Genomic DNA, 111,250 nt, shown 5'->3' with positions numbered 1-111,250 from the left:
AGCGGCCAGGTGCCGTGGTCGCGCAGAAGCAGCAGCCAGGCGTCGACGGCTCCGGGGACTGCCGCAGCGAGCGCCCCCGCCCCGGGCACCAGTTCGAGCCCCTCGGCCCGGTAGTGCCCGACGGTCGCGGCGGCCGGTGCGGGCCCCTGCCCCATGAGGACCACGGGATTCCCGGGGTTCCCGGCGGTGGCGAAGACGCCTGTCATGTCGCCGCCGGGACCATTCAGGTGCGGTTCGACGACGTGGAGCACGAAGGCCCCGGCGACTGCGGCGTCGAAGGCGTTGCCACCGCGTTCGAGGACCGATTGAATCGAGGCGGTCGCCAGCCAATGCGTCGAGGCGCTCATGCCGAAGCTTCCACGCAGGGTCGGGCGGGTGGTGAACTGGGCGGGTGCGGTGTATGTCACAGTCACCAGCCTAGGCGCGACCGGGCCATCCCTTGGCCTGCTCGAGCATCAGCTGCTCGGCCATGTGCTGGAAATCCCGGCCCGGGGTCGCCGTGGCCAGATCCCGTCGTCGTACCTTGTCCACCCATTCCTGGGGCAGCCAGGCGCGTCCGATGAGCTGTTCGTGCCGGGGATGGCGGGCCGTGGCCCAAAGCAGGAAGACGAGCTCGGCCAAGTTGGATTGCAGGATCCAGTTGACCGGGCCGTTCTGCGAGTCGCCCATCAGCTGGACGTGCCCGGGGCCGACGAGCGTCATCAGCGAGATGCTCCCCCACCCCCAGGCCAGCAGCGAGGTCGGGGTGTGGAGGTAGAAGCCGTGGCTTCCGACCGAGAGGGTTCCGCCATCGATCTGCATCCACTGGGGTTGGGCCATGGCGGCGGCCCGCTTTCGGCGTGAGGCGTTGCCCATGGCCTGCCCCACGGCAGCACCGAGCATGAGGGGAACCGCGCCGCGCCCGACCGCCAGGACGGTGCCCGAGTTGTGCAGGTAGCTGCCATCGCCCGGGGCCCGGTAGTCGTGCAGCGCAAAAGACGAAAAAGCGTAGACGCGTTCCTCGCCCGGGGCCAGGGTGGGGGCAAACGGCGTGCCGGCCGGACGGCGTTCGCCGATCCTGCCCTGGGCCAGCAGCAACCCGCTCTCCGCCGTCGCCCACAAGGCCTCGTCACGTTCATCCCACTCCGGTGCGCCGGCCCCCTGCTTTTTCCCCATGGAATCGACCCTAATGCAGCGAACCTTCCGACGTGCCGAAAAAGTCACAGTGACGACAACTCGAGCAAATCCCCGATCCCGCATTCGAGGGCCGCGCAGATGGATGTCAGGGTGCTGAAGCGGATGGCCTTGGCCCTGTCGTTCTTCAACACCGAGAGGTTGACGATGCTGACGCCCACGAGCTCGCTGAGCCGGGTCAACGTCATGCCCCGTTCCTCCAGCAACGCATCGAGCCGGCAGTGCACGCCGGTTGCGTCGTCTTCGATCCCCATCAGACCAACCCGTCCGCCGACTCCTGCAGCGCCCTACCCCGATGCACCAGCACTGCCATGAGCAGCAGGACGACGCCGAGGCCGATGCCCGGATAGTCCAGCACCCCGTTCGCGGAGACGGCGCCGAACCATTCCCCGGTTCCCGTGGCGGCCATGCCTTCGTCGTAGGTCTGCGGGAGCCCCAATCGGCTCAAGGCAATCTCGGTGGCTAGCTGGGGAAGCCACCGGGAAAACATCCCGGAAGCAATGGTCAACAGCCCCACGACGCCGAGGCTCCACACGGCGAACCGGGTGAAGGAGCGCCCGGTCCACAGGCGACGGACCAGGATCAGCAGGAGGACGCACGTGGCCCCAAAGACCACATATGGAAGGCCCACACCGATGGCCTCGATCAACTGCACATCGTATTGGGCCGGCGCAAACAGCTGGACCCTGTCGAAAGAGAGGTCACCGCCCGGCAGCTTCGTGGCCGGTGTCCGGTCGGTGACGACGTCCACCGCGACTTGAAGGTTGGGGCCATCGACGAAGGTCGTGGCCATGGCCCCGATGACCACGGAACCGGCCAGACCCAGCGAGGAGGCAACCCCCAGCGCCAGCAGACCGGAGCGGCCACCGACCTTCCGGGCTACGGCGCCCCGCTCCGGTCTGGACGCGCGGACTTCTACTGTGTTCCGGCCAGCCATGACGCCTCCTGGGTTTAACGAATATCGATAATAATGATATTCGATAACCCATACATCCCCTGCCGCAACGTCAAGGGGGGTGGCACCCATCCCCTGCGGGACGCGCGCCACCCCCTCCACGGGACGAACTGGTTACCGGCTGGCGACGCTTCCCTCGGCTGCCGGCACGAAGGCAGGGGCCCGGCGTGCGTCGAAGATCGTCGCCCCGACTTCCTGTTCCGCCTGGTTGTCCATCGACAGGTCGATGCCCTTGCGGTCGCGCAGCAGGGAAACTGCCACCAGGGAGATGGCTGTCATGCCCAGCAGGTAGGCCGAAACCGCGGTGCTGCTGCCGGTGGCGTTGACCAGCGCCTGGGCGATCGTGGGGGCGAAGGCGCCTCCGACGATCGCGCCGAGGGCGTAGGAGATGGAGACGCCGGAGAAGCGGACGCTGGCCGGGAAGATCTCGCTGTACCAGGACGCCTGGGGTCCGTAGCTCAGGCCCAGCCCGATGGTGAACAGGCCCAGGGCGAGGTAGAGCATCGGCAGCGAGCCGGTGTTGATCATCCAGAAGAGCGGGAAGACCATGAGCGCCTGGCAGCTGAAGCCGATCAGGTAGGTGCGCTTGCGGCCGATCTTGTCGGAGAGGAATCCGGCCAGCAGGGTGAAGATGAACCAGGTGGCCGCGGCGAAGGTGATGGCCAGCAGGACGTCGGTGCGTTCCAGTCCCACCGCGGGGCCGGAGGCGTAGCTGGGGATGAATCCACCGGTGGCCATGTAGCCTGCGGCGTTGTTGCCGGCGAAGACCAGTGCGGCCAGGATGACCAGCAGCCAGTGCTTGCGGAAGAGCTCGACGACGGGGACCTTGGTCTGCTGTTTGCGGGCGGCGATCTCCAGGAAGATCGGCGATTCGTCCACCGCGCGGCGGACCAGGTAGCCCACGACGACCAGCACGACGCTGAGCAGGAACGGGACCCGCCAGCCCCAGGCCAGGAAGGCCTCCCCGGGGGAGATCACCCCGGTCATCAGCGCGGTGATGCCCGAGGCGAGCAGCATGCCCAGCGGGACACCGAGCTGCGGCACCGCGCCGGCCCGTCCGCGGCGTTCACGCGGGGCGTGTTCGACGGCCATCAGCACCGCGCCGCCCCATTCGCCACCGGCGGAGATGCCCTGCAGGATGCGCAACAGCAGCAGCAGGATCGGGGCCACCAGGCCGGCTGTCTCGAAGGACGGCAGCACGCCGATCAACGTGGTGGAGGCGCCCATGAGGATCAGGGTGATCACCAGCATCGGGCGGCGCCCGATCTTGTCGCCGAAGTGCCCGGCCAGGAAGGCGCCCAGCGGGCGGAACAGGAAGCTGATGCCCACCGAGGCGAAGGCGAGCAGCAGGCCGATGGATGCGCCGGCGGGCTCGAAGAACAGGTGGGCGAAGACCAGGCCGGCTGCCGTGGCGTAGATGAAGAAGTCGTACCACTCGATGGTGGTGCCGACCAGCGTGGCCATGGCGACGCGTCGCTGGTTCACCTCCGGCGGCTGGTGGGCGGTCGGTGTTGACATGGGTTTCTCCTGGTGGATCCTGAAGGGCGGTGAACGGGCAAGGCGGCAACGTCGCCGTCAGGCGATGCTGGGCACCAGCACGGTTTTGGCGTGGGCCTTGAGGCTGAAGCCGGGGGCCGCGGCCTCCTCGGGTGCCGGGCCGACGCCGGCGGCGATGAGTTTGCGGGCGGCGATGTGGTCCGCCGGGGAGTTCACTGACTCCGCGGCGACCAGCCGTCCGTCGCGGTGGCAGAGCACCGAGAATTTTCCGGCCGCCGGGTCCCCCAGGACCGTGGTCTGGTCCCCGGGGGCGGAGAGACCGGCGATCTGCAACCGCACCGGTCCCTGGGTCGACCAGAACCACGGCAGCTCGGTGTAGTCGGCAACGGTGCCCAGGATGGTGGCCGCGGCGTGCCGGCCCTGGTCGGTGGCGTTCTGCACCGATTCCAGCCGGGTGCGGGTGCCCGCGTGGGTGTTGGGGAAGTTCGCGCAGTCGCCCACGGCCAGGATGGCCGGATCGCTGGTCCGCAGCCCTCCGTCGACGACGATGCCGTTCTCCGTCGCCAGGCCGGCCTCTGCAGCCAGGGAATCGTTGGGCACGACGCCGATGCCCACCACCACCAGGTCTGCCGGGTAGCTGGTGCCGGTGGTGGAGACGGCGGCGGCGACGCTGCCGTCCGCCCCGGTGGTGAAGGATTCGATGCCCTCGCCCAGGCGCAGGTCCACTCCCTGTTCGGCGTGGTGGGTCGCGAAGTAGTCGCCCATCAGCGGGGTCAGTGCCCGGCCCATGGGACGGGGCGCGAATTCCAGCACGGTGACCCGGGCCCCGTGGGCGCGGGCGGCTGCCGCGAATTCCAGGCCGATGAAGCCGGCGCCGATGACCACGACGTCGCGGGCAGCCGCCAGCGCGAGGTGCAGCGCTTCGGCGTCGTGCAGTGTCTTGAGCCCGTGGATGCCGGGCAGCCCGGCGCCGGGGCAGGACAGGGAGCGGTTGCGGGCGCCGGTGGCCAGCACCAGGTGCTCGAAGGGCACGGTGGTGCCGTCGGCCAGGGCGACGGTTCGTGCCCCGCGGTCGATCGCGGTGGCGGGGGTTCCGGCGCGCAGGGTGATGTCGTGGGTGGCGAGGAAGTCGGGGCCGCGCAGCGGCAGGGGTGCCGCCTCCTTGCCGGGCAGCAGGAAGTCCTTGGACAGCGGCGGGCGCTGGTAGGGCGTCCCGTGCTCGTCGGCGATGATGGTCACCGGTGCCGTGTATCCGCCGGCGCGCAGCGAATCGGCGACCTGCAGGCCGGCCTGGCCGCCGCCGATGATGACGGTGCCCGGGCCCGGGGCGCGATGGGTGGTGGCCATGGCTACACCTGGTCCGAGGGGACGTCCACGACGATGCCGTCCAGGGAGCCACCGGCGGGGAGCTGGCAGCCCAGGCGCGACCGGCCGGTGCGTTCGGCGGTGGTGCAGTCGAGCATCTCCTCCTCGTCGTCGGAGATCCCGGGGAGCGCATCGGCGAATTCGGGGCGGACGTAGACGTGGCAGGTGGCGCACATGGCCTGGCCGCCGCATTCGCCGACGATGCCGTCGACGCCGTTGGTGACCGCTGCGCGCATCAGGGAGGTGCCGTCGTCGACCTCGAGCGTGGTTTCTGCGCCCGAGGGCTGGACATAGGTGATGCTGGGCATGGGATTTCTCCTGGGTGGTGCTGGGAGGGGTGTGGGACGAGGTGCGGGCTGCCGGTCAGTCCCAGATGACGGGCATCTTGACCAGGCCGCGGAAGACCCAGCCGGCGTTGACGGCTGCGTTCGCGGGGTCCAGGCGCAGGCCGGGCAGTTCGGCGAACACCCGGGGCATGGCGACCTGGGCGACCTGCGCGCGGGCAATCCACGTCCCGGCGCAGAAGTGGACGCCGCCGCCGAAGCCCAGGTGCGGCTTCTTAGGGCGGAAGATGTTGAATTCCTCGGGGTCCTCGAAGACCTCGGGGTCCCGGTTCGCGGCACCGAGGACGACGCCAATGCGGTCGCCCTGGTGCAGCTGGATGCCGCCGAGGACGGTGTCGGTGGTGGCCTCGCGGGGATACATGCCGATGGGGGCGACCCAGCGCACCGATTCCTCGAAAGCCTTGGCGTGCAGGGCCGGATCGGCGAGCACCGCATCGAGCTGGTCCCGGTGGTTCAGCAGCGCCCAGACGGTGGTGCCCAGGACGTCGCGGGGTTCGTTGAGGCCGCCGCCAATGGTCATCTTGAGGTTGGCACGGATCGCTTCCAGCGGGATCGGCATCGAGGCGAGACCGGAGAGCAGCGACTGGTCGGGATTCTCACGCAGGTAGGGCAGCATCTCGTCGATCGCGGCGTCGACCTCCGCCGAGGAGGCCTCGGATGCGGCCCAGACCGCGTCGTCATCGGCGTAGTTGCCGGTGCCGTTGATCATCGTCTGGCTCCACCGCTGCATGTCCTGTTGGGTGGCGTTGTGGAAACCCATGACCAGGCGCAGGTTCTCCGCGGCGTACGGGGCTGCGTAGTCCCAGATGAAGTCGGCGCCGGGTCCCTTGGCCTTCAGCTGGGCCATGCAGGTTTCATGGTTGGCCTCGAAGATGCCGGTCCAGTGCTTCTTGATGGTGCCCGGGCGCAGGGTGGAACCGTAGGAGTCGCGGTCCACCTGGTGTTCCGGGTTGTCCTTGCGCAGCATCGAATGGCCCATGGCCCGTTTCATCAGCGATGCGCGCTCGTCGGCGGAGAAGGTGGACTCGTCCTGCTCGATGGTGTGGCAGGCGTCGTAGCTGGTGACCATGAACCGGTTGACGGCCGGCACCCAGTGCACGGGGGCCTCCGCGCGCAGGCGCTGGTAGATGGGGAACGGGTCGCGGTAGAGGTCATCGATGGTGACCCAATCGGCGACGGGGGCCTCCCGGGCCGGCCCGGCGGTCCCGGGGGTTCCGGCGGAGTGGCTGGCGGGGACCTGGGCCATGAGCGCCTGCAGCTCGGCGGGGTCGGTGGGCAGTTCCCCGGTGAACGGGCAACCCGGGGTGGCCGTGGCGTCGTTGCTGGTGGCGGTCATGCTGGCTCCTCGTGGTGCGGGTGTCTGGCTTGGCTTCCAGTGTGATCGAGGACATATGCGCGGTAAAGTTCAATAAATAGCCCTATATCCACGTTTTGACCGAGGTGTCTGATGCCCCGTTACACCCTGCGCCAGCTGGAGTGCTTTGTCGCCGTCGCCGAACGCGGCAGCATTGCGGCGGCCGCCGCCTCGCTGCATCTCTCGGCGTCGGCGGTCGCCGGAGCCGTCAACGAACTCGAGCGGATCTTCGGGGCCCAGCTCACGGTTCGCCGCAAGGCCCACGGGGTGGCGATGACGCCGTCGGGAAGCTACGTCCTGGACCGGGCCCGCGGCTTGCTGCACTCGGCCGAGGACCTCTCACTGCACGCGGCCGACGCGGGCGGGGAGTTGCGTGGCACGCTGATGCTCGGCTGCTACATGACGTTGGCACCGACGGTCCTGGCGCGGCTCATCGACGAGTACTCCCGGCGGTATCCGCTGGTCGATCTCGATTTCTTCGACGGCTCCCAGCAGGAGGTGCAGGAGCGGCTCCTCTCCGGACGCATCGACCTGGCCATCGCGTACGACGTCTCGCTGCCGCCCGGGCTGGAGCGGCTCGGTCTCTTCGATGTGACACCGAGCCTGGTCCTGGCGGCGGGCCACCCGTTGGCCGACCGCCAGGAGATCTCGTTGGCGGAACTGGCCGACGAGCCGATGATCCTGCTGGACGTGAAGCCCAGCCGGGAGAACACGATGATGATGTATGCCTCGGCCGGGATCCAGCCGAGCATCCGGTTCCGCACCACCGATTACGAGGTCACCCGATCGCTCGTCGCCCGGGGCATGGGCTATGCCGTCCTGGTCCAGCAGCCGGCGAGCGCGCAAAGCTATGAGGGCCGGGAACTCGTGGTGCGGCCGATCCGCCAAGACATCAGCAGCGTCAACGTCTCGCTGGTCTGGCCGGCGGCGGTGCAGTCCTCCCAGTGCGCCCGCGCCATGGTGGAGTTGGCCGCCGAGCTCTATGCGGACGGAGTCGGCGCTTCCTGACGGCGCCGGGAACGGTTGGACCCCAGCCCCCGGTAAGCCAGTGGCCTTCGGTTCCGGCGTGCCCCTTCTCCCCTTCCCTTACGTGAGCTGGTCCAGCCGATCCCAGAAGGAGGCCCGCAGCGCCCTGCGGACCACCTGGATATCCGTCTTCCATTCACCAATCTGCTGGGCGCAATCCTTCAGGAGCACCCTGTCGATTTCAGGCGGCAGCAGCGGGCGGTCGGCCTGCAGCTCGGTCAATTCGCGTTGGGTGGTGTTGGCGTACCAGTTGTCCGCCACGCTGGCCCCGACCTCCCCGACGGCGCGCAGCAGTGCGCTGTCCCCGGCTTCGGGGTGCCCGGCGGCGGTGGTGGCGGCCTCGTGGCCGGCGGAATAGACCAGTTGCCGTTCAGCCGGCGGCACCTGGGGCAGCGGACCGGTCGACCCGGCCAGATGGGCCGGCGATGGTCCGGGGACCGGGCGGTGCTGGGGCGCGGCCGACGGGGCAGCGGCGGTGGCCGGCGCGGGCGGGCAGGGTCCAGCTGGGCCGGGTTCCGCCGTCGTGCCCTGCAGGCTGTGCACTCCCGGGCCGGGCAACGGGCCGGTGGTCACCGAGCGGGTGAAGGTGGATTCGAGCAGTTCGGCCGGCAGATCGGTGATGCCATCCACGCACAGGGCCAGGTGTTCGGCGACCGAGGCCAACCCGATCCGCGTTTCGGGTTTGCGCAACCCGATGAGCTTGACCTGCACGCCCAGCGCCTGGGCCTCCTCGACCGCCTCGGCCAGGTCGTCGTCACCGGAGACCAGGTAGACAGTTGACACGGCGCCGCTGCGGGCCAGGCCCACCAGGTCCAGCGCCAGGCGCAGGTCAACGCCCTTCTGCTCGCCGCTGTAGGAGATGCGGCCCAGCCTGACCTTCACGCCGTCAACCATGCCGATGCGCTTGTGCTGGTCGGTGAACAGGCCGTCGCGGGAGGCGTCGTACCAGTAGGTGCGCAGCAGCGGCAGGCCGGAATCCCGGCGGGCCACCTCCGCGATGCCCGCGGCCAGCTGCTCGTACGCCACCCTGAAGGCCGAGCGCAGCGACGTGCCGGCGGTGTGCTGTCCGCCCACGGCCAGGAGAAATCCCGCATCCACGAAAATCGCGCTCTGGGTAGTCATATCCCGCATCCTACGTGGCCGCGCGCCTGTCCGGGCCGGGGCGGCGACTCAGACGATGCCGGCCAGCAGCACCGAGTCCCCCAGCCCGTCCCACCGCCCGGTCAGCTGGCCCTCGTCGCCGTGCGCGGGGCGCGGGGTGAGATAGACGGCCAGGGTCGGCCCATCGGTGCTGATGGTCACCACGGCGCCGCCATCCGGGGTGTCCTCGGTGCTCGGGCTGGCCGTGGTGATCACCGGTTCGGCCGCGTCCGGATCGCCGAATCCATGCACGACGACGCTGCTGGGCAAGGGCGCGAGGGTCCCGTCCACGTCGAGGTACTGCTCGGCCCCTGCCTGTCCGCGCAGGATGGTGGACGCCAGCGCCTGGGCATAGACCGGGTCGGCGGTCGCGTCGTAGACCCAGCGGTGGCCGAGCACCGAGTGCTCCATTTCCGCCACCAGGTGCCGTTCGGTCCCCTGGAGGGCGGCACCGCGATACGTCAGGGGAACCTGCAGGATCCGCCCGTCGGCACGGCGGACCACATGGGTTTCGATGCCGACCTCCCCTGCGGGGTCATCGAAGCGGAAGGCACCGACCAGCTCGATGGTGTCCCCTGCGGAGACCTGCGACCAAGGCTGGCTGGCGAGCCAGGTGGTGACGACTTCTTGTTTTCCGGGAGTGAGCTGCGCGCGATGGATGATGGCCATGACTTCACCCTAGGACAGGTGGGCTCCCGGCGGGAGGGGTCCGGTGGCCGCAGTGGGTAGTCTCGCGTCATGACGAGCATGGACCTGCTGACGGGTCCGCACGGCCGCCGGTTCTGCCTGGAGGCGGTGACCGCCCTGTCGGACGAGTTGTGGTCCCGGCACCTGGCTGCCGCGTGGGAACCCCACAACACTGGCCTGCGCCGTGAATTCGGCGCAGCCGTCGCCTCCGAGGCGACCCGGGCGGCCATCTCGCGTGCCCCGGCAGGGGACCTGTTGACGGCCCTCGCCCGCACCGTGGACCACGCTGCCTACTGGCAGCCGCCGGACGAGGTGGACGAACTCGCCCGGACTCCCGAGGTCCTCCAGGCCCTGGAGCCCATCGCCCGGGAACTGGGCCGGCGGATCACCGGCTCCTGGTGGAGCTCCCCCGTGGACACCGGCAGCCAGCGCGCCGTCCAGTGGATCGACGGGCACAACCTGCCGGCCCCGCAGCCCACCGGTGCCGCCGCGAAGCTGGCCGGCTGGCGGGAGCGGACCCTCGCGTCGGAGCGCATGGCGGCCACGTGGTCCCGCTCGCTGAAACGGCGCACGGCCAGCTCCTGGTGGTCGACCCCCGCCCTGTCGGACCTGGTCCAGACCACCCGGGCCCTGCCCGGCCTCGGATCCGCGGGGCTGCTGTTGGTGGAGGACGGTGCCGGGTGGAACCGCGCCCGCATCTGGCCCCTGGCACCCACCGCCGGTTCGCGCATCCTCGAGATCCGCGAACCCGCCGACTGGGTGGGGCTCGTGGAACGCCAACCCCTGGAAGTCACGCAGACGTGGCGCAAGACGGCGTATGAGAGCACCGGGCTCGACGCCACCTGGCTCATCCCCGACTTCGCCGCCGTGGCCCAGGAGTACGACGGCGTCCATCTCACCGCCGCCGGCTACTTCGCCACCGCCGGCCGTCCGCTGGATGCCGGGCGGGGCCTGACCCTGCTGGCCGGGTGGGATCCCGACGCAACGTATTGGCTCACCGACGTCCTGGAGGCCTCCGGCGAACCCACTGAATGGGAGAACCCGGTGGAGGGGACCATCGCCGAGTGGGCCCCTACCAGGAGATGACCGCCTGCACCGGCGCATGGTCCGAGGGGTAGCGTCCCGATCGGGTCCAGACGTTGGTGCCGGCGCGGTGAACCGTGGTTACCGGCGTCGTGAGGATCCAGTCGATCCGGGCTCCGCCCTCGAGGGCTTCCTCGTAGCCGGGGAAGGTTCCCCAGGCGCGGGAGGCGTACCGTCGCGTCGTATCCCAGCAGTCGGCGAAGGCACCCGGCCGGGTGAGGACCGCGTGGGCCCCGGAATCCCCCGCCTCGGCGTTGAAGTCGCCGGTGACGATGACGGGCAGGCCGGCAAAGCTGTGGGCCAACGCCACGATGGCCTCGGCGCTCTTGATCCGCGCCGGCTCCGACTCGTGGTCGAAGTGGGTGTTGAGGTGGACGAACTCCTGTCCCGTCGTCGCGTCCCGGAACTGTGCCCACACCAGGATCCGGGGGACGTCGTTGCCCCACGTGGCCGATCCGATCGTTGCTGGGGTATCCGAGAGCCAAGACTGGTCCCACGCCAAGAGCTCCAGCCGGCGCGCGTCATGGAAGATGGCGCACCGTTCCCCGCCGCTGTCGCCGTCGCGACTGTAGCCGACCATGTCATACCCCGGACCCAGCCCCGCGGCGACGGCATCCAACTGCGACCCCAGGGCCTCCTGGACGCCGAGGAGGGTGGGTTGTTCCAGCGACAGCAGTTCACGGAGCAGGGGACGGCGGTCCGGCCAGTGGTCGGGGTCCCCGGGGAGCGTTTCCGCGCGCTCGAGCCGGATGTTGTAGGACATGACGTGCAGGCCGGTTCCGTCCACCGGGCCGATCATCGTCACGGTGGCGGGGGTGTGAACCCCGCGGGCTTCGGGGTATTCGGTCGTGAGGCTCATGCCGGGTCCTCCTGGGGGCCATCCGCTGCGGTTCCCTATGAGTCTCGCCCGCCCCGGTGAACCCCGCATGGCCATCCGGTGACCAGTGGATACCGCTGATGCCAACGGTGATCAGGCGTGCGGAGCTGCGCCCAGATCGCGGGCGTACCAGCCGACCACCTTCCCATACAACGGCAGGGTGTCCTGCAGCGCGAGCAGGGCGACCTGTACTGCCTCGGTGGACCGGCCGGCGTCGTGACCGGAGGCCAGGTGCTCATGGCCCCCTCGACGCACCCGGGCAGAGGCACCTGGCCATCCTGCTTGATCCGGCGGGCCTCCCTTGGGCTCTGGCAGCTCGGCTGCCATGCCGGGTTCCGGCTGCACGGGGAGCGCCTGCATCCAGGACGCCACCGTGAGTGATCCGCCGCAGGATTCCCCGTTCGGCCGGGTCGCTTCCCTGTCCGACCTCACCGGATCATCGTTCAAGACCATCGAGCCACCGGACGGCGGTTGATCGCTCAGCCGCTGTGGCGGCCGTAGCTGAGCAGCATGTTGCCCTTGGACGTCTGCTGGGAGTCCTGCAGGACCAGCCGCGTGGTCGGGTCGCCCGTTTCGAACAGGTGCTTTCCGGCCCCGGCGATCACGGGGTGGACCATCAGCAGCAGCGAATCCAGCAGCCCGGCGAACAGCAGCTGGCGCACCACCGAGATGCTCCCGCACACTGAGATGTCACCGCCGTCGGACTGGCGCAGCTCGCGCACGAAGTCCTCCAGCGGCGCCTGGATCAGCGAGGCGTTCTCCCAGTCCAGCTCCCCGGTCAGCGTGCGCGAGGCCACGAACTTCTCCACGGGGTTGATGAAGGAGGCGAACGGGTCGTCCCGGCCCGCCTGGGGCCAGTAGCCGGCCCACTCCTCGTAGCTGCGCCGGCCCAGCAGGACGGTATCGGTCTGGGTCATCATGGTGGTCATGCCGACGCCGAGTTCGTCGTCGAAGCTGTCGAACTGCCACAGGTTCGGTGATTCGACCACCCCGTCGACCGACTGGAAAAGTCCCGTCTTGACCTCGCGCATGCTGCCTCCGTTAATAAAACTGCGGTGTGCCCGTACCTGCTCGATCATCTGCGCTGGCGGCGTCGTCGTCAAGAAACGCGGGCACCACGACCACCCCTAGGCTGGTGCCTTGCATCACACCATCGACTGGGGAGCAACCTGATGAAACGCACACCATGGGCCACCGCGGCCATCCTCCTGGCCCTGGCCACCACCGCCTGCACCGGAAGCGGGGCACCCGCCCAGGAACCGGCGTCGTCCTCCGGGGCACCGGCAGCAGGCCAGGCAGGGGACGACGGCGATGTCCCCGCCTCGCGCCTGGATACCGTCCGCGACGCCGGGGTGCTGAAGGTCTGCACCACCGGGGACTACCGCCCGTTCACGTACAAGGACCCGAAGACCGGGAAGTACTCCGGACTGGACGTGGACATGGCCCGCGACCTGGCGAAGCGCCTGGGCGTGAAGGCGGAGTTCGTGGACACGACGTGGAAGGACCTGATGCCCGACTTCCTGGCCTCCTGCGACATCGCCGTCGGCGGGGTCTCGATCTCGCTGGAGCGGGCGCAGCAGGCAGCCTTTTCCACTGCCACCCTGGACGAGGGCAAGACGCCGATCACCCGCTGCAAGAACGTCAAGAAGTACGACACGATCGCCGAGATCAACCAGCCCGGCGTCCGGTCCATCACCCCGATCGGCGGCACCAACCAGAAGTTCGCCGAGGAGCACTACCCGCGCGGGGAGATCATCGAGTTCAAGGACAACAACACGATCTTCGACCAGATCATCGACGGCACAGCCGACGTGATGACCACCGACGCCTCGGAGACCCGCTGGGTCGCCAACAAACACCCAGAGCTCTGTGCCGTGCATCCCGACCAGCCGTTCAACTACTCGCAGAAGGCGTACCTGCTGCCACGCGGGGACACCGCCTTCAAGGAATACGTCGATGCGTGGCTGAACATCGCCGAGCACGACGGGACCACTGCGAAGGCGGAGAAGCCCTGGTTCGGGTAGGGCCTCCCCGCCGCCGGCGCTAGTTGGCGAACACGTCCTGCAGCTGGCCGCGTGCCGTCCACAACGCCACCGAATCACCGGTGTTGTTCAGGATGGAGGCGGTGCGCCCGTTGTAGTACTTCGTGGCCGTGTTGGTCCCGGGGCCGGTGTAGACGCGCAGTTCCCCTCCGGGCTGGATGGTGTATCCCTGCCCCACGGTCAACGTGTTGTTGGCTGCGTCGCGCAGCACCAGCCCGGAGGCGTCGATCGTCCGCCGCGAGGCATTGCGGACCACCACGTGTTCGCCCGTCCCGGGTTGGACGTCGTCGCCTGCCGGGTTGTTCACGGAGTCGGCGATTTCCAGCCCCCGGGACTGGGGGAAGGCCTGCTGGCCGGCCTGGAGCCTGACGATCTGCTGGGGGAAGTCCCCGGTGACCATGTCGACGCCGAGCCGGACCGCGGCAGTGATGGTCGCCGGGGAGCTGACCGTGTAGACACCGATATCCAGTCCGGCGGCCCGTACGGCGCCGACCTGGGCGGCCGTCAGCGTGCGGTAGCTGGTGCCCACCGAATCCACGAACGAGGACCAGTCCTCCAGCGTCTCGGCACCGGGGATGGCCCCCGAGAGCTGTTGGAGCGGGATCTTCGGTGCCAGGGCCGCGAATTTGCGGTTGGATGAGGCGTCGAACCCCAGGACGTTGACCTTTCCCGCGTCGACCAGCTTCTTCCAGGCGGGATCCTGGGCCAGCTTGCGGGCCACCAGCCGTTCCACACCGGGTGAATTCCTCGGCGACTTGATCTCCAGGTACACACCGGTGCGGCGGTTGGCGATCCTGGCGATGTCGTCCAGGTGCGGGATGCGTTCACCCGCGAACTTCCTGCCGAAGGAGGAACCCGCATCGAGTGCGCGCAGTTCCCGCCAGGTGAAGGAGGTGATCGGGTCGTGCTCGCGGCCGGGGAAGACGTCCGCCACGTTCGTGGTGCGTGCAGGGGTGTCGTCGTGGAAGAGGAACGGGACCCCGTCCTTGCTCAACTGCACGTCGGTTTCGATGAAGTCGGCGCCGGCGGCGCGACCCGCCTTGAAGGCGGCGATGGTGTTTTCGGGTGCCGCACCGGCAGCACCCCGGTGGCCGATCAGGATCGGGTCCCCCGCCGGTGCCTTCGCGGCGACGGGTTCGACGGCGGTGGGGGCCGGGGCTGCCGCCGCGGGGCCGGCCACCACGATCGCCGCCAGGGTGAGGAGGATCAGTGCCGGTGTCGCCAACGTGGACAACGGGGTCTGGGGCGTGGTCATGGGTGTCGCTGCCTTTCGGTGCGGATGGTGCTGACCCCACCCATGTTCTCCACCACCGACAACGGCCCCCTCAACGTCGGATGAACGCGGTGTGAAGGTCTGCCCCGCGGGCACCGGGGGGCAGTGCACTGACCTCTGGATTCCGCGGGATTTCGGCGTATCCTGAAGGTATCAAGACATGTTGTGGCAGTGACGAGGAGGACATCATGAGCCTGTTCAGACGGCACCGTGTGCACGAGAAGATCATCGCCCCGGCAGCCCACGCGGCGGTCACGGCGGCCGGCACCAAGACCATGGGTCCGGTGTACAAATACCGGATCAATGAGGAGCTGGCCAACAAGATCGCGGCCAAGGCCTACGGGGTGGGCAAGGACGGCCGGCCCAACATCCCGCGGATGCCGCTCAGCGGCTAGATCGAAGGTCAGGCGGGCATTTTTCCCCGGCCGGGCACTGACAGGTCCTTCGATGAGCGCAATACTGGTGGAAAGCCGCCGTCTGCCGAAGGAGCGTCCATGAAAGCCCTCACCGTCACCCCCGGGAGCAAGGATTCGCTGGAGCTGAACGAGGTGGACCCGCCCGGGCCGGCCGAGGGCAGCATCCTGGTCGATGCCTTGTCCATCGGACTGTGCGGGACCGACCGGGAGATCATCAACGCCGAGTACGGGTCCGCCCCCGAGGGCAAGGACCTGCTGGTGATCGGCCATGAGAACCTGGGCCGGGTCCGCGAGGCTGCCGACGATTCCGGCTTCGCCCCCGGTGACCTGGTGGTGGGGATCGTGCGTCGTCCGGACCCGGTTCCCTGCGCCGCCTGTGCCGCCGGGGAATGGGACATGTGCCTGAACGGGAAGTACACCGAGCACGGCATCGCCTCACTCGACGGATTCGGCCGTGAACAGTGGCGCGGCAACCCCGAGGACATGGTCAGGATCGATGCCTCATTGGAGGAGGTCGGTGTGCTGCTCGAGCCGACCACCATCGTGGCCAAGGCCTGGGAGCAGATCGAGCGCATCGGATCCCGCGCCTACTTCGACCCGAAGGTCGTTGCGGTCACCGGCGCGGGCCCCGTCGGCCTGCTGGCCGCACTGCTCGGCGTCCAACGCGGCCACGAGGTCCATGTCTACGATCTGGTCACCGGCGGACCGAAGCCGGCACTCGTGAAGGACCTGGGCGCCACCTTCCACACCGATTCACTGCCCGATTCGGGGCTTGAACCCGACATCGTCATCGAGTGCACCGGGGTGCCGTCGGTGATCCTGGACGCGATCGCCAACAACGGCAAGAACGCGATCACGTGCCTCACCGGTGTCTCCAGCCGCGGCCAGCAGACGCCGTTGGACGTCGGGGCCATGAACCGGACTGCCGTGCTGGAAAACGATGTGGTGTTCGGCAGCGTCAATGCCAACCGCCGCCACTACGAACAGGCCGCCGAGGCCCTGGCACAAGCCGACGCGGACTGGCTGGCCCGGTTGATCAGCCGCCGCCACCGGCTGGAGGACTATGCAGCCGCCTTCGAGCACCGGGACGGCGACGTGAAGGTCGTGCTCGACATCGGCCGGTCGTAGCCACTCATCGAGGCGGGGCGCTGCCGCGCCGGTAGCGTGGTGTCACGACCTGACGAGGACCGCCAGGTGCCGCCACCGCCAAGGAACCCCATGAAACGCAACCTTCCCCAGCTGTCCGAACTGCGCCCGCTGATGAAATTCGAGCGCCCGAGCCTGGATTTCCGGGCGAACCGGCTGGCCCGGGCCGCGGATGTCTGGGATCTGCGCCGGATCGCCCGCCGACGCACACCGAAGCCGGCCTTCGACTACGTCGACGGCGGCGCCGGCCGCGAGGTGACGTTGGAGCGCAACCGGCAGGCCTTCGCCGAGGTCGAGTTCCTTCCATCCATCCTGGGCGGTCACGCCTCCGTGGACCTGTCCACGACGATTGCCGGGGCACGATCGGCGCTACCGGTGGGCATCGCCCCCACCGGGTTCACCCGCTTCATGCATGCAGCAGGCGAGGAGGCCGGGGTCGGTGCCGCGGCGGCCACGGGCATCCCCTACACGCTCTCGACCATGGGCACCCGGTCCATCGAGGAGGTGGCCGCCTTCCAACCCGGCGCCCGTCGCTGGTTCCAGCTCTACCTGTGGAATGACCACGATGCGTCGCTGGAACTGGTGAACCGGGCCGCCGCGGCCGGGTACGACACCCTGATGGTCACCGTGGACACGGCGGTCGCCGGCCAGCGCCTGCGCGACGTGCGCAACGGGATGACCATCCCTCCCCAGCTGAACCTCAGGACGGTGCTCGACGCCTCCTACCGCCCGGAGTGGTGGTTCAACTTCCTGACCACCGATTCACTGAAGTTCGCCTCGCTGAGCGGGACCTCGCACTCATTGCCCGAACTGATCAACTCCATGTTCGATCCGACGATCTCCCTCGATGACCTGCGCTGGCTGCGCTCGGTCTGGCCCGGCCAGCTCTTCGTCAAGGGAGTGCTCACCGCCGAGGATGCCCGCAAGGCACTCGACGCCGGCGCTGACGGGCTGGTGGTCTCCAACCATGGAGGCCGCCAGCTGGACCAGGTCCCGGCCAGCCTCCATGCCGTGGCGGCCATTCGCGACGCGGTGGGCCCCGACGTCGAGCTCATCCTCGACTCGGGCATCATGTCAGGCGGGGACATCGTCGCTGCCCTGTGCGCGGGCGCCGACTTCACCCTCATCGGGCGGGCCTACATGTATGGGCTGATGGCCGGCGGCCAGCCAGGAGTGCAACGGGTACTGGACATCCTGGCCGAGCAGATGCGCGTGGCCACCACCCTGCTGGGCGTCTCAGGCATCTCCGAGCTCGGACGTGGGCACCTGAACCTGCACGGGCGCGGCTCCGGGTCGCCGGTTACAGCCCGTCCTTGACGGTGAGCACCTTCAGTGCCGCGGCATCGATCTTCTTCCGGAACGCGGGGTCGGCCTTGGCCTGGGCGACCAGGCCCCCGGCGATGGCCGGGATGGCGTTCTGGTTCACGCACAGCATCATGGTGCCCCCGGCGTCAAAGAACTTCTTGGCGCGGGTGGCGTACTTCCAGTCGCGGAACTGGGTCGCGTCGCACATGTCGTCGGAGATGACGATGCCCTCGAAGCCCTGGTCCCCGCGCAGCATGGAATTGATGACCGTATCGGAGAACGCCGCAGGGTTCTGCGGGTCGATCTTCGAGTAGTAGGCGCTGGAGAGCATCACGAAGTCCAGGCCATCGTGGATACCCCGCTGGAACGGCTCCAGCGAGGAATCGTCGCGGGTGGTGCTCGTGTCGGTGACCGCATGGGAGACGTCGGTGTTGCGGCTGACCTTGCCCAGCCCCGGGTAGTGCTTCATCACCGGGGCCACTCCTGCGGCCTCCATGCCGGCGGCGAAGGCCGAGGATCCTGCGGCGGCGGCCTGCGCGGTGTGGCCGTACTCGCGCCCGAAGGCACCGATCGGTGCGTTGGATGTGCCGATCGACGCCGGGACGGTGTCCGCGACCGGTGCCAGGTTGACGTTGATCCCTGCCGCCGCGAGCTCCCGGCCCCAACCGGTGGCCCGCTGGGTCAGGGTCTGCGGGTCCCAGGATCCCTGCGTGATGCCGGCGGGGATGGTGGAGAACCCGCTCCCCTTCAGGACCTGGACCTTGCCGCCTTCCTGGTCGGTGGAGATGAAGGGCCCGACGCCGCCGGTGACCTGTTGCGTGGCGGTCGCCTTGATCTTCTTCACCACTGCCGCGGTGGCGTCCAGGCCGGCGGTGCTGCGGCCCTTGAGGAACATGTTGCCGATGTGCTGCTGCTTCATGATCGCCAACCCCGACGCCGAGGCACCGGTCGCGGGGACGCCCATCATCAGGACCTGCCCCACCCGCTGCTGCAGGGTGAGCTGGTCCAGACGCTGCTGCGCCGCGGACTCCGCAGGGGACGACGACGGAGCCTGCTCCGAAGACGCACTCGCTGGGGCGGTGGTGCCCTCCGCCGACGCGGTGGCCTGGCTCGACCCGGCACCACCGCTGGAGGCACCCGGGGTCCCCGACGGCGAGGAGCCGGGTTCCGGCGTCGTGCAGGCGGCCAGCGGCAGGGCCGCGCAGACCAGGACGGCGGTGGCGGCGGTCCTCAAGCGTGTTTTCATCGTGCCCCTTCGGGATCGGCGGCGGGCAGGCGTGGCGGCTTCCAGTCTAGGACCGCGGTGGCTCCTGCCGGCCCATGCGCGCCAGCCGGGCTCCCACATCCCGCAGGACCGGCAGCAGTTCCGCAGGTTCGAGCACGGTGGCCTCATGGCCGAGCAGGGCGACGTGGAGCGCCACGAATTCCAGTGAGTTGCCGCCCGCTGTGAGGATGCAGGCGTCGTCCCCGTCGGGCTCGACGCTGGCGACACTGGCGGGCAGCTGCGAGCGCACCGTGTCCGCCGCCGCCTGGATGCGCACACGGGCCACGTGGGCGTACGGGTTCTGCGAGATGGCCGTCTGGACGAATTCGGCGGCATCGGGCGCGTCCCGGCGGGCGAACCGGAATCCGGTGGAGTGCACCGCCTCGATGCGGTCCAGCCGGAAGGTGCGCCACGCGTCGCGATCCAGGTCGAAGGCCATCAGGTACCAGCGCCGCCCGGCGGACACCAGCCGGTATGGCTCCACCCGGCGTTCGGCGGGCACCGCGTCGGGGCCGGCAGCCGTGTAGCCAAACGTGACCACCTCGGGGGTCCGGATGGCGCGGGCCAACTCCAGCAACCGGGAGGAGGGCACGATGCCGGTGCCGCCGCGCGCGTCATCGAGCGAGAGCGTCGAGCTGGAGACCGCCTCCACCGGGGCCCGTAGCCGGGCCGGCAGCATCTGGTCCAGTTTGGCCAGTGCGCGCAGGGCCGCCTCCCCGACGCCGGCCACCGAGCCACCGGCGGCCAACCGCAGGCTGACGGCGACGGCGACCGCTTCCCCGTCGTCGAGCAGCAGTGGCGGCAACGCCTTGCCCGCCCCCAGCTGGTAGCCACCACCCACGCCCTGGGTGGCACGGATCGGGTATCCCAGGCGGCGCAGGCGTTCGACGTCGCGGCGGATGGAGCGCGTGGTGACGCCGAGTTCTGCTGCCAGTTCGGTCCCGGTCCACACGGGTCTGGACTGCAGCAGGTTGAGCAGGCCCAGGACCCTCCCGATCGTTTCGTCCATGGCCACAGCCTCCCACACGTAGCGGACAGCTTCTGTCCTACAGGGGTTGGAGACTGGTCCCATGAACACATCAGCAGCGGCTTCCACGACGGCACACCACGTCGACTGGACCCACGAACTCACCGAACAACTCGCCTGGCACTGGGAGCACCAGCTCCGCCCCCGGCTGGACGGCCTGACCGACGACGAGTACTTCTGGGAACCGGTCCCCGGATGTTGGACCGTCAGGCCCCGTGGACAAGCCGGGCCGGAAACGCCGGGCCTGGTCGCCGCCGGCAGCGGGGACCACGTCATCGACTTCGCGTTCCCCGCACCAACTCCCCCGCCGGTCACCACGATCGCCTGGCGTCTGGGGCACCTGATCGTGGCCGTGTTCGGGATGCGCAACGCCAGCCACTTCGGTGGGCCGGAGGATTCCTACCAGACCCACGACTACCCGGGCACCGCGGCCGGGGCGCTGGCCCAGCTCGACGAGGCCCACGCCCGCTGGATGGCCGGGATCACCGCCCTCGACGAGACGGCACTGGCGCGGCCCTGCGGCCCCGCGGAGGGGCCGTTCGGCGACCTGCCGATGGCCACGCTCGTGCTGCACATCCACCGCGAGGTGATCCACCACGGCGCCGAGGTCTCCCTGCTGCGCGACCTGTACCTGCACCGCACCCACTGACCGCACCACGCCCGGCCCCTCGAAAGGATCCACCATGCCCGCCATGCCCCGCCCCGTTGCCGACGAGAAGACCTCGCTGCTCGCCTACCTCTTGCAGCAACACCAGAACCTGCGCACCACCGCCTACGGCCTGACCGACGACCAGGCCCGCTCCACCCCGACGGTCTCCGCGCTGTCCGTCGGGGCCCTGCTCAAGCACGTCACCGCCTGCGAGGCCAGCTGGGTCGACCGCATTGCCGCGGCACCTGCACACCCCGCCTCGGACGAGATCCCGTTCGAGGAGGCGGTGGCGACCTACGCCGACCAGTACACGATGACCGCCGAGGACACCCTGGGCGGACTGCTCGCCGCGCTGGATGCCCAGGAGGCCGCCACGGAGCGGATCGTGGCCGCCGCCGGACTGGACACCCCGGTCCCCGTCCCCCGCAGCGCCCCCTGGTTTCCCCGGGACGTCGACGCCTGGTCGGTCCGTTGGGTGCTCGGCCACCTCATCGAGGAGGTCGCCCGGCACTCCGGACATGCCGACATCATCCGCGAGGGCATCGACGGGGCCACCTGGTTCGAGCTGATGGCCGCCGCCGACGGGATGCCGGAAACCCCGTGGCTGAAACCCTGGACGCCCGCTGCGGCTACGAGTTCGCCAGCGCCGCCAGTACCAGCAGCACGGTGACGCCCAAAAACGGCAGGCACATCACCGCATTGAGCACCCGGTGCTCGCCGAGGATCGCCACGAACTCCCGCAGGAAGGCGCTGGGCACGTAGTAGCGGGCCGTGGGTGACCCCACCACCTGGGCATCGACGTCGTACTTGCGGGCCAGCAGGGCCGCCCGCAGCACGTGGTAGTTGTTGGTGACGACCAATTGGGCTCCCGGGCGTCCCGCCTCCTGCTGGACCTGGCGGGAGAAGCCCAGGTTCTCCCGGGTGGTGCGGGCCCGGCTCTCCGGCGCGACGTCGGCGGCGGGGATCCCGGCGCCGACGAGGTATTCGGCCATGCCCTCGCCTTCCGGGCGGATCTCGTCGGCGCCCTGGCCGCCGGAGGGGATCAGCAGCGGCTTCGGCTCGGGTGCGGCCCGGTAGAGGTCCACGGCCTTGTCGAGCCGGCTGGCCAGCAGCGGCGGGACCTTCCCTCCGATGAGCCGCGAGCCCAGGATGGTGATGGCCGCCGGGGAGATGTCGTGCTCCATCCGCCCGTAGGCGATCGCGTAGGCCAGGAAGACCACGAACACGACCCCGAGGTAGCTGCACAGGAAGAACAGCAGGAACGCCAGCCCGATGGCCAGCGGGTTCGCAGAGAACACCAGCAGCAGGGCCAGGACCGGCAACCCGAGGATCGCCACCCCCAGCAGCAGGGTCAGCAGGTTGCCCAACCGGCGCCCCTCGCTGCGCAGCATGGTGATCCCGTTGGCGATGAGGAACCCGGCCAGCACCAGCACCGCCAGCGGTGCCAACGCCAGGACCGCCAGCCAGACATAGTCGAACGGCGGGAACCAGCGGGCGATCACCTCGGTCACGCCACCGACGGCGAACCAGATGGCGGCGACCAGCACCACCCCGTTGCGCAGCATCCTCCGGTCCTTGCGCCGCAGCCAGGCATAGAGGCCGGCGAGCAGGGCAGCCAGGATCAGTGAGGTCACGAATCCACCCTACGCAACCGGCCCACATAAACTGGGCCCGTGCACCAAACGCCCGGCCACGGCCCCACCATCGACTCCCTGTACCGCTACCCGATCAAGGGGCTGAGTCCCCAGCGGCTGGAAGCGGCGCCCCTGACGCCCGGCCACGGTTTCGCGCACGACCGCAAGTACGCCCTGGCCCGCGCCGACGGCCGGTACGTCCCCGGCGCACGGCAGGCACTCGGCAAACGCGAATTCCACGTCCTGATGCGCGAACCCGCGTTGGCCGGGGTGCGCAGCGAGTACTTCCCCGACCCCGACACCGTGGAGCTGCGCGCCACCCCTGGCGTCGCCTCCGCCCTGCCCGGCGCCGGGTACGACGGCGGTTCCGGGCACGACGGCGGCCCCCTCCTGCGCGCGGACCTGTCCACCGCTGCGGGCCGGGCATCGCTCACCGCGTGCCTCGCCACCTTGCTGGGGCTGCCCGCGGACCGGCAGCCGGTCTTCGCCGAGGAGCCCGGACGCCGCTTCCCGGACCTGCTGCGCAGCGACGACCCCGCGGACATGCAGGCCGTCTCGATCATCAATCTGGCTTCGGTGCGCGAGTTGGCCCGTGCCGCCGGGATGGAGGTCGATCCGCTGCGGTTCCGCGCCAACATCTACCTCGAGGGGCTCGACCCCTTCGTCGAACGCGACTGGCTCGGCAGCGAGTTGGCAGCCGGGGACGTGCGGCTGGACGTCTTCAAGGAGATCGCCCGGTGCACCGCGACCGAGGTCGGCCTCGATTCGGCGCGGCGCGACCTGCCGGTCCTGACGACGCTCCACGAGAGCTTCGGCCACACCAACATGGGCGTCTACGCCCACGTGCGTAGCGGTGGCACCCTGGTTCCGGGCACCGCCGTCGCCCTCCCCTGAAGTCCTGCCGTCGTCGACTTCCGTTGCTCCATTCACGTCGTTCCCAGCACAGCGGCGTGACGCCAGCGCAGCGCGGCCGCAGTTCCCCCAGCACTCTTCAAGGGGATCGTTCGATCCATGTCGGCGGCACAGGCGTCCTGCGTCTCCGATAGCGTGGCTGGCATGAACGGCTGGAGCGTCTCGGATCGCGGGGTCAACGTCCTACCATCGGGTCGGATCCTCCGCGGCCGCGGCCTGCGACACCGGACGCCAGATGGCTTGGTTCCGGAATTCGGGATCTACCTGCTCAATGATCCACCGCGGTCCATGCCGTGGGACGCGCGGTGGATCCGTTGGCCGGATTTCTGGCTGCCCTTCGACCGTGGCGATGCCCAAGTCGCGCTCCGCGAAGCGTGGTGCCGTGCTGCCGCCGAGCGGGTGGAGGTCGCGTGTGGTGGCGGCCGTGGAAGGACCGGCACCGCACTCGCCTGCATCGCGGTGCTGGACGGCGTGCCCGCCCAGGAGGCGGTGGCGTATGTCCGCAAGCACTACGATCCGCGGGCGGTCGAGACTCCCTGGCAGCGCCGATACGTCGACCGTTTTCGCACACCGTAGGGCCCGTGCCGACCGGCGACCGGCCTACGGGACACCGTTCCACCGCGCCGGCGACCTCGGGCAGCGGATCGATTCACCTGCCGAGAGCGGCAAACGGGCCGTTTCCGGAACCCATGGCTTCCGGGCGCCGTCGCCACTAGCATCGGGGACAACGCAGCAACCCAGCCCGGACGGAGTCGCACCATGGCCGAGATCCCCACAGAATCCCTGCGCACCGGCGCCTACATCGACGGAACGTTCCGCCCCGCTGCCGACGGAGCGACCTTCGAGTCCCTCGCCCCGGCCACCGGGCGGAAGATCACCGACGTCGCGGCCTGCGGTGCCGAGGACGTCGACACCGCGGTGGCCAGTGCCCGCGCCGCCTTCGAGACGGGGACGTGGAGCCAGACCGACCCGGCAGAGCGCAAGGCCGTGCTGCTGCGCCTGGCCGACCTCATCGAGGCGGCCGCCGACGAGCTCGCGCTGCTCGAATCGGTCGATGCCGGACGGCCGATCGCCAACTGCCACGAATTCGACCTGCCGGACACCATCGGCACCATCCGCTGGTACGCCGAGGCCGTGGACAAGGTCTTCGGCAAGGTCTCGCCCACCGGCTCCGGGGAGCTGGGGCTGATCGTGCGCGAACCGATCGGCGTGGTCGGCGCCGTTCTGCCGTGGAACTTCCCGGCGGCGATGCTCGCGTGGAAGATGGCGCCCGCGCTGGCCGCCGGCAACTCCCTGGTGGTCAAGCCGCCGGAGCTCGCCTCCCTGTCCACATTGCGAATTGCCGAACTGGCCACCGAGGCCGGGGTGCCCGACGGCGTCTTCAACGTCATCCCGGGCCTGGGGCACATTGCCGGACGGGCGCTGGGGCTGCACCCCGACGTCGACATGATCACGTTCACCGGGTCCACCGAGATCGGTCGCGAATTCCTGCGCTACTCGGCGGACAGCAACCTGAAGAACATCGCCCTGGAGTGCGGGGGCAAGTCCCCGCAGATCGTGCTGGCCGACAATGCCGACCGGCTCCCCGAGGTCGCCGAGGACCTGGCGGAGGCGGCGTTCTGGGCCTCCGGGCAGAACTGCTCCGCCGGTTCGCGGATCCTGGTCCACGAGTCGATCCGCTCCGACTTCGTCGACGAACTCGCCCGGCAGGCGACGGTCCGCACCGTCGGCGACCCGTCCTCGCCGGAAACCGTCACCGGGCCGCTGATCGAGGCCTCGGCGCTGGAGCGGGTGCTCGGCTACGTCGACGGCGCACGGTCCGCAGGGGCCCGCATCGTCACCGGCGGGGAGGCCCTGCTGGGCGAGACCGGCGGCTGGTACATCGCCCCCACCGTGATCGACGGCGTCGAGCCCGGCATGCAGGTCGCCCGCGAGGAGGTCTTCGGCCCGGTGGTCGCGGTCATCGGCTTCGACGACGAGGCCGAGGCGCTGCGGATGGCCAACGACACCGAGTACGGGTTGGCCGCGACGATCTGGGCCCGCGACATCGACAAGGCGGTCCGGCTGGCGCGCGGCGTCCGGGCGGGGACCGTCGCGATCAACGGGTACAGCGAGGGCAACATCACCACCCCGTTCGGCGGCTACCGTACCTCGGGTTTCGGGGGTCGGGACAACGGGCTGGAGGCCTTCGAGCAGTACACCCAGCTCAAGACGATCTGGCTGACGATCAGGTAGCCAGGACCACGGCCAGCGCCAGCACGCCCAGCACGATCACCGCTCCGGCCGTGGAGAACACGGCGACGGCGTCGGCGCCGATCCGGCCGGTGGCGATGCCGTGGGCGCGCACGTGGTACCGGCGGCGTTGCGTGGCGTAGATGGCCAGCGCCCCGCAGGCGGCGACGGCGACCAGCAGGAGGATCGGCCAACCATAGTGCGGCATCCAGCGCAGGAAGACGGCGCCAACCACGAACAGCGAGAGCGTCGTCCGGCCCCAGGACATGACCGTGCGTTCGGGTTGCAGGCCGGGGTCGTCGTGGGCGCGGGTCGCGGGCGTGGACATTCGCGGACTAGCCCGACACGGCCAGGACGACGACGATGACCGCGGCGGCCAGCGCACCGCCCAGGCCCAGGACCGGAACGATGGCCGGGAAGGGCAGCGGCCGGTGGTGGCGCATGCTCGTCTCGACGCGCAGCCAGCGGAACACGGCCCCGGCGCTGATGAGCAGGCCGATGCAGATCACCATGATCGAGATGGCCTGGCGCAGATCGGGAGGGAACGCGTCGAAGGCGAACGCCTCCAGCGCGATGCCGCCGGCCAGGAACGCCAACGACGTGCGGATCCATGCCAGGAAGGTGCGCTCGTTGGCGAGCGTGAACCGCGGGTCCGGCTCGTCGCCGCCGGGCAGGACCTTGCCCGCCAGCCATCCGCGCTGCGCCGGATCCTGCTCGTTGCCTGGTTCGGCCACCGTCGTCCTTCCTGGGTGGGCGCGCTTTCGCGCCCGGTGTCGCTGGATATCCTACCGGCCAGCATGCACCGCTAGGATTCGCCGAAGCCGCTCTCGACGGCACGCCGGACGACGTCGAGCGCCTGCTGCGCCTCTGGACCCGACGCGCTGACGTGCAGTTCCGCGCCTTGGCCGGCTCCCAGGGTCATCAGCATCATGACCGACTGCGCGTCGACCCCGTTGATGTCGATCTCGACGTCCAAGGCACCCAGCTCCGACGCCAACGACGCCGCTGGACGGGCGTGCAGGCCCAGCGGGTTGACGAGGGTGAACACTGACGTCAGCGGCGCCGGAGCCCCACCGCCCGCTTCCGGCCGGGACGGTCCCGGCGGGCTGGCGGAACCGGCGGGGGACCACGCCGTTTGCGCGGCATGGAGCACCGCCGCCTGGTCGGCCCCACCTTGGGCCGCAACGGCCGCGGCCACCGAGCCCTCCACCAGGGGTGCATCCGCCAGGCAGGCCGAGGCGGGGCGGTCCAGGAATTCGATGGCGGCCTCGGCCGTCATGACCGCCGATCCGAGGTCGGCCAGGACCACGACCCCGTCACCGTTGTCCGCCTCGTCCAGTGCCGCCATGATCCTGTCCAGCGAGGTGCCCACGCTCCCGTCGTCCATGCCCCCGGCAGCCACCAGGGCCACGTCGTGCGCCATCTGGGATGCCAGCTCCACCACGCCCGCGGCCAGCTGGGCGCTATGGGAGACCACGACCAGGCCGACGGTCATGTGGCATTCCTTGCCGCCGCGCCCGCGGCGGCCCGCAGGATCAGTGCCGACGACGCGGCTCCGGGGTCGCGGTGCCCGACGGCGCGTTCGCCCAGGTAGCTGGCGCGGCCCTTGTGCGCGATCAATGGGTCGGTGTCCACGGCGCCGGCCTCGGCAGCGGTGGCCGCCGCCTCCAGGACCGCCAGCACCCCCTGCCCCTGTGCGGCGGCGGCGGCATCGACCGCAGGGGTCCAGGCATCGATCATCGTCTTGTCGCCGGGCGCGGCCTTGCCCCGGGCAACCACGCCGTCGCGCGCGCTGGTCAGGGCCGCCACGAGTGCACCGGCATCGAGGACTTCGACCTCGCCCACGGCGCTGGCCGCGCGCAGGTAGGCCGTGCCGTACAACGGGCCCGCCGCGCCGCCGACGGTGGACATCAGCGTCATGGCCGCCACTTTGAAGGCGCTGCCCGGAGTGGGAGGCGCCTCCGCGTCCAGCTTCGCCACCAGGGCCCTGAAGCCACGGTCCAGGTTCTCACCGTGGTCCCCGTCTCCGATGGCCCGGTCCAGTTCACCGAGCTCGACGCGGTGGTCTGCCACCGTCGCGGCGCTGCGTCGCAGCCAATCGATGGCCCAGTCGGTTCCCAGGGTGTCAGCCATCTACTTGCCCCACCGCAGGGCCGGAGTCACGACGGGCGCATCCCACAGCTCGGTCAGCTCGCCGTCGAGCCGCAGGACCGAGATGGAGCAGCCCTGCATGTCCAGGGCGGTGATGTAGTTCCCGACCAGGGACCGGGACACCACCAACCCGGCATCCTGCAGGACCTGCACCGCCCGCCGGAAAACGATATACAACTCACTGGACGGGGTCCCGCCCATGCCGTTGACGAACAGCAGGACCTCTTCCCCCGCCACGGGTTGGAGATCGGCCAGGATGGGTTCCAGCAGGCGGTCCGTGATGCCGTCCGCCGGTTCCAGGGGGATCCGGTGCCGGCCGGGCTCGCCATGGATGCCGATGCCGATCTCGATTTCGTCATCGACCAGCTCGAAGCTCGGGACCCCCGCGTGCGGGACGGTGCAGGCGCCGAGCGCCACCCCCATGCTGCGCACGTTGTCGTTGACGCGGTTGCCGATGGCGGCGACATCGTCGAGCCCGTCCCCCCGCTCGGCCGCGGCCCCGGCGATCTTCTCCACCAGGACCGTGCCACCCACGCCACGCCGCCCGGCGGTGTACAGCGAGTCCTCCACGGCGACGTCGTCGTTGACCAGCACCGTGCGCACCTCGATCCCCTCCGCCTGGCACATCTCGGCGGCGGTCTCGAAATTCAGGACGTCGCCGGTGTAGTTCTTCACGATGTGCACGACGCCGGCACCGGAGTCCGCGGCCTGGGTCGCCGGGATGATCGCATCGGGGGTGGGCGAGGTAAACACCGGCCCGGGAACGGCGGCGTCCAGCATCCCGTGCCCTACATACCCGGCATGGAGCGGATCATGGCCGCTGCCACCACCGGAGAGCAGCCCCACCTTGCCCTCCCGCCCCGTCCTGCGGGTGACGAAGAGCGGATCCCTGTGGATGGACACCAGATCGGCGTGTGCCAACCCGAATCCGTCCATCGACTCCTCGACGACGGCTTGCGGGTCGTTAATGAGCTTTTTCATGTCAGCACACTCCGGGATCTCGACACTGTGGCGCGGGGTGAGGACCGGGCTGCGCCGGACCCACCCCTTGCCAGCAGACTACTCGGGACCCCCGCCCCGGGATAGGTTCGGCCCGATGCGGAGTCCGACGGCGGCATGACGCAGGAATAATCTCGAGGCCTCAACGTTAACTTGAGTGACACCCGCTCAACTCTCTATACTTGAGCGTAAGAGGCTCAAGTTTATTTTGGAGGATCACGTGCCAACGTTCTTCGGTTCCACCGGGTCGGGCAACGGCTCATTTGACGACTTCCTGGCCCGCTACCTGCAGGGCCAGCGGGCCGCGCAAGCCGGCCGCCCGATCGACATCACCCGGCTGCTCAGCCGCCGCACACACGAACTGCTCGCCCAAACGGCCGGGTTCGCCGCCGAGCACGGCCATGCCGAACTCGATGCCCTCCACCTGCTGCGCGTCATGCTCGAGCAGGAAGGCCCCGCCGCCCAGTTGAAGGCAGCCGGCATTGACGTGGCGGCAGTCGTCCGCGACGCCGACCAACGTCTGCCCCAGTCGTCGACGCGGTACGACGGCGGTGCCCCCGCGCTGACCGCCTCGGCGCAGCGCGCCCTGTTGGACGCGCGCCAGGTTGCCCGCGCCTTCGGGTCCACCTACATCGACCCCGAGCATCTCTTCGTCGCCTTCGTCCTGGACCAGGACTCCCCCGCCGGACAGGTGCTGGCCGCCGCGGGGGTCACCCCGGAATCGCTGCAGCATATTGGCGCCGCCGCGGCGCAACAGGCCGCGTCGACGGCGCAGCCCGCCACGTCCGGGGCGACCGGACCCGCATCGGATTCCGAGACCCCGATGCTCGAGACCTACGGCACGGATCTGACCGCCCTCGCAGCCGAGGGCAAGCTCGACCCGGTGATCGGCCGCGAACTGGAAATCGAGCAGACCATCGAGATCCTGGCAAGGCGCACCAAGAACAATCCCGTGCTCATCGGCGAGGCGGGCGTCGGCAAGACCGCCGTCGTCGAGGGCCTGGCGCAGGCCGTCGCAGCCGACGACGTGCCGGCCCAGCTGCACGGCAAGCGGGTCATCTCCCTGGATCTGCCCGGCATGCTCGCCGGCACGCGCTACCGGGGCGACTTCGAGGAACGCCTGACCAAGACCATGGACGAGATCGCCACGCACGCCGGCGAGTACATCGTCTTCATCGACGAGCTCCACACCGTCGTCGGGGCCGGCGGCTCCGGCGAGGGCGGCGGCATGGACGCCGGCAACATCCTCAAGCCCCGGCTGGCCCGCGGCGAGTTGCGCCTGGTCGGCGCCACCACGCTGGGCGAGTACCGCAAAGTCGAGAAGGACCCCGCCCTGGAGCGCCGCTTCCAGCCCGTCACCGTCGGGGAGCCCTCGCAGGAGGATGCCGTCAAGATCCTCGCCGGGCTGCAGGACCGCTATGCCGAACACCACCACGTGGCGTACACCGAAGGTGCCCTGCGGGCCGCGGTCGAGCTCTCCGCCCGATACCTCACCGACCGGTTCCTGCCGGACAAGGCGATCGACCTGATCGACCAGGCGGGCGCCCGGTTGAGCCTGCGCCGCGGACCGGCCGTTGACGTCGAGGCCCTGCGCACCGAGCTGGCGGAGCTGGAATCTCGCAAGAACGACGCCGTGGCCTCCGAGCGCTTCGAGGAGGCCGGCAGGCTCCGCGACGAGATCACCGGACTGACCGAGCACCTCGAACAGGTGGCGGCCACCGGCACCGCACCGCGGCCCGCCGGTTCACCCGGCGATGTGGTCGACGAGGAACAGATCGCCCAGATCATCTCCCGCGCCACGGGCATCCCGGCCTCCCGACTCACCGAGGGCGATCGTGCCCGGCTGGCCCAGCTGGAGGACGAGCTGCACTCGCGGGTCATCGGCCAGGACGACGCGGTCTCCGTCATCGCCAAGTCGGTGCGGCGCAACCGCACGGGCATGGGCGATGCCGGCCGGCCGGTGGGCAGCTTCCTCTTCCTGGGCCCGACGGGCGTGGGCAAGACGGAACTGGCCAAGTCCCTGGCGGAGTCGCTCTTCGGCAAGGAGGACGCCCTGCTGCGCTTCGACATGAGCGAGTTCGGCGAGCGCCACACGGTCTCGCGGCTGGTCGGCGCCCCTCCGGGGTACGTCGGCTACGGCGAGGCCGGGCAGCTGACCGAGAAGGTCCGCCGCAACCCGTACTCGGTCGTGCTGCTCGACGAGGTGGAGAAGGCGCACCCCGATGTGTTCAACCTGCTGCTGCAGGTCTTGGATGACGGGCGGCTCACCGACGGACAGGGCCGTACGGTCGACTTCCGCAACACGGTCGTCATCATGACCAGCAACCTCGGCGCGGAGTTCCTGGCCAGCAAGACCGGTGCCATGGGCTTCACCCCGCAAACCGGCGACGCCAACGGCTTCGGTTCGGAGAAGGCGCTGCGGGACCGGGTCATGGGTCGGCTGCGCGAGACCATGCGGCCGGAGTTCCTGAACCGGATCGACGAGATCGTGCTCTTCCGCAAGCTGGAGAAGGCCGAGCTGCGCCGGATCGTCGGGCTGCAGCTGCGCGCCACCGAGACCCGGCTGGCGGCCCAGGGGATCACGTTCACGGCCGAGGACAGCGCGGTCGACTGGATCGCCGAGCATGGCTACGAGCCCGAGTACGGCGCCCGTCCGCTGCGCCGGGTGATCCAGCGCGAGGTCGACGACGCGATCGCCGACCTGCTGGTCACCGGCGAGCTGCACGACGGCGGATCGGTCACCGTGGCCGCGGACGGGGACCGGCTGGTGGTCTCCGGCACCGCCGCCAGGGCACCGTTGGCCGCGTAGCCCCCGCGCGCACGACCAGAACGCCCCGCCACCTGAGGTCCAGGTGGCGGGGCGTCCTCGTGTCCGGACGGTGTCGGCTCAGCCGGGGAACTGGGCGTTGGGGATATCCGGGTTCCCGTCGTCGTCCTTGTCGCCGTAGGCCTCCTCGGCCAGTTCGTCGGCGAGCTCGTCGTTTCCCTGCACCGGGATGGAATCGGCGTCCACTTCCGTGCCGCCGTCGTCCTCCGCGGCAATGTGCTCGGAGAGCGGTGCGTCGGTGTCCGGCTCGCGGTTCTCGTCGTCCCGATGGTTTCCTGCGGTGGTCATCGCACGCTCCTTCGGTGTCTGGTGGATCGCGGTGCAGTGCGCCGCGGCGGCCCGGTGGGCCCCATGGCCAGCCTAGGCCGGGCCGCGGAGGCACCCCAAGGTTTTGCGTCCCGGCCGCCCTGCCCCCAGGGATGGCGTGCCGGGCGGGCCAACAGCCGGCGCCCGCGCCGCGACGCCGCGTGTCGCCGGTGGCGGCCGCCTTCTTGACGTTGACCTAGGCAACAGTGTTGCCTTGCGGAGGGGGTCAACGCCCGTTCGCCCCCTCCGTTTCCCCCGGAAGGCTCCCCGCTCGTGCCGCTTCGCTCCGTCCCCGCATGGGCAACCACCACCGTCCTCGCCTTGTGCGGCATGGTGGTCTCGCTCCAACAGACGCTGGTGGTCCCGCTGCTGCCGGAGTTCCCCCACATCCTGGGCGTCTCGGCCGACGACTCGTCCTGGCTGGTGACCGCGACCCTGCTCAGCGCGGCGATCTTCACCCCGATCATCTCCCGCATGGCCGACATGTACGGCAAACGCAAGATGCTGCTGCTGGCGCTGGTCGTGATGACGGTCGGCTCGCTGGTGGCGGCCATCGGCGGCACGTTCCCCGCGTTGATCGCCGGACGGGCCATGCAGGGTTTCGCGTCCTCGCTGATCCCGGTCGGGATCTCGGTGTTGCGCGACGAGCTGCCCAAGGAGAAGGTGGCCTCCGCCGTCGCCCTGATGAGTGCCACGCTGGGCATCGGCGCGGCCCTGGGCATGCCGTTGTCCGGGCTGCTGTTCAATGCGTTCGGGTGGGAGTCGCTGTTCTGGGTCTCCGCGATCCTGGGGGCCGTCTTCATCGCCGGCGTCCTGCTGCTGGTGGAGGAATCGAAGATCACCACCCCGGGGCGGTTCGACGTGGCCGGCGCGCTGGTCCTCTCCCTCATCCTGACCGCCGCCCTGCTCGCCGTGTCGAAGGGCGCCAGCTGGGGCTGGTCCAGCCCGCTGGTCCTGGGCCTGTTCGCGCTCTCGCTGGCCCTGCTGGCCGGGTGGATCCCGCTGCAGCTGCGGGTCAACCAGCCCATGGTCGACCTGCGCACCTCCATCAAGCGCCCGGTCCTGCTGACGAACATCGCCTCCTTCTTCATGTGCGTGGCGATGTTCGCCAACATGCTCATCACCACCCAGCAGCTGCAGGTCCCCTCCGGAACCGGGTATGCCTTCGGCCTCTCCGTCCTGGTCGCCGGCCTGGCCATGGTGCCCTCCGGCCTGGCCATGGTGGTCCTGGCGCCCGTGGCCGGCGCGATGATCAACCGGTGGGGCGGCAAGGCCGCCATCGTGTTCGGCAGCGCCATCATGGCGGCCACCTACGTGGGCCGCGTCTTCTTCGACAACACCGTGTGGGAGGTCATCGTCGGGGCCACCCTGGTCAACGTCGGCGTCGCGTTCTCCTACGCCGCCATGCCGACGCTGATCATGGCCTCCGTGCCGATCACCGAAACGGCCTCGGCCAACGGCGTGAACGCGCTCGTCCGCTCCATGGGCACCTCGGTGGCCAGTGCGCTCACCGGGTTGATCCTCTCGGCGATGGTCATCGAGTACGACGGCGTCCCCGTCCCCTCGCTCGATGCCCTGCACCTCTCTTTCTGGCTGGCCGCCGTGGCCGCCGCCGTGGGCGTCGCCATCGCCCTGTTCATCCCCGGAGGCAGCCACACCGTCAAGGCGGCCGACGACGTCGAGGAGACCCTGGTGCACGGACGCCTGACGATGCAGGGCCGGACCGGCCTGCCGGCTCCCGCCGTGGTGACGTTCGTCCGAGAGGACGGGGTCCCCGGGGACTGGGCACGCACCGACCATGAGGGGCACTTCACCGCGGCGCTGCCCGGGCCGGGACGCTACGTGGTGGTCGCCAACGCCGGCGGCTGGGCGCCCCGGTCCCAGTTCGTCGACTTCTCCGGCGGCGACACCGAACACGATCTGGAACTGTTCGACCAGCTGTCCCTGGAGGGGATCGTCGAACGCTCCGGGGCACCGGTGGCCGACGCCCTGGTGACGTTGAACGCCGGGGTCGGTGATTTCGTGGCGGCCACCCGCACCACCGCCGACGGCCGCTACGTGCTGGACCTGCCCCCGACGGGGACCTACATCGTCACCGGGGTGTCCCCGGACGGCGGGGCGACCGCCTCGGTCAAGGCGATCCTGCGGGCCCGCTCGGAGCGCGTGGACATCAACCTGCCGACGGGCTAGTCGAGCTCGTCCGGGTCCGACCCGCCGCGGCCGATCCCCGCATACACGCCCGGCCGGGCCGAGCGCAGCCAGTAGGCCCCGGCGACTCCGGCAATGCCCGGGACCACGACGATGGCCGGCAGCAGCCAGCTGAGCACCCCGGACTCCTCCAGGCCGATGAGCACATCGAAGTTGGCCACGATCATCCCGAACAACACGGCCAGGGCCACGCCGGCTGCCAACGGTGCCACCGTCGTCGTCCAGATTCCGTTGCCCGAGGGGGTGCGCCGGAAGAAGCCGACGACGGCGAAGGAGGTCAGCGCCATGAGCAGCACCAGCCCGAAGGCGCCCATGTTGGTCAGCCAGGTGAACAGCGTCAGGACCGGGAACAGCGCCCCGTATTCGTGCCCGATGCCGGCGATCGCGAAGACGATGATGACGGCCAGGGCGATGACCGACTGCACCACCGAGCCGGCCACCGGGGCGCCGGAGCGGCGTGAGACCCGCGCCAGGGCGGCCGGCAGGACGGACTCGCGGCCCAGGGCGAAGACGTAGCGGGCCACGACGTTGTGGAAGGCGACCAGCGCGGCGAGCAGGCTGGTGATGAACAACAGGTTGGCCAGGTCAACGAACCAGGTCGCGGCATGGTCGGCCAGGAACACGAACATCAGATCGGGCCCGAACTCCTGCGACCGGGCCACCACCTGGCTGTCGCCTTCGGCCACTGCCATGGCCCAGGCCGAGAACGCGTAGAACACGGCGATGACGACGACGGCGATGTAGGTGGCCCGGCGGGCGGTGGTCCGCGGGTCCTTGGTTTCCTCGTTGTAGATGGCCCCGGATTCGAACCCCATGAAGGCCGCGATGCTGAAGGCCAGGGCAGCACCGACGCCGGTGGTGAACAACGAGGCGGGTTCCAGCGAGGCACCGCTGATGCCCTCCGGTGCCACCCCGACGGCGAACACGTCGTAGATGATGACGACGAGGAACTCCAACGCCACGAGCACGCCCAGCACCTTGGCGGAGAGGTCGACCTTGTTCACCCCGAGGATGCCCACCACCAGCCAGCCGCCAAGCGAACAGACCCACCAGGGGACCTGGGCACCTGTCAGATTCGCCAGGAACGACGAAAGGGCGAAGCCGAAGAGCCCGTTGATGCCGATCTGCATGGCGTTGTAGGCCACCAGCGCCACCCACGCGGAGCCGACCCCTGCCGGCTTGCCCAACCCCCGGGAGATGTAGGCGTAGAAGGCGCCGGCGTTGTGCACGTGCCGGCTCATGGCCAGGTATCCGACGGCGAAGACGATGAGCACGACCCCCAGCACCACGAAGGACAACGGGATGCCCAACAGGCTGGTGACCGCGTAGTTGCTGGTGACGCCGCCGGCGACGACGGTCAGCGGGGCGGAGGCGGCGATGATCATGAAGACCAGCGCCGGGATCCCGAGCCGGCGTTGGCCCAGTCCGGTGCCGGTCCCCGGATGATGGCGGACCTGCTGGGACGCATTGCTGGTGGACACGGTTCCTCCTGGTGGCTGTACGCCGGGTGATGACGTCACCGGCCTCGATTCCACTGTGCCGTGGATCACGCGAGGCGGCTTTGGCTTTGCGTGTCGGGCTCTTGTCCCCCGGCGCAGGGGCATCTGCCGATAGCGTTGGAGGGTGAACAGCGAAGCCGAGCAGATCATCCATGTCAGCGCCGTCGTCCTGCGCAATGCCGCCGGAGAGGTGCTCACCGTGCGCAAGACCGGGACGGAACGATTCATGTTCCCCGGCGGCAAACCCGAGGCCGGGGAGTCGGCGGCCGACACGGCACTGCGCGAGTGCGCCGAGGAGATCGGCGTCCAGCTGGATCCTGAAGGGCTGCGGGAGATCGGCACCTTCCGATGTGCCGCAGCCAACGAGCCCGGCTTCGATCTGGTGGCCACGGTCTTCGAGCACCCCTCGCAGGCCGAGCCGAGCGCGACGGCGGAGATCGCCGAACTGCGCTGGCTGGATGCCTCGGCGCCGTGGCCTGCGGATCTGGCCCCGCTGTTGGCCGAACACGTCCTGCCGGCCATCACCGGCGCTGCACGCCCCCTGCCGGGAAACATCGTTGTCTTCACCGGCTCGAAGACCGGCGATGGGCCGGCCTATGGGCTGGCCGCCGACCGGCTCGGCGCCGGGTTGGCCCGCCGGGGGGTCGGGATCGTCTACGGCGGTGGGCACGTCGGCCTCATGGGCCGGGTCGCCGATGCCGCCCTCGAGGCCGGTGGGCGGGTCCACGGGGTCATCACCCAGGCACTCGTGGACGGGGAGACCGCACATACCGGGTTGACCCACCTGGAGATCGTGGGCACCATGCACGAGCGCAAGGAGCGGATGGCCTCACTCGGGGACGCGTTCGTCGCCCTGCCCGGAGGCGCGGGGACCCTGGAGGAGTTCTTCGAGGCCTGGACGTGGCAGCACCTGGGCATCCACGCCAAGCCGGTGGCCCTGTTCAACGTCGACGGATTCTGGGATCCGTTGTTGGCCATGATCGACTCCATGGTCCAGCGGGGCTTCCTGGCGTCCGCGTATCGGGACGCGCTGATCGTCGGCACCGATGTCGACGAGCTCCTGGCGCGCCTGTCCACGTGGACGCCGCCGGAGCGGAAGTGGAAGAAGTAGCCCGGACGGACCCCGCAGTGTTCAGGCTGCGGTGCGCAGCGAGCTCGGAGCGTAGCCGTATTCGGCGCGGAACACCCGGCTGAAGTGCGCGGCGTCGGGAAGTCCGCTGCGGGCGCCGATGATGCCCACGGGCATCCCCGACAACAGCGGGTCCAGCAGTTCCCGGTGGGCGTTCTCCAGGCGACGACGGCGGATCCATGCGGCGACGGTGGTCCCGGTGGGTTCGAACAGCTTGTGCAGGGTCCGTGCCGAGATGAAGTGTGCAGCGGCAATGCCACCCGGCGCCAGCGTTGGATCCGCGAGGTGCTGTTCGATGTGGTCCTTGATCCGCTGGAGCTGCAGCTTCTGTTCGAAATCCCCCAAGCGGGGCCCACTGTGCACCTCGGTGGCCAGGATGGTGCCGAGCAGGTCGACCGCGTTGCGTGCCAGCCGATATCCGATGGCCTCGTCCACCGTGGGCAGCACGTCACCGATCCGGGCGATGCAGGACACCAGCGCACCGGCGACCGGGTCGTCCGCCCCCAGCCGCTGGGCGGTCAGCACCGAGAGGTCCACGTCGTCCAACCCGATCAGGCGCTTGGGGAACATGAGCACCAGCGTGGAGAACTCCTCGTGGAAGCTCAGCGTGTAGGGGCGCTCGGTGTCATAAATGGCCACATCCCCCGGGGCGAGAACCGCTTCCCGTCCGTCCTGGACAATGAAACCCTGGCCGCTGAGTTGCAGGCTGACCTTGTAGTAGCCGGTTCCGCCGTCGCTGATGAGCGCCGGAGTGCGCCGGACCCGGTGGGCCATGGCGTCGACCTCGATGACAGCCAGGTCGTGCAGTTCCCGGCCGGAGACCTGGCCGGCGAAGGGGCCGGGGCCGACGGGGTCTGCCTCCAACGGGACGAAGGACGCCGAGACGATTTCACGCCACCGGGCAAAGTCTTCCGCCCGGTGGGCCAGGGAGTGGGAGGCCGTCACCGTCATGATGCTCCTGTCGCTCGGTGATGGGTGTCACATTGCTGTCAAGATACGCCGTTCCCGCCGGAAAGTCACTATTTTCTCCGTTTGTCGAAAAACGGATCAAGTGGCGAGCAGGTCCAGGTGGGCATCCAGATGGCGCCGCAGTCCCGACGGAGCCGCGTGCTCCGGGTCCAGCGTTGCGGTCACCTGGGCACCGAGCAGATAGGTGAGCAGCACTTCGACCGCCGGGGCGACCACCACGGACGCCCGCACCTCCCCTGCCTGCCGGGCCTGCTCGAGCCAACCGGACATCCACTCGCGCCACACCGCCATCGAGCCGTCGTTCAGCTGGGCCTTCGCCCGGTCATGGATGGCCACGTGCCAAAACGGCACCACGATGCGCGCCTCGTCCAGCCGGGTGGCATCCAACGGAAGGACCTCGCGGCAGAAGGCACGCAGTGCGGCCAGCCCCTCCAGCCCCCCGGTGGCGGCACGGATCCGCTCATTGGTCCGCGCAAAGACATACTCGAAGGTCGCCTGGACCAGTTCGCCCTTGGTCGGAAAATAGGGCTTCAGCGCCCCGTTGGCGAAGCCCGCCTCCTCGGCGATCTCGCGCATGGTCGCGCGCTCGAGTCCCAGCCGCGCAATGATCCTCCACGTCGCCTCGACCAGCTCGATGCGGCGCCTGTCGTGATCGACGATCTTGGGCACCCGGGTCCACCTTCCACTCGCCCCCGCCAGGCCGGGGGGTCTTGCCACCAGCCTATGCGACCCGTATTATCTACAGTCATAGAAAAAAGAAGTGACGTGCACCACTTTTCGATGCATCGCTTCCCAGCGAAAGGCACCCCCCATGAGCCCCTCCTGCCACGAATCCCCGACCACTGCCACTGCTACCGACACGATCGGCGTCTTCACGCTGCCGACCCCCGCGGAGATCACTTCAGTGGTCACCATCCTCCGCGAGGGCGGGTACTTCCCCGACTCCTCCCGCATCGCCTACCTCGGGCTGGTGGACCCGCCCCGCAACCAGGCGGACGACGCGGCCGTCGAGCGGATCTTCCGCGTCTTCACCCTGGACACGGCCGGCGGTCCGGCGCGCGACCTGACGGTCAGCGCCACCGCCAACACCGTTCTGACGGCAACGGAGCTGGACACCGCCGAGACCGGCGAACTGCCGGTGTTGGAGGAGGAGTTCGAGGTGGTCGAGCAGATCCTCTCCACCCACCCCGAGTGGCTCGCCGCCCTGGACAAGCGCGGGCTCGACGTCGAGAAGGTCCGCGTCGCCCCGCTGTCGGCTGGCGTGTTCGAGTACCCGGACGAGGCGGGTCGGCGCATCCTGCGCGGACTGGCCTTCGTCCAGGAACACCCCGGGGATTCGGCCTGGGCCCACCCCGTCGACGGGCTCGTCGCCTACGTGGATGTCACCAACAAGACGGTCGACCAGGTCCTGGACATCGCCGTCGTGCCCGTCCCTGCCGAACACGGCAACTACACGGATCCGGAGCTGACCGGGCCGGTGCGCACCACGCAGAAGCCCATCGAGATCACCCAGCCCGAGGGCCCGAGCTTCACCGTCACGAACGGCAACCACATCGAGTGGGAGAAGTGGTCCCTGGACATCGGCTTCGACGTGCGCGAGGGACTGGTGCTGCACAACATCGGCTTCGAGGACCAGGGCCGCACGCGGCGCATCCTCAACCGCGCCTCCATCGCCGAAATGGTGGTGCCCTACGGCGACCCGTCGCCGGTGCGCAGCTGGCAGAACTACTTCGACACGGGCGAATACCTGGTCGGGCAGTTCGCGAACTCGCTGGAGCTGGGCTGCGACTGCCTGGGCGAGATCCACTACCTCTCCCCCACCGTGGCCGACGCCCTGGGCAATCCGCGCACCATCGCCAACGGCATCTGCCTGCACGAGGAGGACGCCTCCATCCTGGCCAAGCACTCGGATTTGTGGAGCGGGATCAACTACACGCGCCGCAACCGCCGTCTGGTCATCTCCTTCTTCACCACCGTCGGCAACTACGACTACGGCTTCTACTGGTACCTCTACCTGGACGGCACCATCGAGTTCGAGGCCAAGGCCACCGGCGTCGTCTTCACCAGCGCGCACCCCGGCGGCGACTACCCCTACGCCTCCGAGATGGCACCGGGCCTCGGAGCCCCATTCCACCAGCACCTCTTCGGCGCACGGCTGGACTTCGCCCTGGACGGCGGCGCCAGCCGGGTGCTCGAAGAGGACGCAGTGCGCGTCCCCCGGGGCCCGGAAAACCCGCGCGGCAACGCCTTCACCCGCAGCCGCACCGTGCTGGCCACCGAATCCCAGGCAGCCCGCGACGCCAAACCCGAGGTGGCACGCACCTGGCTGGTGCAGAATCCGCAGGCCACCAACCGGCTCGGCGAACCCGTCGGCTACAAGCTCCACCCGCAGGGCCAGCCCACCCTGTTGGCGGACGATGACTCCTCGATCCACCGCCGGGCGACGTTTGCCTCCAAGGCGCTGTGGGTGACCCGGCACGACGACTCCCAGCGCTACCCCACCGGCGACTTCGTCAACCAGCACCCCGGTGGCGCCGGCATCCCCGCCTGGATCGAAGCGGACCGGGACCTCGATGGCCAGGACGTCGTCGTGTGGCACACCTTCGGGCTCACGCACTTCCCGCGCACCGAGGACTGGCCGATCATGCCCGTGGATACCGTGGGCTTCAAGCTGCGGCCCGAGGGCTTCTTCGACCGCTCCCCCGTGCTCGACGTCCCCGCGCCGGGGGCCGGCAGCTCCTGCCACCAGTAGCCATGTCGGCCTGGAGAGCTCCGGCCCCCGCCGGGATCACCCTTCGTGCACCGGGGACGCCGCGGCCGGCCGGAACGCCCGGCGGCTGGGCCCGGCTGGCCGCCGCAGCACTGACGGCCGCGTCGGTGCTGGCCCATGTGCAGATGCTCTCCGACGGCGGCCACGGCTGGGTCCTGGGCCTCGTGCTGGCGGTCATGGCGGTGTCCTGCGCGGGATGCGCCGTCCACTCCATCCTCCGCCCGGGCTGCCGGGGCCCGGTGGTCCTGATCGGCATGTCGATCACCATGGCGCTGGCCCACGCGGTCATGGCCCTGGGGATGCCGGGCGGGATGGGCATGCACGCGATGCACCACGGCGGCTCCCACCTCGCGGCGGCCGGGACGTCGGGTGCCGATCATGGCCCGCTCATGCTGCTGGTCATCGTCCTGGAACTGGCAGTGGCCTGGCTGGCCGCCTACGCGGTGCATCGCGCCCGCACCGGCGCGGCGGTTCGTGGGAGGATGCCGGCATGAGCACCCGCCTGGTCCTGATCGCCGATACCCACCTCCCGAAGCGCGCCCGCGGACTACATCCGGATCTCTGGCAGGAACTGGAGGCGGCCGACGTCGTCTTCCATGCCGGGGACTGGGTCGAACCGGCCCTGCTGGACGAGCTCCAGTTGCGTTGCAGGCGGCTGGTCGGGGTGTGGGGCAACAACGACGGCGACGAGCTGCACTCCCGGCTTCCCGAAACCGCGCGGGTCGAGATCGAGGGCATCAGGTTCGCCATGACCCATGAGACCGGTGCTGCCACGGGGCGGGAAAAGCGCTGTGCCGAGCGGTTTCCGGACACCGATGTGCTGGTCTTCGGGCACAGCCACATCCCGTGGGACACCACCGCCGGCACCGGGCTGCGCCTGCTGAACCCGGGCTCGCCTACGGACCGGCGCCGGCAGCCGGTGTGCACCTACATGACGGCTGTCGCCGACGACGGCGTGCTGGGCGATGTCAGGGTCGTCCCGGTCGACCGGGTCACCGCCTGACGGGCAACAACGCTTCCAAGCACCGTGGTGGGCCAGTGTGACTTCGTATGTAGGCACCCTTGCGGCCGGTACGGGCTAGGAGATTCGATGGGTGCACCCCACGCCGGTCCTCGCGTTCGGCCTTGCGAAGCCGTCTGGCCCACGACGAAAGTAGCCCATGGAAAAATCACGGATTCGATTCAACGCCTTCGACATGACCTGCATCATGCATCAATCTCCTGGGCTGTGGGCCCATCCAACCGATGAATCCACGCGCTACAACGACTTGGACTACTGGATTGACCTGGCCAAACTCCTCGAGCGCGGGAAGTTTGACGGACTGTTCATTGCGGACGTCTTAGGTGTATACGACACCTACGAGGGCTCACACGATGCCTCTGTCCGCCGGGCGATGCAGGTCCCGGTCCACGACCCGATGCTTCAAGTCTCGGCCATGGCTGCCGCTACCAAGAACCTCGGATTCGGCATCACCGTCTCGGCCACCTACGAGCAGCCCTACGCCCTCGCACGGCGGTTCAGCGCCTTGGACCACCTCACACGTGGACGTGTGGCATGGAACGTCGTGACTTCGTACTTGGACGGTGCCGCTCGAAATCTGGGGATGGAACGCCAGCTGTCCCATGACGAACGGTACGAACTCGCCGATGAAGTCATCGACGTCTGCTACAAGCTCTGGGAAGGGTCGTGGGAAGACGATGCCGTGGTCGCGGATCGGGACCACCAGGTGTACGCAGACCCGTCCAAGGTCCATCCCATCAACCACCGTGGCAAGCACTTTTCGGTCCCGGGAATCCATCTCTCTGAACCTTCACCACAACGCACTCCGGTCATCTGGCAGGCGGGCACCTCAAGTCGGGGCCGTGCCTTCGCCGCAAAACATGCCGAGGCCGTCTTCACCGTGGCCCCGACTGCCGAGGTACTCCGCAAATACGTCGACGACATCCGGGCAGTCGCCGCCAAGGAAGGCCGCGATCCCCGCAGCGTGAAGATCTACACGGAGATCGCGACTGTCGTTGCCCCCACCGATGCCGAGGCCCGGGCGAAGTACGAAGAATTCCTCACGTGGGCAGACTATGAAGGGGCACTGGCGTTCTATGCCGGTATCACCGGTATCGACCTCTCGACGCTTGACCCCGACGACCCCCTTCAGTATGTGGACACGGACTCGGCCCGCTTTGCCTTGGAAATCTTTTCCTCGGCCGATCCGGACCGGACATGGACGGCCCGAGAAGTCGTGAAGTTCGTGACGATCGGCGCAATGGGACCTGTGTTCGTCGGCTCGCCGCAGACGGTGGCCGACGAATTGGAGCGTTGGATGGATGTTGCCGACATAGACGGGTTCAACATCGCCTACGTCACGACACCAGGAACGTTTGCGGACTTCATCGATCTGGTGGTCCCGGAACTACAAGCGCGTGGACGCTATTGGAATGACTATGACGGGTCGGCGACACTCCGCGAACGCATTTACGAACCGGGACAAAAACGGGTTCGAGAGGACCACCCCGCTGCGGTTTACCGTCGCCAGCTACGGTCCATGGCCGCCGCGGTCGAAGCTGTCGACCACGGCTGACCCGGACGCCACGCAGGTGAAGCGGGGCATCCGGAGACCAACTGACCCAGCTATTTCCTACGGCACCCGACCAGGAAGTGGGCGCTCGGACCGCCGAAGTCCAGAAGGCCGACGGCGAACCACAACAGCTGGGAATCCTTGGGCCGTGTTGCGGGACGGCCCTTGAGCTCGTTCAGGGCAGCCGCCGAAAATGGCGCTCTGGGCGATGTCAGGGTGGTCCCGGTCGACCGGGTCGGCGCCTGACGCGTCCTACTTCTTGCGGCCGATGAGGAAGTAGGCGATCGGGCCGCCGAAGTTCATGAAACTGACGGCGAACCACATCAGTTTGGGTCCCTTCACCTGGGCCGCGGGCCGGCCTTTGAGGTCCTTCAGCGCGGCCCCCTGCAGCGCCACCTGCGCGGCTCCGAGGAGCGTGACGCCGATCTTGCCACCGGTGCCGAGGTCCTTGCATCGTTTCTTGGCTGCCATGACTTCCCTTCCTTTCGTTGCCTGCAGACCCCAGCCTACGTCCGCTTCCACAACAGGTGCTCGGCAATTTGTCCGCCCGGCACCCATAGGATGGCCGCATGTACGTGGACATCGACACCACCGGCCATGCCACCCTCCGCGATGTGGGGAACCTGCGTGAACTCAAGGTCATTGCACCAGCCATTGCCGATGCCGATGTGGCTTCCGCGCTCGAGACCGCCGGCTGGGGACAGCTGGACGGCGAGCATGCCTGGTTGTCCATCGCCGCGCTCCGGGAAGCAGGCACGGGACAGGAAGCCGGCTGGGAGGCGGGGTTCGACGACATGATCGCCTACGCCACGTCGAAGGACTGGCTGTCGGCCGACGGCCTGGGCGTCCGCGCCCACCTGGAGCGATGACACCGGCCGGACCTGCGCCTCAGCGCAGCGGGTTGAAGTGGCGCATCAGCGCCGATACCGGCTGCCCGGTCATCTCTGCGGCAAGCATCTTGCCCGTGAGGGGACCCAGGGCAACACCCCACATGCCGTGACCACCGGCGACGTGCACCCGCGAGGACTTCGTGGCACCGATCAGCGGCAGCCCATCGGCGGTGCACGGCCGGGCACCGACCCATTCCTCCTGGCGATCCTCCCAGTCGATGCCGGTGAACATCGGCGAAGAGGCGTTGATGATTGCCTGGATCCGACGGGGGTCCAGCGGCGCGTCGGCGTTGCGGAACTCCATCATGCCGGCCACGCGGAAGCGGTCCCCGAGCGGGGTGCAGGCCACGCGTTGGGCCGGGAAGTAGATCGGGTGGGTGGGCATGGCATCGGGCTTGACGGTGAAGCTGTAGCCGCGGCCGGCCTGGACCACCTGGCGGACGCCGAAACGGCGGGCCAGGCTACCGAGCCAGGCGCCGGTGGCCAGCACCACGGAGTCCGCCGTGATGCTCCGTCCGCTGGAACCGGTGACGGTGACGCTCCGGCCGTGTTCCTCCACGTTGGTCACACTGAAGCCGTCGATGATCTCCCCGCCGCGCCCGCGGACGGATGCAGCCAGGGATTCCACGAAGTTCGGCGGGTTGATGAAGCGCTGCCCGTGGATCTTCACGCCTGCCACGACGTCGGAGCCCAGCGTCGGCTCCAGCCCGCGGATCTCCTCTCCTGACATCAGGTCGAAGTCGACCGTTCCGCCGGCCTGCCGGATGCCTTCGAACTCGTGGACGAGTCCTTCGCGGTCCTTGTCGCTGGCGAACGCGGCCAGAAAGGGTTCCGCAGGCTTCGTCGGTTCGGCGACGGAGTTGGTCCCCTCGGTGATCTCCGCGAAGGCATCGAGCCCGGTGGCTCCGATCTCGCTGAAGACCTTCATGGCCTCGCGCCATTTGCCGGGGGTGCAATGCCGGGCGAAGCCGATCAAAAAGCGCAGCAGCGACGGATCGGTCGTCGGCGGGATGTACAGCGGGGAGTTGGGGTTGAACATGGCCTTGAGCCCGTAGGTCAGGACGGACGGCTCGCTCAACGGCAGGGTCAGTGCCGGGGTGAGCCAGCCGGCGTTGCCCCAGGAAGACCCGGCGGAGACCCCGGTCCGGTCCACGATGGTTACGCGCGTGCCCTGTTCCTGGAGGTACCAGGCGGTCGACAGGCCGACGATGCCGGCCCCCACGATGACGACGTGTTCCGGTTTCTGCGTGACCATGGTGTCCTCCTTGACGTGGTTGAGAGCTCTCCGGCCAGCCTGCCCGAGCCCGCGGTCAACCTCAACCACCCAGGCACTTTCGACGGGAATCCGTTCTGCGCCACGAAAGCGGCTGCAGGAAAAGTCGGAATTCCCGGTTATGCCGTCTTAAGTTCGGCATATCCTTCGTGGGGCCATTGGTTCCGCCGCCTCCACGCCACAGGGCACCTTGAACCAGGTCACTGCCCGGCCCCAGGAAACCCTTGACGGCCCGGCGGCGGTTCCCTAGGCTCGGTTGCCATCTGCAGCGTGCAGATCCTGGATCAGCAGACAGGCACCACTGAGCTGGCTTCGATGAGCCGGCGGTCGCCGTCCGGCCCGAAGTCCACCTTCGAGCCAAGGAGCAGACCTTGCACGCCACCACAGCACGAACATGGATCAAGAACCCGCTGGCCGCCTTCACCGCCAATGAGCTCGATGCCGGCGGAGGCCTGGTCATCCAGGACGGGACCATCGTCGAGGTCCTCGCCGCCGGAGAGCAGCCGGCCACCCCCTGCACGGACGTCTTCGATGCCTCCGGGCACGTGCTCCTGCCCGGGTTGGTCAACACCCACCACCACTTCTACCAAACGCTCACCCGCGCCTGGGCGCCGGTGGCCAGCGCCGAACTCTTCCCCTGGCTGACCAATCTGTACCCGGTCTGGGCACGTCTCACCCCGGCCGGCTTGGAACTGGCGACCACCGTCGCACTGGCCGAATTGCTGCTCAGCGGCTGCACCACCGCGGCGGACCACCACTACCTCTTCCCCGACGGCCTGGAGCAGGCCATCGACGTCGAGGTCTCGGTCATGCGCTCGCTGGGCATGCGCGGCATGCTCACCCGCGGATCCATGACCCTGGGAGAGGACGACGGCGGATTGCCACCCCAGCAGACGGTGCAGGACCCGGAGGTGATCCTGGCCGACAGCGAACGGCTCATCGGGCAGTACCACGAGCGTGGGGAGGGGTCCTTCATCAACATCGGCCTGGCCCCCTGCTCTCCGTTCTCGGTTACCCGCTCGCTGATGTCCGACACTGCGGCCCTGGCCGCCCGGCACGATGTTCGCCTCCACACCCATCTGGGCGAAACACTGGATGAGGAGGATTTCTGCCTGCGCATGTTCGGCCAGCGCCCCGTGGACTACCTGGAGTCGGTCGGGTGGCTGGACGAGCGCACCTGGCTGGCCCACGGGATCCACTTCAGCGACGAGGAGATCTCCCGGCTCGGAGCCGCGGGGACCGCCGTCGCGCATTGCCCGACGTCCAACATGCGGCTGGCCTCCGGCACGGCGCGGGTCCTGGAGCTCGAGGCCGCCGGCTCACCGGTGGGGCTCGGGGTCGACGGGTCGGCATCGAACGACGCCTCCAACATGATCCTCGAGGCGCGGCAGGCACTCTACCTGCAGCGGCTGCGCTATGGGGCGGCGGCCGTCACCCCAGAACAGGCCCTGGGGTGGGCCACCCGGGGTTCGGCCCGGGCCCTCGGCCGCAGCGACATCGGCGAGCTGCGGCCCGGCAAACAGGCCGACCTGGCGCTGTTCACCCTCGACGCCCTGCGCTTCTCGGGCAGCCACGATCCGATCGCCGCACTGCTGCTCTGCGGGTCGGACCAGGCGGACCGGGTGATGGTCGGCGGGCAGTGGAGGGTCGTCGACGGCGCCATCCCCGGTCTGGACATCGGGGCACTCATCGCCCGGCACAGTTCCGCTGCCCGTCGGCTGATCCAGACGGCGTAACCCTTGACAGCACAGGCTGTGATCTAGTTCACTTTTATTCATTACGAGATCTTGTTTCCGACATGCGAGATTTATTGTCGGTGGTACAAGGGGGTTCCGCGCTGCGGGATCCGGGGTCCTCGCCGCTCCCAGCCACGTATCGGCCAAGAGGTGACCACATGAACCACAAGACATCCGGCGCCACGAACACCGCGCGCCCCGAAGACGAACGCCTGCCGTGGGGCAGGACCTTCGCGTACGGATTCCAGCACGTCCTGACCATGTACGGGGGCATCATCGCCCCACCACTGATCGTCGGCGCGGCAGCCGGCATGGATTCGGCGGACATCGGCCTGCTCATCGCCGCCTGCCTCTTCGTCGGCGGGCTGGCCACCGTGCTGCAGACCGTGGGCATCCCCTTCTTCGGCTCGCAACTGCCGCTGGTCCAGGGCGTCTCCTTCTCCGGGGTCGCCACCATGACCGCCATCATCGCCGGCGGCGGCGGGATCCAGTCGGTCTTCGGTGCCGTGATCGTCGCCTCGGTCGTGGGCCTGCTGATCACGCCGGTCTTTTCCAAGGTCGTCCGGTTCTTCCCGCCCGTGGTGACCGGAACGGTCATCACCATCATCGGCCTGACGTTGATGCCGGTTGCGGCCAACTGGGCCATGGGCGGCAACGCGAAGGCCGAGGACTACGGCTCGGTCGCCAACATCTCGCTGGCGGGGGTGACGCTGCTGGTGGTGCTGTTGTTGAGCAAGCTCGGCAGCGCCACGGTCTCGCGGCTGTCGATCCTGCTGGCCATCGTCATCGGCACGGTCGTGGCCCTGGTCTTCGGCATGGCCGACTTCTCCAGCGTCGGCAACGGCCCGGTCTTCGCCTTCCCGACCCCGTTCGCGTTCGGCCCGCCGACGTTCGAGCTCCCGGCCATCATCTCCATGCTGATCGTCATCCTGGTGACCCTGACGGAGACAACCGCCGACATCCTCGCCGTCGGGGAGATCGTGGACACCAAGGTCGACTCCCGCAGGATCGGCGACGGACTCCGCGCGGACATGATCTCCAGCGTGATCTCGCCCCTGTTCAACTCCTTCACCCAAAGCGCCTTCGCCCAGAACGTGGGCCTGGTGGCCATCACCGGGATCAAGAGCCGGTTCGTGGTCAGTGCCGGCGGCGTGATCCTGATCGTGTTGGGCCTGCTCCCCGTGCTCGGGCGGGTGGTCGCGGCGGTTCCGACAGCGGTGCTGGGAGGGGCCGGCGTCGTGCTGTTCGGGACGGTGGCCGCCAGCGGCATCCGCACCCTGGCCGCCGTGGACTACCGGAACAACATGAACCTGGTCATCGTCGCCACCTCGCTCGGATTCGGCATGATCCCCATCGCCGCCCCGACCTTCTACGACCAGTTCCCCACCTGGTTCAGCACCATCTTCCACTCGGGCATCAGCTCGGCTGCCGTCATGGCCATCCTGATGAACATCATCTTCAACCACATCAAGGCAGGCACCCCGGACGAGCCGTCCGTCTTCGGCAAGGCGCCGCCCCGGGTGCCCCGTCCGCTCCCGGAGACCAAGAGCCCGCGCACCGGGCAGCGCGCCGTGTTCCGCAAGCGCACCACGCTGCCGTCCCCCGGGGAACCAGGCCAGGCGCTGCGCGGTGCCGGTCTCACTCCCGAGCGGCGCCCCGCGGGATAGCCCCACGGTGTCCGCGGGGCGGGTCTTGACCCGGGCCCGCGGACACCGCACAGTCGGTGCATGAGCACCGAAGCCAGGGTCCGCGCCCTCTGCCTGGCCCTGCCCGGCGTGGTCGAACGGCCGAGTTGGAACCGTCCCGCCTGGTTTGCCCGCACGCTGATGGCGCGCATGTGGGACGACACGGTGCTGACCGTGAAGACCACCGAACGAGAGGCCCTGGCGGCCACCGACCCCGCCGCCTACTTCTGGACACCCCACCACGACTCGTCCCCCCAGCTGGTCCTGGTCCGGCTGGAGTCCATCGACGATGTCGAACTGCGCGAGCTGCTCGCCGACTCCCACCGCCTGGCCGGCGGGTAGTGGGGTTAACCCCCGCAGGAACCGGGGGCCGGCACGGCAGACCGCAGGACCCGCGGCCGGAAGGATGGAGGAAGATCATCCTCCCTCCCGCGAAAGGCCAGCCATGACCGTCCTGCCGGATCTTCCCTCGGCGCTAGACTCCTCACCGATGGACCACGACGATCCCCCACCCGAAGCCGCCGGTGGAAACCGCACCCACCGGGCCCCCGCGGCAGCGCCCTCCCGCCTCTCCCACCTCGGGCGGGACATCGGCTACAACCTGGCGGCACTGATCATCGGCGTGCTCGCGTTCAGCCTGGCGATCACCCTGTTCTCCGCGGGCGTGGGCACCGCCATCATCTACGTCGGCGTCTTCGTCCTCGTTGGCGCACTCTTCACCGCCAGTTTCCTGGCCGCCGGGGAGCGGGCCCTGGCGCGTTGGAACTCGGGGCCGCTGCCGCCTACGTACTACCGGCGGAATCCCGGCGGGTCGGTCCTGCGCCGCCTGCTCAGCCCGCTGGGCGACGCCCAGCGCTGGAAGGACCTGATCCACGCCGTCGTGTCGTTCCCGGTACGCGTTCTCGCCTTCTCGGTGACGACCGTCTGGATCGGCGGCGCCCTGGGCGGGCTCACCCAATGGTTCTGGTACCGCTTCATCCCGGAGCCCAAGGAGGACGTCTGGGACCTGCTCGGCATTGCCCCGGTCTGGCATCCCTGGATCCAGCTCGGACTCGGCATCGTGTTCCTGCTGACCCTGTTCCCGATCAGCCGGGGCCTGGCCCTGCTCCAGCGCGCCCTCGCCGTCGGGCTGCTGACCAACGAGCGGCGGGCCCTGCGCGAGGAGACCACCCGGTTGAGCAGTTCACGCACCCAGGTGATCGCCGCCGAGGCGGGCACGCTGCGCCGGATCGAACGCGACATCCACGACGGGCCCCAGCAGCGGCTGGTGCGCCTGGCGATGGACCTGGAAGCCGCCAAACGCCGGATCGATCCGGAGGACCAGTCCACACGCGAGCTCATCGACGCCGCGCTCTCCCACTCGCAGGACGCGTTGGCCGAACTCCGCGCCCTCTCCCGCGGCATCGCCCCGCCGATCCTCACGGACCGCGGCCTGGTCGCCGCCTTCGAGGCAGCCGCAGCCACCTCCCCCCTGCCCGTGGCCCTCAGCATCGGCCCCGGCGCCGGCCGCCGCTTCCCGGCCCCCGTTGAACAGGCGGCCTACTTCTCCGGGGTCGAGGCGCTGACGAATGCCGCCAAGCACTCCTCCGCCAACCAGTGCACCCTGGCGTTGTCCACCGATGGCAGCTTCCTGACACTGCAAGTGCACGACGACGGAGTTGGAGGAGCGCATCCGGGCAAGGGTTCCGGGCTGGCCGGGCTGCGCGACCGGCTGGCCGGCGTCGACGGCACCCTGGAGGTGGACTCCCCCGACGGCGAGGGCACCACCATCACCGCGGGGATCCCGTTCGGAGGCTGAGCAACCCGCCCGCCGGGCACGATGCGCGGGAAGGCGCCGGTACGCTGGCTGCATGCGCATCGTGCTTGCCGAGGATTCGGTCCTGCTCCGGGAAGGACTCGTACGCCTGTTGCGCGAAGGCGGCGCCGAGGTGGTCGCCGCCGTCGGCGACGAGGCGTCGTTGCTGGCAGCCGTCGACGAACACCTGCCGGACCTCGTCGTCACCGACGTCCGCATGCCCCCGGGGTTCGGCCACGAGGGCCTCGCCGCGGCCGCCCGGATCCGGGCGGAGCATCCAGGCATCGGGATCCTCGTGCTCTCCCAGTACGTCGAGCTCACGTATGCCACCGAACTGCTCGCCGGCGCATCGGCCGCGGGAACCGGCGGGCTCGGCTACCTGCTCAAGGACCGGATCGCCCGGCTGGAGGAGATGACCGGCGCGCTTCAGCGCATCGCAGCCGGCGGGGTCGTCCTGGACCCGGAAGTGATCTCCGCCGCCTTCAGCCAACGGGCCGCCGCCCCGTTGGCCACGCTGACCCGGCGCGAACGCGAGGTCATGGCCCTGATCTCGGAGGGCCGCACGAACGCGGCCATCGCCTCCACCCTGTTCCTCAGTGCCGGGGCCGTGGAGAAGACCATCTCGGCGATCTTCACCAAGCTGGGGTTATCCCCCGGCCCCGATGACCACCGCCGGGTGTTGGCCGTGCTGGCCTGGCTGGACCGCGGCTGAGACAGCTCCAGTCCCGCGCTCAACCGCCGTGGGCCTGCAGGAATTCGTAGACCTCGGTTTCGTCCACGCCCGGGAAGGCCCCCGAGGGCATCGCGGCGAGCAGGTGCGAGTTGGCGCGGGCCGCCGGCCAGGCCTGGCCGGCCCAGAGCCGGGACAGGCTGTCCGGTGGCCGCTTGCAGCAGGTCTCATCCGGGCAACGGGATTTCGAGCGCTCGGTGGTGTCCCGGCCGCGGAACCACTTCACGTGTTCGTAGGGCACTCCGATGCTCAGCGAATACGTGCCCGAGGAGTGCCGCTCGGTCCGGGCGGTGCACCAGTAGGTGCCGACCACTGTGTCGGTGTACTGCTCGTAGGCGCGGAACTTGTCCGGGACCTCGAAGACCTCGCGGCTGGTCCAGTACCTGCAGATGGTCTGGCCCTCGATGGCCCCGGTGTGGTCCGCGGGGAAGTTGACGCCGTCGTTCTCATAGGCCTTGTGCAGGATGCCCGACTCGTGCACCTTCTGGAAATGGCAGGTGATGCCCAGGTGCTCGGTGGCCAGGTTGGTGAACCGGTGGGCCGCGGATTCGTAGGAGACCGCGTAGGCGTCGCGCAGGTCCTCGATCGCCAGCGCCTTGTTCTTCTTCGCCTCGTCGAGGAATCCCACGGTGGTCTTCTCCGGCATGAGCAGGGCCGCGGCAAAGTAGTTGGTGTAGACGCGTTGGCGCAGGAACTCGCTGTAGTCACGCGGTGCCTCATGCCCCAACACGTAGTGCCCCAGCGCCTGCAGGAGCACCGAACGGGCGTCGTGCTCGCTGCGTGAGCCCTGCACCAGATAAATTTGGCGGTTCTTCAAATCGGTCACCGACCGGGTCGAATGCGGCAGATTGCCCACGAACCGCAGCCCGAAACCCAGGTGTTCGGCCAGGTCGGCGGCGACGTGGTGGGACAGCGGGCCGGAGGTGTGGCCGACGGCGTCGAGCAGGTCCTGGGCCTGCTTCTCCAGCTCCGGGTAGTGGTTGTTCCGCCCCCGCATTTCGGTGCGGATCTCGGTGTTCGCCCGGCGGGCCTCCTCGGGGGTGGCCGACTGCTGTTCGAGGCGCCGCTCCAGCTCGTGTTGCAGACCGACGAGGGATTCGAGGACATCCATCGGCAACCGCGAGGAGACGCGGACTTTCGGCAGTCCCAGCGATCCATACAGGGGGCCACGCTGGGCCTTCTCCAATTCGATCTCCAGGGCTGCACGGCGACTCGGCGGCTCGGCGCCGAGCAGGTCATCGACCCCGGTATCCAGGGCCCCGGCCAGCAGCTTGAGCAGGGAGACCTTGGGCTCGCGCTTGCCGTTCTCGATCAGGCTCAACTGCGAGGGGGCCACCCCGACGAGCTCCCCCAGACCATCCAGGGTGAGCGCCTTCGCCTTGCGCAGGTGGCGGATGCGCCGCCCCAGGGCAATCGAGTCGAGTTCGGCATCGAGTTCCGCGGTGGTGCCGTCCGGGGATGCTCCGCCGGCCGGCCGGTTCCATGTGGGAGTAGTCACTTTTTGAGAATAGCGGAAGAAGTGCAAATCTTTCCACCAAAAACCCCTAGATAACCCCTTGCGGATCGCGAAAAGTAATCACTACGCAGAAAAACACCGAAACACCATCGGCGAACCAGAGGAGAACGACATGACGCAGAACCAGCAGACCGCCGCGGAACGCGAGCAGGCCCTGGAGCTGGAGTGGAGCGCCAACCCCCGCTGGGAAGGGCTCACCCGTGAGTACACAGCAGCCGAGGTCGTCCGCCTGCAGGGCCGCGTCGTCGAGGAGAACACGCTGGCCCGCCGCGGTTCCGAGAAGCTCTGGAACCAGTTGACCGAAGAAGCCAAGACCGGCGCCTACACCAACTCGCTCGGCGCCCTCACCGGCAACCAGGCAGTGCAGCAGGTCAAGGCCGGGCTGCGCGCCATCTACCTGTCCGGCTGGCAGGTCGCCGCCGACGCGAACCTCTCAGGACAGACCTACCCGGACCAGTCGCTCTACCCGGCCAACTCGGTGCCGCAGGTGGTCCGCCGCATCAACAACGCGCTGCAGCGTGCCGACCAGATCGAGTTCGCCGAGGGCGTCCAGTCGGTCGAGGACTGGCTGGTCCCGATCGTCGCCGACGCCGAGGCCGGCTTCGGTGGCCCGCTGAACGCCTACGAGCTGATGAAGTCCATGATCACCGCCGGCGCCTCGGGCGTGCACTGGGAGGACCAGCTCGCCTCGGAGAAGAAGTGCGGCCACCTCGGCGGCAAGGTCCTCATCCCGACGGGCCAGCACATCCGCACCCTGAACGCGGCCCGCCTGGCAGCCGACGTCATGGACACCCCGAGCGTCATCATCGCCCGCACCGACGCCGAGGCCGCCACGCTGATCACCTCCGATGTCGACGAGCGCGACGCCGAGTTCATCACCGGCGAGCGCACCGCCGAGGGCTTCTACAAGGTCCGCAACGGGATCGAACCCTGCATCGCCCGGGCCAAGGCCTACGCCCCGTATTCCGACCTCATCTGGATGGAGACCGGGACCCCGGACCTGGAGCTGGCCAAGAAGTTTGCCGAGGCGGTCAAGGCCGAGCACCCGGACCAGATGCTCGCCTACAACTGCTCGCCGTCGTTCAACTGGAAGAAGCACCTCGACGATGCCACCATCGCGAAGTTCCAGCGCGAACTCGGCGCCATGGGCTTCACCTTCCAGTTCATCACCCTCGCCGGCTTCCACGCCCTGAACCACTCGATGTTCGACCTGGCCTCCGGCTACGCCGAGAAGGGCATGAGCGCCTACGTCGAGCTCCAGGAGCGCGAGTTCGCCTCCGAGGCCGCCGGCTACACCGCCACCAAGCACCAGCGCGAGGTCGGCACCGGCTACTTCGACCAGATCGCGACGACGCTGAACCCCAACGCGTCCACCCTGGCCCTGGTGGGATCCACCGAGGCCGGCCAGTTCCACTAAGCAGAGCCCGACGCCGGTGCCTCCTCCGCGAGGCAGGAGGCACCGGCGTCGTACCCCACACTTTTTGAAGGAGAACCGCCATGAACGACCCCATCACCCTGAACGGCATCACGCTGAACGCTTCCCCGGTCCGCCGGCAGGAGCAGATCCTCACCCCCCAGGCCATGGACTTCCTGGCGAAGCTCCACGCCGAATTCGAGCCGCGCCGCCAGGAACTGCTGGCGGCCCGCGAAACCCGCCGCCGCCAGATCGCCGCCGGTGAGGACCCCCGCTTCCTGGAGGAGACGCGCCACATCCGCGAGGACGACTCCTGGCGCGTGGCCCCCGTGGCCCCCGGGCTGGAGGACCGCCGGGTGGAGATCACCGGGCCGACGGACCGCAAGATGGCTGTCAACGCCCTGAACTCCGGAGCCAAGGTGTGGCTGGCCGACCTCGAGGACGCGTCCACCCCGACCTGGCAGAACGTCATCGGCGGACAGTTGAACCTGCGCGCGGTGCTCGACGGCGAACTCGACTTCACCTCGCCCGAGGGCAAGGAATACACGGTCACGGGCAAGCAGCTGACCGACCTGCCGACGATTGTGGTCCGCCCCCGTGGCCTGCACCTGCCGGAGAAGCACCTGACCATCAACGGCAAGTCGACCTCCGGCTCGCTGGTTGACTTCGGGCTGTACTTCTTCCACAACGCGCAGCGGCTCATCGCCGCCGGCCGCGGCCCGTACTTCTACCTGCCGAAGATCGAGAACCACCAGGAGGCGCGCTTCTGGAACGACGTGTTCGTCTTCGCCCAGGACGCCGTGGGGATCGAGCAGGGAACCATCCGTGCCACGGTGCTCATCGAGACCATCACCGCGGCGTTCGAGCTGGAGGAGATCCTCTACGAGCTGCGCGACCACTCGGCCGGGCTGAACGCCGGACGCTGGGACTACATCTTCTCCGTCATCAAGAACTTCCGCAGCCGCGGGCCGCGGTTCGTGCTGCCGGACCGGGCGATGGTGACCATGACCGCCCCGTTCATGCGCTCCTACACCGAGCAGCTGGTGCGGGCCTGCCACCGCCGCGGAGCGATGGCGATCGGCGGGATGAGCGCCTTCATCCCGAACCGCCGCGACGAGGCCATCAACGCGGTGGCGTTCGAGAAGGTCCGTGCCGACAAGACCCGCGAGGCGGCCGACGGCTTCGACGGTTCCTGGGTGGCCCACCCGGACCTGGTTCCGGTGGCCCGCGAGGTGTTCGACGAGACCCTCGGTGGCCGGCCCAACCAGCTGGATCGCCAGCGTGAGGACGTCATCCCGGATGACAAGTCGCTGCTGGACATTGCCGGCACGCAGGGGCTGATCACCGAGAACGGCGTGCGCATGAACGTGGAGATCGGGATCCGCTACATCGAATCCTGGCTGCGCGGCAACGGTGCAGTGGCCCTGCAGAACCTGATGGAAGATGCGGCCACCGCCGAGATCTCCCGCTCGCAGATCTGGCAGTGGATCCACCAGGGCGCCGTCACCGACGAGGGCGAGCTCATCACCACCGAGTTCGTCGAGGAGATCGTCGACGACGAGTTCGCCAAGATGGAGCGCTTCGAGGGTGACCGGTTCGCCGACGCCCGCGAGATCTTCGACGAATGCGCCCTGCGCGAGGCCTACCCCGCGTTCCTCACGGTCCCGGCCTACACCCGGTTCCTGTGCCAGTCGAAGGCGAAGGCCACCATCGACGCCTGACCAGCCACCTCCCGCCCCGCGATGTTCCCCCTCCATTGGACCCGGCTCCGGCCGGCGCGGGGCGGGCGGTCCCCCCCACCACGACGGACCCCACACGGCAGAGCTTGCTTCCCGGGGTCCGTCGTTCATTTAACGCTGCGGCCGCCGCCTAGATGTCGTCCTCGAAGGCGGGACCGCCCTCGTCCTCCCAGGTTTCCAGGCGGCGGACCTTCGCCGCGTTGTATTTCCTGCGGACCCCGTATCCGCCCTGCTCGTCATCGGGGATGAAGGCCACGCCAAAGTGTTCCAGCGCCCGAAGCAGGCTGGCTGCCGGTTCGGCGGCCAGCGGCTGGTTGCCCTTTTCGAACTCCCGGAGCTGCTTCTTCTCCAACCCGGCCTCCCGGGCGATGGCCCGGGGCGAGACCTGCGTCAGCGCGCGGGCCGCACGGGCCAGATCGGAGGTCAGTACCATCTGATGGTTCGTCATGATCCGATCGTCCCAGAGATCTGCAGGGAGTCCAGTGCCGGGCCGACACCCTAGGATGGACCTGCCGCCCGGAGGCTCCGGGCGCGGAGCCCCGGAGGTGGCAGATGGTTCCCGACGCCGATGCCCCCACCACGGGATCCTGGTCCGCAGGATCCCGTTTGGCCTGGGCCGTCACGCATGCCTTGTCCCCGGCGGTGCTGGTCGGCGTCTACCTGCTGCTGCTGCCATTGCGCGCCCCGGAGGCCAGTTGGCTGCAGGGATTCGTCGCGGCAGTGTTCACCGTCGGGTTCCCCTGGCTGTTCCTGGTGTGGATGAAACGACGTGGCAGCGTCACCGATCTTCATGTCAGGGAACGCTCACAACGCTGGCCGGTGTTCGTCTTTGCCGCGGCTTCGCTGCTGATCGGCTACGGTGCCGAGGTCCTGCTGCACGCTCCGGCCGCGGTGTTCCGGGCGATGGCCGTGATCCTGGCCGGCCTGTTGGTCTGCGCCGTCGTCAACCTGCGCTGGAAGCTCTCGGTGCATACTGCGGTGGCCTCCCTCATCTGGCTCAGCGTCTTCTCCGGCCCTCCCTGGGGTGCGGCGATCGCGCTGCTGCTGACGATGGTGGTGGGCTGGTCGCGCGTCGAGGTTCGTCATCACACCCCGACCCAGGTGCTGGCCGGGGCCGTCGTCGGCAGCGCACTGTTCCTGGGTGGCCTGTGGTGGTCGTGACATCGTCCGCTTGTAGGCTGGTCCACCTGAGGTGGTGCCCCGAACCGGCCCACCCGGACGAGCGCAAGAGGTGAATCCGTGCCATTACGTGTCCTGGTCCCCTCGGCCGCCCTGGCGGAGGCCGTCGGCGGTCCGGGGGTGGAAGCGGTCGTCTGGCACATCGATGATGGCGGCCTGCCGGCGCCGGAGGCCGACGTCCTGATCACCGAACGTCCCCGCCGGCACGAACACCGCCCACGGATCGCCCAGATCGCCGGGCTGCGCCACGTGCACCTGCTCTCGCTCGGCTACGAGTGGGTGCTGGAGCACCTGCCCGCCGGCGTCACGGTCAGCAACTCGCGCGGAGCCGTCGAGGACGCGACGGCCGAACACGGGCTGGCCCTGATCCTGGCCTCGCTGCGCGCCCTCCCGACCGCCGTGGGGCAGCAGCGCCGGGGCGAGTGGGCCCCGCTGTGGACGACGTCCCTGCACGGCTCGACCGTCGTGGTCCTGGGCCATGGCGGGGTCGGACGCGAAGTGGTGTCCCGGCTGGAGCCCTTCAGGCCGGCAGCGATCATCCCGGTGGCTTCCCGGGCACGGACCACCGGCGCCGGGCTGCGCGTCCACGCGGTGGACGAGCTCCCCGCGGTGCTACCCCGTGCCGACGTCGTCGTCGTGACCCTCCCGCACACGCCGGCCACCGAGCGGCTCGTGGATGAGAAGTTCCTGGCCGCCCTGCCCGACGGTGCCCTGCTGGTCAACATCGGCCGCGGCGCCGTGGTCGACACCGATGCCCTCCTCGCCGAGTTGGCCGCCGGACGGCTGCGCGCGGCCCTCGATGTCACCGATCCGGAGCCGCTTCCCGCAGGCCATCCATTGTGGGGTGCCCCCGGGTGCCTGGTCACCCCTCACATGGCAGGTAACACGGATGAATTCCTGCGGCTGGCTACCGGGATCGCCGTGGAGCAGGTCAGGGGCCTGGCGGGCGGTCGGGATCCGATCCACCGCGTGGTGTGAGCCGGGCCCGGTTCCCCGCACGCACCAACAGTGCGATGGCGACCAGCGCACCGAGGGCAGCCGCCCCGCCGTGGAGGTCGCCGCCCACCAAAAGGACCACCACAGCCAGCAGTCCCACCGCCCCGGCCACACGGGGCACGCGGGCCGGTCCGGCCACCCCGAGGACCAGCAACGAGGCAGCCAGACCGAAGACCACCACCGAATTCCCCGCGCCCACCGGCTGGACGAGCCATCCCCACCACTGGGCACCGATGCCCGAGCACAGGCCGATCACCACCCAGCGCCGACTGCCCCACGTCGACTCGGCCATGACGCCGATCCACAGGAGGATCGCCAGGTTGAAAACCGTCCCGGTCCACCCGCCGTCCTGGACCAGCAACGCCGTCACCAGCCGCCAGGCCTGCCCCTGCGCCGTCGCCCCGGGATCGCGCTCCCAGGCCGCCAGCAGGCCGGGGGCGACCGATAACTGCACCAGCGACGGCACCGCCACCACCACAACCGCAACGAGGGTCGCCCACGGACGCGGCACCGGCTGCCGCCTCGGTGCGCGCCGGAACTGCCAGGCCACGGAGGCCGAACACAGGACGATCAGATACAGGACGATCAGCAGCACCGGGGGCATGGGCCCAGTCTTCCACCCGGGGGCTGCGTCGCAACTGTCCTGTCCACACCGCCGGTGGACGCCTATCCTGAGGCCCATGGACATGAAACTCGAGCTCGTTCCCGTGCCGGTCAGCGACGTCGACCGGGTCGGCTTCGTTGCCGACCACGACTTCCAGGTCACCGACCAGTTGCGCTTCGTCCAGCTCACCCCACCCGGGTCCGCCTGCTCGGTGGTGATCGGCACGGGCATCACCGACATGGCCCCCGGGACCCAACGTGGTCTGCAGCTGGTCATCGCCGATGCCGACGCGGCCCGCGACGAATTGCTGGCGCGCGGCGTCGACGCCAGTGAGGTCGACGAGCAGCCCTGGGGCCGCTTTGTCTACTTCGCCGACCCCGATGGCAACACCTGGGCGCTGCAGCAGGTGCCCGTCCGGGACTGACGGGTGCCTGCGTACTCACAGTAGGCTGGAACCCATGGAGAACATCACCCTCGAACCCGGCGACCAGGTCGTCTTCACGTCGTTGGAGACGATCGACAAGAACGACTTGGCCCAGGCCGTCACCGCCGCAGGTTTCGTCGTCGGTCCGGGGGTGTCGAAGAAGACCAGCCTGCTCGTCGCCGGTGACCCGGACGTGGAATCCTCCAAGGCCCGCAAGGCCCGCGATTACGGCATCCCGGTGATCGGCGAGCGCGACTTCGTCGACACGTTCCTTGACGGCGCCCTGCCAACCCCCACCACGGCCGAAGCCCCCGAACTGGACGCACCCACTTCATTGGACGACCTGCCGGCCACCGCCAAGCGCGATCTCGCTGCCGTGAAGCTCGCCTGCTCGGCGCTCCGCGAGGACCTGCCCGTCCAGGCCCTGGTCAAGACCCCGGAGGCCGGGACCTTCCTTGTCCGCGGACCGGCCCGCTTCTCCGCCCTCGGCGAGGCCTGGATGGTCGGCGGCGTGGCCGTCGCCAGCTCCTCGAAGGCACCCGACAAGGCGGTCCGTGCCCTCGGATTGGCCGGTGGCGCGGAATCCGATCCGGCCGACGGGCTGGAACGCCTGGACGTGAACCACCCCGTCTACGGGGAATTCAGCGTGTATGGCCCCGTCCGCCACCAGGTCGGCCTGGAGCTGGTGGGCCCGTGGATCCGCGGGGGCGTCCACAGCCGGGACTGAGCACGCGGCACCGTGGGGCCGGTCACTCCGGGACCATCCGGGGAATGCACCGGACGGACGGCGTTGTTGCATCAGGCAACCCCACGACGTCAGGAGTCCCCACCCATGAACCTGTTCCACCCCCTCACACTTGGTGACCTCGAGCTGGCCAACCGGCTGGTCATGGCACCGCTGACCCGTTCCCGTTCCTCAGTTGACGGGGTGCCGACGGACGATGTGGTCGAGTACTACCGCCAGCGCGCCTCCATGGGCCTGATCGTCAGCGAAGGCGTGTACCCCAGCGCCACCGGCCAGGGTTTCGTCCGCCAGCCCGGTCTCGCGACCCCGGAGCAGATCGCCGGGTGGAAGCGCGTCACCGGCGCCGTCCACGCCGAAGGTGGCCTGATCGTCGCCCAGGTCATGCACGCCGGCCGGGTCACCCATCCGGAGACCACCGGACAGGAGCATGTCGTGGCCCCCAGCGCCATCGCGGTGGACGGCCTCTCGCGCACCTACTCCGGCAAGCACGCCTATACGGTCCCCCACGCCCTGACGGCCGCAGAGCTGCCGGGCATCGTCGCGGAATTCGTCCAGAGCTCGCGCAACGCCATCGAGGCAGGATTCGACGGCGTGGAGCTGCACGGCGCCAACGGCTACCTGCTGCACGAATTCCTCGCACCCAGCGCCAACGTGCGCACCGACGGGTATGGCGGATCCCCCGCACACCGTGCCCGCTTCGTCATCGAGGTCGTCACCGCGGTCGCCGAGGCGATCGGTGCCGGACGCACCGGGCTGCGCATCTCCCCTGAGCACAACGTCCAGGGCGCGTTGGAAACCGATCCGGCCGACGTGGCCGCCACGTACGGTGCCCTGGTGGACGGGATTGCCCCGCTGGGCCTGGCCGCCCTGAGCATCCTGCATGCCGATCCGGCGGGTGCCCTGGTGCAGGACCTGCGCTCACGCTTTGGCGGCCCGGTCCTGCTCAACACCGGATTCCAGACGGTCACCACCTTCGACGATGCCGCAGCGGTGGCCGCGAACGGGTGGGGCGACGCGGTGGTGGTCGGCCGCCCGGCGATTGCCAACCCGGATCTGGTGCGCCGCTGGCGCGAGGGCCTGCCGTTGAACGCCCCGGACGCCTCCACGTTCTACACCGAGGGCCCGGCTGGATACATCGACTACCCGTTCTGGCAGAACTGATCCGGGAATAGCCACCGGCGGGGAGAGGTTGAAGATTGCATGACTTCTCCCCGCCTTTCAGTTGACATCTGGTCCGACATCGCCTGCCCCTGGTGCTTCATCGGCAAACGCCGTTTCGAATCCGCCCTGGGCTCCCTCGAGTTCCGCGACCAGGTCGATGTCACCTGGCACAGCTACCAGCTGGATCCCTCGCTGCCCGCCCACTACGACGGCACCGAGGCCGAATACCTCGCCCAGATGAAGGGCATGGACCCCGCACAGGTCTCCCAGATGCTCTCCCACGTCACCACGCAGGCCGCCGGCGAGGGACTCTCCTATGACTTCGAGGCGCTGCGCCCGGCGAACTCGTTCACCGCGCACCGCCTGCTCCACCTGGCCGCCGAGCACGGCAAGGCCGGCGAGCTGAAGGAACTGCTGCTCTCGGCGCACTTCGAGAAGGGGTTGGACATCGGCTCGGCAGAGGTGCTGCGCACCCTGGGCGGGGAAGCCGGGCTACCCGGGGACGCCGTCGTGCAGGTGCTGGGGTCGGATCAATACCGGGCGGAGGTCGAGGCCGACTTCGGCCAGGCCCGCGCCCTGGGCATCACGGGCGTGCCATTCTTCGTGCTGGACATGAAGTACGGCATTTCCGGCGCCCAACCCGCCGAGCACTTCGCCGAGGCGCTGCGAACCGCCTGGCAAGAGAAGGCGCCGCTGACCATGGTGAATGCGCGGAACGACGCCGGCGCCCCCGCGGGTGCCGATGGCCCGGTCTGCGGGCCCGAGGGCTGCAACTAGGGCCGCGACTAGGGCTTCGCCGCCTCCGACGCCGCAGCCTCCGAGGAGGCCGCCTCCTTCTGCGCCTTGACGCGGGCGGCCTTCACGGCCAGCGGGCAGCTGAGCCGGCCATCGCGGGTCTTGGCCTTGCCCTTGGGCAGGATCTTCTTGATGTTGTACTTGTCCCCGATGATCAGATCGACGGTGTCGGCGCTGCGCTTGGCGTCCTTCACGTATTCGGTGCCGGGGAGTTGGCGCTGCACGGTCAGGGCCTTCGAACGGCCCGAGGTGCCGGAGACCACCGCGGCGACGATCTTGGAGTTGTTCAGCTTCGCGTTCCCCACATCGCCGATCCGGAATCCACGCTGTTTCAGGACCTGGGCGGTGGCACCGGCGAGCCCCGGGGTCTTCGTGCCGTTGAGCACGTTGACCGTCACGTCCTTCGGCTGCGCGTAGGGCAGCATCTCCTGCGGGCAGGCTGCGGCGATGGGGTCATGGGTGGGGGCCGCCGCCGTCGAGGCCGCCGGGGGCTCCAGCGCGGGGATCACCACCTGACGCGTCTTGACCAGATAGGCCAGGACCAGCGCGGCGATGAGCACGGCGGCCAGCACGCCCAGCACGATGCCGTGCAGCAGCCGGCGCCGGTAGTAGCGCGGGTTGTCCACATGTTCTGGATCGTGGTCGGTGAACCCCTCGGCCAGGTCGTCCTCGGTGACGATGCGGTGCCCGTGCCAGTCCTCGGTGTCCTTGTCGCGTGGCACCGGTTCAGTCCTCCAGTTCCAGGACGCGGGCATGCATCACCGAACGCTGGTGCAGGGCGGTCCGGACGGCCCGGTGGAGCCCGTCCTCCAGATACAGCGTGCCGCGCCACTGCACCACGTGGGGGAAGAGGTCCCCGAAGAAGGTGGAGTCCTCCGCCAGCAGCGCCGAGAGGTCCAGGGTGGTCTTGGTCGTCACGAGCTCATCCAGGCGCACCTGACGCGGGGCCACATCGGCCCAGTCCCGGGGTGTGACGAGACTGTGGTCGGGGTAGGGGCGGGAGTCGCCGACTGCTTTGAAGATCACCGCTCCAGCTTAGGGAACCCGGACGCCGGATGTAACAGCGACCTGCCGGGGCCGAGGCGTCAATCCACATGTCAAGGGTTTCGAAACATGGGGCAATATGACGGAACGGGACGTAACGGTTGCTGTCCAAGCACGGCAAAACGGGCCTAACGTTACGTCCATGACTATTGTGCGCACCTCAGTTCCCGTCTTGGATTTCTCCACGGCACGCAGTGCAGACGGCAGCTTCAACCCGGACTTCATCGACGCGCTGCGCGACGCGACGCACCATGTCGGGTTCTTCCAGCTCACCGATTTCGGGGCCGCCGATGGCCAGGCGCAGGAACTGCTGGACACCATGGACGCCTTCTTCAAGCTCCCGCTGCAGGAGCGGCTGAAGCTGGACAACCGCACCTCGGCCCAGTTCCGCGGCTACACCCGCCTGGGCAAGGAGATGACACAGGGCCGCGCCGACTCCCGCGAGCAGATCGACTACGGCCCCGAGCGCGCGGCACTGGAGTCCTACCCGGAGGACCGCCCCTATCTGAACCTGCAGGGCCCGAACCAGTGGCCCGCTTCCTTCCCCGAGCTCGAGCGCGTGGCCATGGCCTGGGCCGACCTGATGTCCACCGTGGGCGCCGAGCTGTTGTCGGCGATTTCCGTTTCACTGGGCCTGCCCGAGGACTATTTCGCCGAGCCCTTCGAGGCCGCCCCCGCCTGGATGGGCAAGCTGGTGCACTACGTCGGCGGCCAGGTGCCCGAGGCCGGCACGCAGGGCGTGGGCCTGCACGCGGACTACGGATTCGTGACGTTGCTGCTGCAGGACCTCGTCGGCGGCCTGGAGGTCAAGCCATACGGCCAGGACGACTGGATCACCGTCGAGCCGATCTCCGGCGCGCTGGTGGTCAACCTGGGCGAGATGCTCGAGGTCGCCACCAACGGCTACCTCATGGCGACCATTCACCGCGTGACCGCCCCGGCGCCCGGCGTCGACCGCTACTCGGTGCCCTTCTTCTGGTCACCACGGCTGGATTCGGTCATCGACACCGTCCCGCTGCCCGCGGAACTGGCAGCCCACGCACGCGGCGTCTCCGACGACCCGTCCAACCCGATGCTCTCCTCCTACGGCGCCAACGTCCTCAAGGGCTGGCTGCGCGCCCACCCGGAGACGGCGCGGATCCACTACCCGGAACTGGCCAAATAACAGCTGCCCAGGAAACACCTGCACGACGCCGGCACCACCCCGCTTGCCGCGCATTAGAACACGTGTTCTAATCGAGGGCATGAGGTGGAGCTCCCAGAACGTGGAATCGGCGACGGCCTCCGACGCGCCGCCGCCGGAGCTGTTCGGTGTGCGTGGGCTGGTCCGGACGGTGCGGACCCCCGAATTCGCGGGCATGGCCTTCCACGAGGTACTGGCCAAGTCGGCACTGAACAAGGTCCCCGCGTCGAGCCACATGCCCTTCAGCTGGACGGTCAACCCGTTCCGCGGCTGCTCGCACGCCTGTGTCTACTGCTTCGCCCGCAACACGCACCGCTACCTGGACCTGGACGCCGGGAAGGATTTCGATTCCCAGGTGATCGTCAAGGTCAACATCGCCGATGTCCTGCGCGCAGAGGTCGCCAAACCGCGGTGGGGCCACGAACTGGTCGCCCTGGGCACCAACACCGACCCGTACCAGCGCGCCGAAGGCCGCTACGCGTTGATGCCCGGCATCATCTCCGCGCTGGCCGAGCATGGCACCCCGATGTCGATCCTGACCAAGGGCACGCTGCTGCGTCGCGACCTCCCGCTCCTGGAGCAGGCAGCCCACCAGGTGCCGGTCGACATCTCGATGTCGATCGCGATCTTCGACGACGACCTGCAGCAGCGGGTCGAACCCGGCACGCCCACCACGGCCGCACGCCTGGCCACGGTCCGCGCGGCGGCCGACCGCGGCTTCAACGTCACGGCCTTCCTCATGCCGATCCTGCCCTACCTCACGGATTCGACCGACCATCTGGATGCCGCGTTGGCGGGGTTGAAGGAAGCCGGGGCCTCCAGTGTCATCTATGGCGCACTGCACCTGCGTCCCGGTGCCCGCGAATGGTTCCTGACCTGGATCGACCGTGAATACCCGCACCTGGGCAGCGCCTACCGGTCGATGTACGCACGCTCCTCCTACGCGCCCGCCGACTACCGGGGCTGGCTGGCCCGGCGGATCAAGCCGTTGCTTCGGCGTCATGGCCTGGACGCGCGGCCGGACGGGGATTCCCCGGCGTCCCGGCGCTTCACCCGCGGCAGTGCCGCACGGCAGACCGGCGTCCATCGGCAGGCTACTCCCGCTCCGGGAGCCGCGCAGGGACTGGAACCACAGCCGACGCTGTTCTGATGCACGTCATAAGGTATTGGCATGACTGGCATCACAGCAGAGGGAACGACCATGATCCGCGGAGCGGTCCTCGAGACGATCGGCGCGGGGCGGCCGTTCGCCGACTCCACTCCCCTGCGCATCCAGGAACTCACCCTGGACGCCCCGGGGCCCGGTGAGGTCCGCCTCCGGATCGAGGCGGCAGGGGTCTGCCATTCGGACCTGTCGGTGGTGGACGGCAACCGGGTCCGCCCCGTGCCGATGCTGCTGGGGCACGAGGCGGCGGGGATTGTCGAGGAGCTGGGCGAGGGCGTGGACGACCTCGACATCGGCCAACGGGTGGTCATGGTCTTCCTGCCCCGCTGCGGTCAATGCCCGGAGTGCGCCACCGATGGCCGGCTGCCCTGCTCGGCCGGCAGCGCGTCCAACAACGCCGGCGAACTGCTCGGCGGCGGACGTCGCCTGAGCCGCGGGGCAGCCGCAGACGTCGAACCGATCCACCACCATTTGGGGGTTTCCGGGTTCGCGACGGGCGCCGTCGTGGACCGCCGTTCCGTGGTTCCCGTCGATGCCGACGTCCCACCGGAGATTGCGGCGGTGCTGGGATGCGCGGTGCTCACCGGCGGCGGTGCCGTGCTCAACGCGGCCCGCCCCGGCCCGGAAGACGACATCATCGTCGTCGGCCTGGGCGGCGTCGGCATGGCCGCACTCATGGTGGCCCGCGCCGTCACGTCCGGGCGGGTGACCGGCATCGACCAGCAGCCGGACAAGCTCGAGTTGGCCCGCGAGCTCGGGGCCGATGCGGCTCTGACCCCGGACCAGGCCACCAAAAACAACGCGTCCGCCCCCTACGTCATCGAGGCAGCCGGGCACCCCGTCGCGTTTGAGACGGCCGTGGGGCTCACGGGTCCCGGCGGGACGACGGTCACCGTGGGCCTGCCGGCCCCCGACGCCATCTCACGGATCAGCCCGTTGGGCCTGACGGCCCAGGCCCGCTCGATCATCGGCTCCTACCTCGGATCGGCCGTCCCGGCCCGGGACATCCCGCGCTTTGTTGAGCTGTGGCGGGCCGGAAAGCTGCCGCTGGAGCGCCTCATCACCCGGCACATCGCACTGGAGGACATCAACGAGGCGATGGACGAGCTCGCCGCCGGGCGTGCCGTCCGCCAGGTCATCGAGTTCTAGGTGCTCCCGCCGGGCGTCCCAGGCGTTGGCGGGCCGTATGTGTTCCCCGCCCGACGGGGGCGCGACGCGTGGCGGCCCCGAGCCCACAGGCCGGCATGTCGGTGTAGATGGACTCCTGGTCCGCGGCCTTCACCTGGTAGGTCTCGTGCCAGATCCCGACATCGCCGCTGCCGGCCGACTGCTGCGTGAACTGGCGCCAGGCACCCAGATGCGGGGCATCCGTGTCGGCGGCGAAGCGTTGCAGATGGTCCGGGCTCTTCCAATAACTGAGCAGGATGGTCGTCCGCCCCAGCCATTGGTGGTAGCCGAGCAGGCCTGCCTCGGGATCCCCCGCCAGATGACGCAACATCCTGGGCATCGCGGCCGCAGTGCGGACGACGGGCAGGACCTTCCACCACCGGTTGGCACGCATCCCGATCAGGAACACCGTCACCGTTTCCCGGTCGGGAACTGCCGTATACCTCCCCGTTTCCACCGCTGCCGCCATGACCACTGCCCTCGATTCGTTGCGTAACATCGTTATGGAACGATGTTATGGAACAATGGGGCCCATGGCAAGACCTGTGATCCACGATGCGGCACTGCGCGCCCGACTGGTGTCCACGGCCACCGAGCAGATCTGCGAGCGCGGCCCCTCCGCCCTGGTGTTGCGTGATGTGGCGGCCGCGGCGGGGACGTCGACCAGCGCCATCTATTCACTCTTCGGCGGGAAGGCAGAGCTGCTCACCGCGGTGATCGAGGAGGCCTTCATCTCCTTCGGCGATTCCCAACGCCGGGCCGCCAGCGGCGGGCTGGCAGCCCTGGGTCGCGCCTACCGGCAGTGGGCGCTGGGGCACCGCGCCCTGTATGGCCTCATGTTCGGCGGGGCGGCGGCCGCGGGCTTCGATTGCCGGCCCGCGGAAGACATCGCCGCGTCGTCGATCGGGCCACTGCACACCACGGTGGCCACGTTGCTGGGACAAGCCGGCCCGAAGGAGCCGGCGCATCTGGTCGCCGCGGCCATCTGGGGACAGGTCCACGGACTGGTCAGCCTGGAGCTGGCCCAGGTCGGCGTCCCGGGCCTGGAGGCCACCTGGGATGCCACCTACGAGACCGCCATCCGGGGGATCGTCAGGCTCTACGGCGCCGGCTAGAGCGCGGCGCGCACCGCGTCGACCAGTTCCTTGGAGAGCGGCTCCGCGTTGGATGCGAACCGCCCCAGGACCTGCCCGTCCCGGCCAACGAGGAATTTCTCGAAATTCCACGAGACGTCTTCGACGGTGCCCGAGGGGTAGGTGGTCAGTTCGCGGTAGAGGGGGTGTGCCCCTGGCCCATTGACCTCGGCCTTGCGGGTCAGCGGAAAGGTCACCCCGTAGTTGACCTGGCAGAACTGCTCGATGTCCGCGTCCGTCCCCGGCTCCTGGCCCTTGAACTGGTTGCACGGGACGCCGAGGACGGCCAGTCCCTGTTCGCGATGGGCCGTGTAGAGCTCCTCCAGCCCCTGGTACTGCGGGGTGAAACCGCATTTGGAGGCAACGTTGACGACCAGCACGACCTGTCCACCGAAGGCCCCACCGAACGTGGTCGCGGTCCCGTCGTTGAAGGTGAGCGCAATATCGTCCAGGGGTGAATCAGCAGTGCTCATGGTGGCCTTCCGGTGCCGGGACGCGGACACGGCCAGTCTAGCCACGCGGGACCATGCCGTCCGTCGTTCAGCGGCCGGCGAACCGGTCCACGCGCCGCACCGAATCAGGGTGTCCGGACAGCATGGAGATGCTCTCGGCTTCGGCGCGCAAGTGCTCGCGGTACCCCTCCAGCGTTCCGGCGCGGAGCAGCTGCTTGGTGGGTGCCAGGGCCTGGACGGCACCCTGGAGGAAGCCATCTTCCGCCACGGCCAGCTCGGCCGCGAAGACCTGTGCCGGGGCCGAGGCATTGGCCAGTCCCCACTCCACCGCCTCATTGCCGGAGAGCCGGCGTCGTCCCAGGGTCAAGTCGACGGCCCGTTGGTGCCCGACCAGGCGGGGCAGCAGGTAGGACACCCCGGTATCCGGTGACAGCCCCAGATTCGAGTAGGCGGCCAACAGGGAAGCCTCCTCGGCCACCAGCACCCAGTCGGCATTGAGGATCAGCCCCAGCCCGGCACCGGCAGCGGATCCGTTGACACCGGCAATCACCAGCAGCCGGCTCGTGACCAGGGCCCAGGCCAGCTCGTGCGCGGCGTTGGCCAGCGAGGCGATGAAGGCCGGCCGGCGATCCTGCGGGCAGCTGGCCATGTCCGCGACATCCCCGCCCCCACAGAAGAAGCGTCCACTTCCGGTCAGCGTCAACACGTGCACCGTGGGATCGGCTTCTGCCTCGCGCAGTGCCTGAAGCACCTCGACGGCCATCCGCTCGGTCAGGGCGTTGCCGCCCCCTGAACGGTCCGGGACGATCCGCACCACGCCGGGGCGCCGCTCGGTGCGGATCGCCGGCGGGTTTTCGTTCGGCGGCAGGCTCACCGCTGTCCGGTACTTCGCTCGGCCCGCAGTTCGCGTTTGAGCAGCTTTCCCGATTGGTTGCGCGGCAGCTCGGCAACGAAGTCCACCCGTTTGGGGACCTTGTAGTCGGCGATCCGGGACTTGACGTGCGCCCGCACCCCTTCGGCGGTGAGCGAGGCCCCCTCCTTGAGGACGACGACTGCGGTGACGGCTTCGATCCAGCGTTCGTCGGCGACTCCCACGACAGCCACCTCGGCGACGCCGGGGATCTCGTAGATGCAGTCCTCCACTTCACGCGGGGCCACGAGGATGCCCCCGGTGTTGATGACGTCCTTGATCCGGTCAACGACCTGGATGTAGCCCTGCGCGTCACGGGTGACCTGGTCCCCGGAACGGAACCATCCGTCGGAAAAGGCCTCGGCGGTGGCATCCGGCTTGTTCCAATAGCCGGACATCAATTGCGGTGAACGGTACTGGATCTCCCCGGGTTCACCGGCTGCGGCGATGGTGCCGTCGGCGGTGACCACGCGCGCTTCGACGTTGTAGACCGGCAGGCCGCAGGAGGCGGGGCGGGCCTCATGCTCTTCGGGCCGCAGCACCGTGCACAGCGGACCGAGTTCGGACTGGCCGAAGCAGTTGTAGAAGCCGATCGATGGGTAGCGCGAGCGCAACCGCTGCAGCACCGTCACCGGCATGATGGAGGCCCCGTACTGGGCCTTGGCCAGCGAGGAGAGATCCCGGCTGTCCATGTCCGGATGGTTGCTCAGCGGAACCCAGACGGTGGGCGCGAGGAACAACGAGCCGATATGCTCCTCCTCCACCAGGCGCAGGATCTCTGTGATGTCCGGACGGGCAATCAGCCGCACGGTGGCACCCAGCGACAGGTAGGGCAGCAGGAACACGTGCATCGCCGCCGAGTGGTAGAGCGGCATCGCCACGAGGGGACGGTCCTCCGCCGTGAAGTCCAAGGCGATGACGCTGGAGACGTACTCGGCGACCAGCGCCGCATGGGTCATCATGGCACCCTTCGGGGCCGAGGTGGTGCCTGAGGTGTACAGCAATTGGAGCAGGTCCCCTCCCGTGACGGGGGCGTCGACCGGGGCCGGCTCAGCGGAGGTGTCCAGCGCGGACTCCAGCACCGATGGCTGCCCGCCTCCATCTGCGGGAAGCATCGACCAGACATCCCGGGTTCCGCTGGCCCGACCCTCACTGCGGATCTGGTCGAGCAGTGGAGCCAGCGCCGGATCGACCACGACGAGTCGGGCGTCGGAGTCCTCGAGGATGTAGGCAAGTTCGTCGCCCTTGAGGGCGAAGTTCACCGGGACGTGGACCATTCCGGCCTCGGCGCAGGCCAGGTACAAGATGGCATAGGCATCCGAATTCGCGCCGTACGCGGCAATGCGCGCCCCCGCGGGAAGGCCGTGATCCAGCAGCCGCCGTGCCACCCGGTGGACCGCCTGCTCCAGCTGCGCATAGGTCCATTCCCGGTCCTCGAAGCGGATGGCGATGGCACCCTCATTGCGTGAGACGGACCGACGCAGGACGGAGCCGATGGTGTGCTCCCGTCCCGCGGACGAGGCTGGTGGGGTCATGGTGGTGTTCCTTCCGCACAGCGTCCCCTCCCCGAACTGACGTTCCGGAGGTGGCTTGGGTCACACTCTAGGGGTGCAGAGCGGGGACCCGCCACCCCTCCTAGGAGGCGGCAGCGGCGGGGATCCGGCCGCCGGCCAGGACCATCTTCACCTGGCGATCGGAGAGATTGTGCCGCAACGTGACCTCCTCGCCGCCCAACGTGGCGGTGATCTCCCGACCTGCCGCGAGCTGGCCGTGCAGTCCCTTGATGACGAGCCGGGCACCGGCGGCCCCGTCGTCGTAATCAGCCGGGTCGGTGAATTCCAGGGCGAGGATGCCGAAATTGGCCAGGTTCTGCCAGTGGATGCGCGCGAAGGACTTGGCGACCACGACCCGCAGCCCCAGGTAGCGCGGGGCAATGACCGCGTGTTCGCGGGAGGAGCCCTGGCCATAGTTCTCGCCGGCAACGACGGCGTGTCCGCCCTCGGCTTCCTTCGCATGCGCGGGATAGTCGGCGTCGATGCGGGTGAAGCTGAATTCGGCGATCTTCGGGATGTTGCTGCGGAAGGGCAGCACGCGCGAGCCCGCCGGCATGATCTCGTCGGTTGAGACGTTGTCATCCATCTGCAGCAGGATCGGCAGGTCGAGGTCGTCGGCAACGGCGTCGAAGTCGGGCAGGGAGGAGATATTGGATCCCTTCACCAGGTCTACGGAGGACGCCTCCTGCGGGTCCAGCGGGGGTTGGAGCATGTCGGTGTTCTGGCTGAACTTCCCCGGCAGGTCGGGGTGGGGGTAGTCCAGGCCCAGGTCACGGCCGAGCTCACGCGGGTCGGTGATCTTCCCGGTCAGGGCCGCGGCGGCAGCCGTCTCCGGTGAACACAACCAGACGGCGTCCTCCTCGGTTCCGGAGCGTCCGGGGAAGTTCCGGGGCATGGTGCGCAGGCTGTTCCGCCCCATCGCCGGAGCCTGGCCCATGCCGATGCAGCCCATGCAGCCCGACTGGTGGATGCGGGCGCCGGAACCAACCAGCTGGGTGAGCCAGCCGCCCGCGATGAGGTCAGCCAGGACCTCGCGCGAGGTGGGGTTCACGTCGACGGAGACCTGCGGGTGGGCTTGGCGCCCGGAGAGGATCTCGGCGAAGACGGCGAAGTCGCGCAGACCGGGGTTCGCGGAGGAGCCGACCACCACCTGGAAGACGTCCTCACCCGCGGCTTCGGCCACGGTCACCACGTTGCCCGGCGATGACGGCTTGGCGATGAGCGGCTCCAGGGCCGAGAGGTCGATGGAGTCGGTGACATCGTAGGTTGCCCCCGCATCGGCGACCAGCTCGGTGAAGTCATCCGCACGCCCGACGGCCTCGAGGAAGTCCCGGACGGCCGCGTCCGCGGGGAAGACGGTGGTGGTGGCGCCCAGTTCGGCGCCCATGTTCGCGATGACGTGGCGGTCCATGGCCGTCAGGCCCTCCAGTCCCGGACCGTGGTATTCGATGATCCGGCCCACGCCGCCCTTCACCCCGTGGCGGCGGAGCATCTCGAGGATGACGTCCTTGGCCGAAACCCAGTCCGGCAATGTGCCGGTGAGTTCGATGCCCCAGATCTCCGGCATGGTGACATACAACGGCTCGCCGGCCATGGCCATGGCCACTTCCAGACCGCCAACCCCGACGGCGAGCATGCCGATGGCCCCGGCGGCGCAGGTATGGGAGTCGGAGCCGACCATGGTGGCCCCGGGTTTGCCGAACCGCGATTGGTGGACCGGGTGGGACACCCCGTTGCCGGCCTTGGAGTACCAGAGGCCGAACCGCTGGGCTGCCGATTGCAGGAACAGATGGTCCTCGGGGTTCTTCTCATCGGTCTGCAGCAGGTTGTGGTCGACGTACTGGGCTGAGAGTTCCGTCTTCACCCGTTCGAGACCCATGGCCTCGAGTTCGAGCATGACCATGGTGCCCGTGGCGTCCTGCGTCAGCGTCTGGTCGATGGAGATGCCCACTTCGGTGCCGGGCGTCATTTCCCCTTCCACCAGATGCGCGGCGATCAACTGCTGCGCGACATTGCGGGCTGGGGTCTGGGTGGATGGCGTGGACATGGTGGGCTCCCCTCCGGCAGGCGGTCCGCCACCGGGCCGGCAACGGACCCACTGCCCATGCTAGGCACGAAGTGCGAAAGCAGACAGGGGTGCGTGTCGGAACAACAAAAGCGGCTCCGACATCGTTGCTTGTCAGAGCCGCTTTTGTATCCGCGGAGGATGGGGGATTTGAACCCCCGAGGGCGTGAACCCAACACGCGTTCCAGGCGTGCGCCATAGGCCGCTAGGCGAATCCTCCAGATTGCCCAAAAGAGCAGGCTCCAGCTTACCGGACATTTCCCCACAGGCCGAATCGGAGCAGGACCCCCTCATCCCCTGGCAGCACCACCCGGTCATGCCAGGGGGTGATGACGACTGGTTCGGATGGGGCCCCGGTCCGATGTGCCACCGCGCGGCGCTCCGTAGCGTTGGATCCATGAACACCACACTGACTTCCCGCACCCGAACGATTGCCGCCACCGTCGGACTCGGCGCCGTCCTGCTGGGCGCCACCGGATGCAGCGCGCTCTCCCTGCCCACCGGATCCGAATACGACAAGACCCAGGGATACGACTTCAAGGACCTGCAGGACTCCAACGCCCAGAAGGTCCTTCCCTCCTGGACCCCGGAGGACGCCACGAACATCAAGGAGGAACAGCGCACCACCGGCAATGAACGCCTCCTCGTCATGGACGTGGCCACGAACAAGGCACCCGGGACCTGCAAGGCGTTGAAAACCCCCGGGAAGCCGACCGCCTCCGAGATCGAACGTGGTCTCGTGGCCGAGGGCGCCAGCCGCTCGGAAGCGGCCGATGAGGCGGCACAGCAATACACGACCCCGCTCCTGGAAGCCGATTGGTGGCCGCGGGACCAGCAGGAAAATGCGACCCATCTGTGCGGCAAGTGGTGGGTCTCCGTCGAGGACGGAAAGCTCTACGCCTACTCCCCCGAGTCCCAGACCATCGCCGACGGGGTGAAGGACGAGCGCTCCGCGAAGAAGTAGCTGCGGACCGGGCACACCCCGATTTCAGGTACACTATTTGTCGGCCCCTCATGTGGTGTCATCCCGCCGAACTCCCCCAGGACCGGAAGGTAGCAAGGGTAGGTGGGCTCTGGCAGGTGCATGAGGGGTCTTTACTTTTCCCTGACGGCAGGCTCCCAGAGCTGGACGACGTTTCCCTCGGGATCAGCCAGGCTGGCGAAACGGCCCATCGCATACGCTTCCGGGTCGACCTCTACCTCGACGCCGGCGGACCGCAGCTGGGCAACCATCGCCGTGAGGTCACGGACCCTGAAGTTGATCGACCAGGACCGGGAGGCATCCCCCAGCATGGTCGTTTCGCGCCCCATGGGGGCAAACGCCGTCACCCCACCCTCCTGCGTCCACGGCTGGTCCTCCATGTAGAGCGGAACGCGATCGACGCCGAGCATCGATGCGTACCAGTCGGCTAGTGCCTCGGGGTCCTCGGCGCGGAAGAAGAATCCGCCGATCCCTGTCACGCGTTCCATATCCCACACACCTTTCCGCGCAGATCCTGCCATGCGCACCGTGCCGCCCACAAGCCCCCGTCACCCCATCGGGACCCGGCCCCGTGGCGTAATCTGGGACGGCTCCCGGACACTGCCGGGACACCTACGACCACCACCTGCCAGGAGGCCGCCATGGGCGCCGGACGCTACGCCCCCAGCCCGTCCGGGGAACTGCATCTGGGCAATCTGCGCACCGCCCTGTTGGCCTGGCTCTTCGCCCGCAGCACACACCGCAGCTTCCTGCTCCGTGTCGAGGACCTGGACCGCGCCCGCGCCGGAGCCGAAGCGGTCCAGCTGGCCGATCTGCGGGCCATCGGCCTGGACTGGGACGGCCCGGTGGTCCGCCAGACCGAGCGCGCAGACGGCTTCGGCGCAGCGATCGCCGCCCTGCAGGAGGCGGGGCTGCTCTATGAGTGCTTCTGCACCCGCCGCGACATCGCCGAAGCCCCGTCGGCACCGCATGCGGCACCCGGCGCCTACCCGGGGACCTGCAGGAACCTCACGGAAACCGAACGCTCGACGCGGCGGGCCGAGCGCCCCGCCGCGCTGCGCCTGCGCACCGACATCGACCGGTTCACCGTCACCGATGTCCTGCAGGGCGACTACACGGGCGTGGTCGATGACTTTGTCGTGGTCCGCAACGACGGCGTCCCTGCCTACAACCTCGCAGTCGTGGTCGACGATGCCCTGCAGGGGATCGACCAGGTGGTCCGCGGCGATGACCTGCTGCCCTCCACCCCGCGGCAGGCCCATCTGGCCACCGTGCTGGCGGGCCTGGGCGCCGTTCCGGCCGCCGGCCCCGACTCGGCGGTCCCGCAGTACGCGCACGTCCCTCTGGTGCTCAACGCGGAGGGGCGACGGCTGGCCAAGCGCGACGGGTCAGTCACCCTCGCCCAGCTGCGCGACGACGGTGTCGGCGCCCTGCGGGTGCGCTCCGTGCTGTTGGAGTCGGTCGGCCTCCCGGGCGGCTCGTTGGCCGAGGCACTGGAGGCCTTCGACCCGGCACTACTGCCCCGCGAACCCTGGGTCTTCACCGGGTTCCCCGCGCCCACCGGAGGGATGCAATGAGCCCCGCGGACCGGATAGGCTTCAGGGCGTGAGTACAGCCCTTTACCGTCGCTATCGTCCGGACACCTTCGCGGACGTGATCGGGCAGGAGCATGTCACCACGCCGTTGATGGCGGCCCTGTCGAAGAACCGGGTCAACCACGCCTACCTCTTCTCCGGCCCGCGCGGCTGCGGCAAGACCACCTCCGCCAGGATCCTGGCGCGCTGCCTGAACTGCGCCCAGGGCCCCACGGCGACCCCCTGCGGGGAATGCGACAGCTGCCGCGAACTGGCGACCGGCGGATCGGGATCCCTCGACGTCATCGAGATCGACGCGGCCTCCCACGGCGGCGTCGACGACGCCCGCGACCTGCGCGAACGCGCCACCTTCGCCCCGGTCCGCGACCGCTACAAGATCTTCATCATCGACGAGGCCCACATGGTGACCTCGGCCGGGTTCAACGCCCTGCTGAAGATCGTCGAGGAGCCGCCGGAGCACATCAAGTTCATCTTCGCCACGACGGAGCCGGACAAGGTCATCGGCACCATCCGCTCGCGCACCCACCATTACCCGTTCCGGCTCGTGCCGCCCGAACCCCTGATGGCCTACCTCGAACGACTCTGCACCCAGGAAAACGTGCAGGTCGCCCCCGGCGTGCTGTCCCTGGTCATCCGCGCCGGCGGCGGATCGGTGCGCGACTCGCTCTCCGTGCTGGACCAGCTCATGGCCGGCGCCGGCCCCGACGGGCTGGACTACGAGCTCGCCGTCTCGCTGCTCGGCTACACCCACGCCTCCCTGCTGGACGACGTCGTCGACGCCATGGCCGCCCAGGACGCGGCCACCGTCTTCTCCGCCGTCGACCGGGTCATCCAGACAGGCCACGATCCGCGCCGGTTCGTGGAGGACCTGCTCGAGCGCTTCCGCGACCTAATCATCGTCAAGGCCATGCCCGAGTCCGCCGCCCAGGTCATCCGCGGCCTGCCCGAGGACCAACTGCACCGCATGAACCAGCAGGCCTCGCTGCTCGGCCACGCCGAACTCAGCCGCAGCGCCGACGTCACCAACCAGGCGCTGACCGAAATGACCGGCGCCACCAGCCCGCGCCTGCACCTGGAACTGCTCTGCGCCCGGCTGCTGCTGCCCGCCTCGGACACCACCGAACGCGGCATCAACGCCCGGGTGGACCGGATCGAGCGCCGCCTCAGCTACGCCGGCGACGTCCCCGAGGTCCCCGCGGGACAGCCCGCCGGCACCCCACAGCCAGTGCACGACGGCGGGGCCTCACCGGCCGCCGCCGGCTTCGAGTCCGCTGCCGGTCCCCAGGGCGCCGCCGCGGTCCGCGAGGCTCTGCGGGCCGCCCGCGGCAAGGACCAGCCGGCCGCAGCAGCGGCTCCCGCAGCAGAGCTGCCGGCCGGTTCCCCCACCGGTGAAGCCACCGGCGAATCACCCGACGCAGTCGACGGCGAGGCACGCGACGAGCCCACCACGCCGGGCACCGGGGACGAACGCTGGACCTCGGACGGCCCGGCGGCCACGTCCCCGGACGCACCGACTGCCGGTTCGCCGGCCCCGGAGGCGGCACCCGCACCGGCAGCCCCCCGGAGCGCGGCCCCCGAAGCATCCGCCGAACCATCGCCCGACTGGGGTGGAACCTGGGGGCCCGTCGACGCCGCCGGAGCCCCGGCCTCCGACGCGCCGGCATCCGACGTGCCGGCCCCGGCATCTGCCCCGATTCCGGCGGCGGGCCCCGCCCCGGACATCCGCAGCACTGCGGCCCGGGAACAACCGCCAACAACCGATGCCCCCGGCACGGCACCCGTCCCGGCCGGGAAAACGTCCCCAGCCGATGCACCGCCCGCCTCCACCTCGGGTGCCGCGGGCACCGTGGAGATGTTCCGCCGGGCGTGGCCGGAGATCATGGACGCCCTGCGTGAGGAGAAGAAGTTCGTCTGGCTGACGATCCAGCCCCATGCCTCATTGGCTGGCTACGACGGCCGGACGCTGACGGTGGCGTTCGCCAACCCCGGCCCCATGAAGGCCTTCTCCGCCAAGCAGGACAACATCGAGCTGCTCCAGCGCAGCATCACCAAGGTCTTGGGGCTCACTCCGGAGATCGTCATCACCGCCGGGGGTTCCGCTCCGGCGGGTGGTTCGGGCCCAAAAGCTGAGCGCCGGCCAGCGCCGGCGTCCCGCGGTCCGGTAGCGCCGCCGCGCGCCGAAGCCGAACCCGTACGCCCGACGGCCGCCCCGGTGGCGGATGCCCGGCCCACGGCCCCCTCCCCCGACCAGGCGCCGACCGCCCCGCCGGCACAGCAGGCAGCCGCGGCCCCGGCACCTTCCACGTCCCGTGGACCTTCAGCGGCTGCCGCCCCGGTTCCCGGGACGGGAACCCAGCACCCCGGAACCGGTGGCCCCCCGGCCACGGGACCGGCCGCTGCCCTGCGCCAACGACGCTCCACCACGCCCTCGGCACCGTCCAACCGCACTACGGCAGAACCGGCACCGGCACCGGCCGAGGGTCCCACCGATTTCGGCCCCGAGCCCGAAGACGACGGCGGGTACGACTGGGGCAGCGACAACGTCCCGGTCGCCCCGTGGGACGCGCCCGCGACCGCCTCGGCTCCCTCCGGACCGCCGGCCGAGCCACCCACGCGCGGTGGCACCGACCCGAACGGGGAGACGTGGCAACGCCCCGCGGGTCCGGCACCCGTGGAACCCACCGGGACGAATCGGCGCGTTGCCCCCTCGCCGGAACGTCCGGCAGCACCGGCTCCGGCTGGCACCCCCGCGGCACCGGCCCCCGGGGCACCCGCCGCTGCAGCACCCGCAGCCCCGGCACCGGGCCAGACGGCGGCCCCTGCACCGGGAGCCGTGGCACCGTCGTCGTCCATCCCGTCCCCGGCAACCCCAACGCGGGAGGCACCGCAACCGGCTCCCGGCAAGCCGATGAGCCGGTACCAGCAACTGCTGAACCAGGCACAGGCCAAGGAGTCCGGCACGGGGGGTGCCGGCACCGCGGGCCCGCCCGGCGGCGGGGCAGCACCGCGCCGGGGTCCGGCGGACGTAGAATCGACGTACGTTGAGGACATTCCCAGCGACGATGACATCTCCATCGAGGAATCCGGGGTGGTCGGCCGATCGGCGATCGAACGCCTGCTCAATGGCCGCCTGATCGAGGAGCGCAACCACGACGGCACCCCGGTCATCTAGGTTCACCCGCGGGGCCGTCATCCGAGAACGCAGTGTGAGGTTTCGTGTACGAAGGTGCAGTCCAAGAGCTGATCGACGAGTTCGGTCGGCTGCCCGGCATCGGGCCCAAGTCCGCCCAGCGGATCGCCTTCCACGTCCTGGAGGCCGATCCCGAGGACATGAACCGGCTCGCCGATGCCATCCGGGCGGTCAAGGACAAGGTGAAGTTCTGCTCCGTCTGCTTCAACGTCACCGAGGCGGAGACGTGCAACATCTGCCGTGACCCGCGCCGGGACGAGACGGTGCTCTGCGTGGTCGAGGAGTCCAAGGACGTCATGGCGGTGGAACGGACGCGCTCGTTCCGCGGCAAGTACCACGTGCTCGGCGGGTCCATCAACCCCATTGCCGGTGTCGGCCCCGACCAGCTGCACATCCGCGAACTGCTGGGGCGTCTGCACGACGACAAGATCACCGAGGTCATCATCGCCACCGACCCGAACCTGGAGGGCGAGGCGACGGCCACCTACCTGGCCCGCATGCTCTCGACCATCGGCATCAAGATCTCCCGGCTCGCTTCGGGTTTGCCGGTCGGCGGGGACCTCGAATACGCCGACGAGGTCACCCTGGGGCGGGCCTTCGAGGGCCGCCGCGTCATGTCCTGACCGCTCCGGCCGGCTCCTCAGCTCCTGAACCGTTCGGCGATCCCCTGCAGGCGTGCGCGGTACCCCTCCCACCAGGCGCCGTCCCCCGCCGGGAGGTTGCCGTGGGCACTGGAGAGTCCCGCCGAACCGTCGAGGGCTTCACGCACGACGTCGGCATGCCCGGCATGGCGTGCCGTCTCGGCAATCATGTGGACCAGCAGGCGCTGCAGGTTCGTGTGGCCACGTTCGGGCCCCCACCAGGGGACGAATGCCTCCGCCTCCAGGTCCAGCTCGGCGATCGTGGCATCGGCATGGGCGGTGGCGCGCCGGTAGAAGCCTAGGATCCATTCCGCACTCTGGTCCGCGGTGGCAAACATGTCTGCGTTGTCCTCGGCGTCGTCGTCGATCCACGGCATCGGCTCCGGCGCGGGCCGACCGAGGCATTCGCCAAAATAGCCGTACTCCATCGTGGCCACGTGCTTGACCAGCCCCAGCAGATTCGTGCCGGTAGCCGTCATCGGGCGGCGCAGATCATATTCGTCCAGTCCCTCCAGCTTCCACAGCAGGGCATCGCGTTGGTTCTGGAGGTAGCGGGCGAGGACTTCCTGGGCAGTGGACATGGGCTCTAGACTAGGGCCCCGGGCCACGCCGGTCACCCCGTGCGGTCCCCGTCGCGGGTCAGGAACCGATCGGCCCCCACTGCTGGTCACCCTCGGTGATGTCGACGATCGCCGTCGCGACCGGTCCGGGCGACCTGCCGGTCAGCCGGTCCACGGTATCGGCGAAGTGCGCCTGGAGCTGGGCCACTGCCGCCTCCCCGTCACCTGCGACGACGAGGTCCAGGCGCTCGCGGTGCACCGCATGGACGTCGGTGCGCACGATGTAGCCCCGGGGATGGCCCAGGCTGGCCAGCCTGGTTTCCATGACCAGCGTGGACATGTAGCGGCACAGCCGCAGGTTGCCCGCCGCCCGGACCATCTCAAAATGCAGTTCCAGGTCGGTATTGCCGATCGATCGGGGGGACTCCGAAGCCGCCGCCTGGTGCGCCAGCCCGTGCAGCCGCTCCAGCAAGCCGAACGCCTGGGCCAGCCGTCGTCGACGTTCGCGGACGGTCGGCAGGCCCGCCAGGCTGCGGAGCGCGGCACCTTCGACGATCAACCGGGTGGCATACAACGGTTCCAGGTCCTCGACGCCCACTGTGGCCACGCGCAGGCCCTGCCCTTGGCGGGCCACCAGGAGGCCATCCTGGACCAATCGCTGGGCCGATTCGCGCAACGATCCGCGGCTGACGCCGAGTTCCTGGGCGACAACCGCCTCCTGGAGCTGGGCGCCTGGCAGGATGAGGCCCTCGTAGATCGCGTCGCGCAATTGGACGGTGATCAGGTCGATCGTCGAGGAGCGCAGGACGCGGCCCATGCTCGGGGCCGGCGCCTGGTGGGCCGTGGGCATGGGGGCTCCATTCTCGGGGCGGATGAAAACGAATCGTGCGTCGTCAACGACGTTCCGGGTCCGTTGCTGATCGATCGTAACTTAATCGTGACGATGCGACGCCGGGGAGATTGCGGCGTGACGACACCCCCCAATCCATCGATAAACCCCGCCAATCCGGGCCAGGGGAAACACGCGAAACGAAGTTGTCGACAATCCGATGTCTGGAACGTCAGATTGTCAATTGACCTTTTCATGACTAGCGTGATTTACACCACTCTGCACCATCCGGTCGGGTTTACCCGATGATGGCCGCGCCACCCTGGGGGGAGGCGCGGTCGATCCGGAACCCGTCACCTGAAAAGGGGTACATCATGATCCGCACTTTCCGCCGCCGGTCGCTGTTGGCTTCCGGCGCCGTCCTTGCCTCGCTTTCGCTCGCCCTCAGCGGTTGCGGAGGCACCACGACCACCGAAGGCGAAGCCGCGGGCGGCTCCGGTTCGGTGCAGGCCGGAGAGGGCCACCTGCAGGCGCTCAAGGACAAGGGGACCATCACCGTGGCCATCGCCGGTGAGGTGCCGTACTCCTATGAGGAGAAGGGCGAGGCCACCGGCGCCACGATCGCACTGGCCAAGAAGATCTTCGGCGGCATGGGCATCGACAACGTCGAAACCAAGCTCGTCGACTGGAACTCCCTGATCCCGGGCCTGAAGGCCGGCCGCTTCGACGCCGTGAGCGCGGGCATGTCGATCCTGCCCGATCGCTGCGCGGAGGCGGACTTCGCCGATCCGGAGATCATGTACACCACTGCCCTGATGACCCAGAAGGGCAACCCCAAGGGCCTGACCGATCTTGACTCGGTCAAGGCCAAGGAGGATGGCGGCGAGGACATCAAGCTCGCAGTGCTCGCCGGTGGCATCGAAGCCGGCTACGCGAAGTCCCTGGGCCTGAAGGTCCAGTCGGTCCCCGACGCCCAGACCGGGATGGACACCGTCGACAACGGCCGCGCCGACGCCTTCGCCATGACGGCCATCTCGCTGACCACCATGGCCAAGGACAACCCGGATGCCAACGTCTCCGTCGGTGACGGCTTCGTCCAGGAGATCGACGGCGTCAAGCAGCTCGGTGCCGGTTCCACGGTCTTCGCCAAGGGCGATGACGAACTGCGCGAGGCCTACAACGAGGGCCTGGCCAAGGTGACCGCGTCCGAGGAGTCCTACCTCGACGTCGTGGGCGAGTTCGGGTTCACCGCGGAGAACCTTCCGCCGAAGGACATGACGACCGCCGAACTCTGCAAGGGTGCCCCCGGCTCGAAGTAGCCCCGTCGCTGGTGCGGCCGGTCCTGGTGGCCGGTCGCACCTTCGCTGCCCCGTCCCTCCTGCACGAGAAGGAGTCCATCCTCCGTGGACGATAAATTCGCCGCCATCGGCGAGGCCATGCCCCGCCTGCTCGACGGCCTCCGCGTCACCGTGGAACTGACCATCTTGGGTGCCATCGCCGCCTTCATCCTGGCCGTCATCCTCGGCCTGGCCGCAGCCAGCCCCGCCAAGGCCTTCCGCATCCCCGCCCGTGTCATCATCGAGTTCTTCCGCGGCACATCACTGGTGGTCCAGATCTTCTGGTTCTTCTTCGTCCTGCCGCTGCTGGGCATCGACCTGCACCCCATGGTCGCAGGGGTCCTGGCGCTGGGCCTGAACTATGGCGCCTATGCCGCCGAGGTCGTCCGCGGATCCATCCAATCGGTGCCGAGCGGACAGTGGGAAGCCACCACGGCGCTCAGCCTGGGAACCGTCCAGCGCATGCGCCGGATCATCTTCCCCCAGGCCTGGGCCCTGATGATCCCCTCGCTATCCAGCCTGTTGATCCACCTGATGAAGGGCACCGCCATCGTCGGATACATCACGCTGGCTGACTTCACCTTCCAGCTCGACCAGGTCAAACGCGTCTCCGGCACGCTGTTCACCTACGGCATCGTGGGCATGCTGGGGTACTTCCTCTTCGCGTTGGTGCTCACCCTGGCCATGAACCTGCTCGAGCGCCAGGCCAAACACAAGCTGGGCCAGGGGACCTCCCTGCGGCAGATGCTGTCGCCCGCGCCCGTTGCCACCACCCGGGCAGGAGGAATCCAATGATCGGGATCCCCGCCGCCGGCCTCGACTGGGACTGGAGCACGGCAGCAGATGTCCTGCCGACGCTGTTGCTGCAATTCCTGAAGGTGACCCTGGTGGTCACGGCACTCGGCACCGTCATCGCCTCCATCCTGGGCCTGGTCATCGCCATGGCAATGCGCCTGTCGCCGCGACCGGTCGCCGAGGTGGTCAAGTGGATCGCCAACATCATCCGGATGACCCCGATCATCATCCAGCTGCTGTTCGCCTACTACGCCTTCCTGTCCCTGGACGCCATCACCGTCGGTGTCATCGTCTTCGGGATCCACTACTCCACCTACATGTCCGAGGTCTACCGGGCAGGCATCGACTCCGTGCCCCGCGGGCAGTGGGAGGCCACCACCGCCCTGTCCATGTCGACGCGGCGGACCTGGACCGCGGTGATCATCCCACAGGCACTACGTGCCACCATCCCCGCCCTGGGCAACTACGCCATCTCGATGTTCAAGGACACCCCGTTCCTGCTGGTCATCGGCGTCGTCGAACTCGTCAACGCCGGCCTGATCTACGGCGGCAACACCTACCGGTACATCGAGCCACTGACCCTGGTGGGCGTCATCTTCCTGTTGGCCAGCTACCCCACCTCACTTCTCATTGGCAGATTGGAAAAGCGCCTTGCCTACAACACCTGAGTCATCAACAGCCCCGGCCACCCGCGGGGGCAGTGCCACCGCTCCCGTGATCGAGTTCCGGGATGTCGAAAAGGCGTTTGGGGACAACGTGGTGCTCCACGACCTGAACTTCAGCGTCGAGAAGGGCGACAGGGTGACCCTCATCGGCCCCTCCGGGTCCGGCAAGACCACCATCCTGCGTCTGGTCATGACCCTGGAGGAAGCGACCGACGGGTACATCTTCGTCGGCGGCGAACCCCTGACCCACGAAGAGCGGGGCGGCAAACGGGTCGAGCGCAGCAAGAAGGACCAGAAGCGGATCCGCCAGCGGATCGGCATGGTCTTCCAGCAGTTCAACCTCTTCCCGAACATGACGGTGCTGGAGAACATCATCGAGGCCCCGGTCCACGTATTGGGACAGTCGAAGGCCGATGCCAGCGCCAAGGCCCGGCAGTTGCTGGAAAAGGTCGGGCTCTCCGACAAGGCCGACGCCAATCCCTCGTCGTTGTCCGGTGGGCAACAGCAGCGCGTGGCCATCGCCCGTGCCCTGGCCATGGACCCGGAGATCCTCCTGCTCGATGAGGTCACCAGCGCCCTGGACCCGGAAATCGTCGGGGATGTGCTGGCCATTCTGCGCAACATCGCCGACACCACCGACATCACGATGCTCATCGTCACGCACGAGATGCAGTTCGCCCGCGACGTCTCGAACCGGGTCCTGATGTTCGACGGCGGCAAGATCGTGGAGGAAGCCGCGCCAGACGTCATGTTCAGCAACCCCAGACACCAGCGCACCCAGGACTTCCTGCACGCCGTGCTCGGCGACGCCGACGGAACGATCGGCACCCATTAGACGCGCGTGGGCCGCCCCTGGGGGGAGGTGGCGGCCCACGCGTTTTCCCTCCCCGGCTGCCCCGCAGGAGGGAACCCCGGAGGGCACTCAGGCGATCCGGGTCCCCCGCGGCAACTTCCGGGTGGGGGTCGACAACCGCTGGCGGCCCAGCAGCACCAGCACCGCCGCAACCGCGACCTGCGCCACCAGGCCCAGCGGCCACAGCGGATTGCTCCCCGCGGCCTGCCCGGCTGCTGCTGCCGGCTCCTGCTTCCTGCCGTCCAGGCACGGAGCGCGTCCGGGCACGCCGGCCTGCGACGCGCGGACCCCCTCGCTCAGCGAGTGCATGATGCCGGACTCCGCAGGGAACCCGGTCGAGGCCCGGGCCGGCACCGCATCCGCCAGGACGACGAACGGGTTGGCGGCCAGCAGCCACGTGATCCGTTCGGTGTGGAAGATGCTCGACTCGTAGGTGTCCGGACCGCACACGTAGGCCTCCGGGTCGATCGTGTAGGATTCCTGCTCCCGTTGGATCCCCTCCAGGTAGGCCTCCTGGTCCTCGATGACCTTCCCCTGGGCATCGACTGCCTCACCGGCGTCGTTGTACTGCACCTTGGACCAGGGATCATCGGGCCAGATCTGCGCGGAGACCGTGACCTGCTCCTCCACCAGCTGGAAGGACAGCCCGTAGGCGATGGCAGTCCCCAGGGAGAGCAAGGCGACCAGCAGATAGGTGGACACGACGGCGAAGAGGGGCCGGCCGGCCCTGGCGGAGACGCCGACACCGATGGCGCAGACGATGCCGAATTCGACGGCCGTCATCAGCAGGAAGACGGGGACTGCCGGAAGATACACGTCGCCATAGGTCATGGCCCAGACGATCATCGGCACCGAAACCACCAGGAACGCCAGCGAGGAGACCCAGGCGGCCAGCCATTTTCCGGCGAGGATCTGCCCCGGGGTCAGCAGCGTGTTCTGCAGGATGGCCAACGTCCCGGCGGAGCGGTCACCACTGACGGTGTTGGCCGACAGGGCCGGGGCGACCAGCAGGCCGAAGAACAGCACGAACGCGATGACCAGCTCGAACATCATCTGGCCGATGCCGGACGCGGCGCCCGTGGCAAAGGCAGCCAGGGCCGCCACCAGGCCGATGACCACGAACCAGACAGCCAGCAGGATGTACCAGCCACGGGTCCGCAGGCGTTGACGTGTCTCCATCCGGAAGACCGTGCCGATCCCGGCGAAGAATCCCAGGGTGGTCCTGGTGGGGGCCGTCGTGCTCATCGGGTCTCCCCTTCGCCGTCGGCTTCGGCCGGTTCAAGACTGCTCACATATGACTCCTCCAGCGCACCTGAGCTGGGCCCAAAGGCGGTGACCGGCACCCCGGCCAGCACCAGGCGGCGCAACAGCGCTGCCGCCGCTGCCTCCGAATCCAGCCGCACCACCGTGGGCTTGCGGCGGTATCCGTCGGCCGCCACCGTCTGAACGCCGGCGGCGGAGAGCTCGGTCGCCAGGGCTGCCGGGTCGGTGGACTGGATGGAATATCTGCGCTGCCGGGCCCCGGCGTCGTCGACCGTCAATTCGCGCACGCTGCGTCCCCCGGCTATGAAGACGGCGCGGTCGGCCATCTCGTCGAGTTCGGCCAACACGTGGGAGCTGACCACCACGGTCCGGCCCCGGTCCGCCAGACCGCGCAGCAGGTTGCGCAGTTCGATCCGCGCACCCGGATCCAGGCCGGAGGCGGGCTCGTCGAGCAGCAGGACCTGGGGGTCGTTGACCAGGGCCCGGGCCAGCGAGAGGCGCTGCTGTTGTCCGCGGGAGAGCACCCGGGCCGGGCGGGCGGCAAACTCCCGGAGCATCACGAGTTCGAGCAGTTCGTCGGCCCGTGCCGCGGCGGCGGCCTTCGATGCCCCGTAGAGCCGGCCCATCATCGCCAGGATCTCGTGGGCCGTGAGTTCCTCCCAGACGCCGAGCGTGTCCGGCATCCAGCCCAGTTGCGCCCGGGCCGCGCGGGGGTCGGCGACCGGGTCGATGCCGCAGATCCTGATGCCCCCGGCATCGGGGGCCAGCAGCGAGGCGAGCATCAGCAGCAGGGTCGTCTTGCCCGATCCGTTGGGTCCGATCAGCGCGGTGACCTCCCCGGGCCGGGCGGTGAAGTCGATGGCCTGGACCGCCTGCACCGTCCCGAAGGACCGGGCCAGCGAGGTGGCAACCACCCCCAGCGGTTCCGTGGGCACCGTCCCCGGCGCCCCGCCGTCGTGCCGTGGTGTCCTGGCTCCCATGTTCCCCCGCCTTCCGCGTCCCGGCGGCCGATGCGCAGGGTTCTTGGCGCCCATCCTATGCAGCACCGTGCGGGCGCGAATCATCCCCCGGGATGATGGGTGCCGGGCGCGCATTATGACCGGTGGCAGTCACGCGACCGGGGCGGCGCGCGGCGGCCTCGTTATAGTGGTTAAGCATGTGCCCAGCCGGGTTGGCGGTGGGCCGTCCTGTCCTCAACCCAGTGGAGTGTGCAAAACGCATGAGCCTGATTGTCCAGAAGTTCGGCGGTTCGTCGGTCTCGGATGCCGAAGGCATCAAACGCGTCGCGGCCCGGATCCTCGCCACCAAGGCGGCCGGGAACGACGTCGTCGCAGTGGTTTCGGCCATGGGCGACACCACCGATGAGCTGCTCGATCTCGCGGGGCAGCTCACCGACGCGCCCCCAGCCCGTGAAATGGACATGTTGTTGTCCGCGGGCGAACGCATCTCCATGGCCCTGCTGGCCATGGCCATCGATTCCAATGGCGGCCAGGCCGTCTCCTTCACCGGCTCGCAGGCCGGCATGATCACCGACGCGGTGCACGGCAAGGCGCGCATCATCGACGTATCCCCCCACCGGGTGCGCCAGGCGATCGACCGCGGCTACATCTCCATCGTCGCGGGATTCCAGGGCATGAGCCGGGAGTCGAACAACATCACCACCATGGGCCGCGGCGGCTCCGACACCACCGCCGTCGCGCTGGCAGCGGCCCTGGGTGCCGACGTCTGCGAGATCTACACCGACGTCGACGGCGTGTACACGGCCGACCCGCGGATCGTGCACACCGCCCAGAAGATCGACATGATCTCCAGCGAGGAGATGCTGGAAATGGCGGCCTCGGGCGCCAAGATCCTGCACCTGCGCTGCGTCGAGTATGCCCGCCGTTTCGGCGTGCCGCTGCATGTGCGCTCGTCCTTCACCGACCACGAGGGGACCTGGGTGCTGCCCAGCCCCGACGACAACATCAAGATCCAAGAGGGAGAACCCATGGAACAGCCCATCATCTCCGGCGTTGCCCACGACCGTTCCGAGGCCAAGGTCACCGTGATCGGCGTTCCCGACGTCCCGGGCTCGGCCGCGCAGATCTTCGGCGTCATCGCCGGCGCGAACGTGAACATCGACATGATCGTGCAGAACATCTCGAAGGCCGAGACCGGCAAGACCGATATCTCCTTCACGCTGCCGATCATCGAGGGCAAGGACGCCATCGCCGCCCTCGAGGCCTCCCAGGCCGAGATCGGGTTCGAGAAGATCTCCTACAACGACAAGGTCGGCAAGCTTTCGCTCATCGGTGCCGGCATGCGCTCGAACCCGGGGGTCTCCTTCCGGTTCTTCGAGGCGCTGCACCAGGCGGGGGTGAACGTCGACATGATCTCCACCTCGGAGATCCGCATCTCGATCGTCACCGACGCCGAGCTGCTGGACACCGCGGTGCGCGCGGTCCACGGTGCCTTCGAACTCGATTCCGACATCGAGGCCCAGGTCCACGGCGGCACCGGCCGCTAGGAACCACTTCTCCCCCGAAGGCTCCCTCCGGTATGCGCCGGAGGGGGCCTTCGTTGCCTCTGGGCCCGGACGGCGTGCGGGGTTAGACTCCTAGCAGTCCGAAGCGACCACGTGCCGGCAGCCAGTGCCGCCGGAAGAGGGAGGCAAGTCCATGACGAGGTACCTGATCTCGTTCAATGACGGGGACATGAGGTTCCCGAGGGAAGACCTGCCCGCCGTCGCGGCCGCCTCGCATGCCGTGGTCCGGCAGGCCCAGAAGGCCGGTGTCTGGATCTTCGGGGGAGGTGTGGACAGTCACGATGTCAGCATCGTGGGCACCGATGGGTCGGTGGACGACACGCAGATCCCCCGGCACATCGGCGGCTTCTCCATCATCGAGGTGGATTCCCATGCCGAGGCGCTGCAGTGGGCGGCAAAGATCGCGGCCTCCTGCCGCTGCGCCCAGGAAGTCCGCGCGATCATGGATGATCCCGAGGTCTGACGCTCCGGGTGTCCGACGGTCAGGATGTGGGCGCGGAACTGACGTAGCCGCGGTCCTTGTCCACCACGTTGTTCAGCGGTGTGCCGGCGATGTAGGCGTCGAGGTTGGCCAGGAACTGGTCGGCGAGCTCGTCCCTCCAGCCATGGACGTCGCCGCTCATGTGGGCCGAGACGTGCACGTTCTCCATCTGCCAGAACGGATGCTCGGCGGGCATGGGTTCGACGGCGACCACATCGAGAGATGCGGCGGCGATCTGGCCGTCCCGCAGTGCGTCGATGAGGGCCGGTTCGTCGACGAGGGAACCGCGGCCGATGTTGACCAGGTGCGCGCTGGGTTTCATCGCGGCCAGGACCTTGGCATCCAGGATCCCCCGGGTGGCCTCGGTCAGCGGCGCCGCCAACACCACATGGTCGGCGTCCGCCACCCGGGCGGCGAGCTCGTCGCTGGCGAACACGCTGCCGAAATCCGGGTCGGAGTCCCGGGGCGTGCGTCCGGCACCCTGGACCTGGATGCCGACGGCCCGCAGCAGCCGGGCTGTCGCCCTCCCGATGTCGCCGGTGCCGACCACAATCGCCCGCGAGCCGCCGGTACGGGTCAGTTCCCGGTGCTTCCAGATGCCCTGGCGCTGCAACGACTCGCTGCGGTGCAGCTGCTTGTCGTGGGCCAGGATCGAGGCCAGCACGAACTCGGCAATGGGCTGGGAGAACGTCCCATGGGCGTTGGTGAGCACCACCGGGGACTGGCGCAACCCGTCGAAGAGCATGGCATCCACACCGGCGGCGGCCACGTGCACCCACTGCAGCGAGTCGGCCGCATGCCAGGCATCGCTGAGCGCCGAGGAGAAGAAGTCCCACAGCAGGACGGCATCGGCCCCGGCGAGGGAGTCGGCCAGGGTGTCGGCGTGGGTGAGGACGACGTCGGCCCGTTCGCGGATGGCGTCCAGGTTATGGGGGTCGGGGACCCCGGGGGCGGTGAGCAGGGCCAGGCGCGGGCGCTGGGTATCGGTGTGTTCCACGTCATCCACGCTACCGTCACGAAAGATTGTTGACAATCTACCGATCGGGCCTCCACGATGAACACATGACGACTTTGAGCCCCCTGTTGAAGCAAGCGACCCCCGTAGTGGTCGACCACGCCCTCGGATCCTGGATCTACGGCACCGATGGGGCCGAATACCTGGATTTCACCACCGGCATCGGGGTGACCAGCACCGGCCACTGCCACCCACGCGTCGTCGCCGCCGCGCAGGAGCAGTGCGGCAAGATCATCCACGCCCAGAACACCACTGTCATGCACCAGCCGCTGCTGGAACTGACCGACAAGCTCGGCGAAAAGCTGCCCGCCGGACTCGACTCCGTCTTCTACGCCAACTCCGGCTCCGAGGCCGTCGAGGCATCCATCCGGCTGGCCCGCATGGCCACCGGCCGGCCGAACATCGTGGTCTTCCAGGGCGGGTTCCACGGCCGCACCGTCGCCGCAGCCTCCCTGACCACCGCCGGCACCCGGTTCTCCGCCGGCTTCTCCCCGCTGATGGCCGGCGTGCACATGTCAGCCTTCCCCTACGCCTACCGCTACGGCTGGGACGAGGACACCGCCATCGACTTCGCCCTGCAGGAACTGGACTACCTGCTCACCACCCGCACGGCACCGAACGACACAGCGGCCTTCCTCATCGAGCCGGCCCTGGGCGACGGCGGCTACCTGCCCACCCCTCCCCGCTTCCTCGAGGGACTGCGCGAACGCGCCACCGCCCACGACATCCTGCTGATCATCGACGAGGTCCAGGCAGGCGTCGGCCGCACCGGCAGGTTCTGGGGCCACCAGCACTCCACCGCCACGCCCGACATCCTCATCACCGCCAAGGGCATCGCCTCCGGCTTCCCGATCTCCGCCATCGCGGCCTCCACCGAGTTGATGTCCAAGGGCTGGCCCGGTTCGCAGGGCGGGACCTATGGCGGCAACGCCGTCTCCGCCGCGGCCGGCGTGGCCACCCTGGCCGTCGTCGACGACGAGGGCCTCGTGGAGAACTCCCGCGTGCGCGGGGACCAGTTGCAGGCCGGCCTGAAGGACATCCAGTCCCGTTTCCCCTCCATCGGGGACGTCCGCGGCTGGGGCCTGATGCAGGGCATCGAGTTCAGCACCTCCGACGGCAAGCCCGACGCCGCCACGGCGGCGGCCATCCAGCAGGAGACCACCGGCCACGGGTTGCTGACGTTGACCTGCGGCCCGCAGGGCAACGTCGTGCGCCTGATCCCCGCGCTCGTGGTCACCGCGGACGAGATCACGCTCGGCCTGGACCGCTTCGAGGCCGCGGTCTCCGCGGTGTCCGAACGCACCCTCGCCAAGGCCTAGCGCCGGAAAGCAGCAGATGACCCAGACAGCAGCCCCGGCCACCCCCGACACCCTGGCCGGGCGCCTCGACGCGGCGGGCATCGAAATCGATGTCTCCGAACACCGCCGGGCGGAGTACTCCTACGATGCCTCCAACTACCGGGTCCGACCGCTCGGCGTCGTGTTCCCGCGCACCCCGGCGGACGTGGCGGCCACCCTGCGCGCCTGCCACGCCACCGGCACCCCGGTGACCGGCCGGGGCGGCGGCACCTCGATGGCCGGCAACGCCGTCGGTCCCGGGGTGGTCCTGGATTTCTCCCACCACATGAACGCCATCCACGCCCTGGACGAGGACGGCCTCTGGGTCGACGTCGAACCCGGCATGGTGCTGGCCACGCTCTCCCGCGAGATCGAGGCCCGCACCGCCGGCCGGCTCACGTTCGCCCCCGATCCGTCCTCGAAGACCCGCGCCACCGTCGGCGGGGCCCTCGGCAACGACGCCTGCGGCAACCATTCGGTGCGCTATGGCCGCACCAGCGACCACGTCATCGAATTCGACCTCATCACCTCCGACGGCACCGCGCTGACCGCCACCGCCACCGGGATCCGCGCCACCGATCCGCACGACGCCGGTGCGGTGCGCCGGGCCGCCGAACTCACCTCCTCGATGGAGAGGCTGGTGCAGGACAACCTGGCCGGGTTCCGCACCGACCTGGGCCAGATCCAGCGCCAAGTCTCCGGCTACCACCTGGAACACCTGCTGCCCGAAAAGGGCTTCAACATCGCCCGGGCCCTCGGCGGGTCCGAGGGGACCTGCGCCGTCGTCGTGCGCGCCCGCATGGCGCTGGTGCACAAGCCGGCGAGCGCGCTGCTGGTGTGCGTCGGCTACCCGGACGTGGTCGAGGCGGCCCGTGACATCGAGACCATCCTGGGCTTCTCCCCCGCAGCTGTCGAGGGGATCGACGACGCCATCGTCGCGACCATGAGGGCCCGCCGCGGCGAGGACTCGGTCACCGGGCTGCCCGACGGGAAGGCCTGGCTGTACATCGACCTGGACGGGGCCAACCCGGCCGACGTCCAGGCCCAGGCCGACGAGTTGCTGGCCCGGCTGCGCTCCATCGGGCGGATGGTCGATGGCCGGGTCGTCCCCGACGCGACCGAGCGCGCCTCGCTGTGGCGGGTGCGCGAGGACGGCGCCGGGTTGTCCTCCCGGCTGCACACCGGCGGGGAGTCCTGGCCCGGCTGGGAGGATTCAGCCGTCGCCCCCGAACGCCTGGCCGACTACCTGGCCGACTTCCGCGACCTGCTCACCGAGCACGGCCTGCACGGTGTGATGTACGGGCACTTCGGGGCAGGGTGCATGCATGTGCGCATCACCTACGACCTGCGCAGCGCCGCGGGCCGGGCGGTGTTCCGCGAGTTCACCGCCGACGCCGCACGGCTGGTCGTCTCCCATGGCGGATCGCTCTCCGGCGAACACGGGGACGGCCGCGCCCGCTCGGAATTCCTGCCGCTGATGTACTCACCGCAGATGTTGGCGGCCTTCGAGTCCTTCCGCGCGATCTGGGATCCGTCGGGGCTGCTGAACCCCGGGGTCATGACCAGCCCCGACGCGTTCGACGAGCACCTGCTGCTGGACGGGGTGCCAGACCGCCAGTGGCGCACCAGCTTCGACCTCTCCCCCGCCTCCGGCCCGGAAACCGTGCACGGGGTGGACCCGTTCGTCCACGCCGTCCAGGGCTGCATCGGGGTCGGCAAATGCAGGTCCGACGCCGGCGGGGTGATGTGCCCCAGCTACCGGGCCACCGGGGACGAGAAGGACTCCACCCGGGGCCGCGCCCGCGTGCTGCAGGACATGGTCCGCAACGCGGCCACCGTCGAGGAGGGCTGGAAGTCCGAGGCCGTCCGCGAGGTGCTGGACCTGTGCCTGTCCTGCAAGGCGTGTGCCTCAGACTGCCCGACCGGCGTGGACATGGCCACCTACAAGTCCGAGTTCTTCTCGCACTACTACCAGGGCCGGATGCGCCCGCTCTCGCACTTCTCCCTGGGCTGGCTGCCCCGCTGGCTCAAGCTCACCGGCCGGATCACCCCGCTGGTCAACGCGGTGATGGGCTCGCCACTGGGCAAGCTGGTCGCCGCGGCCGGCGGATTGACCACCCGTCGGGCACTGCCCCGCTTCGCCCCGGCCGCCGCCTGGCGCCGCGAGGTCGACGCCGCCCTGGCCGCCGACCCCCGGGGGCGCACCGGCCCGCCCCGGACCCTGTCGGCGCGCAGCGGCACGGTACCGCGCGTCGTCGCCACCGGGTACGACGGCGATGCCTCCTCCGGCACTGCGCCCACTGACGCTGCGCCCACCGGGGCGGTGCTCTTCGTGGACACGTTCACGAAGGGCTTCCGCCCGGACGTTGCGGGAGCCACGGCGCGCGTGCTGGCCGGCACCGGGGAACCGGTGACGTGTTCGGCCGATGCCTGTTGCGGGTTGACCTACATCTCCACCGGGCAGCTGGGCACGGCCCGCAAACTGCTGGCCCATGCCGCCGAGACGCTCGATGACGGCAGTGACCGCCCGATCGTGGTGGTCGAACCCAGCTGCGCCGCCGCCCTGGCGAAGGACCTGCCCGAACTCGTGCACACCGATGCGGCCCGCCGCGTCGCCGCACGGGTGCGCAGCTTTGCCTCGCACATCGCCACCCTGGCGGCCGGAGGCTGGACCCCGTCCCCGGCAGCCGAGGTGCCCGATTCCGTCGTCTTGCAGTCGCATTGCCACGAGTATTCGGTGTTCGGTGCCGCGACACAGCGCAAGGCCCTGGCCGCACTGGGGGTACCGGAAGTCATCGAGGCGACCGGCTGCTGCGGCGTCGCCGGGAACTTCGGCTTCGAGGCCAACCACTACGAGACCAGCATGAAGGTCGCCGAACAGGCGCTCGCCCCGGCCATGCGCACCGGCAACGGCACCACCCCGGTGCTTGCCGACGGCTTCTCCTGCACGATGCAGGTCCAACAACTCGACGGCGGACGGCGCGGCCTGCACCTGGCCGAACTGCTCGATCCTGGCCCCGCCGCCGCCACGAACCACCAGCATTCCACCAGCAACCCGAAGGAGCACCCATGACCACGCAGACCTCCACCCCGTCCACCGCGGCACGCGCGGCCGTCGAGGCGATCAGCACCGGCTTGTACATCGACGGCGCCTGGGTCGAGTCCAGTTCCGGCGAGCGCTTCGATGTGGTGAATCCGGCGACCGAGGAGGTCATCGCCACGGTCGCCAACGGCAACGCCGAGGACGCCCGGCGGGCCATCGAGGCCGCCGGGGCCGCCCAGAAGGACTGGGCCAGGACCGCACCCCGCGAACGCAGCGAGATCCTGCGCCGTGCCTACGACCTGATCATGGCCCGCCAGGAGGAACTGGCCCTGGTCATGACCTCCGAGATGGGCAAGCCGCTGGCCGAGGCGCGCGGCGAGGTCGCCTACGCCGCCGAGTTCTTCCGCTGGTTCTCCGAGGAGGCTGTGCGCATCGGCGGGGACCAGACCCTCACCGGCGACGGCAAGAACCGGATCATGGTCAGCAAGGAACCCGTGGGCCCCTGCGTGCTGATCACCCCCTGGAACTTCCCGCTGGCCATGGGCACCCGCAAGATCGGCCCGGCCATCGCCGCCGGCTGCACGATGGTTTTCAAGCCGGCCAACTTGACCCCGCTGTCCTCGCTGGCCCTGGTGGACATCCTCATCGAGGCCGGCCTGCCGGCGGGCGTGCTGAACGTGGTGTGCACCAAGAGCGCCTCCTCCGTGGTGACCCCGTGGATGGAATCGGGGATCGCCCGCAAGATCAGCTTCACCGGTTCCACGGGCGTGGGCGTGCGGCTGCTCGAACAGGCGGCGCAGCACGTGATGCGCTCCTCGATGGAGCTCGGCGGCAACGCCCCGCTGATCGTCTTCGAGGACGCCGACCTGGACCGCGCCGTCGAGGGCGCGTTTGCCGCGAAGATGCGCAACATGGGCGAGGCCTGCACCGCGGCGAACCGGATCTTCGTCCAGTCCTCCGTGGCCGATGCCTTCGCCGAGAAGCTCGCCGCACGGCTCGGTGCCCTGACCGTGGGCGATGGCGCCGTCGACGGCACCGAGGTGGGCCCGCTGGTCGAGGAGAAGGCACTGGTGAAGGTCGGCGAACTCGTCGACGACGCAGTGGCCAAGGGTGCCCGCGTGGTCATCGGTGGCTCCCGGCCCGAGGGCAGGGGCTACTTCTACTCCCCCACGGTGCTCACCGATGTGGATCCCTCGGCGCACCTGATGACCGAGGAGATCTTCGGCCCGGTGGCACCGCTGATCCCGTTCGATACCGAGGAGCAGGTCGTGGCGATGGCCAACGACACCCCCTGGGGGCTGGCCGGCTACCTGTTCACCCGGGACCTGGACCGCGCCTTCCGGGTCGGCGATGCGCTGGAGGTCGGGATGGTCGGGTTGAACACCGGCATCGTCTCCAATCCCGCTGCCCCCTTTGGCGGCATCAAGGCCTCCGGGCTCGGACGCGAGGGCGGCCGGGTGGGCATCGAGGAGTTCCTGGAGACCAAGTACATGGCCATGCCGCGCGCCTGAGCCGCCGGCTCTTGTCAGTGAGCCGGACCACAACCTAGTATTGTCAACAATCTACCAACGAGGTTTCGAGGAGTCTGAATGGAACAAGAGGGCGTCGCACCACTGCTCTTCACCACCGAAGAGTACGCCGCACGATTGGCCGCGGCACGGGTGCGCATGCAGGAGCAGGGCCTCAGCGCGCTGATCGTCACCGATCCAGCGAACATCTACTACCTGACCGGGTACAACGCCTGGTCGTTCTACACCCCCCAGATGGTCTTCGTCCCCCTCGAGGGGGACATGATCCTGTTCACCCGCGAGATGGACGCCAACGGCGCCTTCCGCACCACCTGGCTGCCGCAGGAGAACATCGTCGGCTATCCGGAACGCTACGTGCACCGCCCGCACCTGCACCCCTTCGACTGGGTCGCCTACGCCCTGCGCGCCCGCTATCTCATCGCCCCCGCCACCAAGGGGTGCGTGGGGCTGGAAATGGACGCCCATTTCTTCTCGCCCAAGGGCTACCGTTCCCTGGTCAACGCCCTGCCGGAATGGACGCTGGTGGACTGCTTCGAACTGGTCAACTGGGTGCGGGCGATCAAGTCGCCGGCCGAGATCCAGTTGATGCGCAAGGCCGCCGTGGTCACCGACCGGGCCATGCGCGCCGCGCAGGAAGCCATTGCCGTGGGAACCCGCCAATGCGACGTCGCGGCGGCCATCAGCCAGGCCCAGATCAAGGGCACCGAGGAATACGGCGGCGACTACACGGCGATCGTGCCGATGCTGCCCACCGGTGAATCGGCCGATACCCCGCACCTGACCTGGAACGACGAGGCGCTCAAGGCCGACCAGGCGATGGTCGTCGAGCTGGCCGGCGCCCACCACCGCTACCACGTGCCCATGGCCCGGACCTTCATCCCGGGAAAACCGACCCCGCAGCTGGCCCACCTGGCCCAGGCCACCGACCACGCCCTGGCCGCCGTCCTGGAAACTGTACGGCCCGGCGCACCCGTCCAGGAGCTCTCCCAGGTCTTCAACCGGACCCTCTTCGAGTACGGCTATGAAAAGGCATCGCGCATCGGCTACTCGATCGGTGTCGGCTACCCGCCGGACTGGGGCGAGCGGACCATCTCGCTGCGCAGCGAGGACCAGACGATCCTCACCGAGAACATGACCTTCCACCTGATGTGCGGCATGTGGATGGAGGGATACGGCTACGAGGTCTCCGAGGCCATCCGGGTCACCGACACCGGGGTCGAGACCTTCACCTCCTACCCGCGTGGCCTGATCCACGTCGGCGATGGCGGATCGGCACCGGGTTCGCTGCTGGGCAATCCCGGCGAACGGGCCGTCCACCTCTCCCCGGGTGCCCCCGCCGAGGCCCAGCCGGTCGACGAGCCGCGGCGGCCGGCCACGCCGCGCTTCGGCTTCACCACACCCACCGAATCGACGATGACCGGATCCATCAGCATCGTCGCGCGCAACGCCGAGACGGCAGACAGCGACCCGGCCCGCCCGACGGTCTCGCCGCTGGATGCCCTCGCCAACGACCCGACCCCCGAACCACCGAAGGAGACACCATGACCACCCTGAACCTGCCGCTTGCCGGCCGCGCCGCAAACCTCGTGGGCTCCGTCATCGACTCCAGCACTTCGCTGCTCGCTGCCCAGAAACACGACATCATCCGTTTCGCCATGGGCGCCCCGGCCGACGAGTTCGTCCCCGTGCAGGACTTCACCGACATCGCCGCCACCGTGCACGATTCCTCCTCGTTCACCTACGGCGCCACCGAGGGTGAGCCACGGCTGATCTCGGCATTGGTCGACTACCTGGAGACCACCGCGGAGCCGACGTCCGCCGAGCGGATCAGCATCACCTCCGGCGGGATGCAGGGACTGGATATCGCCTGCAAGTTGTTCGTGGACCCGGGGGACCTGGTCATCGTGGAATCCCCGACCTACACCAACGGCTCGGCCACGGCGTTGAGCTACGGGGCGGACCTGCTCGAGGTGCCCATGGACGAGGACGGGATGGACGTCGACGAGCTCGAACGCCTCGTGGCCGAGGCCGGCCGCACACCCAAGGCGATCTACACGATCCCGAACTTCCAGAACCCTTCCGGCACTACGCTGTCCGCCGAGCGCCGCGAACGGATCATTGCCCTGGCCCGCCGCTGGGGATCGGTCATCATCGACGACGACCCGTACGGCCTGCTCCGTTTCGCCGGCGAGGACCTTCCCGGGTTCCGCCAGCTCAGCGGCAACGACCCGCTGGTCTTCTCGGTCCGGACCTTCTCCAAGATCCTGGCCCCGGGCCTGCGGGTGGGCTGGATCGACGCCGACCCGTCGCTGCGCCAGCTGATCATCAACGCCAAGCAGGCCATGGACACCTGCACCAACGTCCCCGCCCAGCACGTCGTCGCCGAGTACCTGCGCCGCGGCATCCTGGACGAGCACCTGGCGGGACTGCGCACCGAATACCGCAACCGCCGCGACTCCATGCTCGCGAGCCTGGAGAAGCACCTGTCGGGCAGGATCAGGACCACCCACCCGGATGGCGGGTTCTTCCTCTGGGTCACGCTCACCGGCGAGGACGCCGCGGTGGACACCCGCCGGCTGTTCGAGATCGCCCTGGCCGAAGGGGTCGCCTTCATTCCCGGGCCCGCCCTGTCGGCAGGCGGCCGGTTCGCCTCGGCACTGCGGCTGTGCTTCGCCTCCACCGGCCCCGAACGCACCGACGTCGGGGTGCAGCGCCTGGCCACTGCGCTGGACGCGGCACTGGCCGAAACACGACAGGCCACGGCCACCACCGTGGCATCCGGTCCGGCACCGGGACGTGGCTGAATGGAAGCCACGGCCGCCGGGGCCACCATCGCCCCGATCGACCTCGACGAACTGACGGCCCTGACGATTGCCCTGGTCAACGCCGGCGGGGAGAACCCCGGCGGCACCGAGCAGGCAACTGCCGATGTTCTGGTCGACGCCGCGCGGCACCGGGGCCTGGAGGCCACCGTCCGCGAGGTCGAACCGGGCCGGCCCAATGTCTTCATCACCCTGCCCGGAGGGGACGGTGAGGGGGTGCTCTTCCTGGGGCATTCCGACGTCGTCCCCGTCGGGGAGGGCTGGGACCGCGAACCGTTCGACGCCCACGTGGCCGACGGCCGGATCTTCGGCCGCGGCGCCACCGACATGAAGGGCGGCCTGGCCGCTGTGCTGACCGCCATGTCGGCGCTGCGCGACGCTGGGACCAGCCTCTCCGGGCCGGTCACCCTGGCGTGCACGGTCGACGAGGAGGAGACCGGCGCTGGGATCCGTGCCGTCGTCGCCGACGGGCTGGACCACGCCTATGGTGCGTGCATCGTCGCCGAGCCAACCGATCTGGAGACGGTCATCGCCTGCCGCGGCGACTCCTACCTGGAAATCGAGGTGACGGGCCGGGCCGCACACTCCGGACGGCCCAGTGACGGCCGCAACGCGATCGATGCCGCGGTGCGCATCTGCAACCTCATCACCGAGGACCAGCAGAGGCTGGCCGCCGACGCCGATCCCCTCCTTGGCCATGCCACCTGGAACACCGGCATGATCTCGGGCGGGCGGGGGACCTCCATGGTTGCCCCCGAGGCCCACCTGTGGCTGGACCGCCGGCTCATGCCCGGCGAGGACACCGAACGGATCCGGGGGGAGCTGATGGAACGGATCCATGCTGCGGATATCACCGCGGACGGCATATCGGTTTCCGCCACGACGACCATGGAAATGCCGGGATTCCGCACCGACGCCGACCACCCCTTGGTCATCGCGGCCACGCAATCCCTGGCCGCAGCGGGCGTGGAGACCCGGGTGACGGGATGGACCGCGTCCTGCGATGGGGGCTTCATTTCCCGCGATTTCGGCATTCCCACCATCGTGCTCGGACCGGGCGAACTGAACGACCAGGCACACCAACCCAACGAATCGGTGCGCCTGTCGGAAATACAGGCCGCGACCAGGGCCTATGCCATGCTGGTCACCACACTGATGGGCTCCGACGCCGGCGCATCCCGTGCCGACCGCCTCGATCCCCCTCCGGAAGGCGAACGCTCATGACCGAAAACCCGGCCGGCTCCAGCGGCCAGACAGCAGTGGAGGACCCCAACGCCCCCGGGGCCGAACCACAAAGCGCGGAGGCGAAGGGCAACCTGCGCCGCTCCATCCTGGGGTCGGCCCTGGGCAATGCCGTCGAATGGTTCGACTACGGCGTCTATGGCTACCTGACGGTCTTCATGGCCACGAACTTCTTCGGCTCCGAGGAGGGCGACGGCGGACTCGGCGTCACCCTGACCCTGGCCACCCTGGCGTTGTCCTTCCTGGTCAGGCCGCTCGGTGGACTGGTCTTGGGCCCGCTGGGCGACCGGTTTGGGCGCCAGAAGGTCATGGTGCTGACCGTGACCATGATGACCGCCGCGACCGGCGCCATCGGGTTGTTGCCGACCATCAGCAGCGTCGGCATCCTGGCCCCGGCACTGCTGCTGCTGTGCCGGCTGGTGCAGGGCTTCTCCGCGGGTGGCGAATACGGTGGCGCCGCCGTGTACATGGCCGAAAGCGCACCGGACCAGCGGCGTGGCTTCCTGGGTTCCTTCCTCGAATTCGGCACCACCGTGGGCTTCATCCTCGCCGCCATCGTCTGCACGGTGCTGATCACCGTGGTCGGCGATGACGGGATGGCCGCCGGCTGGTGGCGCCTGCCGTTCCTGCTGACCATCCCGCTGGGCATGACCGCCCTGTACATCAGGACCCGGCTGGGCGAACCCAAGGTGTTCTCCGAGGCGACCGGGGAGAACGAGACGACCAAGACCCCCATCCGGGACACCATCCGCGACCACTGGCGCCAGATCCTGGTCCTCATGGGCTTCGTGGTCCTGCTCAACGTCGCCTTCTACCTGATCCTCGGATACATGCCCACCTACATGAGCAGCCAGCTGGGCCACAGCACGGCCCAGGGCAACTGGATGCTGGTGGCCATCATGGCCGTCATGCTCCTGGTCATCCCCTTCATGGGTTCGCTCTCCGACAAGATCGGGCGCAAGACGCTGCTGGTCACCGCCGCCCTGGGCTATGCGGTGCTCTCCGTCCCCGCGCTGATGCTCCTGGGCGTGGACAACCTCTTCCTGCAATTCGTCGGCCTGGCCGTCCTGGGCATCCTGCTGGTCATCCTGGTCTCCTCGGTCTCCTCGACGCTTCCGGCGCTGTTCCCCACGGCGGTGCGGTACACCGGGTTCGCGATCGGCTACAACTTCTCGACTGCCTTCTTCGCCGGCCCGTCGCAGACGCTGACCAACCAGCTGATCGAAACCACGGGAAATGTGCTGGTTCCCGGCTGGTACATGGCCATCGCCGGCGTCATCGGCTTCGTGTCCATCCTGTGCATGCGGGAAACGGCCCAGTCCTCCTTGCGCGGCGAGACATTGCCGGGCGAGCCCGGGTCCACCGGTTGGCCGTCTTCCAAGTGGGTCTCGATCAACCGCGGCAAGGCCGAGGCCGGCAAGGCCATGTCGGCCTAGCCGGTCCAAAAACACCACGAAGGGGGGCATGCGCCATCCGGCGCATGCCCCCCTTCGTGCCGTCCGGCCGGCGGCTCAGGATGCTGCGTTGGATGCCTGCACCGTTCCGGTGATGGGTTCGAGCAGTTGGGCGATGGCGCTGTCCATGTGGTCGGCGAGGGCCCGGTGCAACGCGGGGACATCGGCGTCGAGGATGGACTGGGCAATCCGGCGATGCTCGGCGACCCGGTCCTGAAGTGAGTACTCTGCCTGTTCCAGGGCGGCCAGGCACATCCGGGTTTCGGTGACCAGGGTCCGGTGGACACGGGTCAGCCGCTGGCTGTGGGCCAGCCGGACCATCGCCTCGTGGAAGGAGATGTCGACCCGGCTCAGTTCGGCCGGGTCGAAGCCGGCACCGAGTGCCGCCATCTGCTCTACGATCTGCATCAGCTCGGTTCCGGCTTCGCGATGGGTGTGCTCGACTTCGATGATCTTCAAGGCGGCACCGCGCTCGACGGCGGTGCGGGTGAGATAGATGTCGGCGATGTCAGCCGGTGTGGGCTCGGCGACGAACAGCCCGCGGTTGCGGATGCTGATGAGCAGCCCTTCCTGGGTCAAACGCTGCATGGCCTCACGCAGGGGGCCCCGGCTGACTCCGAGCCGACCTGCCAGATCCGCTTCACCCAGCTGTGCCCCCGGCGGGAACTCACCGTTGCCGATCGCGGTGCGGATCTTGCGCGCGATGATCGAGGGAGTGGACTCCTGTTGAAGCGGCTCGAGGCTCGAGGCGGCCATGGGATGATCCTCACTGGGTTTGGCATTGTCCGGATGCAGACAATCCTACAACCTGAAGATGCCCGGGGCGCCGGTGCGCGGTAACGATATTAGACTGGATGGACCACCCGCCCGCCAGGGAGCCCGGGCGGGACGGACGACGAAGGGCAGTGCCAGGCCATGGAGACCCAGGATCCGCTGGCTTTGGAGGGACAGGTCTGCTTCGCCCTGGCCGTCGCCTCGCGATCGGTGATCGCCGCCTACCGCCCCGTGCTGGAACCGCTGCACCTGACGCATCCGCAGTACCTGGTGATGCTGGCCCTCTGGGAACAGTCCCCGCTGTCACTGACCGAGGTCTGCCGACTCCTGCGGCTGGATCCGGGAACCCTCTCGCCGCTGGCCAAACGCCTCGAGTCCCTGGGCTACATCGAACGCCAGCGCAATGGCAGCGACGGGCGCACCCTGCGCATCACCCTGACCGATCGGGGACGGGCACTGCGCGCCGAGGCGGAAAAGGTCCCGGGCCAGATGATGGAGCGCCTGGGTCTCTCGCGCGGTGAGCTGGTCGAGTTGCACGCGACCATGTCCAAGTTGGTTGCCGCCACCGACCGGTTGCACTAGCCGGAGGCGGGGCCGCTCAGAAGGCGGCGGCCGTCAGCCGCACTTCGGCGGGGGCCTCGGTCCCGCGCGCCTCATGGGCCCGCAACACGCGAACGGCCCGCTCGCGCTTGAGCTTCTCCTTCGGGTCCATGTGTGGCAGCTGGTCGGCCGGTCCCATGACGAAGAAGCCGAGGAACTGCAGCCACCAGGTCAGCCGGTAACCGAAGCTCAGGCCGGTCTTGTCCTTGACGATGGGCAGTGGCTTGTGGCTCATGGCCGTCCATTCGGGGGTCGGGGCCCACGTCCGGGCCCGGCTCGCGAGGACCCGGAAAACCCGGATCCACTGCACCCATTCTACCCAATTATTTTGTGCCCCAACTAAAATTGGCGGCGAACTCGGTCACACCCGACAATGGAAGGATGCCCGCCGCCCTGCTCCACCTTCCTGAGGACACGTGGCTGCCCCGCGCCACGGAGCACCGCACCCGGGTGGAGCGTTTTGCGGCCCCCTTCCTCGAACGCCGTTCCACCGGCCGCAGGCATCCGGTGGAGGACTTCCTGTTCACCTACTACACCGAGAAACCGGGCCGGCTCCGCCGCTGGAACCCGGGCACCGGCGTCGTGCTCCTCGGCGAGGCGGCCGCCGAACGCGCGGCCTGGAAACACCACCGCCGCCTGGGCGCCGGTGTCACGTTCGACCCGGTGGCCTTCATGGCCGAACGGCGTCGGACCGTGCAGTTCGCGCATTCGATCCTGGCCGGAGCCGCCGCGAACCCCGGCCGGTTCTCCTGCTTCGGGCTGCACGAATGGGCGATGGCCTACAAGTCGGAGGACAACGGGGTGCGGCACGACTACCTGCCGTTGCGGCTGGGGGCAGCCGGGACCGACGCGGTGGTCGAATCCCACCGGATCCGCTGCACCCACATCGATGCCTTCCGCTTCTACACTCCGCAGGCCGTGCCGCTGAACGAGGTGCAGCCGACCCGCGAGACCCAGTCGGCACTGGACCAACCGGGGTGCCTGCACGCGAACATGGACCTGTACAAGTGGGCCTACAAGCTCTCGGCGGCGGTGCCGGGGGAACTGCTGCTGGCGACGTTCGAACTCGCCTGGGACATCCGGACCATGGACATGAGGGCCTCGCCCTACGATCTGGGCGACTGGGGCTACACGCCGATCCGGATCGAGACGGCCGAAGGAAAGGCCGAGTACGTGGCGCGGCAGAAGGACTTCGCCGAGCGCTCCCAGGTGCTGCGTGCGCGTCTGCTGGCCGTGGCGGAGGACCTGCTCGGGGCCGACGCCCACGACTGAGGCGTGGCCCGCCCACACCCCGGCCCGTCGCGGCAACCATGGACTCCGCGGGGGAAAAGTGGAAGATTCAGAGCATCAGGGGGCTCGTCCCCACCGACCAGCACCGGGGGTGCACCATCCAGATGGAAACGATCAGGGACTACGGGAAACGGACCATGCCGCTGTTGGCGGGCGCGGCCCTGGCACTGGTGGCACTCGTCGGCTGCGCTGCGGGAACGACGGGGTCCGGCGACGGCTCCCCCGCCCCCTCCGGGGCCACGAGCGCACCGGCGACGCCGTCCCAGGTTTCCGATCCAGCGGCCGGGCCGGCCACGGGGGCCGATGCCGATCTCGCCATCATCCTGACCTCCAACGGCACCGATGTCGCCGAACGGTACCGGCTGGTGTGCGTCAACGGAGCACCCGGACAGGGCGGCAACCACCCGCAAGCCAAGCAGGCGTGCACGTTCCTCAGCGGTGAGGGCAAGACCCTGTTGACCACCTCGGCGAAGACCGAGGGCCAGTGCACGCAGCAGACGGCGGGCCCGCAGACGGCCATCGTGGAGGGGAAACTGAACGGCACGTCGGTCCAACGGGCCTTCTCGCTGGACAACGGCTGCAAGATCTCCGCGTGGAAGTCGGCCGAGGCACTGCTGGGCCGCGGCACCTCCAGCGGCGCCCAATAGCTGACCGGCTGTTTCAGCCGTTCGCGGAGTAGCGGTGCTCGGGGCGGCCGCGGCTGCCATACCGCAGTTCCAGGCGCAGCGATCCGGCCTGGGCCAATTGCGCCAGGTACCGCTGGGCGGTGGCCCGGGAGATGCCCACGGCCTGGGCCACCTGCATCACGGTGGCCTCCCCTGCCTCGGCGACGGCGGCGAGGACCGCCGATTCGGTGGCGGCACCGGAGGAGGCGGCCGCCGGTTCCTCGGCCACGAGCAGGGCACGCTGGCTGCGGTCGATCCCGCCCTGGTCCAGGTACTCCCCGGAGTCCAGCTGGCGGCGGTACCTGGCATAGCCGCGCAATTTGGCGGTCAGCACCTTGGGGTCGAAGGGCTTGAGGAGATAGGCCAACGCGCCCCGGCGGAACGCGGTGGCCACCGTGGGCGCCTCGGCGGCGGCACTGAGGACGAAGGCATCGACGTCCAGGACCTGGAGCAGGTCCAGTCCCGATCCCTGGGGAAGGTAGACGTCCAGCAGCAGCAGGTCCGGCCGCTGTTCGGCGACGGCTTTGGGCACCATCCGCGCGTCGTGCACGGGGGGCAGGGCGGTGAAACCGGGGACGGCGTCCACGTAGCCGGCGTGCAGGGTGGCGACGTGGAAATCATCGTCCACGATCAGCACCCTGAGGTTCTTCCCTGCAGTGGTCATGGTCTTGGCCTTCCGTGTTCGGTGGGCGGGTGGGCGGCGTTGTCCTCCAGCACTCCGGGCAGCCGTGCCGCGAAGACAGCACCGGAGTCGTCGCCGCCGGGGTCGGCGATCCACAGGTCACCGCCCACCAGCCGGGCCAGCCGCCGGGCCAGGCCGAGGCCGACCCCGTGGCCGTGGGCCTCGGCGTCGTCCCGGGCCCGGGTGGTGGCCCCCTCGGCGAAGACGTCCAGGTCCGGGACCACCCCGGTTCCGGAGTCGGCGACTGCCAGGTGCAAGGTGGTTCCCTCACTGAGCAGGTCCACCTCGACCCAGCGGGGCCCCGGAGGTGCCGTGACCGCAGCCTCCAGCGCGTTGTCGACGAGGTTGCCCAGGATGGCGGTGACGTCCTGGGCTTCGGCGAGCGTGCCGAACAGTGCGCTGGCCTCCCCGACCCGCAGGGCAACACCGCGCTCGTGGGCCTGGACGCCCTTGGCCCCGAGGAACGCCCGCAGGTAGGGGTCGGTGACCGCCGCGATGTTGGCGACCGGTTCGCGCACCGGACCGGACTCGATGATCTCCCCGACGTAGCTGCTGGCCCGTTCGGTTTCACCGTGGGCCAGCAGCCCGGAGATGGTGTGCAGGCGGTTGGCGAACTCATGCCGTTGGGCGCGCAGCGCCCCGGCCATCGTCTCGACGGCATTGAGCCGGCTGCCCAGTTCCTCCAGCGTGGTCAGGTCGCGCAACATGACCACCTGGCCCAGGCTGGACCCGTCGCGGACGACCTCGTGGACCCGGGCGCGCACCACCCGTTCCGGGAGTTCGAGCCGCACCGGCGCCCCGGAACCGGCTTCGCCGGCGCGCACGGCGTCCACCGCACCGACCAGCCGGGCCGGCAGTGCTGCATCGGCGTAGGGCAGGCCGACGATGTCCCCGTCATCGGTGCGCCGTGGCAGGGCCAGCATCTGCCGGGCCGACTTGTTGCGCACACTGATCCTGCCGTCGGGGCCGATGCCGATCACCCCGTCATCGACACCGTAGAGCACCGCCTCCTGGTCGCGCACCAGCTGGGCCATCTCCTCCGGCTCCAGCCCCAGGGTGACCCGGCGCAGCCAGCGGACCAGCGTGGCGGCGGCGACACCGCCCAGGACCAGGGCGGCCACCCCGACCAGCAGGACCGAGACGACTGCCTGGCGCACCTGGCCCGCCACGGTGGAAACCGCAACGCCGATGCTCACCTCACCGATCACGGTGCCCGCATCGTTGAAGACCGGCACCTTGGCCCTGACCGATTCGCCGAGGGTCCCGTGTTCGCGGGCGACGAATTCGCGTCCACCCAGGGCCTGCGGCTCGGTGCTCACCCGCCGACCCAGCTCCTGGGGATTGGGGTGGGAGAGCCGGATCCCCTGGTCGTTGGTGACCACGACGAACAGGGCGCCGCTGCGCGCCCGGACCGCCTCGGCGTCGTGCTGGATGGGCCCGGTGGCCAGGGCCTTCGGATCGGGGGAGCGCTGCCCGTCGAAACCTGCGACCTCGTGGCGCAGGGACGTATCCGCGGCGAGGGTCCGCCCGATGCCCAGGGCCTGTTGTTCGGCCTGGTCGTTCACGCGCTGGACGGTCAGGAACGCGATGGCACCGACGGACAACAGGACGATCCCCGCCACGACGGCGAAAACCAGGGCCATCATGCGTGCGGTGAAGGTGCCGGCCACGGCTCGTTCGGTGCTCACCTCCCCAGTGTAGGAGCACGGTGAGCACAATGGGCATTATTAGCCCAATGGGCAGATCCACGGGCAATAAGCACAAACGGACGTTCCCCGCGTCACATCCGTAGCGTGGCCTGCAACACATCGTGGTGCGCCGCACCACGTCCGCAGATTTCGGAAGACCCGGAACCTCACCGCTGAGGAGAATCCATGCTTGTCATACTCGGGTTCCTGATGGTCGCCACGTTCATGGCGCTCATCATGACCAAACGCCTGACGCCCCTGCTGGCGCTGATCATCGTCCCCACCGCCTTCGGCCTCTTCGCCGGCGCCGGCCTGGGGATCGGCGACATGGTGATGGACGCCGTGAAGGACATGTCCTCCACCGCAGCCCTGCTGATGTTCGCCATCATCTACTTCGGCCTGATGATCGACGTCGGCCTGTTCGACAAGCTCGTCACCCTCATCGTGAAGGTCGCCGGGCACGATCCGGCCAAGGTCGTCGTGGGCACCATGGTCCTCACCGCGCTCATCTCGCTGGACGGCGACGGGTCAACCACCTTCATCGTGGTCACCGCGGCCCTGCTGCCGGTCTACCAGCGCCTGGGCCTGAGCCCGGTGGTGCTGACCTGTGTGGCCGGCCTGACCAACGGCACGCTGAACATCGTCCCGTGGGGTGGCCCGACGGCCCGCGCCGCCGCAGCCCTGAAGGTCGACGCCTCGGACATCTTCGTGCCCATGCTTCCCTCGCTGGGCATCGGACTCGTCGTCGTCTTCCTCTTCGCCGTGATGCTCGGCCGCTCCGAACGCCGTCGCCTGGCCATCGCCGACCCCGAACGCTGGGGCCGCGGAGCCTCAGGCTCAACACGCCGTGGCGGATCCCCCGCCGGTGGCGGCGCTGCCCCGCAGAACGACGGCGGCAAGCTGGCACTGCTCGAACGCGCCGTGGCCTCCGAGGAGACCGTGGCCGGTGGCCTCTCGGACACTGCGCTGGACCCGAACCGCCCGACCCTGCGCCCGAAGCTCTTCTGGTTCAACCTGGCGTTGACCGTGGCGATCATGGTGCTGCTCGTCGTGGACGTCGTCCCGCTGCCGTACCTGTTCATGGTCGGTGGAGCCATCGCCCTGGTGGTGAACTTCCCGAAGATCTCCGACCAGGCCAAGATGGTCGCCTCGCACTCCTCCTCGGTCATCGCCGTCGTCTCGATGGTCCTGGCCGCGGCAGTGCTCACCGGCGTGCTCTCCGGCACCGGCATGGTCGACGCCATGTCGTCCTGGCTGGTCGACGTGATCCCCGCCAGCATGGGCCCCTACATGGCAGTCATCACCGGCTTGATCAGCATCCCGGCGACGTTCTTCATGAGCAACGACGCGTTCTACTTCGGCATCCTGCCGGTGTTGACCGAGGCCGGCGCCCACTTCGGCATCCCGGCGGTGGACATGGCCCGGGCCTCCATCACCGGCCAGCCGGTGCACATGCAGTCCCCGCTGGTCCCGGCGATCCTGCTGCTGGTCTCGCTGGCCGGCGTGGACCTGGGCGACCACCACAAGAAGGTCCTGTGGCGGGCCCTGGTCGTGGCACTGGTCATGCTCGCCGTCGGCGTCATCGTCGGCGCCATCGCCATCGGCTAGAACCCCCACCGAGAGGAACACCATGACGGATTTCTACAGCACCACCACCCATGTCCCGCCGCGCGAGTTCGTGGTCGCGGAGTCTGCCGACGTCGACGCCGCCGGTGCCGCCATCGTCGTGGCCTGCCTGCCGGGGAACTCCGGCCAGGCAGTGCTCGAGGAAGCAGTGCGCGAATCGGTGTACCGCGGCTCGAAGTCCACGCCGGCCTCCCTGCACGTGGTCAGCTACCACTCCGATGCGGCGGCCACGCCGGGGCAGGCCGAGCGGGCCGAAGCCGACGCCATCGGCGCCCAGCTCGCCGAAGCCGGCATCGAATACCGGGTCTACCGGGCCGGTGCCGAACCAGTGGACCAGCTCCTCGGGCTGATTGAATCCACGGGCGCCGAACTGGTGGCCATCTCGGTGCGCCGCCGCTCCCCGATGATGAAGCTGTTCCTGGGCTCGGTGGCCCAGCAGCTGATCCTCGACGCCCCCTGCCCGGTGCTCACGGTGAAGTAGCGGCATAACAGCACCCACTCAAGGGCGCCGGGACACCAGGTGTTCCGGCGCCCTTCGCGCATCCGATCCGGGTCGGCCGGCCGGGGCAACCTCCCGGCTCAGGGCAACGGGCACGGCGTGCGGATGGTCCTGGTGATCGACCCGCCGCGCCCCGCACCCGCCACACCTGACATAGACGAGCAGGCCGGACGACGTCGTATGCCTCGATTCCACGGCCCACCCATGCTCGTGCCGGTCTCCCGCGTCCACCGCATCCTGTTGTTCCCGCATCGCTCGTGCACTCATGGAACCACCATGATGTAATGCCCTTATGCATCTCAACCCTTACGGCGAATATGCGGTCCTGCTGGCCGCATCGCTGGCCAACGACTGGCCGGCGGACCGCGACGGCATCGATGACCGGATGCGCACCTTCGGCATGACCATGGCGTTTCCCGAAGCCCAAGAGGATCATGCCCGCACCCGCGGGATGATCGACGATTGGCTACTGGTCGTCGACGCGGCGGCCGGGCAGGAACGGGCAACGCTGCTGAACGCGCAGATGGAGCAGGCCGCGGCCTATCCACGCCTCTCGGACCACGACGACGAGGGATGGCACCTGCACTACCGCGACACCGGCCAATCCCTGCCCGATGCGCTCCGCGCAGTCATCAGCGTCGGCACCGCACTGCATCTGACCACGCGCGGCATGCACCGGCTGGGGCGCTGCCAGTCCGCCCCCTGCGAGGCAGTCATCGTGGACACCACGCGCAATGGACGGCAACGCTACTGCTCCGTCCAGTGCGCCAACCGCGCGGCGGTACGGCGGCACCGCTCGGAGCGCTCCCGCGCTTGAGCCCCCGGCATGGCCGTTCTTCGCACGGGGTACTGGCTGCGTCACGTTTCGTCCGGCAACACCGCAGGGCATGAAAGAATATGGCAGGAGGAACCCCACCCATGGAATTCATGATCCTGGTCGTCGGCCTGCTGTTCGGCACCGTCATCGTTGCAGGCATCGGCGAGCGCATCCGGCTGCCCTATCCCGTGCTGATGTTGATCTTTTCCGCCGGGGTCGCCTACCTGCCGTTCATCCCGGAGATCCACATCAACCCGGAGATGATCCTCCCGCTCTTCCTGCCTCCACTGCTCTTTGCTGTGGCGCAGCGTTCCTCGTGGGCCGTCTTCCGCAACCGCTGGCGCTCCCTGGTCCTGCTGGCCGTCCTGCTGGTGGCCGTCACCGTCGGGATCGTCGCCGGAGTCACGTGGCTCATCGTCCCCGGCATCGGGATTCCCGCGGTCATCGCGCTCGGGGCCGTGGTCGCCCCGCCGGACCCCGTGGCCGTTGAATCGGTCGCCGGACGCGTCAAGATGCCACGGCGCCTGATCACCGTCCTGCAGACCGAGGGCCTGTTCAACGACGCGATCGCGATCGTGATCTTCCAGGCCGCCGTTTCCGCGGCAACCAGTGGCGGAAACGTGGGTTGGGATCTCGTCCCGCGTTTCCTGCTCGGTGCCGCCGGCGCCGTCGTGCTCGGCTTGGCCATGGCCTGGATCGTCGGCACGCTGAACCGCTTCGTCCCCAACATGGTGGCCCGGTCCGCCGCGACCCTGGTCGCCCCCTTCGCCGTCTACCTCCTCGCCGAGGAGATCCACTGCTCAGGGGTGGTCGCCGTCGTGGTCACCGCACTGGAACTCGGCCGCCGGGCACGGCCCCAGGACTCGGAGGAACGCATCACCCGCCGGGCCTTTTGGGACGTCGTGGAACTGCTGACCACCGGCGTCGCGTTCGGCCTCGTCGGGATCGAGATGCGCTACGTGTTCGAGGACGAGGGTGCCGGCATCCTGGACTTCGTCCCGGGCATCATCGCCGTGTGTGCCGCGGTGCTCATCGTGCGCTTCCTGTGGATGATGGGGATCTACAAGATCGGCGGCACCGAACACAACAGCGTTCCGGGGTCGCTGAAGGAAGTCCTGGTGCTCACCTGGTGCGGCATGCGCGGGCTGGCCACCCTGGCCCTCGCGCTCGCCCTGCCCACGACGATGAACTCCGGGGAACCACTCCCCGGCCGCAACTTCATCATCTCCTGCGCCTGCGCCGTCCTGCTGGTGACCCTGGTGGGTCCCGGGCTGACGCTGCCGGCGCTGATGCGCCACCTCAAGTTGCCGAACAACCACACCGCCGAGGAGCGCAAGGAACGCGAACTGGCCCGCCGTGCCCAACGGGTGGCCCTGGAGACGATGCGCCGCTCGGTGGCCACGAAGTCCCTGCCTCCCGAACGCCAGAAGGCGTTGGCGCGGCGCATGTCCAGCTTGCACGAATTGCTGGAACGCGACTTCGAGGACGACCCGGACAAGATGCTCAAGGTCAAGAAGACCCTGGCCACCATGGACGGCATCCAGCGCGAGGCACTGGACGCCGCACGGCGCGAGGTCCTGAAAATGCGACGCGAGCCGGGCGTTGACCCGGAAGCAGTGGACCGTGTCCTGCGGCGCCTGGACCTGCGCACCGTCACCCTCGACGGTTAGACGACGACACCAGAGTCCCCACCACCTAGGACCACCACACATGCCTGATCTCCTCGTGAAAAACGTCCGCCCCTGGGGCGGTCCCGCAACCGACCTGCTCATCACGGACGGGGCGGTCTCCCGGACCGGAACACCCGCCCCTGGTACGCCGGTGCTCGACGGCGGTGGCCGGCTGGCGCTCCCGTCCTTCTCGGACGTCCACGTGCACCTCGACTCGACGCGGCTCGGACTGCCCTTCCGGCCGCACAGCGGAGCCCCAGGGGTATGGCCCATGGTCATGAACGACCGCAAGAACTGGCGCAACGACCCGGAAAGTGCCGAGGAGCGCGCCACCAGGACCCTGGGACTGATGATCGAACGTGGTGTCACCCGGGTGCGCAGCTACGCGCAGATCGACGTGGATTGCGGGCTCGAGAGGTTCCACGCGGTCCAGGCGGCGGCGCAGGCCCACCGGGATCGATGCGACGTGCAGATCATCGCCTTCCCCCAAGCCGGCCTGCTCCGGGAAGCCGGCACGATACCGCTGATGCGGCAGGCCCTGGACGAGGGCGCCGACTGGGTGGGCGGCATCGACCCCTGCACCCTGGATCGGGATC

109 protein-coding genes, 1 tRNA gene and 1 other RNA gene (2 of these 111 running past the window's edge) are annotated in these 111,250 nt (G+C 69.1%); 62 read left to right on the top strand and 49 right to left on the bottom strand.

The annotated features are described in order from the left end of the window. From ACN0TP_RS06555 to ACN0TP_RS06520, 8 genes are all read right to left on the bottom strand, one after another. Window positions 1-407: the 5' portion of a gamma-glutamyltransferase family protein gene (locus ACN0TP_RS06555; RefSeq protein ID WP_417217894.1), read on the bottom strand. It extends 1,405 nt beyond the left edge of the window; only the first 407 of its 1,812 coding nucleotides appear in the window; it begins with the start codon at window positions 405-407; its stop codon lies beyond the left edge, outside the window. 10 nt (window positions 408-417) lie between these two features. Further along, a complete protein-coding gene (locus ACN0TP_RS06550) occupies window positions 418-1,155 on the bottom strand; it encodes a hypothetical protein (protein WP_417217892.1) in 738 nt (245 codons plus the stop codon). Between the two features lie 44 nt (window positions 1,156-1,199). Then, entirely contained in the window at window positions 1,200-1,427 is a 228-nt protein-coding gene (locus ACN0TP_RS06545) for a helix-turn-helix domain-containing protein (RefSeq protein ID WP_417217890.1), read from the bottom strand. Further along, the gene (locus ACN0TP_RS06540) at window positions 1,427-2,110 is read right to left on the bottom strand and encodes a hypothetical protein (RefSeq protein WP_417217888.1); all 684 of its coding nucleotides are present in this window, start codon (window positions 2,108-2,110) and stop codon (window positions 1,427-1,429) included. Before ACN0TP_RS06540 ends, ACN0TP_RS06545 begins: the two co-directional genes overlap by 1 nt. A gap of 132 nt (window positions 2,111-2,242) precedes the next feature. Further along, the gene (locus ACN0TP_RS06535; protein WP_417217886.1) at window positions 2,243-3,646 is read right to left on the bottom strand and encodes an MFS transporter; all 1,404 of its coding nucleotides are present in this window, start codon (window positions 3,644-3,646) and stop codon (window positions 2,243-2,245) included. A 57-nt stretch (window positions 3,647-3,703) separates the two neighbouring features. After that, window positions 3,704-4,972: an NAD(P)/FAD-dependent oxidoreductase gene (locus ACN0TP_RS06530; RefSeq protein WP_417217884.1), complete on the bottom strand. Its 1,269-nt coding sequence runs from the start codon at window positions 4,970-4,972 to the stop codon at window positions 3,704-3,706. A 2-nt stretch (window positions 4,973-4,974) separates the two neighbouring features. After that, entirely contained in the window at window positions 4,975-5,298 is a 324-nt protein-coding gene (locus ACN0TP_RS06525; protein WP_417217882.1) for a 2Fe-2S iron-sulfur cluster-binding protein, read from the bottom strand. A 55-nt stretch (window positions 5,299-5,353) separates the two neighbouring features. After that, window positions 5,354-6,670, bottom strand: coding sequence for a cytochrome P450 (locus ACN0TP_RS06520; RefSeq protein ID WP_417217880.1), 1,317 nt, complete (start codon window positions 6,668-6,670; stop codon window positions 5,354-5,356). Between the two features lie 111 nt (window positions 6,671-6,781). Between ACN0TP_RS06520 and ACN0TP_RS06515 the strand changes: the two genes are divergently transcribed. Then, window positions 6,782-7,696: a LysR substrate-binding domain-containing protein gene (locus tag ACN0TP_RS06515; RefSeq protein WP_417217879.1), complete on the top strand. Its 915-nt coding sequence runs from the start codon at window positions 6,782-6,784 to the stop codon at window positions 7,694-7,696. Window positions 7,697-7,774: 78 nt separating this feature from the next. Here ACN0TP_RS06515 and ACN0TP_RS06510 read toward each other — a convergent pair whose 3' ends face one another. Both ACN0TP_RS06510 and ACN0TP_RS06505 read right to left on the bottom strand, forming a co-directional pair. Then, entirely contained in the window at window positions 7,775-8,836 is a 1,062-nt protein-coding gene (locus tag ACN0TP_RS06510) for an NYN domain-containing protein (RefSeq protein ID WP_417217877.1), read from the bottom strand. Between the two features lie 48 nt (window positions 8,837-8,884). Continuing rightward, window positions 8,885-9,523 carry a CG0192-related protein gene (locus tag ACN0TP_RS06505; protein ID WP_417217875.1) on the bottom strand — a complete coding sequence of 213 codons (639 nt, stop codon included), beginning with the start codon at window positions 9,521-9,523 and terminating at the stop codon, window positions 8,885-8,887. A 69-nt stretch (window positions 9,524-9,592) separates the two neighbouring features. Here ACN0TP_RS06505 and ACN0TP_RS06500 point away from each other — a divergent pair, with 69 nt between their 5' ends. Beyond that, complete coding sequence (locus ACN0TP_RS06500; RefSeq protein ID WP_417217873.1) at window positions 9,593-10,627, top strand: hypothetical protein; 1,035 nt, start codon at window positions 9,593-9,595, stop codon at window positions 10,625-10,627. Here ACN0TP_RS06500 and ACN0TP_RS06495 read toward each other — a convergent pair. From ACN0TP_RS06495 to ACN0TP_RS06485, 3 genes are all read right to left on the bottom strand, one after another. Then, window positions 10,614-11,483 carry an endonuclease/exonuclease/phosphatase family protein gene (locus tag ACN0TP_RS06495; protein ID WP_417217871.1) on the bottom strand — a complete coding sequence of 290 codons (870 nt, stop codon included), beginning with the start codon at window positions 11,481-11,483 and terminating at the stop codon, window positions 10,614-10,616. The genes ACN0TP_RS06500 and ACN0TP_RS06495 overlap by 14 nt on opposite strands. Before the next feature lie 111 nt (window positions 11,484-11,594). Beyond that, window positions 11,595-11,846 (bottom strand): hypothetical protein, encoded by a 252-nt coding sequence (locus ACN0TP_RS06490; protein WP_417217869.1) that lies wholly within the window; start codon window positions 11,844-11,846, stop codon window positions 11,595-11,597. Between the two features lie 134 nt (window positions 11,847-11,980). After that, window positions 11,981-12,532 (bottom strand): dihydrofolate reductase family protein, encoded by a 552-nt coding sequence (locus ACN0TP_RS06485; protein WP_417217867.1) that lies wholly within the window; start codon window positions 12,530-12,532, stop codon window positions 11,981-11,983. Window positions 12,533-12,673: 141 nt separating this feature from the next. Between ACN0TP_RS06485 and ACN0TP_RS06480 the strand changes: the two genes are divergently transcribed. Further along, entirely contained in the window at window positions 12,674-13,525 is an 852-nt protein-coding gene (locus tag ACN0TP_RS06480) for a transporter substrate-binding domain-containing protein (RefSeq protein ID WP_417217865.1), read from the top strand. A gap of 19 nt (window positions 13,526-13,544) precedes the next feature. Here ACN0TP_RS06480 and ACN0TP_RS06475 read toward each other — a convergent pair whose 3' ends face one another. After that, window positions 13,545-14,798 (bottom strand): glycerophosphodiester phosphodiesterase family protein, encoded by a 1,254-nt coding sequence (locus tag ACN0TP_RS06475; protein WP_417217863.1) that lies wholly within the window; start codon window positions 14,796-14,798, stop codon window positions 13,545-13,547. A 206-nt stretch (window positions 14,799-15,004) separates the two neighbouring features. Between ACN0TP_RS06475 and ACN0TP_RS06470 the strand changes: the two genes are divergently transcribed. The 3 genes from ACN0TP_RS06470 to ACN0TP_RS06460 all read left to right on the top strand — a co-directional run bounded on the left by ACN0TP_RS06470 (window position 15,005) and on the right by ACN0TP_RS06460 (window position 17,695). Then, entirely contained in the window at window positions 15,005-15,211 is a 207-nt protein-coding gene (locus tag ACN0TP_RS06470) for a hypothetical protein (protein WP_417217861.1), read from the top strand. Window positions 15,212-15,310: 99 nt separating this feature from the next. After that, entirely contained in the window at window positions 15,311-16,360 is a 1,050-nt protein-coding gene (locus tag ACN0TP_RS06465) for a glucose 1-dehydrogenase (protein WP_417217859.1), read from the top strand. A 90-nt stretch (window positions 16,361-16,450) separates the two neighbouring features. Further along, window positions 16,451-17,695 carry an alpha-hydroxy acid oxidase gene (locus ACN0TP_RS06460; RefSeq protein ID WP_417217857.1) on the top strand — a complete coding sequence of 415 codons (1,245 nt, stop codon included), beginning with the start codon at window positions 16,451-16,453 and terminating at the stop codon, window positions 17,693-17,695. On the opposite strand, the gene ACN0TP_RS06455 is transcribed toward ACN0TP_RS06460, so the two are convergent. Then, a complete protein-coding gene (locus ACN0TP_RS06455) occupies window positions 17,679-18,929 on the bottom strand; it encodes a glycoside hydrolase family 3 N-terminal domain-containing protein (RefSeq protein ID WP_417217855.1) in 1,251 nt (416 codons plus the stop codon). The genes ACN0TP_RS06460 and ACN0TP_RS06455 overlap by 17 nt on opposite strands. A 46-nt stretch (window positions 18,930-18,975) precedes the next feature. Then, on the bottom strand, window positions 18,976-19,956 hold the full coding sequence (locus ACN0TP_RS06450; RefSeq protein ID WP_417217853.1) for a helix-turn-helix transcriptional regulator: 981 nt from the start codon (window positions 19,954-19,956) through the stop codon (window positions 18,976-18,978). 61 nt (window positions 19,957-20,017) lie between these two features. Between ACN0TP_RS06450 and ACN0TP_RS06445 the strand changes: the two genes are divergently transcribed. Together ACN0TP_RS06445 and ACN0TP_RS06440 are read left to right on the top strand one after the other, a co-directional pair. After that, window positions 20,018-20,623: a DinB family protein gene (locus ACN0TP_RS06445; protein ID WP_417217851.1), complete on the top strand. Its 606-nt coding sequence runs from the start codon at window positions 20,018-20,020 to the stop codon at window positions 20,621-20,623. A gap of 34 nt (window positions 20,624-20,657) precedes the next feature. After that, window positions 20,658-21,293, top strand: coding sequence for a DinB family protein (locus ACN0TP_RS06440; protein WP_417217849.1), 636 nt, complete (start codon window positions 20,658-20,660; stop codon window positions 21,291-21,293). Here ACN0TP_RS06440 and ACN0TP_RS06435 read toward each other — a convergent pair. Next, window positions 21,253-22,257 (bottom strand): YdcF family protein, encoded by a 1,005-nt coding sequence (locus tag ACN0TP_RS06435; RefSeq protein WP_417217847.1) that lies wholly within the window; start codon window positions 22,255-22,257, stop codon window positions 21,253-21,255. The genes ACN0TP_RS06440 and ACN0TP_RS06435 overlap by 41 nt on opposite strands. 39 nt (window positions 22,258-22,296) lie before the next feature. Here ACN0TP_RS06435 and ACN0TP_RS06430 point away from each other — a divergent pair, with 39 nt between their 5' ends. The 3 genes from ACN0TP_RS06430 (at window position 22,297) to ACN0TP_RS06420 (ending at window position 25,404) form a co-directional block, all read left to right on the top strand. Continuing rightward, a complete protein-coding gene (locus tag ACN0TP_RS06430; protein ID WP_417217845.1) occupies window positions 22,297-23,151 on the top strand; it encodes an MOSC domain-containing protein in 855 nt (284 codons plus the stop codon). Window positions 23,152-23,268: 117 nt separating this feature from the next. Then, window positions 23,269-23,745 (top strand): protein-tyrosine phosphatase family protein, encoded by a 477-nt coding sequence (locus tag ACN0TP_RS06425; protein WP_417217843.1) that lies wholly within the window; start codon window positions 23,269-23,271, stop codon window positions 23,743-23,745. Between the two features lie 183 nt (window positions 23,746-23,928). Continuing rightward, window positions 23,929-25,404, top strand: coding sequence for an aldehyde dehydrogenase (locus tag ACN0TP_RS06420; protein ID WP_417217841.1), 1,476 nt, complete (start codon window positions 23,929-23,931; stop codon window positions 25,402-25,404). Here ACN0TP_RS06420 and ACN0TP_RS06415 read toward each other — a convergent pair. The 5 genes from ACN0TP_RS06415 to dhaK all read right to left on the bottom strand — a co-directional run bounded on the left by ACN0TP_RS06415 (window position 25,397) and on the right by dhaK (window position 28,533). Further along, window positions 25,397-25,729 carry a DUF202 domain-containing protein gene (locus ACN0TP_RS06415; RefSeq protein WP_417217839.1) on the bottom strand — a complete coding sequence of 111 codons (333 nt, stop codon included), beginning with the start codon at window positions 25,727-25,729 and terminating at the stop codon, window positions 25,397-25,399. The genes ACN0TP_RS06420 and ACN0TP_RS06415 overlap by 8 nt on opposite strands. A 7-nt stretch (window positions 25,730-25,736) precedes the next feature. Beyond that, window positions 25,737-26,135, bottom strand: coding sequence for a YidH family protein (locus ACN0TP_RS06410; protein ID WP_417217837.1), 399 nt, complete (start codon window positions 26,133-26,135; stop codon window positions 25,737-25,739). 71 nt (window positions 26,136-26,206) lie between these two features. Beyond that, complete coding sequence (gene dhaM / locus ACN0TP_RS06405; protein WP_417217835.1) at window positions 26,207-26,896, bottom strand: dihydroxyacetone kinase phosphoryl donor subunit DhaM; 690 nt, start codon at window positions 26,894-26,896, stop codon at window positions 26,207-26,209. Continuing rightward, window positions 26,893-27,534, bottom strand: a complete 642-nt coding sequence (gene dhaL, locus ACN0TP_RS06400) for a dihydroxyacetone kinase subunit DhaL (protein WP_417217834.1) — start codon at window positions 27,532-27,534, stop codon at window positions 26,893-26,895. The genes dhaM and dhaL overlap by 4 nt, the downstream gene beginning before the upstream one ends. Then, on the bottom strand, window positions 27,535-28,533 hold the full coding sequence (dhaK, locus tag ACN0TP_RS06395) for a dihydroxyacetone kinase subunit DhaK (RefSeq protein WP_417217832.1): 999 nt from the start codon (window positions 28,531-28,533) through the stop codon (window positions 27,535-27,537). Between the two features lie 238 nt (window positions 28,534-28,771). On the opposite strand from dhaK, the gene ACN0TP_RS06390 reads away from it, so the two are divergent. Beyond that, the gene (locus ACN0TP_RS06390) at window positions 28,772-31,360 is read left to right on the top strand and encodes an ATP-dependent Clp protease ATP-binding subunit (protein WP_417217831.1); all 2,589 of its coding nucleotides are present in this window, start codon (window positions 28,772-28,774) and stop codon (window positions 31,358-31,360) included. Between the two features lie 78 nt (window positions 31,361-31,438). Here ACN0TP_RS06390 and ACN0TP_RS06385 read toward each other — a convergent pair whose 3' ends face one another. Next, window positions 31,439-31,666 carry a hypothetical protein gene (locus ACN0TP_RS06385; RefSeq protein WP_417217830.1) on the bottom strand — a complete coding sequence of 76 codons (228 nt, stop codon included), beginning with the start codon at window positions 31,664-31,666 and terminating at the stop codon, window positions 31,439-31,441. A gap of 291 nt (window positions 31,667-31,957) precedes the next feature. Here ACN0TP_RS06385 and ACN0TP_RS06380 point away from each other — a divergent pair, with 291 nt between their 5' ends. Then, on the top strand, window positions 31,958-33,874 hold the full coding sequence (locus tag ACN0TP_RS06380) for an MFS transporter (RefSeq protein WP_417217829.1): 1,917 nt from the start codon (window positions 31,958-31,960) through the stop codon (window positions 33,872-33,874). Here ACN0TP_RS06380 and ACN0TP_RS06375 read toward each other — a convergent pair. Then, the gene (locus ACN0TP_RS06375) at window positions 33,871-35,373 is read right to left on the bottom strand and encodes an APC family permease (RefSeq protein WP_417217827.1); all 1,503 of its coding nucleotides are present in this window, start codon (window positions 35,371-35,373) and stop codon (window positions 33,871-33,873) included. The genes ACN0TP_RS06380 and ACN0TP_RS06375 overlap by 4 nt on opposite strands. A 142-nt stretch (window positions 35,374-35,515) precedes the next feature. Here ACN0TP_RS06375 and ACN0TP_RS06370 point away from each other — a divergent pair, with 142 nt between their 5' ends. Further along, window positions 35,516-36,502 (top strand): TIGR00730 family Rossman fold protein, encoded by a 987-nt coding sequence (locus ACN0TP_RS06370; protein ID WP_417217825.1) that lies wholly within the window; start codon window positions 35,516-35,518, stop codon window positions 36,500-36,502. Window positions 36,503-36,523: 21 nt separating this feature from the next. Here the strand turns inward: ACN0TP_RS06370 and ACN0TP_RS06365 are convergent, their stop codons facing one another. Together ACN0TP_RS06365 and ACN0TP_RS06360 are read right to left on the bottom strand one after the other, a co-directional pair. After that, complete coding sequence (locus ACN0TP_RS06365) at window positions 36,524-37,471, bottom strand: helix-turn-helix domain-containing protein (protein ID WP_417217824.1); 948 nt, start codon at window positions 37,469-37,471, stop codon at window positions 36,524-36,526. Between the two features lie 96 nt (window positions 37,472-37,567). Beyond that, a complete protein-coding gene (locus ACN0TP_RS06360; protein ID WP_417217822.1) occupies window positions 37,568-38,158 on the bottom strand; it encodes a TetR/AcrR family transcriptional regulator in 591 nt (196 codons plus the stop codon). 142 nt (window positions 38,159-38,300) lie between these two features. Here ACN0TP_RS06360 and ACN0TP_RS06355 point away from each other — a divergent pair, with 142 nt between their 5' ends. From ACN0TP_RS06355 to ACN0TP_RS06340, 4 genes are all read left to right on the top strand, one after another. Next, complete coding sequence (locus ACN0TP_RS06355) at window positions 38,301-40,241, top strand: primary-amine oxidase (protein WP_417217820.1); 1,941 nt, start codon at window positions 38,301-38,303, stop codon at window positions 40,239-40,241. A gap of 2 nt (window positions 40,242-40,243) precedes the next feature. Then, window positions 40,244-40,753 (top strand): hypothetical protein, encoded by a 510-nt coding sequence (locus tag ACN0TP_RS06350; protein ID WP_417217818.1) that lies wholly within the window; start codon window positions 40,244-40,246, stop codon window positions 40,751-40,753. Further along, the gene (locus ACN0TP_RS06345; RefSeq protein ID WP_417217816.1) at window positions 40,750-41,262 is read left to right on the top strand and encodes a metallophosphoesterase family protein; all 513 of its coding nucleotides are present in this window, start codon (window positions 40,750-40,752) and stop codon (window positions 41,260-41,262) included. Before ACN0TP_RS06350 ends, ACN0TP_RS06345 begins: the two co-directional genes overlap by 4 nt. Before the next feature lie 157 nt (window positions 41,263-41,419). Further along, window positions 41,420-42,835 (top strand): LLM class flavin-dependent oxidoreductase, encoded by a 1,416-nt coding sequence (locus ACN0TP_RS06340; protein WP_417217814.1) that lies wholly within the window; start codon window positions 41,420-41,422, stop codon window positions 42,833-42,835. 249 nt (window positions 42,836-43,084) lie between these two features. On the opposite strand, the gene ACN0TP_RS06335 is transcribed toward ACN0TP_RS06340, so the two are convergent. Next, window positions 43,085-43,303 (bottom strand): PLDc N-terminal domain-containing protein, encoded by a 219-nt coding sequence (locus ACN0TP_RS06335; RefSeq protein ID WP_417217813.1) that lies wholly within the window; start codon window positions 43,301-43,303, stop codon window positions 43,085-43,087. A gap of 98 nt (window positions 43,304-43,401) precedes the next feature. Here ACN0TP_RS06335 and ACN0TP_RS06330 point away from each other — a divergent pair, with 98 nt between their 5' ends. After that, a complete protein-coding gene (locus tag ACN0TP_RS06330; RefSeq protein ID WP_417217812.1) occupies window positions 43,402-43,701 on the top strand; it encodes a hypothetical protein in 300 nt (99 codons plus the stop codon). A 19-nt stretch (window positions 43,702-43,720) separates the two neighbouring features. On the opposite strand, the gene ACN0TP_RS06325 is transcribed toward ACN0TP_RS06330, so the two are convergent. Then, the gene (locus tag ACN0TP_RS06325) at window positions 43,721-44,977 is read right to left on the bottom strand and encodes an NAD(P)/FAD-dependent oxidoreductase (RefSeq protein WP_417217811.1); all 1,257 of its coding nucleotides are present in this window, start codon (window positions 44,975-44,977) and stop codon (window positions 43,721-43,723) included. A 389-nt stretch (window positions 44,978-45,366) separates the two neighbouring features. Between ACN0TP_RS06325 and ACN0TP_RS06320 the strand changes: the two genes are divergently transcribed. From ACN0TP_RS06320 to ACN0TP_RS06300, 5 genes are all read left to right on the top strand, one after another. Further along, a complete protein-coding gene (locus ACN0TP_RS06320; RefSeq protein WP_417217809.1) occupies window positions 45,367-46,731 on the top strand; it encodes an 8-oxoguanine deaminase in 1,365 nt (454 codons plus the stop codon). A gap of 158 nt (window positions 46,732-46,889) precedes the next feature. Continuing rightward, the gene (locus tag ACN0TP_RS06315) at window positions 46,890-48,398 is read left to right on the top strand and encodes a nucleobase:cation symporter-2 family protein (protein ID WP_417217808.1); all 1,509 of its coding nucleotides are present in this window, start codon (window positions 46,890-46,892) and stop codon (window positions 48,396-48,398) included. Between the two features lie 60 nt (window positions 48,399-48,458). Then, window positions 48,459-48,758 (top strand): MmcQ/YjbR family DNA-binding protein, encoded by a 300-nt coding sequence (locus ACN0TP_RS06310; RefSeq protein WP_417217806.1) that lies wholly within the window; start codon window positions 48,459-48,461, stop codon window positions 48,756-48,758. A 148-nt stretch (window positions 48,759-48,906) separates the two neighbouring features. Further along, complete coding sequence (locus tag ACN0TP_RS06305; protein WP_417217804.1) at window positions 48,907-50,214, top strand: sensor histidine kinase; 1,308 nt, start codon at window positions 48,907-48,909, stop codon at window positions 50,212-50,214. A gap of 52 nt (window positions 50,215-50,266) precedes the next feature. Beyond that, a complete protein-coding gene (locus tag ACN0TP_RS06300; protein WP_417217802.1) occupies window positions 50,267-50,923 on the top strand; it encodes a response regulator transcription factor in 657 nt (218 codons plus the stop codon). A 19-nt stretch (window positions 50,924-50,942) separates the two neighbouring features. Here ACN0TP_RS06300 and ACN0TP_RS06295 read toward each other — a convergent pair whose 3' ends face one another. Further along, entirely contained in the window at window positions 50,943-52,466 is a 1,524-nt protein-coding gene (locus tag ACN0TP_RS06295; RefSeq protein WP_417217801.1) for a helix-turn-helix domain-containing protein, read from the bottom strand. Window positions 52,467-52,569: 103 nt separating this feature from the next. Here ACN0TP_RS06295 and aceA point away from each other — a divergent pair, with 103 nt between their 5' ends. Together aceA and aceB are read left to right on the top strand one after the other, a co-directional pair. Beyond that, entirely contained in the window at window positions 52,570-53,874 is a 1,305-nt protein-coding gene (gene aceA / locus ACN0TP_RS06290) for an isocitrate lyase (RefSeq protein ID WP_417217799.1), read from the top strand. Window positions 53,875-53,954: 80 nt separating this feature from the next. Beyond that, on the top strand, window positions 53,955-55,592 hold the full coding sequence (aceB, locus tag ACN0TP_RS06285) for a malate synthase A (protein ID WP_417217797.1): 1,638 nt from the start codon (window positions 53,955-53,957) through the stop codon (window positions 55,590-55,592). 148 nt (window positions 55,593-55,740) lie between these two features. Here the strand turns inward: aceB and ACN0TP_RS06280 are convergent, their stop codons facing one another. After that, window positions 55,741-56,058, bottom strand: a complete 318-nt coding sequence (locus ACN0TP_RS06280; protein ID WP_417217795.1) for an XRE family transcriptional regulator — start codon at window positions 56,056-56,058, stop codon at window positions 55,741-55,743. Between the two features lie 104 nt (window positions 56,059-56,162). Between ACN0TP_RS06280 and ACN0TP_RS06275 the strand changes: the two genes are divergently transcribed. Together ACN0TP_RS06275 and ACN0TP_RS06270 are read left to right on the top strand one after the other, a co-directional pair. Next, window positions 56,163-56,771: a phosphatidic acid phosphatase gene (locus ACN0TP_RS06275; protein ID WP_417217794.1), complete on the top strand. Its 609-nt coding sequence runs from the start codon at window positions 56,163-56,165 to the stop codon at window positions 56,769-56,771. 78 nt (window positions 56,772-56,849) lie between these two features. Next, on the top strand, window positions 56,850-57,767 hold the full coding sequence (locus ACN0TP_RS06270; RefSeq protein WP_417217792.1) for an NAD(P)-dependent oxidoreductase: 918 nt from the start codon (window positions 56,850-56,852) through the stop codon (window positions 57,765-57,767). On the opposite strand, the gene ACN0TP_RS06265 is transcribed toward ACN0TP_RS06270, so the two are convergent. Then, complete coding sequence (locus tag ACN0TP_RS06265) at window positions 57,721-58,389, bottom strand: rhomboid family intramembrane serine protease (RefSeq protein ID WP_417217790.1); 669 nt, start codon at window positions 58,387-58,389, stop codon at window positions 57,721-57,723. The two genes, ACN0TP_RS06270 and ACN0TP_RS06265, sit on opposite strands and share 47 nt — an antisense overlap. Window positions 58,390-58,465: 76 nt before the next feature. On the opposite strand from ACN0TP_RS06265, the gene ACN0TP_RS06260 reads away from it, so the two are divergent. The 4 genes from ACN0TP_RS06260 to ACN0TP_RS06245 all read left to right on the top strand — a co-directional run bounded on the left by ACN0TP_RS06260 (window position 58,466) and on the right by ACN0TP_RS06245 (window position 61,496). Next, a complete protein-coding gene (locus tag ACN0TP_RS06260; protein ID WP_417217788.1) occupies window positions 58,466-58,813 on the top strand; it encodes a VOC family protein in 348 nt (115 codons plus the stop codon). 34 nt (window positions 58,814-58,847) lie between these two features. Continuing rightward, window positions 58,848-59,540 carry a BRCT domain-containing protein gene (locus ACN0TP_RS06255; RefSeq protein WP_417217786.1) on the top strand — a complete coding sequence of 231 codons (693 nt, stop codon included), beginning with the start codon at window positions 58,848-58,850 and terminating at the stop codon, window positions 59,538-59,540. Window positions 59,541-59,645: 105 nt separating this feature from the next. Continuing rightward, window positions 59,646-60,719: an alkene reductase gene (locus ACN0TP_RS06250; RefSeq protein ID WP_417217784.1), complete on the top strand. Its 1,074-nt coding sequence runs from the start codon at window positions 59,646-59,648 to the stop codon at window positions 60,717-60,719. A 39-nt stretch (window positions 60,720-60,758) separates the two neighbouring features. After that, window positions 60,759-61,496: a DsbA family oxidoreductase gene (locus ACN0TP_RS06245; RefSeq protein ID WP_417217782.1), complete on the top strand. Its 738-nt coding sequence runs from the start codon at window positions 60,759-60,761 to the stop codon at window positions 61,494-61,496. 8 nt (window positions 61,497-61,504) lie between these two features. On the opposite strand, the gene ACN0TP_RS06240 is transcribed toward ACN0TP_RS06245, so the two are convergent. Both ACN0TP_RS06240 and ACN0TP_RS06235 read right to left on the bottom strand, forming a co-directional pair. Beyond that, a complete protein-coding gene (locus tag ACN0TP_RS06240) occupies window positions 61,505-62,236 on the bottom strand; it encodes a LytR C-terminal domain-containing protein (protein ID WP_417217780.1) in 732 nt (243 codons plus the stop codon). Window positions 62,237-62,240: 4 nt separating this feature from the next. Next, window positions 62,241-62,540, bottom strand: coding sequence for a type II toxin-antitoxin system VapB family antitoxin (locus ACN0TP_RS06235; protein WP_417217778.1), 300 nt, complete (start codon window positions 62,538-62,540; stop codon window positions 62,241-62,243). A 160-nt stretch (window positions 62,541-62,700) separates the two neighbouring features. Between ACN0TP_RS06235 and ACN0TP_RS06230 the strand changes: the two genes are divergently transcribed. The 3 genes from ACN0TP_RS06230 to ACN0TP_RS06220 all read left to right on the top strand — a co-directional run bounded on the left by ACN0TP_RS06230 (window position 62,701) and on the right by ACN0TP_RS06220 (window position 66,055). Continuing rightward, on the top strand, window positions 62,701-63,723 hold the full coding sequence (locus ACN0TP_RS06230; RefSeq protein ID WP_417217776.1) for an isopenicillin N synthase family dioxygenase: 1,023 nt from the start codon (window positions 62,701-62,703) through the stop codon (window positions 63,721-63,723). Window positions 63,724-63,802: 79 nt separating this feature from the next. After that, on the top strand, window positions 63,803-64,891 hold the full coding sequence (locus ACN0TP_RS06225) for an Rv2578c family radical SAM protein (RefSeq protein ID WP_417217774.1): 1,089 nt from the start codon (window positions 63,803-63,805) through the stop codon (window positions 64,889-64,891). Window positions 64,892-64,912: 21 nt separating this feature from the next. After that, the gene (locus ACN0TP_RS06220) at window positions 64,913-66,055 is read left to right on the top strand and encodes an alcohol dehydrogenase catalytic domain-containing protein (protein WP_417217772.1); all 1,143 of its coding nucleotides are present in this window, start codon (window positions 64,913-64,915) and stop codon (window positions 66,053-66,055) included. On the opposite strand, the gene ACN0TP_RS06215 is transcribed toward ACN0TP_RS06220, so the two are convergent. Beyond that, complete coding sequence (locus tag ACN0TP_RS06215) at window positions 66,042-66,572, bottom strand: DUF4188 domain-containing protein (protein WP_417217770.1); 531 nt, start codon at window positions 66,570-66,572, stop codon at window positions 66,042-66,044. The two genes, ACN0TP_RS06220 and ACN0TP_RS06215, sit on opposite strands and share 14 nt — an antisense overlap. A 34-nt stretch (window positions 66,573-66,606) precedes the next feature. Here ACN0TP_RS06215 and ACN0TP_RS06210 point away from each other — a divergent pair, with 34 nt between their 5' ends. Then, window positions 66,607-67,188: a TetR-like C-terminal domain-containing protein gene (locus ACN0TP_RS06210; RefSeq protein WP_417217768.1), complete on the top strand. Its 582-nt coding sequence runs from the start codon at window positions 66,607-66,609 to the stop codon at window positions 67,186-67,188. On the opposite strand, the gene ACN0TP_RS06205 is transcribed toward ACN0TP_RS06210, so the two are convergent. The 5 genes from ACN0TP_RS06205 to ACN0TP_RS06185 all read right to left on the bottom strand — a co-directional run bounded on the left by ACN0TP_RS06205 (window position 67,185) and on the right by ACN0TP_RS06185 (window position 72,406). Continuing rightward, on the bottom strand, window positions 67,185-67,679 hold the full coding sequence (locus ACN0TP_RS06205) for a glutathione peroxidase (RefSeq protein ID WP_417217766.1): 495 nt from the start codon (window positions 67,677-67,679) through the stop codon (window positions 67,185-67,187). The genes ACN0TP_RS06210 and ACN0TP_RS06205 overlap by 4 nt on opposite strands. Window positions 67,680-67,746: 67 nt before the next feature. Further along, on the bottom strand, window positions 67,747-68,532 hold the full coding sequence (locus tag ACN0TP_RS06200; protein WP_417217764.1) for an enoyl-CoA hydratase/isomerase family protein: 786 nt from the start codon (window positions 68,530-68,532) through the stop codon (window positions 67,747-67,749). Further along, window positions 68,529-70,103 (bottom strand): fatty acyl-CoA synthetase, encoded by a 1,575-nt coding sequence (locus ACN0TP_RS06195; protein WP_417217763.1) that lies wholly within the window; start codon window positions 70,101-70,103, stop codon window positions 68,529-68,531. Before ACN0TP_RS06195 ends, ACN0TP_RS06200 begins: the two co-directional genes overlap by 4 nt. Window positions 70,104-70,203: 100 nt before the next feature. Then, window positions 70,204-72,168 (bottom strand): aconitate hydratase, encoded by a 1,965-nt coding sequence (locus ACN0TP_RS06190; protein WP_417217762.1) that lies wholly within the window; start codon window positions 72,166-72,168, stop codon window positions 70,204-70,206. Window positions 72,169-72,321: 153 nt separating this feature from the next. Further along, window positions 72,322-72,406, bottom strand: a tRNA-Ser gene (locus ACN0TP_RS06185). Window positions 72,407-72,583: 177 nt separating this feature from the next. On the opposite strand from ACN0TP_RS06185, the gene ACN0TP_RS06180 reads away from it, so the two are divergent. Both ACN0TP_RS06180 and ffs read left to right on the top strand, forming a co-directional pair. Beyond that, window positions 72,584-73,150 carry a hypothetical protein gene (locus ACN0TP_RS06180; RefSeq protein ID WP_417217760.1) on the top strand — a complete coding sequence of 189 codons (567 nt, stop codon included), beginning with the start codon at window positions 72,584-72,586 and terminating at the stop codon, window positions 73,148-73,150. Window positions 73,151-73,189: 39 nt separating this feature from the next. Continuing rightward, window positions 73,190-73,286, top strand: an RNA gene (gene ffs, locus ACN0TP_RS06175) — signal recognition particle sRNA small type. On the opposite strand, the gene ACN0TP_RS06170 is transcribed toward ffs, so the two are convergent. Continuing rightward, window positions 73,282-73,656: a VOC family protein gene (locus ACN0TP_RS06170; RefSeq protein WP_417217758.1), complete on the bottom strand. Its 375-nt coding sequence runs from the start codon at window positions 73,654-73,656 to the stop codon at window positions 73,282-73,284. The genes ffs and ACN0TP_RS06170 overlap by 5 nt on opposite strands. Window positions 73,657-73,809: 153 nt before the next feature. On the opposite strand from ACN0TP_RS06170, the gene gluQRS reads away from it, so the two are divergent. Genes gluQRS through recR form a run of 3 tightly spaced genes read left to right on the top strand, consistent with a single transcriptional unit; the run spans window position 73,810 to window position 78,576 of the window. Then, window positions 73,810-74,745: a tRNA glutamyl-Q(34) synthetase GluQRS gene (gene gluQRS / locus ACN0TP_RS06165; RefSeq protein ID WP_417217756.1), complete on the top strand. Its 936-nt coding sequence runs from the start codon at window positions 73,810-73,812 to the stop codon at window positions 74,743-74,745. A 28-nt stretch (window positions 74,746-74,773) separates the two neighbouring features. Then, window positions 74,774-77,935, top strand: coding sequence for a DNA polymerase III subunit gamma and tau (locus ACN0TP_RS06160; RefSeq protein WP_417217755.1), 3,162 nt, complete (start codon window positions 74,774-74,776; stop codon window positions 77,933-77,935). A 44-nt stretch (window positions 77,936-77,979) separates the two neighbouring features. Then, the gene (gene recR / locus ACN0TP_RS06155) at window positions 77,980-78,576 is read left to right on the top strand and encodes a recombination mediator RecR (protein WP_417217753.1); all 597 of its coding nucleotides are present in this window, start codon (window positions 77,980-77,982) and stop codon (window positions 78,574-78,576) included. Window positions 78,577-78,593: 17 nt separating this feature from the next. Here recR and ACN0TP_RS06150 read toward each other — a convergent pair whose 3' ends face one another. Together ACN0TP_RS06150 and ACN0TP_RS06145 are read right to left on the bottom strand one after the other, a co-directional pair. After that, complete coding sequence (locus tag ACN0TP_RS06150) at window positions 78,594-79,175, bottom strand: DinB family protein (RefSeq protein WP_417217751.1); 582 nt, start codon at window positions 79,173-79,175, stop codon at window positions 78,594-78,596. Window positions 79,176-79,233: 58 nt separating this feature from the next. Further along, window positions 79,234-80,004, bottom strand: coding sequence for a GntR family transcriptional regulator (locus ACN0TP_RS06145; RefSeq protein WP_417217749.1), 771 nt, complete (start codon window positions 80,002-80,004; stop codon window positions 79,234-79,236). 353 nt (window positions 80,005-80,357) lie between these two features. On the opposite strand from ACN0TP_RS06145, the gene ehuB reads away from it, so the two are divergent. The 4 genes from ehuB (at window position 80,358) to ehuA (ending at window position 83,615) form a co-directional block, all read left to right on the top strand. After that, window positions 80,358-81,302 carry an ectoine/hydroxyectoine ABC transporter substrate-binding protein EhuB gene (gene ehuB, locus ACN0TP_RS06140; protein ID WP_417217747.1) on the top strand — a complete coding sequence of 315 codons (945 nt, stop codon included), beginning with the start codon at window positions 80,358-80,360 and terminating at the stop codon, window positions 81,300-81,302. A gap of 84 nt (window positions 81,303-81,386) precedes the next feature. Continuing rightward, window positions 81,387-82,115, top strand: coding sequence for an ectoine/hydroxyectoine ABC transporter permease subunit EhuC (ehuC, locus tag ACN0TP_RS06135; RefSeq protein WP_417217746.1), 729 nt, complete (start codon window positions 81,387-81,389; stop codon window positions 82,113-82,115). Next, window positions 82,112-82,783: an ectoine/hydroxyectoine ABC transporter permease subunit EhuD gene (gene ehuD / locus ACN0TP_RS06130; protein WP_417217744.1), complete on the top strand. Its 672-nt coding sequence runs from the start codon at window positions 82,112-82,114 to the stop codon at window positions 82,781-82,783. Before ehuC ends, ehuD begins: the two co-directional genes overlap by 4 nt. Further along, window positions 82,767-83,615 (top strand): ectoine/hydroxyectoine ABC transporter ATP-binding protein EhuA, encoded by an 849-nt coding sequence (gene ehuA / locus ACN0TP_RS06125; protein WP_417217742.1) that lies wholly within the window; start codon window positions 82,767-82,769, stop codon window positions 83,613-83,615. The genes ehuD and ehuA overlap by 17 nt, the downstream gene beginning before the upstream one ends. 87 nt (window positions 83,616-83,702) lie before the next feature. Here ehuA and ACN0TP_RS06120 read toward each other — a convergent pair whose 3' ends face one another. Then, on the bottom strand, window positions 83,703-84,878 hold the full coding sequence (locus ACN0TP_RS06120) for an ABC transporter permease (RefSeq protein ID WP_417217740.1): 1,176 nt from the start codon (window positions 84,876-84,878) through the stop codon (window positions 83,703-83,705). After that, window positions 84,875-85,876: an ABC transporter ATP-binding protein gene (locus tag ACN0TP_RS06115; RefSeq protein WP_417217738.1), complete on the bottom strand. Its 1,002-nt coding sequence runs from the start codon at window positions 85,874-85,876 to the stop codon at window positions 84,875-84,877. Before ACN0TP_RS06115 ends, ACN0TP_RS06120 begins: the two co-directional genes overlap by 4 nt. 239 nt (window positions 85,877-86,115) lie before the next feature. Here ACN0TP_RS06115 and ACN0TP_RS06110 point away from each other — a divergent pair, with 239 nt between their 5' ends. Beyond that, entirely contained in the window at window positions 86,116-87,402 is a 1,287-nt protein-coding gene (locus ACN0TP_RS06110) for an aspartate kinase (protein ID WP_417217736.1), read from the top strand. Between the two features lie 151 nt (window positions 87,403-87,553). Further along, window positions 87,554-87,883 carry a YciI family protein gene (locus ACN0TP_RS06105; RefSeq protein ID WP_417217734.1) on the top strand — a complete coding sequence of 110 codons (330 nt, stop codon included), beginning with the start codon at window positions 87,554-87,556 and terminating at the stop codon, window positions 87,881-87,883. 19 nt (window positions 87,884-87,902) lie between these two features. On the opposite strand, the gene ACN0TP_RS06100 is transcribed toward ACN0TP_RS06105, so the two are convergent. Then, a complete protein-coding gene (locus tag ACN0TP_RS06100; protein ID WP_417217732.1) occupies window positions 87,903-88,898 on the bottom strand; it encodes a D-2-hydroxyacid dehydrogenase in 996 nt (331 codons plus the stop codon). Window positions 88,899-88,963: 65 nt separating this feature from the next. On the opposite strand from ACN0TP_RS06100, the gene ACN0TP_RS06095 reads away from it, so the two are divergent. The 7 genes from ACN0TP_RS06095 to ACN0TP_RS06065 all read left to right on the top strand — a co-directional run bounded on the left by ACN0TP_RS06095 (window position 88,964) and on the right by ACN0TP_RS06065 (window position 100,325). Next, entirely contained in the window at window positions 88,964-90,235 is a 1,272-nt protein-coding gene (locus ACN0TP_RS06095; RefSeq protein WP_417217730.1) for an aspartate aminotransferase family protein, read from the top strand. A gap of 16 nt (window positions 90,236-90,251) precedes the next feature. Next, entirely contained in the window at window positions 90,252-93,326 is a 3,075-nt protein-coding gene (locus ACN0TP_RS06090) for an FAD-binding and (Fe-S)-binding domain-containing protein (protein WP_417217728.1), read from the top strand. Then, window positions 93,323-94,807: an NAD-dependent succinate-semialdehyde dehydrogenase gene (locus ACN0TP_RS06085; RefSeq protein WP_417217726.1), complete on the top strand. Its 1,485-nt coding sequence runs from the start codon at window positions 93,323-93,325 to the stop codon at window positions 94,805-94,807. The genes ACN0TP_RS06090 and ACN0TP_RS06085 overlap by 4 nt, the downstream gene beginning before the upstream one ends. Before the next feature lie 78 nt (window positions 94,808-94,885). Then, window positions 94,886-96,370, top strand: a complete 1,485-nt coding sequence (locus ACN0TP_RS06080; RefSeq protein ID WP_417217724.1) for a M24 family metallopeptidase — start codon at window positions 94,886-94,888, stop codon at window positions 96,368-96,370. Then, the gene (locus tag ACN0TP_RS06075) at window positions 96,367-97,629 is read left to right on the top strand and encodes a PLP-dependent aminotransferase family protein (protein WP_417217722.1); all 1,263 of its coding nucleotides are present in this window, start codon (window positions 96,367-96,369) and stop codon (window positions 97,627-97,629) included. Before ACN0TP_RS06080 ends, ACN0TP_RS06075 begins: the two co-directional genes overlap by 4 nt. Continuing rightward, entirely contained in the window at window positions 97,630-98,871 is a 1,242-nt protein-coding gene (locus ACN0TP_RS06070) for a M20 family metallopeptidase (RefSeq protein WP_417217720.1), read from the top strand. It begins immediately after the preceding gene. Continuing rightward, window positions 98,868-100,325 carry an MFS transporter gene (locus tag ACN0TP_RS06065; protein WP_417217718.1) on the top strand — a complete coding sequence of 486 codons (1,458 nt, stop codon included), beginning with the start codon at window positions 98,868-98,870 and terminating at the stop codon, window positions 100,323-100,325. The genes ACN0TP_RS06070 and ACN0TP_RS06065 overlap by 4 nt, the downstream gene beginning before the upstream one ends. 75 nt (window positions 100,326-100,400) lie before the next feature. Here ACN0TP_RS06065 and ACN0TP_RS06060 read toward each other — a convergent pair whose 3' ends face one another. Continuing rightward, window positions 100,401-101,099, bottom strand: coding sequence for a GntR family transcriptional regulator (locus tag ACN0TP_RS06060; RefSeq protein WP_417217716.1), 699 nt, complete (start codon window positions 101,097-101,099; stop codon window positions 100,401-100,403). A gap of 159 nt (window positions 101,100-101,258) precedes the next feature. Here ACN0TP_RS06060 and ACN0TP_RS06055 point away from each other — a divergent pair, with 159 nt between their 5' ends. Beyond that, entirely contained in the window at window positions 101,259-101,699 is a 441-nt protein-coding gene (locus ACN0TP_RS06055; protein WP_417217714.1) for a MarR family winged helix-turn-helix transcriptional regulator, read from the top strand. 16 nt (window positions 101,700-101,715) lie between these two features. Here ACN0TP_RS06055 and ACN0TP_RS06050 read toward each other — a convergent pair whose 3' ends face one another. After that, on the bottom strand, window positions 101,716-101,952 hold the full coding sequence (locus ACN0TP_RS06050; RefSeq protein ID WP_417217712.1) for a hypothetical protein: 237 nt from the start codon (window positions 101,950-101,952) through the stop codon (window positions 101,716-101,718). 146 nt (window positions 101,953-102,098) lie between these two features. On the opposite strand from ACN0TP_RS06050, the gene ACN0TP_RS06045 reads away from it, so the two are divergent. Next, a complete protein-coding gene (locus ACN0TP_RS06045; protein ID WP_417217710.1) occupies window positions 102,099-102,989 on the top strand; it encodes a 3-methyladenine DNA glycosylase in 891 nt (296 codons plus the stop codon). A gap of 122 nt (window positions 102,990-103,111) precedes the next feature. Next, complete coding sequence (locus ACN0TP_RS06040) at window positions 103,112-103,654, top strand: SSI family serine proteinase inhibitor (protein ID WP_417217708.1); 543 nt, start codon at window positions 103,112-103,114, stop codon at window positions 103,652-103,654. 13 nt (window positions 103,655-103,667) lie between these two features. Here ACN0TP_RS06040 and ACN0TP_RS06035 read toward each other — a convergent pair whose 3' ends face one another. Further along, a complete protein-coding gene (locus tag ACN0TP_RS06035; protein WP_417217706.1) occupies window positions 103,668-104,336 on the bottom strand; it encodes a response regulator in 669 nt (222 codons plus the stop codon). Then, window positions 104,333-106,042, bottom strand: coding sequence for an ATP-binding protein (locus ACN0TP_RS06030; RefSeq protein ID WP_417217704.1), 1,710 nt, complete (start codon window positions 106,040-106,042; stop codon window positions 104,333-104,335). The genes ACN0TP_RS06035 and ACN0TP_RS06030 overlap by 4 nt, the downstream gene beginning before the upstream one ends. A gap of 186 nt (window positions 106,043-106,228) precedes the next feature. On the opposite strand from ACN0TP_RS06030, the gene ACN0TP_RS06025 reads away from it, so the two are divergent. The 5 genes from ACN0TP_RS06025 to ACN0TP_RS06005 form a co-directional block, all read left to right on the top strand. Next, window positions 106,229-107,650, top strand: a complete 1,422-nt coding sequence (locus ACN0TP_RS06025; RefSeq protein WP_417217702.1) for a CitMHS family transporter — start codon at window positions 106,229-106,231, stop codon at window positions 107,648-107,650. A 22-nt stretch (window positions 107,651-107,672) separates the two neighbouring features. Beyond that, on the top strand, window positions 107,673-108,149 hold the full coding sequence (locus ACN0TP_RS06020; protein ID WP_343899660.1) for a universal stress protein: 477 nt from the start codon (window positions 107,673-107,675) through the stop codon (window positions 108,147-108,149). A 310-nt stretch (window positions 108,150-108,459) separates the two neighbouring features. Beyond that, window positions 108,460-108,984 (top strand): CGNR zinc finger domain-containing protein, encoded by a 525-nt coding sequence (locus ACN0TP_RS06015; RefSeq protein WP_417217699.1) that lies wholly within the window; start codon window positions 108,460-108,462, stop codon window positions 108,982-108,984. A gap of 101 nt (window positions 108,985-109,085) precedes the next feature. Next, window positions 109,086-110,654, top strand: coding sequence for a Na+/H+ antiporter (locus tag ACN0TP_RS06010; RefSeq protein ID WP_417217697.1), 1,569 nt, complete (start codon window positions 109,086-109,088; stop codon window positions 110,652-110,654). Window positions 110,655-110,694: 40 nt separating this feature from the next. Continuing rightward, window positions 110,695-111,250 carry the 5' portion of an amidohydrolase family protein gene (locus ACN0TP_RS06005; RefSeq protein WP_417217695.1) on the top strand. The gene runs 647 nt beyond the window's last position, so 556 of the gene's 1,203 nt are visible here — the first part of the coding sequence; its start codon is at window positions 110,695-110,697; its stop codon lies beyond the right edge, outside the window.

The sequence above is a fragment of the Arthrobacter sp. genome (assembly GCF_048266065.1).
GTDB lineage: Bacteria > Actinomycetota > Actinomycetes > Actinomycetales > Micrococcaceae > Arthrobacter_H.
The sequence above is the reverse complement of the archived record's forward strand: the minus strand, read 5'-3'. Positions and strand labels throughout refer to the sequence as shown.

Bases quoted from the DNA above. Each gene is read 5' to 3' on its own strand.
- ACN0TP_RS06550 (WP_417217892.1), bottom strand. From the start codon at position 1,155: ATGGGGAAAAAGCAGGGGGCCGGCGCACCGGAGTGGGATGAACGTGAC.
- ACN0TP_RS06545 (WP_417217890.1), bottom strand. From the start codon at position 1,427: ATGGGGATCGAAGACGACGCAACCGGCGTGCACTGCCGGCTCGATGCG.
- ACN0TP_RS06540 (WP_417217888.1), bottom strand. From the start codon at position 2,110: ATGGCTGGCCGGAACACAGTAGAAGTCCGCGCGTCCAGACCGGAGCGG.
- ACN0TP_RS06535 (WP_417217886.1), bottom strand. From the start codon at position 3,646: ATGTCAACACCGACCGCCCACCAGCCGCCGGAGGTGAACCAGCGACGC.
- ACN0TP_RS06530 (WP_417217884.1), bottom strand. From the start codon at position 4,972: ATGGCCACCACCCATCGCGCCCCGGGCCCGGGCACCGTCATCATCGGC.
- ACN0TP_RS06525 (WP_417217882.1), bottom strand. From the start codon at position 5,298: ATGCCCAGCATCACCTATGTCCAGCCCTCGGGCGCAGAAACCACGCTC.
- ACN0TP_RS06520 (WP_417217880.1), bottom strand. From the start codon at position 6,670: ATGACCGCCACCAGCAACGACGCCACGGCCACCCCGGGTTGCCCGTTC.
- ACN0TP_RS06515 (WP_417217879.1), top strand. From the start codon at position 6,782: ATGCCCCGTTACACCCTGCGCCAGCTGGAGTGCTTTGTCGCCGTCGCC.
- ACN0TP_RS06510 (WP_417217877.1), bottom strand. From the start codon at position 8,836: ATGACTACCCAGAGCGCGATTTTCGTGGATGCGGGATTTCTCCTGGCC.
- ACN0TP_RS06505 (WP_417217875.1), bottom strand. From the start codon at position 9,523: ATGGCCATCATCCATCGCGCGCAGCTCACTCCCGGAAAACAAGAAGTC.
- ACN0TP_RS06500 (WP_417217873.1), top strand. From the start codon at position 9,593: ATGACGAGCATGGACCTGCTGACGGGTCCGCACGGCCGCCGGTTCTGC.
- ACN0TP_RS06495 (WP_417217871.1), bottom strand. From the start codon at position 11,483: ATGAGCCTCACGACCGAATACCCCGAAGCCCGCGGGGTTCACACCCCC.
- ACN0TP_RS06485 (WP_417217867.1), bottom strand. From the start codon at position 12,532: ATGCGCGAGGTCAAGACGGGACTTTTCCAGTCGGTCGACGGGGTGGTC.
- ACN0TP_RS06480 (WP_417217865.1), top strand. From the start codon at position 12,674: ATGAAACGCACACCATGGGCCACCGCGGCCATCCTCCTGGCCCTGGCC.
- ACN0TP_RS06475 (WP_417217863.1), bottom strand. From the start codon at position 14,798: ATGACCACGCCCCAGACCCCGTTGTCCACGTTGGCGACACCGGCACTG.
- ACN0TP_RS06470 (WP_417217861.1), top strand. From the start codon at position 15,005: ATGAGCCTGTTCAGACGGCACCGTGTGCACGAGAAGATCATCGCCCCG.
- ACN0TP_RS06465 (WP_417217859.1), top strand. From the start codon at position 15,311: ATGAAAGCCCTCACCGTCACCCCCGGGAGCAAGGATTCGCTGGAGCTG.
- ACN0TP_RS06460 (WP_417217857.1), top strand. From the start codon at position 16,451: ATGAAACGCAACCTTCCCCAGCTGTCCGAACTGCGCCCGCTGATGAAA.
- ACN0TP_RS06455 (WP_417217855.1), bottom strand. From the start codon at position 18,929: ATGAAAACACGCTTGAGGACCGCCGCCACCGCCGTCCTGGTCTGCGCG.
- ACN0TP_RS06450 (WP_417217853.1), bottom strand. From the start codon at position 19,956: ATGGACGAAACGATCGGGAGGGTCCTGGGCCTGCTCAACCTGCTGCAG.
- ACN0TP_RS06445 (WP_417217851.1), top strand. From the start codon at position 20,018: ATGAACACATCAGCAGCGGCTTCCACGACGGCACACCACGTCGACTGG.
- ACN0TP_RS06440 (WP_417217849.1), top strand. From the start codon at position 20,658: ATGCCCGCCATGCCCCGCCCCGTTGCCGACGAGAAGACCTCGCTGCTC.
- ACN0TP_RS06425 (WP_417217843.1), top strand. From the start codon at position 23,269: ATGTCGGCGGCACAGGCGTCCTGCGTCTCCGATAGCGTGGCTGGCATG.
- ACN0TP_RS06420 (WP_417217841.1), top strand. From the start codon at position 23,929: ATGGCCGAGATCCCCACAGAATCCCTGCGCACCGGCGCCTACATCGAC.
- ACN0TP_RS06415 (WP_417217839.1), bottom strand. From the start codon at position 25,729: ATGTCCACGCCCGCGACCCGCGCCCACGACGACCCCGGCCTGCAACCC.
- dhaM (WP_417217835.1), bottom strand. From the start codon at position 26,896: ATGACCGTCGGCCTGGTCGTGGTCTCCCATAGCGCCCAGCTGGCCGCG.
- dhaL (WP_417217834.1), bottom strand. From the start codon at position 27,534: ATGGCTGACACCCTGGGAACCGACTGGGCCATCGATTGGCTGCGACGC.
- dhaK (WP_417217832.1), bottom strand. From the start codon at position 28,533: ATGAAAAAGCTCATTAACGACCCGCAAGCCGTCGTCGAGGAGTCGATG.
- ACN0TP_RS06385 (WP_417217830.1), bottom strand. From the start codon at position 31,666: ATGACCACCGCAGGAAACCATCGGGACGACGAGAACCGCGAGCCGGAC.
- ACN0TP_RS06365 (WP_417217824.1), bottom strand. From the start codon at position 37,471: ATGACGGTGACGGCCTCCCACTCCCTGGCCCACCGGGCGGAAGACTTT.
- ACN0TP_RS06355 (WP_417217820.1), top strand. From the start codon at position 38,301: ATGAGCCCCTCCTGCCACGAATCCCCGACCACTGCCACTGCTACCGAC.
- ACN0TP_RS06350 (WP_417217818.1), top strand. From the start codon at position 40,244: ATGTCGGCCTGGAGAGCTCCGGCCCCCGCCGGGATCACCCTTCGTGCA.
- ACN0TP_RS06345 (WP_417217816.1), top strand. From the start codon at position 40,750: ATGAGCACCCGCCTGGTCCTGATCGCCGATACCCACCTCCCGAAGCGC.
- ACN0TP_RS06340 (WP_417217814.1), top strand. From the start codon at position 41,420: ATGGAAAAATCACGGATTCGATTCAACGCCTTCGACATGACCTGCATC.
- ACN0TP_RS06335 (WP_417217813.1), bottom strand. From the start codon at position 43,303: ATGGCAGCCAAGAAACGATGCAAGGACCTCGGCACCGGTGGCAAGATC.
- ACN0TP_RS06330 (WP_417217812.1), top strand. From the start codon at position 43,402: ATGTACGTGGACATCGACACCACCGGCCATGCCACCCTCCGCGATGTG.
- ACN0TP_RS06325 (WP_417217811.1), bottom strand. From the start codon at position 44,977: ATGGTCACGCAGAAACCGGAACACGTCGTCATCGTGGGGGCCGGCATC.
- ACN0TP_RS06315 (WP_417217808.1), top strand. From the start codon at position 46,890: ATGAACCACAAGACATCCGGCGCCACGAACACCGCGCGCCCCGAAGAC.
- ACN0TP_RS06310 (WP_417217806.1), top strand. From the start codon at position 48,459: ATGAGCACCGAAGCCAGGGTCCGCGCCCTCTGCCTGGCCCTGCCCGGC.
- ACN0TP_RS06305 (WP_417217804.1), top strand. From the start codon at position 48,907: ATGGACCACGACGATCCCCCACCCGAAGCCGCCGGTGGAAACCGCACC.
- ACN0TP_RS06300 (WP_417217802.1), top strand. From the start codon at position 50,267: ATGCGCATCGTGCTTGCCGAGGATTCGGTCCTGCTCCGGGAAGGACTC.
- aceA (WP_417217799.1), top strand. From the start codon at position 52,570: ATGACGCAGAACCAGCAGACCGCCGCGGAACGCGAGCAGGCCCTGGAG.
- aceB (WP_417217797.1), top strand. From the start codon at position 53,955: ATGAACGACCCCATCACCCTGAACGGCATCACGCTGAACGCTTCCCCG.
- ACN0TP_RS06280 (WP_417217795.1), bottom strand. From the start codon at position 56,058: ATGACGAACCATCAGATGGTACTGACCTCCGATCTGGCCCGTGCGGCC.
- ACN0TP_RS06275 (WP_417217794.1), top strand. From the start codon at position 56,163: ATGGTTCCCGACGCCGATGCCCCCACCACGGGATCCTGGTCCGCAGGA.
- ACN0TP_RS06265 (WP_417217790.1), bottom strand. From the start codon at position 58,389: ATGCCCCCGGTGCTGCTGATCGTCCTGTATCTGATCGTCCTGTGTTCG.
- ACN0TP_RS06260 (WP_417217788.1), top strand. From the start codon at position 58,466: ATGGACATGAAACTCGAGCTCGTTCCCGTGCCGGTCAGCGACGTCGAC.
- ACN0TP_RS06255 (WP_417217786.1), top strand. From the start codon at position 58,848: ATGGAGAACATCACCCTCGAACCCGGCGACCAGGTCGTCTTCACGTCG.
- ACN0TP_RS06250 (WP_417217784.1), top strand. From the start codon at position 59,646: ATGAACCTGTTCCACCCCCTCACACTTGGTGACCTCGAGCTGGCCAAC.
- ACN0TP_RS06245 (WP_417217782.1), top strand. From the start codon at position 60,759: ATGACTTCTCCCCGCCTTTCAGTTGACATCTGGTCCGACATCGCCTGC.
- ACN0TP_RS06230 (WP_417217776.1), top strand. From the start codon at position 62,701: ATGACTATTGTGCGCACCTCAGTTCCCGTCTTGGATTTCTCCACGGCA.
- ACN0TP_RS06225 (WP_417217774.1), top strand. From the start codon at position 63,803: ATGAGGTGGAGCTCCCAGAACGTGGAATCGGCGACGGCCTCCGACGCG.
- ACN0TP_RS06220 (WP_417217772.1), top strand. From the start codon at position 64,913: ATGACTGGCATCACAGCAGAGGGAACGACCATGATCCGCGGAGCGGTC.
- ACN0TP_RS06215 (WP_417217770.1), bottom strand. From the start codon at position 66,572: ATGTTACGCAACGAATCGAGGGCAGTGGTCATGGCGGCAGCGGTGGAA.
- ACN0TP_RS06210 (WP_417217768.1), top strand. From the start codon at position 66,607: ATGGCAAGACCTGTGATCCACGATGCGGCACTGCGCGCCCGACTGGTG.
- ACN0TP_RS06205 (WP_417217766.1), bottom strand. From the start codon at position 67,679: ATGAGCACTGCTGATTCACCCCTGGACGATATTGCGCTCACCTTCAAC.
- ACN0TP_RS06195 (WP_417217763.1), bottom strand. From the start codon at position 70,103: ATGACCCCACCAGCCTCGTCCGCGGGACGGGAGCACACCATCGGCTCC.
- ACN0TP_RS06190 (WP_417217762.1), bottom strand. From the start codon at position 72,168: ATGTCCACGCCATCCACCCAGACCCCAGCCCGCAATGTCGCGCAGCAG.
- ACN0TP_RS06180 (WP_417217760.1), top strand. From the start codon at position 72,584: ATGAACACCACACTGACTTCCCGCACCCGAACGATTGCCGCCACCGTC.
- ACN0TP_RS06170 (WP_417217758.1), bottom strand. From the start codon at position 73,656: ATGGAACGCGTGACAGGGATCGGCGGATTCTTCTTCCGCGCCGAGGAC.
- gluQRS (WP_417217756.1), top strand. From the start codon at position 73,810: ATGGGCGCCGGACGCTACGCCCCCAGCCCGTCCGGGGAACTGCATCTG.
- ACN0TP_RS06150 (WP_417217751.1), bottom strand. From the start codon at position 79,175: ATGTCCACTGCCCAGGAAGTCCTCGCCCGCTACCTCCAGAACCAACGC.
- ACN0TP_RS06145 (WP_417217749.1), bottom strand. From the start codon at position 80,004: ATGCCCACGGCCCACCAGGCGCCGGCCCCGAGCATGGGCCGCGTCCTG.
- ehuB (WP_417217747.1), top strand. From the start codon at position 80,358: ATGATCCGCACTTTCCGCCGCCGGTCGCTGTTGGCTTCCGGCGCCGTC.
- ehuD (WP_417217744.1), top strand. From the start codon at position 82,112: ATGATCGGGATCCCCGCCGCCGGCCTCGACTGGGACTGGAGCACGGCA.
- ACN0TP_RS06120 (WP_417217740.1), bottom strand. From the start codon at position 84,878: ATGAGCACGACGGCCCCCACCAGGACCACCCTGGGATTCTTCGCCGGG.
- ACN0TP_RS06115 (WP_417217738.1), bottom strand. From the start codon at position 85,876: ATGGGAGCCAGGACACCACGGCACGACGGCGGGGCGCCGGGGACGGTG.
- ACN0TP_RS06110 (WP_417217736.1), top strand. From the start codon at position 86,116: ATGAGCCTGATTGTCCAGAAGTTCGGCGGTTCGTCGGTCTCGGATGCC.
- ACN0TP_RS06105 (WP_417217734.1), top strand. From the start codon at position 87,554: ATGACGAGGTACCTGATCTCGTTCAATGACGGGGACATGAGGTTCCCG.
- ACN0TP_RS06095 (WP_417217730.1), top strand. From the start codon at position 88,964: ATGACGACTTTGAGCCCCCTGTTGAAGCAAGCGACCCCCGTAGTGGTC.
- ACN0TP_RS06090 (WP_417217728.1), top strand. From the start codon at position 90,252: ATGACCCAGACAGCAGCCCCGGCCACCCCCGACACCCTGGCCGGGCGC.
- ACN0TP_RS06085 (WP_417217726.1), top strand. From the start codon at position 93,323: ATGACCACGCAGACCTCCACCCCGTCCACCGCGGCACGCGCGGCCGTC.
- ACN0TP_RS06080 (WP_417217724.1), top strand. From the start codon at position 94,886: ATGGAACAAGAGGGCGTCGCACCACTGCTCTTCACCACCGAAGAGTAC.
- ACN0TP_RS06075 (WP_417217722.1), top strand. From the start codon at position 96,367: ATGACCACCCTGAACCTGCCGCTTGCCGGCCGCGCCGCAAACCTCGTG.
- ACN0TP_RS06070 (WP_417217720.1), top strand. From the start codon at position 97,630: ATGGAAGCCACGGCCGCCGGGGCCACCATCGCCCCGATCGACCTCGAC.
- ACN0TP_RS06065 (WP_417217718.1), top strand. From the start codon at position 98,868: ATGACCGAAAACCCGGCCGGCTCCAGCGGCCAGACAGCAGTGGAGGAC.
- ACN0TP_RS06060 (WP_417217716.1), bottom strand. From the start codon at position 101,099: ATGGCCGCCTCGAGCCTCGAGCCGCTTCAACAGGAGTCCACTCCCTCG.
- ACN0TP_RS06055 (WP_417217714.1), top strand. From the start codon at position 101,259: ATGGAGACCCAGGATCCGCTGGCTTTGGAGGGACAGGTCTGCTTCGCC.
- ACN0TP_RS06050 (WP_417217712.1), bottom strand. From the start codon at position 101,952: ATGAGCCACAAGCCACTGCCCATCGTCAAGGACAAGACCGGCCTGAGC.
- ACN0TP_RS06045 (WP_417217710.1), top strand. From the start codon at position 102,099: ATGCCCGCCGCCCTGCTCCACCTTCCTGAGGACACGTGGCTGCCCCGC.
- ACN0TP_RS06040 (WP_417217708.1), top strand. From the start codon at position 103,112: ATGGAAACGATCAGGGACTACGGGAAACGGACCATGCCGCTGTTGGCG.
- ACN0TP_RS06035 (WP_417217706.1), bottom strand. From the start codon at position 104,336: ATGACCACTGCAGGGAAGAACCTCAGGGTGCTGATCGTGGACGATGAT.
- ACN0TP_RS06025 (WP_417217702.1), top strand. From the start codon at position 106,229: ATGCTTGTCATACTCGGGTTCCTGATGGTCGCCACGTTCATGGCGCTC.
- ACN0TP_RS06020 (WP_343899660.1), top strand. From the start codon at position 107,673: ATGACGGATTTCTACAGCACCACCACCCATGTCCCGCCGCGCGAGTTC.
- ACN0TP_RS06015 (WP_417217699.1), top strand. From the start codon at position 108,460: ATGCATCTCAACCCTTACGGCGAATATGCGGTCCTGCTGGCCGCATCG.
- ACN0TP_RS06010 (WP_417217697.1), top strand. From the start codon at position 109,086: ATGGAATTCATGATCCTGGTCGTCGGCCTGCTGTTCGGCACCGTCATC.